The organism is Litoribrevibacter euphylliae (genome assembly GCF_042646085.1).
GTDB classification, from domain to species: Bacteria; Pseudomonadota; Gammaproteobacteria; order Pseudomonadales; family Litoribrevibacteraceae; genus Litoribrevibacter; species Litoribrevibacter euphylliae.
In genome coordinates, this window is sequence record NZ_JBHRSZ010000007.1 from 634,388 (window position 1) to 747,072 (window position 112,685).

115 protein-coding genes (2 of these 115 running past the window's edge) are annotated in these 112,685 nt (G+C 47.1%); 55 read left to right on the plus strand and 60 right to left on the minus strand.

The window, feature by feature from the left end; translation table 11 throughout:
* From ACFOEK_RS17950 to ACFOEK_RS17960, 3 genes are all read right to left on the minus strand, one after another.
* On the minus strand, positions 1-3,276 hold the 5' portion of the coding sequence (locus ACFOEK_RS17950) for a PAS domain S-box protein (protein WP_386722853.1). The gene continues 807 nt to the left of window position 1, outside the view; only the first 3,276 of its 4,083 coding nucleotides appear in the window; its start codon is at positions 3,274-3,276; the stop codon falls past the left edge of the window.
* 116 nt (positions 3,277-3,392) lie between these two features.
* Entirely contained in the window at positions 3,393-6,425 is a 3,033-nt protein-coding gene (locus ACFOEK_RS17955) for an efflux RND transporter permease subunit (protein WP_386722854.1), read from the minus strand.
* 182 nt (positions 6,426-6,607) lie between these two features.
* A complete protein-coding gene (locus ACFOEK_RS17960; RefSeq protein WP_386722855.1) occupies positions 6,608-7,654 on the minus strand; it encodes an efflux RND transporter periplasmic adaptor subunit in 1,047 nt (348 codons plus the stop codon).
* Between the two features lie 291 nt (positions 7,655-7,945).
* Here ACFOEK_RS17960 and ACFOEK_RS17965 point away from each other — a divergent pair, with 291 nt between their 5' ends.
* Together ACFOEK_RS17965 and ACFOEK_RS17970 are read left to right on the plus strand one after the other, a co-directional pair.
* Positions 7,946-8,590 carry a TetR/AcrR family transcriptional regulator gene (locus ACFOEK_RS17965; RefSeq protein ID WP_386722856.1) on the plus strand — a complete coding sequence of 215 codons (645 nt, stop codon included), beginning with the start codon at positions 7,946-7,948 and terminating at the stop codon, positions 8,588-8,590.
* A gap of 71 nt (positions 8,591-8,661) precedes the next feature.
* Positions 8,662-9,699 (plus strand): NAD(P)H-dependent flavin oxidoreductase, encoded by a 1,038-nt coding sequence (locus ACFOEK_RS17970; RefSeq protein WP_386722857.1) that lies wholly within the window; start codon positions 8,662-8,664, stop codon positions 9,697-9,699.
* Between the two features lie 139 nt (positions 9,700-9,838).
* On the opposite strand, the gene ACFOEK_RS17975 is transcribed toward ACFOEK_RS17970, so the two are convergent.
* The 3 genes from ACFOEK_RS17975 to ACFOEK_RS17985 all read right to left on the minus strand — a co-directional run bounded on the left by ACFOEK_RS17975 (position 9,839) and on the right by ACFOEK_RS17985 (position 14,427).
* The gene (locus ACFOEK_RS17975) at positions 9,839-10,576 is read right to left on the minus strand and encodes an MBL fold metallo-hydrolase (RefSeq protein WP_386722858.1); all 738 of its coding nucleotides are present in this window, start codon (positions 10,574-10,576) and stop codon (positions 9,839-9,841) included.
* The gene (locus ACFOEK_RS17980) at positions 10,573-11,175 is read right to left on the minus strand and encodes a hypothetical protein (protein ID WP_386722859.1); all 603 of its coding nucleotides are present in this window, start codon (positions 11,173-11,175) and stop codon (positions 10,573-10,575) included. Before ACFOEK_RS17980 ends, ACFOEK_RS17975 begins: the two co-directional genes overlap by 4 nt.
* A gap of 282 nt (positions 11,176-11,457) precedes the next feature.
* A complete protein-coding gene (locus ACFOEK_RS17985) occupies positions 11,458-14,427 on the minus strand; it encodes a DUF748 domain-containing protein (RefSeq protein ID WP_386722860.1) in 2,970 nt (989 codons plus the stop codon).
* Positions 14,428-14,719: 292 nt separating this feature from the next.
* Between ACFOEK_RS17985 and ACFOEK_RS17990 the strand changes: the two genes are divergently transcribed.
* A complete protein-coding gene (locus tag ACFOEK_RS17990) occupies positions 14,720-15,730 on the plus strand; it encodes an SGNH/GDSL hydrolase family protein (protein WP_386722861.1) in 1,011 nt (336 codons plus the stop codon).
* A gap of 80 nt (positions 15,731-15,810) precedes the next feature.
* Here the strand turns inward: ACFOEK_RS17990 and ACFOEK_RS17995 are convergent, their stop codons facing one another.
* The 4 genes from ACFOEK_RS17995 to ACFOEK_RS18010 form a co-directional block, all read right to left on the minus strand.
* Complete coding sequence (locus ACFOEK_RS17995) at positions 15,811-16,341, minus strand: HD domain-containing protein (protein WP_386722862.1); 531 nt, start codon at positions 16,339-16,341, stop codon at positions 15,811-15,813.
* A 233-nt stretch (positions 16,342-16,574) separates the two neighbouring features.
* Complete coding sequence (locus tag ACFOEK_RS18000) at positions 16,575-18,263, minus strand: thioredoxin domain-containing protein (protein WP_386722863.1); 1,689 nt, start codon at positions 18,261-18,263, stop codon at positions 16,575-16,577.
* A gap of 241 nt (positions 18,264-18,504) precedes the next feature.
* Positions 18,505-20,835, minus strand: coding sequence for a methyl-accepting chemotaxis protein (locus tag ACFOEK_RS18005; protein WP_386722864.1), 2,331 nt, complete (start codon positions 20,833-20,835; stop codon positions 18,505-18,507).
* A 442-nt stretch (positions 20,836-21,277) separates the two neighbouring features.
* Positions 21,278-21,475, minus strand: a complete 198-nt coding sequence (locus ACFOEK_RS18010) for a (2Fe-2S)-binding protein (protein ID WP_386722865.1) — start codon at positions 21,473-21,475, stop codon at positions 21,278-21,280.
* 294 nt (positions 21,476-21,769) lie between these two features.
* On the opposite strand from ACFOEK_RS18010, the gene ACFOEK_RS18015 reads away from it, so the two are divergent.
* Positions 21,770-23,011, plus strand: a complete 1,242-nt coding sequence (locus tag ACFOEK_RS18015; RefSeq protein WP_386722866.1) for a methyl-accepting chemotaxis protein — start codon at positions 21,770-21,772, stop codon at positions 23,009-23,011.
* 47 nt (positions 23,012-23,058) lie between these two features.
* Here ACFOEK_RS18015 and ACFOEK_RS18020 read toward each other — a convergent pair whose 3' ends face one another.
* Positions 23,059-23,655: an SCO family protein gene (locus ACFOEK_RS18020; RefSeq protein ID WP_386722867.1), complete on the minus strand. Its 597-nt coding sequence runs from the start codon at positions 23,653-23,655 to the stop codon at positions 23,059-23,061.
* A 151-nt stretch (positions 23,656-23,806) separates the two neighbouring features.
* Positions 23,807-24,688, minus strand: coding sequence for a LysR family transcriptional regulator (locus tag ACFOEK_RS18025; RefSeq protein ID WP_386722868.1), 882 nt, complete (start codon positions 24,686-24,688; stop codon positions 23,807-23,809).
* Between the two features lie 146 nt (positions 24,689-24,834).
* Between ACFOEK_RS18025 and ACFOEK_RS18030 the strand changes: the two genes are divergently transcribed.
* From ACFOEK_RS18030 to ACFOEK_RS18060, 7 genes are all read left to right on the plus strand, one after another.
* Positions 24,835-25,608 (plus strand): ferredoxin--NADP reductase, encoded by a 774-nt coding sequence (locus ACFOEK_RS18030; protein WP_386722869.1) that lies wholly within the window; start codon positions 24,835-24,837, stop codon positions 25,606-25,608.
* A 382-nt stretch (positions 25,609-25,990) separates the two neighbouring features.
* Entirely contained in the window at positions 25,991-26,467 is a 477-nt protein-coding gene (locus tag ACFOEK_RS18035) for a transcription elongation factor GreAB (RefSeq protein ID WP_386722870.1), read from the plus strand.
* Between the two features lie 34 nt (positions 26,468-26,501).
* On the plus strand, positions 26,502-27,374 hold the full coding sequence (locus ACFOEK_RS18040) for a substrate-binding periplasmic protein (protein ID WP_386722871.1): 873 nt from the start codon (positions 26,502-26,504) through the stop codon (positions 27,372-27,374).
* A gap of 153 nt (positions 27,375-27,527) precedes the next feature.
* Positions 27,528-28,166: a ZrgA family zinc uptake protein gene (locus ACFOEK_RS18045; protein ID WP_386722872.1), complete on the plus strand. Its 639-nt coding sequence runs from the start codon at positions 27,528-27,530 to the stop codon at positions 28,164-28,166.
* A 141-nt stretch (positions 28,167-28,307) separates the two neighbouring features.
* Complete coding sequence (locus tag ACFOEK_RS18050) at positions 28,308-28,997, plus strand: ABC transporter ATP-binding protein (protein WP_386722873.1); 690 nt, start codon at positions 28,308-28,310, stop codon at positions 28,995-28,997.
* On the plus strand, positions 28,994-30,256 hold the full coding sequence (locus tag ACFOEK_RS18055; RefSeq protein ID WP_386722874.1) for an ABC transporter permease: 1,263 nt from the start codon (positions 28,994-28,996) through the stop codon (positions 30,254-30,256). The genes ACFOEK_RS18050 and ACFOEK_RS18055 overlap by 4 nt, the downstream gene beginning before the upstream one ends.
* 16 nt (positions 30,257-30,272) lie before the next feature.
* Complete coding sequence (locus tag ACFOEK_RS18060) at positions 30,273-30,788, plus strand: DUF3299 domain-containing protein (protein ID WP_386722875.1); 516 nt, start codon at positions 30,273-30,275, stop codon at positions 30,786-30,788.
* 29 nt (positions 30,789-30,817) lie between these two features.
* Here ACFOEK_RS18060 and ACFOEK_RS18065 read toward each other — a convergent pair whose 3' ends face one another.
* Complete coding sequence (locus tag ACFOEK_RS18065) at positions 30,818-30,994, minus strand: hypothetical protein (protein WP_386722876.1); 177 nt, start codon at positions 30,992-30,994, stop codon at positions 30,818-30,820.
* Positions 30,987-31,439, minus strand: a complete 453-nt coding sequence (soxR, locus tag ACFOEK_RS18070; protein ID WP_386722877.1) for a redox-sensitive transcriptional activator SoxR — start codon at positions 31,437-31,439, stop codon at positions 30,987-30,989. Before soxR ends, ACFOEK_RS18065 begins: the two co-directional genes overlap by 8 nt.
* 79 nt (positions 31,440-31,518) lie before the next feature.
* On the opposite strand from soxR, the gene ACFOEK_RS18075 reads away from it, so the two are divergent.
* On the plus strand, positions 31,519-32,106 hold the full coding sequence (locus ACFOEK_RS18075; protein ID WP_386722878.1) for a flavodoxin family protein: 588 nt from the start codon (positions 31,519-31,521) through the stop codon (positions 32,104-32,106).
* A 107-nt stretch (positions 32,107-32,213) separates the two neighbouring features.
* Positions 32,214-32,873 carry an XRE family transcriptional regulator gene (locus tag ACFOEK_RS18080; protein WP_386722879.1) on the plus strand — a complete coding sequence of 220 codons (660 nt, stop codon included), beginning with the start codon at positions 32,214-32,216 and terminating at the stop codon, positions 32,871-32,873.
* Between the two features lie 7 nt (positions 32,874-32,880).
* Here the strand turns inward: ACFOEK_RS18080 and ACFOEK_RS18085 are convergent, their stop codons facing one another.
* Both ACFOEK_RS18085 and ACFOEK_RS18090 read right to left on the minus strand, forming a co-directional pair.
* On the minus strand, positions 32,881-33,255 hold the full coding sequence (locus tag ACFOEK_RS18085; protein ID WP_386722880.1) for a hypothetical protein: 375 nt from the start codon (positions 33,253-33,255) through the stop codon (positions 32,881-32,883).
* A gap of 128 nt (positions 33,256-33,383) precedes the next feature.
* Entirely contained in the window at positions 33,384-34,097 is a 714-nt protein-coding gene (locus ACFOEK_RS18090) for a hypothetical protein (RefSeq protein ID WP_386722881.1), read from the minus strand.
* Between the two features lie 372 nt (positions 34,098-34,469).
* On the opposite strand from ACFOEK_RS18090, the gene ACFOEK_RS18095 reads away from it, so the two are divergent.
* Positions 34,470-35,345 carry a hypothetical protein gene (locus ACFOEK_RS18095; protein ID WP_386722882.1) on the plus strand — a complete coding sequence of 292 codons (876 nt, stop codon included), beginning with the start codon at positions 34,470-34,472 and terminating at the stop codon, positions 35,343-35,345.
* A 3-nt stretch (positions 35,346-35,348) separates the two neighbouring features.
* Entirely contained in the window at positions 35,349-35,756 is a 408-nt protein-coding gene (locus tag ACFOEK_RS18100) for a hypothetical protein (RefSeq protein ID WP_386722883.1), read from the plus strand.
* Positions 35,757-35,814: 58 nt separating this feature from the next.
* Here the strand turns inward: ACFOEK_RS18100 and urtE are convergent, their stop codons facing one another.
* The 5 genes from urtE to urtA form a co-directional block, all read right to left on the minus strand.
* On the minus strand, positions 35,815-36,510 hold the full coding sequence (gene urtE, locus ACFOEK_RS18105) for an urea ABC transporter ATP-binding subunit UrtE (protein ID WP_386722884.1): 696 nt from the start codon (positions 36,508-36,510) through the stop codon (positions 35,815-35,817).
* 4 nt (positions 36,511-36,514) lie between these two features.
* The gene (gene urtD, locus ACFOEK_RS18110; RefSeq protein ID WP_386722885.1) at positions 36,515-37,273 is read right to left on the minus strand and encodes an urea ABC transporter ATP-binding protein UrtD; all 759 of its coding nucleotides are present in this window, start codon (positions 37,271-37,273) and stop codon (positions 36,515-36,517) included.
* A 1-nt stretch (position 37,274) separates the two neighbouring features.
* On the minus strand, positions 37,275-38,459 hold the full coding sequence (gene urtC, locus ACFOEK_RS18115) for an urea ABC transporter permease subunit UrtC (RefSeq protein ID WP_386722886.1): 1,185 nt from the start codon (positions 38,457-38,459) through the stop codon (positions 37,275-37,277).
* Positions 38,460-38,462: 3 nt separating this feature from the next.
* Positions 38,463-40,088: an urea ABC transporter permease subunit UrtB gene (gene urtB, locus ACFOEK_RS18120; RefSeq protein WP_386722887.1), complete on the minus strand. Its 1,626-nt coding sequence runs from the start codon at positions 40,086-40,088 to the stop codon at positions 38,463-38,465.
* A 154-nt stretch (positions 40,089-40,242) separates the two neighbouring features.
* The gene (gene urtA / locus ACFOEK_RS18125) at positions 40,243-41,541 is read right to left on the minus strand and encodes an urea ABC transporter substrate-binding protein (RefSeq protein ID WP_386722888.1); all 1,299 of its coding nucleotides are present in this window, start codon (positions 41,539-41,541) and stop codon (positions 40,243-40,245) included.
* A 537-nt stretch (positions 41,542-42,078) separates the two neighbouring features.
* On the opposite strand from urtA, the gene ACFOEK_RS18130 reads away from it, so the two are divergent.
* From ACFOEK_RS18130 to ureG, 7 genes are all read left to right on the plus strand, one after another.
* On the plus strand, positions 42,079-42,960 hold the full coding sequence (locus ACFOEK_RS18130) for an urease accessory protein UreD (protein ID WP_386722889.1): 882 nt from the start codon (positions 42,079-42,081) through the stop codon (positions 42,958-42,960).
* Between the two features lie 164 nt (positions 42,961-43,124).
* Entirely contained in the window at positions 43,125-43,427 is a 303-nt protein-coding gene (gene ureA, locus ACFOEK_RS18135; protein ID WP_386722890.1) for an urease subunit gamma, read from the plus strand.
* Positions 43,428-43,473: 46 nt separating this feature from the next.
* On the plus strand, positions 43,474-43,779 hold the full coding sequence (locus ACFOEK_RS18140; protein WP_386723080.1) for an urease subunit beta: 306 nt from the start codon (positions 43,474-43,476) through the stop codon (positions 43,777-43,779).
* 49 nt (positions 43,780-43,828) lie between these two features.
* Complete coding sequence (gene ureC / locus ACFOEK_RS18145; RefSeq protein ID WP_386722891.1) at positions 43,829-45,547, plus strand: urease subunit alpha; 1,719 nt, start codon at positions 43,829-43,831, stop codon at positions 45,545-45,547.
* A 269-nt stretch (positions 45,548-45,816) separates the two neighbouring features.
* Positions 45,817-46,344, plus strand: coding sequence for an urease accessory protein UreE (ureE, locus tag ACFOEK_RS18150; protein ID WP_386722892.1), 528 nt, complete (start codon positions 45,817-45,819; stop codon positions 46,342-46,344).
* Between the two features lie 12 nt (positions 46,345-46,356).
* Positions 46,357-47,043: an urease accessory protein UreF gene (locus ACFOEK_RS18155; RefSeq protein WP_386722893.1), complete on the plus strand. Its 687-nt coding sequence runs from the start codon at positions 46,357-46,359 to the stop codon at positions 47,041-47,043.
* Positions 47,044-47,128: 85 nt separating this feature from the next.
* Positions 47,129-47,761: an urease accessory protein UreG gene (gene ureG / locus ACFOEK_RS18160; RefSeq protein ID WP_386722894.1), complete on the plus strand. Its 633-nt coding sequence runs from the start codon at positions 47,129-47,131 to the stop codon at positions 47,759-47,761.
* A gap of 73 nt (positions 47,762-47,834) precedes the next feature.
* On the opposite strand, the gene ACFOEK_RS18165 is transcribed toward ureG, so the two are convergent.
* Positions 47,835-48,710: a hypothetical protein gene (locus ACFOEK_RS18165; RefSeq protein WP_386722895.1), complete on the minus strand. Its 876-nt coding sequence runs from the start codon at positions 48,708-48,710 to the stop codon at positions 47,835-47,837.
* A 210-nt stretch (positions 48,711-48,920) separates the two neighbouring features.
* Between ACFOEK_RS18165 and ACFOEK_RS18170 the strand changes: the two genes are divergently transcribed.
* The 3 genes from ACFOEK_RS18170 (at position 48,921) to ACFOEK_RS18180 (ending at position 52,293) form a co-directional block, all read left to right on the plus strand.
* Complete coding sequence (locus ACFOEK_RS18170) at positions 48,921-49,331, plus strand: hypothetical protein (protein WP_386722896.1); 411 nt, start codon at positions 48,921-48,923, stop codon at positions 49,329-49,331.
* A gap of 88 nt (positions 49,332-49,419) precedes the next feature.
* Positions 49,420-50,232: an SDR family NAD(P)-dependent oxidoreductase gene (locus ACFOEK_RS18175; RefSeq protein WP_386722897.1), complete on the plus strand. Its 813-nt coding sequence runs from the start codon at positions 49,420-49,422 to the stop codon at positions 50,230-50,232.
* Between the two features lie 108 nt (positions 50,233-50,340).
* Positions 50,341-52,293, plus strand: a complete 1,953-nt coding sequence (locus ACFOEK_RS18180) for a sensor histidine kinase (protein WP_386722898.1) — start codon at positions 50,341-50,343, stop codon at positions 52,291-52,293.
* A gap of 22 nt (positions 52,294-52,315) precedes the next feature.
* Here ACFOEK_RS18180 and ACFOEK_RS18185 read toward each other — a convergent pair whose 3' ends face one another.
* Positions 52,316-53,065 (minus strand): enoyl-CoA hydratase/isomerase family protein, encoded by a 750-nt coding sequence (locus ACFOEK_RS18185; protein ID WP_386722899.1) that lies wholly within the window; start codon positions 53,063-53,065, stop codon positions 52,316-52,318.
* 381 nt (positions 53,066-53,446) lie between these two features.
* Here ACFOEK_RS18185 and ACFOEK_RS18190 point away from each other — a divergent pair, with 381 nt between their 5' ends.
* From ACFOEK_RS18190 to ACFOEK_RS18205, 4 genes are all read left to right on the plus strand, one after another.
* On the plus strand, positions 53,447-54,142 hold the full coding sequence (locus ACFOEK_RS18190) for a hypothetical protein (protein ID WP_386722900.1): 696 nt from the start codon (positions 53,447-53,449) through the stop codon (positions 54,140-54,142).
* A 127-nt stretch (positions 54,143-54,269) separates the two neighbouring features.
* A complete protein-coding gene (locus ACFOEK_RS18195) occupies positions 54,270-54,944 on the plus strand; it encodes a DUF4145 domain-containing protein (protein WP_386722901.1) in 675 nt (224 codons plus the stop codon).
* A 38-nt stretch (positions 54,945-54,982) separates the two neighbouring features.
* Positions 54,983-55,396, plus strand: coding sequence for a hypothetical protein (locus ACFOEK_RS18200; RefSeq protein WP_386722902.1), 414 nt, complete (start codon positions 54,983-54,985; stop codon positions 55,394-55,396).
* Between the two features lie 55 nt (positions 55,397-55,451).
* Positions 55,452-55,820 (plus strand): hypothetical protein, encoded by a 369-nt coding sequence (locus tag ACFOEK_RS18205; RefSeq protein WP_386722903.1) that lies wholly within the window; start codon positions 55,452-55,454, stop codon positions 55,818-55,820.
* A 60-nt stretch (positions 55,821-55,880) separates the two neighbouring features.
* Here ACFOEK_RS18205 and ACFOEK_RS18210 read toward each other — a convergent pair whose 3' ends face one another.
* Positions 55,881-56,333, minus strand: coding sequence for a YaiI/YqxD family protein (locus ACFOEK_RS18210; RefSeq protein WP_386722904.1), 453 nt, complete (start codon positions 56,331-56,333; stop codon positions 55,881-55,883).
* Positions 56,334-56,527: 194 nt separating this feature from the next.
* Here ACFOEK_RS18210 and ACFOEK_RS18215 point away from each other — a divergent pair, with 194 nt between their 5' ends.
* A complete protein-coding gene (locus ACFOEK_RS18215; RefSeq protein WP_386722905.1) occupies positions 56,528-58,369 on the plus strand; it encodes a DEAD/DEAH box helicase in 1,842 nt (613 codons plus the stop codon).
* 122 nt (positions 58,370-58,491) lie between these two features.
* On the opposite strand, the gene ACFOEK_RS18220 is transcribed toward ACFOEK_RS18215, so the two are convergent.
* From ACFOEK_RS18220 to ACFOEK_RS18230, 3 genes are all read right to left on the minus strand, one after another.
* Complete coding sequence (locus ACFOEK_RS18220) at positions 58,492-59,073, minus strand: YfaZ family outer membrane protein (RefSeq protein ID WP_386722906.1); 582 nt, start codon at positions 59,071-59,073, stop codon at positions 58,492-58,494.
* Between the two features lie 139 nt (positions 59,074-59,212).
* Complete coding sequence (locus ACFOEK_RS18225) at positions 59,213-59,593, minus strand: DUF3461 family protein (protein WP_386722907.1); 381 nt, start codon at positions 59,591-59,593, stop codon at positions 59,213-59,215.
* Positions 59,594-59,721: 128 nt separating this feature from the next.
* Complete coding sequence (locus tag ACFOEK_RS18230) at positions 59,722-60,120, minus strand: acyl-CoA thioesterase (protein ID WP_386722908.1); 399 nt, start codon at positions 60,118-60,120, stop codon at positions 59,722-59,724.
* 117 nt (positions 60,121-60,237) lie between these two features.
* Between ACFOEK_RS18230 and ACFOEK_RS18235 the strand changes: the two genes are divergently transcribed.
* On the plus strand, positions 60,238-61,167 hold the full coding sequence (locus tag ACFOEK_RS18235) for an alpha/beta fold hydrolase (RefSeq protein ID WP_386722909.1): 930 nt from the start codon (positions 60,238-60,240) through the stop codon (positions 61,165-61,167).
* A gap of 10 nt (positions 61,168-61,177) precedes the next feature.
* Here ACFOEK_RS18235 and ACFOEK_RS18240 read toward each other — a convergent pair whose 3' ends face one another.
* Positions 61,178-62,206 carry a fatty acid desaturase family protein gene (locus ACFOEK_RS18240; protein ID WP_386722910.1) on the minus strand — a complete coding sequence of 343 codons (1,029 nt, stop codon included), beginning with the start codon at positions 62,204-62,206 and terminating at the stop codon, positions 61,178-61,180.
* 106 nt (positions 62,207-62,312) lie between these two features.
* The gene (locus tag ACFOEK_RS18245) at positions 62,313-62,762 is read right to left on the minus strand and encodes an META domain-containing protein (RefSeq protein WP_386722911.1); all 450 of its coding nucleotides are present in this window, start codon (positions 62,760-62,762) and stop codon (positions 62,313-62,315) included.
* 224 nt (positions 62,763-62,986) lie between these two features.
* On the opposite strand from ACFOEK_RS18245, the gene ACFOEK_RS18250 reads away from it, so the two are divergent.
* On the plus strand, positions 62,987-63,148 hold the full coding sequence (locus ACFOEK_RS18250) for a hypothetical protein (protein WP_386722912.1): 162 nt from the start codon (positions 62,987-62,989) through the stop codon (positions 63,146-63,148).
* Between the two features lie 19 nt (positions 63,149-63,167).
* Here ACFOEK_RS18250 and ACFOEK_RS18255 read toward each other — a convergent pair whose 3' ends face one another.
* From ACFOEK_RS18255 to ACFOEK_RS18300, 10 genes are all read right to left on the minus strand, one after another.
* The gene (locus tag ACFOEK_RS18255) at positions 63,168-63,983 is read right to left on the minus strand and encodes an acyl-CoA thioesterase (RefSeq protein ID WP_386722913.1); all 816 of its coding nucleotides are present in this window, start codon (positions 63,981-63,983) and stop codon (positions 63,168-63,170) included.
* Between the two features lie 159 nt (positions 63,984-64,142).
* Positions 64,143-64,763: a LysE family translocator gene (locus ACFOEK_RS18260; protein WP_386722914.1), complete on the minus strand. Its 621-nt coding sequence runs from the start codon at positions 64,761-64,763 to the stop codon at positions 64,143-64,145.
* Positions 64,764-64,796: 33 nt separating this feature from the next.
* Entirely contained in the window at positions 64,797-66,188 is a 1,392-nt protein-coding gene (locus ACFOEK_RS18265; protein ID WP_386722915.1) for an MFS transporter, read from the minus strand.
* Positions 66,189-66,298: 110 nt separating this feature from the next.
* On the minus strand, positions 66,299-66,787 hold the full coding sequence (locus ACFOEK_RS18270; RefSeq protein WP_386722916.1) for a DUF1499 domain-containing protein: 489 nt from the start codon (positions 66,785-66,787) through the stop codon (positions 66,299-66,301).
* 13 nt (positions 66,788-66,800) lie between these two features.
* Positions 66,801-67,163: a TfoX/Sxy family protein gene (locus ACFOEK_RS18275; RefSeq protein WP_386722917.1), complete on the minus strand. Its 363-nt coding sequence runs from the start codon at positions 67,161-67,163 to the stop codon at positions 66,801-66,803.
* A gap of 213 nt (positions 67,164-67,376) precedes the next feature.
* Positions 67,377-67,817: a DUF4399 domain-containing protein gene (locus ACFOEK_RS18280; protein ID WP_386722918.1), complete on the minus strand. Its 441-nt coding sequence runs from the start codon at positions 67,815-67,817 to the stop codon at positions 67,377-67,379.
* Between the two features lie 190 nt (positions 67,818-68,007).
* Positions 68,008-68,322 (minus strand): ClpX C4-type zinc finger protein, encoded by a 315-nt coding sequence (locus tag ACFOEK_RS18285; protein WP_386722919.1) that lies wholly within the window; start codon positions 68,320-68,322, stop codon positions 68,008-68,010.
* Positions 68,323-68,324: 2 nt separating this feature from the next.
* Positions 68,325-69,239: a DMT family transporter gene (locus ACFOEK_RS18290; protein WP_386722920.1), complete on the minus strand. Its 915-nt coding sequence runs from the start codon at positions 69,237-69,239 to the stop codon at positions 68,325-68,327.
* A gap of 164 nt (positions 69,240-69,403) precedes the next feature.
* Complete coding sequence (locus ACFOEK_RS18295) at positions 69,404-69,769, minus strand: AzlD domain-containing protein (protein WP_386722921.1); 366 nt, start codon at positions 69,767-69,769, stop codon at positions 69,404-69,406.
* Complete coding sequence (locus ACFOEK_RS18300; protein WP_386722922.1) at positions 69,766-70,530, minus strand: AzlC family ABC transporter permease; 765 nt, start codon at positions 70,528-70,530, stop codon at positions 69,766-69,768. Before ACFOEK_RS18300 ends, ACFOEK_RS18295 begins: the two co-directional genes overlap by 4 nt.
* A gap of 176 nt (positions 70,531-70,706) precedes the next feature.
* Here ACFOEK_RS18300 and ACFOEK_RS18305 point away from each other — a divergent pair, with 176 nt between their 5' ends.
* The 3 genes from ACFOEK_RS18305 to ACFOEK_RS18315 all read left to right on the plus strand — a co-directional run bounded on the left by ACFOEK_RS18305 (position 70,707) and on the right by ACFOEK_RS18315 (position 73,181).
* Positions 70,707-71,498: a sulfite exporter TauE/SafE family protein gene (locus ACFOEK_RS18305; RefSeq protein WP_386722923.1), complete on the plus strand. Its 792-nt coding sequence runs from the start codon at positions 70,707-70,709 to the stop codon at positions 71,496-71,498.
* An 87-nt stretch (positions 71,499-71,585) separates the two neighbouring features.
* Entirely contained in the window at positions 71,586-72,563 is a 978-nt protein-coding gene (locus ACFOEK_RS18310; protein ID WP_386722924.1) for a zinc transporter ZntB, read from the plus strand.
* A gap of 60 nt (positions 72,564-72,623) precedes the next feature.
* A complete protein-coding gene (locus tag ACFOEK_RS18315; RefSeq protein ID WP_386722925.1) occupies positions 72,624-73,181 on the plus strand; it encodes a DUF3592 domain-containing protein in 558 nt (185 codons plus the stop codon).
* Between the two features lie 36 nt (positions 73,182-73,217).
* Here ACFOEK_RS18315 and ACFOEK_RS18320 read toward each other — a convergent pair whose 3' ends face one another.
* Entirely contained in the window at positions 73,218-74,054 is an 837-nt protein-coding gene (locus tag ACFOEK_RS18320) for an AraC family transcriptional regulator (protein ID WP_386722926.1), read from the minus strand.
* Between the two features lie 281 nt (positions 74,055-74,335).
* Here ACFOEK_RS18320 and ACFOEK_RS18325 point away from each other — a divergent pair, with 281 nt between their 5' ends.
* On the plus strand, positions 74,336-74,884 hold the full coding sequence (locus ACFOEK_RS18325; protein WP_386722927.1) for a cytochrome b: 549 nt from the start codon (positions 74,336-74,338) through the stop codon (positions 74,882-74,884).
* A gap of 83 nt (positions 74,885-74,967) precedes the next feature.
* Positions 74,968-75,552, plus strand: coding sequence for a YceI family protein (locus ACFOEK_RS18330; RefSeq protein ID WP_386722928.1), 585 nt, complete (start codon positions 74,968-74,970; stop codon positions 75,550-75,552).
* Positions 75,553-75,800: 248 nt separating this feature from the next.
* Here the strand turns inward: ACFOEK_RS18330 and ACFOEK_RS18335 are convergent, their stop codons facing one another.
* Positions 75,801-76,625 carry a metal-dependent hydrolase gene (locus ACFOEK_RS18335; RefSeq protein WP_386722929.1) on the minus strand — a complete coding sequence of 275 codons (825 nt, stop codon included), beginning with the start codon at positions 76,623-76,625 and terminating at the stop codon, positions 75,801-75,803.
* Between the two features lie 69 nt (positions 76,626-76,694).
* On the opposite strand from ACFOEK_RS18335, the gene ACFOEK_RS18340 reads away from it, so the two are divergent.
* The 3 genes from ACFOEK_RS18340 (at position 76,695) to ACFOEK_RS18350 (ending at position 79,481) form a co-directional block, all read left to right on the plus strand.
* On the plus strand, positions 76,695-77,294 hold the full coding sequence (locus ACFOEK_RS18340) for a hypothetical protein (protein WP_386722930.1): 600 nt from the start codon (positions 76,695-76,697) through the stop codon (positions 77,292-77,294).
* Between the two features lie 55 nt (positions 77,295-77,349).
* Positions 77,350-77,964: a hypothetical protein gene (locus ACFOEK_RS18345; protein ID WP_386722931.1), complete on the plus strand. Its 615-nt coding sequence runs from the start codon at positions 77,350-77,352 to the stop codon at positions 77,962-77,964.
* Positions 77,965-78,098: 134 nt separating this feature from the next.
* Entirely contained in the window at positions 78,099-79,481 is a 1,383-nt protein-coding gene (locus ACFOEK_RS18350) for a serine hydrolase domain-containing protein (protein ID WP_386722932.1), read from the plus strand.
* A 70-nt stretch (positions 79,482-79,551) separates the two neighbouring features.
* On the opposite strand, the gene ACFOEK_RS18355 is transcribed toward ACFOEK_RS18350, so the two are convergent.
* Together ACFOEK_RS18355 and ACFOEK_RS18360 are read right to left on the minus strand one after the other, a co-directional pair.
* Positions 79,552-79,974, minus strand: coding sequence for a metal-dependent hydrolase (locus tag ACFOEK_RS18355; RefSeq protein WP_386722933.1), 423 nt, complete (start codon positions 79,972-79,974; stop codon positions 79,552-79,554).
* The gene (locus ACFOEK_RS18360; RefSeq protein WP_386722934.1) at positions 79,955-80,170 is read right to left on the minus strand and encodes a hypothetical protein; all 216 of its coding nucleotides are present in this window, start codon (positions 80,168-80,170) and stop codon (positions 79,955-79,957) included. Before ACFOEK_RS18360 ends, ACFOEK_RS18355 begins: the two co-directional genes overlap by 20 nt.
* Positions 80,171-80,239: 69 nt before the next feature.
* Here ACFOEK_RS18360 and ACFOEK_RS18365 point away from each other — a divergent pair, with 69 nt between their 5' ends.
* Positions 80,240-80,833, plus strand: coding sequence for a hypothetical protein (locus ACFOEK_RS18365; protein ID WP_386722935.1), 594 nt, complete (start codon positions 80,240-80,242; stop codon positions 80,831-80,833).
* A gap of 21 nt (positions 80,834-80,854) precedes the next feature.
* On the opposite strand, the gene ACFOEK_RS18370 is transcribed toward ACFOEK_RS18365, so the two are convergent.
* Positions 80,855-81,616, minus strand: coding sequence for a TrmH family RNA methyltransferase (locus tag ACFOEK_RS18370; RefSeq protein WP_386722936.1), 762 nt, complete (start codon positions 81,614-81,616; stop codon positions 80,855-80,857).
* Positions 81,617-81,631: 15 nt separating this feature from the next.
* Positions 81,632-83,254: an NAD(P)/FAD-dependent oxidoreductase gene (locus ACFOEK_RS18375; protein ID WP_386722937.1), complete on the minus strand. Its 1,623-nt coding sequence runs from the start codon at positions 83,252-83,254 to the stop codon at positions 81,632-81,634.
* A 231-nt stretch (positions 83,255-83,485) separates the two neighbouring features.
* On the opposite strand from ACFOEK_RS18375, the gene rlmE reads away from it, so the two are divergent.
* The 5 genes from rlmE (at position 83,486) to ACFOEK_RS18400 (ending at position 86,811) form a co-directional block, all read left to right on the plus strand.
* Positions 83,486-84,106 carry a 23S rRNA (uridine(2552)-2'-O)-methyltransferase RlmE gene (rlmE, locus tag ACFOEK_RS18380; RefSeq protein WP_386722938.1) on the plus strand — a complete coding sequence of 207 codons (621 nt, stop codon included), beginning with the start codon at positions 83,486-83,488 and terminating at the stop codon, positions 84,104-84,106.
* Between the two features lie 21 nt (positions 84,107-84,127).
* Positions 84,128-85,096: an RDD family protein gene (locus ACFOEK_RS18385; protein WP_386722939.1), complete on the plus strand. Its 969-nt coding sequence runs from the start codon at positions 84,128-84,130 to the stop codon at positions 85,094-85,096.
* Between the two features lie 39 nt (positions 85,097-85,135).
* A complete protein-coding gene (locus ACFOEK_RS18390; protein ID WP_386722940.1) occupies positions 85,136-85,525 on the plus strand; it encodes a MerR family transcriptional regulator in 390 nt (129 codons plus the stop codon).
* A gap of 67 nt (positions 85,526-85,592) precedes the next feature.
* Positions 85,593-86,177, plus strand: coding sequence for an NAD(P)H-dependent oxidoreductase (locus tag ACFOEK_RS18395; RefSeq protein WP_386722941.1), 585 nt, complete (start codon positions 85,593-85,595; stop codon positions 86,175-86,177).
* A 31-nt stretch (positions 86,178-86,208) separates the two neighbouring features.
* Entirely contained in the window at positions 86,209-86,811 is a 603-nt protein-coding gene (locus tag ACFOEK_RS18400; protein WP_386722942.1) for a class I SAM-dependent DNA methyltransferase, read from the plus strand.
* A 26-nt stretch (positions 86,812-86,837) separates the two neighbouring features.
* Here the strand turns inward: ACFOEK_RS18400 and ACFOEK_RS18405 are convergent, their stop codons facing one another.
* The 7 genes from ACFOEK_RS18405 to ACFOEK_RS18435 all read right to left on the minus strand — a co-directional run bounded on the left by ACFOEK_RS18405 (position 86,838) and on the right by ACFOEK_RS18435 (position 92,146).
* On the minus strand, positions 86,838-87,269 hold the full coding sequence (locus ACFOEK_RS18405; RefSeq protein WP_386722943.1) for a group I truncated hemoglobin: 432 nt from the start codon (positions 87,267-87,269) through the stop codon (positions 86,838-86,840).
* Between the two features lie 84 nt (positions 87,270-87,353).
* The gene (locus tag ACFOEK_RS18410; protein WP_386723081.1) at positions 87,354-88,112 is read right to left on the minus strand and encodes a DUF3034 family protein; all 759 of its coding nucleotides are present in this window, start codon (positions 88,110-88,112) and stop codon (positions 87,354-87,356) included.
* A 111-nt stretch (positions 88,113-88,223) separates the two neighbouring features.
* Positions 88,224-88,793 carry a methylamine utilization protein gene (locus tag ACFOEK_RS18415; protein WP_386722944.1) on the minus strand — a complete coding sequence of 190 codons (570 nt, stop codon included), beginning with the start codon at positions 88,791-88,793 and terminating at the stop codon, positions 88,224-88,226.
* 189 nt (positions 88,794-88,982) lie between these two features.
* Entirely contained in the window at positions 88,983-89,849 is an 867-nt protein-coding gene (gene sigJ, locus ACFOEK_RS18420; protein WP_386722945.1) for an RNA polymerase sigma factor SigJ, read from the minus strand.
* Between the two features lie 15 nt (positions 89,850-89,864).
* Positions 89,865-90,383: a hypothetical protein gene (locus tag ACFOEK_RS18425; protein WP_386722946.1), complete on the minus strand. Its 519-nt coding sequence runs from the start codon at positions 90,381-90,383 to the stop codon at positions 89,865-89,867.
* A 162-nt stretch (positions 90,384-90,545) separates the two neighbouring features.
* Positions 90,546-91,022, minus strand: coding sequence for a xanthine phosphoribosyltransferase (gpt, locus tag ACFOEK_RS18430; protein WP_386722947.1), 477 nt, complete (start codon positions 91,020-91,022; stop codon positions 90,546-90,548).
* Between the two features lie 284 nt (positions 91,023-91,306).
* Entirely contained in the window at positions 91,307-92,146 is an 840-nt protein-coding gene (locus tag ACFOEK_RS18435) for a DNA ligase (protein WP_386722948.1), read from the minus strand.
* A gap of 331 nt (positions 92,147-92,477) precedes the next feature.
* Between ACFOEK_RS18435 and ACFOEK_RS18440 the strand changes: the two genes are divergently transcribed.
* The gene (locus ACFOEK_RS18440; RefSeq protein ID WP_386722949.1) at positions 92,478-93,293 is read left to right on the plus strand and encodes a M48 family metallopeptidase; all 816 of its coding nucleotides are present in this window, start codon (positions 92,478-92,480) and stop codon (positions 93,291-93,293) included.
* Positions 93,294-93,414: 121 nt separating this feature from the next.
* Here the strand turns inward: ACFOEK_RS18440 and ACFOEK_RS18445 are convergent, their stop codons facing one another.
* From ACFOEK_RS18445 to ACFOEK_RS18480, 8 genes are all read right to left on the minus strand, one after another.
* Complete coding sequence (locus tag ACFOEK_RS18445; protein WP_386722950.1) at positions 93,415-94,746, minus strand: ankyrin repeat domain-containing protein; 1,332 nt, start codon at positions 94,744-94,746, stop codon at positions 93,415-93,417.
* 101 nt (positions 94,747-94,847) lie between these two features.
* Positions 94,848-96,230, minus strand: coding sequence for an 8-oxoguanine deaminase (locus ACFOEK_RS18450; RefSeq protein ID WP_386722951.1), 1,383 nt, complete (start codon positions 96,228-96,230; stop codon positions 94,848-94,850).
* Positions 96,231-96,839: 609 nt separating this feature from the next.
* Positions 96,840-97,478, minus strand: a complete 639-nt coding sequence (locus tag ACFOEK_RS18455; protein WP_386722952.1) for a TetR/AcrR family transcriptional regulator — start codon at positions 97,476-97,478, stop codon at positions 96,840-96,842.
* Between the two features lie 203 nt (positions 97,479-97,681).
* On the minus strand, positions 97,682-98,473 hold the full coding sequence (locus ACFOEK_RS18460) for an outer membrane protein OmpK (RefSeq protein WP_386722953.1): 792 nt from the start codon (positions 98,471-98,473) through the stop codon (positions 97,682-97,684).
* Positions 98,474-98,664: 191 nt separating this feature from the next.
* A complete protein-coding gene (locus ACFOEK_RS18465; RefSeq protein WP_386722954.1) occupies positions 98,665-99,741 on the minus strand; it encodes a BMP family ABC transporter substrate-binding protein in 1,077 nt (358 codons plus the stop codon).
* Positions 99,742-99,993: 252 nt separating this feature from the next.
* Positions 99,994-100,920 carry an ABC transporter permease gene (locus tag ACFOEK_RS18470; RefSeq protein ID WP_386722955.1) on the minus strand — a complete coding sequence of 309 codons (927 nt, stop codon included), beginning with the start codon at positions 100,918-100,920 and terminating at the stop codon, positions 99,994-99,996.
* Between the two features lie 61 nt (positions 100,921-100,981).
* A complete protein-coding gene (locus ACFOEK_RS18475) occupies positions 100,982-102,067 on the minus strand; it encodes an ABC transporter permease (protein ID WP_386722956.1) in 1,086 nt (361 codons plus the stop codon).
* A 2-nt stretch (positions 102,068-102,069) separates the two neighbouring features.
* The gene (locus tag ACFOEK_RS18480) at positions 102,070-103,650 is read right to left on the minus strand and encodes an ABC transporter ATP-binding protein (protein WP_386722957.1); all 1,581 of its coding nucleotides are present in this window, start codon (positions 103,648-103,650) and stop codon (positions 102,070-102,072) included.
* A 544-nt stretch (positions 103,651-104,194) separates the two neighbouring features.
* Here ACFOEK_RS18480 and xdhA point away from each other — a divergent pair.
* The 8 genes from xdhA to guaD form a co-directional block, all read left to right on the plus strand.
* Positions 104,195-105,748 (plus strand): xanthine dehydrogenase small subunit, encoded by a 1,554-nt coding sequence (xdhA, locus tag ACFOEK_RS18485; RefSeq protein ID WP_386722958.1) that lies wholly within the window; start codon positions 104,195-104,197, stop codon positions 105,746-105,748.
* Positions 105,741-108,179, plus strand: a complete 2,439-nt coding sequence (xdhB, locus tag ACFOEK_RS18490; protein WP_386722959.1) for a xanthine dehydrogenase molybdopterin binding subunit — start codon at positions 105,741-105,743, stop codon at positions 108,177-108,179. Before xdhA ends, xdhB begins: the two co-directional genes overlap by 8 nt.
* Positions 108,180-108,205: 26 nt before the next feature.
* Entirely contained in the window at positions 108,206-109,162 is a 957-nt protein-coding gene (gene xdhC, locus ACFOEK_RS18495) for a xanthine dehydrogenase accessory protein XdhC (RefSeq protein WP_386722960.1), read from the plus strand.
* A 215-nt stretch (positions 109,163-109,377) separates the two neighbouring features.
* Positions 109,378-110,484 carry an allantoicase gene (alc, locus tag ACFOEK_RS18500; RefSeq protein ID WP_386722961.1) on the plus strand — a complete coding sequence of 369 codons (1,107 nt, stop codon included), beginning with the start codon at positions 109,378-109,380 and terminating at the stop codon, positions 110,482-110,484.
* Positions 110,481-111,035, plus strand: coding sequence for a 2-oxo-4-hydroxy-4-carboxy-5-ureidoimidazoline decarboxylase (uraD, locus tag ACFOEK_RS18505; RefSeq protein ID WP_386722962.1), 555 nt, complete (start codon positions 110,481-110,483; stop codon positions 111,033-111,035). The genes alc and uraD overlap by 4 nt, the downstream gene beginning before the upstream one ends.
* A 69-nt stretch (positions 111,036-111,104) precedes the next feature.
* The gene (gene uraH / locus ACFOEK_RS18510; protein ID WP_284382583.1) at positions 111,105-111,446 is read left to right on the plus strand and encodes a hydroxyisourate hydrolase; all 342 of its coding nucleotides are present in this window, start codon (positions 111,105-111,107) and stop codon (positions 111,444-111,446) included.
* Positions 111,446-111,970 (plus strand): ureidoglycolate lyase, encoded by a 525-nt coding sequence (locus ACFOEK_RS18515; RefSeq protein ID WP_386722963.1) that lies wholly within the window; start codon positions 111,446-111,448, stop codon positions 111,968-111,970. The genes uraH and ACFOEK_RS18515 overlap by 1 nt, the downstream gene beginning before the upstream one ends.
* Positions 111,971-112,021: 51 nt before the next feature.
* Positions 112,022-112,685, plus strand: partial view of a guanine deaminase gene (guaD, locus tag ACFOEK_RS18520; RefSeq protein ID WP_386722964.1) — the start only. 692 nt of this gene lie beyond the right edge of the window; the window shows 664 of its 1,356 coding nt (coding positions 1-664); the start codon lies at positions 112,022-112,024; the stop codon falls past the right edge of the window.

A 112,685-nucleotide genomic window follows, 5' to 3' on the forward strand; every position in this document is an offset into this window, starting at 1 on the left:
CTGGGCCATTCCTGCGAGAGTCGTTTTATTGCGCTGGCTGTGATCAAGCAAGGCGGCTGGAGCATCCGGTAATTCCAGTTCAAACCAAAAACGGCTGCCGTGGCCTTCTTTAGAATCGGCGTGCAGTTGCCCACCCATAAGTTCGATGAGTTTTCTGGAGATGGATAGCCCTAAGCCAGTACCTCCATACTTACGAGTGGTAGAAGCATCCACTTGTGTGAATTCCTGAAATAAACCTTTTAATTTAGCCTTGGGAATCCCTATGCCTGTGTCATGAACTGAGACTTCAACCCTGTGATTATTCTGGGCACTTGCGGTAACGCTAACTTCCATCAGAATGTGTCCTTGAGTCGTAAACTTGATGGCATTGCTTACAAGATTGGTGATGACTTGTTTGATGCGGGTGATGTCGCCTCGGAAATATCGCGCTCCAGAAACAGGGAGTTTCAAAATGAGTTCCAGCCCTTTATTGTCAGCAAGACTGTTAAAGAGTTTGGCGATTTGAGTGATTTCTTTAAATAGATCGAACTCAATTGCTTCTATGGTGAGTTTGCCCGCTTCGATTTTAGAAAAATCTAGAATGTCATTAAGCACGGTAAGCAACATTTCTCCGGAGGACTGAATGGCACCGAGATACTCTTGTTGCTTATGGTCAAGCTTGGTGAGTTTGAGCAGTTGACTCATGCCCAGTACGCCATTCATAGGTGTACGAATTTCGTGGCTCATGTTGGCCAGGAACTGACTTTTCGCAATGTTGGCTGCTTTGGCTTGTTCGGCTAACTGGTTAGCACGCTGAGTTTCTTCTTCGAGTCGTTCCAGTGTGAGTCGGCTTTCGGTGATGTCTTTGGCAACGCCCAAGAAGCCGGTGATGTCATCGTCCGAATTTCGGATGGCGGTAATGCTAAGACTCACCGTTAAGCGTTCGCCGTTTTTACGGACATAGGTCCATTCGCGTTCTTCATATTTGCCTCGGCGGGCCAAAGCGACGAACGTTTCAAAGCCTTCAATGGGCACCCCTAATTCTTCTGACAGTTCCTTTCCTCGTTGGATGACTTCTTCTTCCTCGTGCAGAATGGCCGGCGTCTGAACGCCGATGAACTCGTCGGCCTGGTAGCCAAGCATTTTTTCTGCACCGGAATTAAACACGGTGACAATGCCCTCTGGGTTGGTGGCAATCATGGCAACTAACGTCGAGGCATCGAGGATACTCTTGGTTACAGCCACGGCATCTTGAAGTTGCTTCTCATATTTTCGTTGCTGGGTTACATCACGGAGAATGGCGGTGAAGATCACTTGGTCGTCGAGTTGCACCTTTGAAATCGAGACCTCAATAGGGAACTGCGAGCCGTCTTTCTTGAGTGCGTTGACTTGGCGATTGGTCATCTGCAACTGGGGTAAGGCATTTTCAGAAAAACGTTTCATGTACTGCCAGTGTTGTTTTCTATTTTCACGAGGCAATAGTTTATCGAGCTGAAAATGAATCAATTCGGTTTGTTCATAACCGAATAGCACCTCGGTGGCGGGGTTTGCGAAGAGAATCTTATTGTGACTGTCGACACCAATGACGCAGTCCGGGGCAGAGTTGAAGATGCCTTTAAAGAGTTTTTCACTTTTTTGCAGTGCCTGTTCAATGTGTTTCCGTTCAGTGATGTCGCTTTCAATGGCCATGAATTGATCGACCAGACCGTGTTCGTTAAACAACGGTTGGATGTTGAGATGCACCCAATACTTTTCGCCGTTCTTCTTGTAATTGATCAGATCTGCTTCCACTCCTTGTTGGGCTTGGATCATAGCGCGTATGCGATTAACCGTATCTTGGCAGGTGTCTTCGCCCTGCAGTACCTCACCAGGCTTTTTTCCTTGCATGTCGGCCAGGGAATAACCGGAGATGTATTCAAAGCCGTCGTTCAACCATTGAACACGGCCGTTTCTGTCGGTGATGATGATACCGTTAGTAGTTCGACTGGCGATCAAGGCCAAGGTGCGTGATTTTTCATGTTCTGCTTGTGCTTCCAGTTCTGCTTGGCGAGCACGATCTGTTTCTGCCCTGGCATTCAGCCATTCGGCTTTGAGCCGGATCATGATTTGGTTAAAGCCTCGAACCACCAGACTCAATTCGTCTTTGGTGTGAATCTCTATAGGGTGTTCGAGATTGCCTTTAAGTAGCAGGGATGTGGCTTGATCGAGATAAAGAACGGTTTTGATGACCGACTGATAAAAACCGTAAATCAGCGCGATGGCAATGGTTAAGGCGACTAGGGTGGTTATGGTGAAGAGTACGAACTTGAGATGTGTCGCTTCAATACGTTCACTTAACGTGTGTTGCAGTTGACGATTGGTGGTGTCCCATAGCAAGAACGACTTATCTATGGTTTGTGTCAGTTGTTCATCAATCTCGATGATTTGTGCGCTGCGAGCCTTGTGTGAGGTTCGTAACAGCGGGATTAACTCTTGGATTAATTGTTCAATTTCTTTGACTTTGGGTGCAATGGTTTGTTCGGTTTGCTCAGAATCTGAGTGCTCAAAGGCGGTATAAAGTTCCCTGACCAGTTTTAGCTGATTGTCCTTGAGTAAGATGATGGCTTCTTGTTGCTTTTGATAGGCGTAGGACGGGGCCGAACTGTTCTTTTTAAGATATTCCATCTCAAGGTGAAAGGCGCGCTCGATCTCAATCAGCGTGGTTTGGATGTCTCGTAAGGTAATCAAGACCGTTGTCATCAGGTAATAACTGCCGAGATGAGGATCGAGTATCAGGTTGGAGTTATCACCGATTTTACGGACGAGCTTTCCGAGCTCTCGATGAAATTCAAAAGTGTAGGTGCGTTGCCAGTCGGATGGTTTGAGCGCGTCGATTAGGTTTTGTTTGTAGAGCATCCACAACTTCTCAATGTCGATAAAGAGGTGGTTTACTGCCAGTGTTTCGCCATGGCGATCATTGATTTGTTGTAATTGATAGAAGCGATCAGACGCTGTTTTGAGCAGGATCTGAGGGTTGGTTTCATGATCTACATTGGTCGCTTTGTGGCTATGCATTGTTTGATATGGGTGAAACTCTAAGTGATAGAGAATATGCTGGAAGCTTGAGATGGCGTTCAGATATTCACTGCCGTGAAGTTCCCGTTCGGTGAAGGCGATGCGTTGTTTATATTCAGTATAAAGCAGCGTGCAGCACACAATCAGTGGGATGCAGAAGACGATGATCAGGGCCGCAAACTTTTGAATATAGGGCAGGTTGCCCATAAAACGTGTCAGTTGTTTGCCGAGGCTCGACATCATAGAAGCTAAGCTCTTGCTCTAGGGTTGGTGTTAAGGAATGAAGGTATTCCTTAACCATAGCCCCGATTAAGTAGAGATCCAGTGCAAGAGCGTGCGATAAAGCCTCTGAATGAGGCTTATTTTTTCGTAAGTAACTTGTAGAGAACCGGAACCAGAATCAAGGTCAGCAAGGTTGAAACTGCTAAGCCACCGATGATGGTCCAGCCTAATGGAGCCCAAAGTACGCCCCCTTGTATGGTCAGTGGAAGTAAGCCGCCGACGGTGGTGAGTGTGGTGAGTACAATCGGCATTAGTCGCGTAGATGCTGACTCGGAAATGGCTCGTTGAATGCTGGCGCCTTCGGCGCGTAGTTGGTTGGCATAATCGACCAGAATAATGGAGTTGTTGACCACGATCCCCATTAGGCTGTTCAAGCCGACAAAGGCCACGATCGAAAACGAATAGCCACTGATATACAAACCAAGAATGGCTCCGGTTAGCGCAAATGGAATGGCGATAAAGATGATGGCGGGTTGTAAGAAGGAACGGAACTGCAGTACCAATACCGCGAAGATTCCAAGTAGCGACAACACCAAGGCTTTCGCCAAACCCGCAAAGTTCTTATTACGGTTTTCTTCTTCCCCGCCGGCATTCCAGGTCACGTCTTGTGGCCAATTCAGTTGGTTCAGTTGCTCAATTACTTCTTGAGTCACTGCGGCGACGTTGTAGCCTTCAGACACGTCGGCGGTCACGTAAATCATGCGTTGTAAATTGTAGTGCTGCAGCTTGGCCTGATTGGATTCCAGCAAGATGTCCGCGACCTGGCGAAGTGGTATTTGTGCGCCGGTGGCACTGGTCAGCATGATGCGGTCAAACTCTTTGCTGTTGGGCTGATTGTAATGGTTGCTCTTTAGAACGATGTTGTAGTCTTCACCTAAGTTGTCTCGATAGATACCGATGTTGGCACCGTTCAGCGCGGTTCTGACCGCCTGATCCATCTGATAGGCATTGATGCCTAAGAGGGCGGCTTTGTCCGACTTGATCTGAATCTTAGTGGTCACCATCTCATCGGCGGCGGCGTTCTCAAGGTTGATGATGCCTTCGATTCCGCGCATGATTTGTTCAACCTGAGCGGCCATCTGACGAATACTTTGGTGTTTATCACTGATCACGCGAATGGCAATGGGCGCTTCGTACGGAGGGCCGGTCTGGAATTGCTCAACCTTGATGTCCGCTTCCGGCCAGTTGGCCAATAATGCCCTCAGTTCTTCGGTAGCTTTAGAGGCTTCCTGAATACTGTCGGTGTCTAGCTCCACCATTAACTGAGCATAGTTAGGCAGCCCTTGTTTCGGAATCTTGTTGTAATACACGCGTGGATTGCCGTTACCCACATTGGTGGCTACGTGCGTTACGTTGGGGTGCTTGTTAATGACGTGTTCGACTTTACGAGTGATGCTGTCAGAACGTTGAATGCTGGCATTCACCGGCATCTTAATATCCACCAATACTTGCGGTTTGTCCGCTTTCGGGAACATCGACACACCCACGGATTTCATCATGTTCAGTGAGCCGGCAAATAAGCCGATACAAATGAGCAGCACCAGCCATGGGAATCGTAAGCTAAACCGTAGGATTGGTTCATAGATGACACGATTGAGCCATTCAAAGCCTCGATTGCTGGTGGATGCAATCGGCCCGTTTTTATGGCTGAGCAGATATTTAGCCATGAGTGGAATAATGGTTAATGCCAACAACAGTGAACACATCAGCGTGATCACCACGGTTACCGGCATTGAGCGCATAAAGGTACCAGAACCGCTTTGAAGCAGCAGTAAAGGCAGGAACGCAAGAATGGTAGTGACGGTACCGCTGGTGATGGCCCAACCTACTTGCGACGCACCTTTGAGCGTTGCATCTATTCGGCTATAGCCTTCTTTCAGGAAGCGCTGGATGTTTTCTACCACTACAATGGCGTTGTCGACTAATAAGCCCAAGGCTACGATCAGACCAACAATGGTCATTTGCTGAATACCGAAACCGGCGGTATCCACCCAACCAATGGCGATTACTATGGACAGGGGGATCGATACCATAGCCACCACCGCGGGGCGAATACCCAGGAACAGGAAGAGGACGATGCCGACGACGCCGATCCCTTGGAGCAGACTAGTGAAGAAACTGTTGGTCTGGCGATCAACACTTTCGCTCTGATCAAACACCCAAGAGAGTTGAATATCGTCGGGAAGGGTGGTCTCAAACGCTGAAACCTGTTGCCGGATTTGGTCCATCACCTCGAAGATTTGAGAACCTTCGCGTTGTACGGCCGAGATAAAGACGCTGCGTTGCCCGTCGTAGCGAGCTATGTGACGTGGTGTTGCATCCGCCAGTCGCACCGTGGCGACGTCTTCCAAGTGGAGAACTTGATAGTCGCGAGAGTAAATGGGGGTGCGGCCGATGTCTTCAAGGTTGCGATAGAGTCCGCTGGTACGTACGGTTAAGCGGTCTGTTCCAGAGTAAATGAAACCCGCCGGAATATTCCGACTGTTGCCCGAGAGTACGTCCAGAACGTGATTGGCAGAAATGCCCAGAGTCGCTAACTTTCTAAGATCCAATGCAATCTCAACCTGTTGTTCCGGGTATGCCCAGGTCTCGCTTTCTTTGACATTGCGGATTTTCTCTAAGCTGTCTTCGAGCTTCTCGGCGTATTGCTTGAGCTGCAAATAAGGTGCGCTTTCCGAGGTCAGCGCCAGCTGCACAATGTTTACATCGGTGGGTGAAATGCGTTTGATTTCGAGCTTCTGAATATCATCCGGCAACTGGTCGCGAATTTGATTGACGGCGCGAATTACTTCTTCGTATTTATCGTCGGGGTCGGTGCCGTAGACAAATTGGATACGTGTAGTGGATACGCTGTCACGGATGGTTGACTTAACGTCGTCGATATCGTCGAGTTCATTCAGGGCTTCTTCAATCTTATCGACGATCTGGCTTTCCATGTCGAACGGATTGGTGCCCGAATAAATGACCGTGATCAGGCTCGATGGAAAGTTGAACTGCGGGTCTTCGGAACGGGGCATGGAATTGTACGAGACAATACCCAATAAGGTCAGAATCAGGGTCGCAACCCAAACAAACTGATGGTTGTTGATGGCTAAAGCAGGCAAACGCATAACGAGACCTCAAAAAATTCAGCACTGATGTAGAACATGATTCGTTGGGAACTTGATCCGTGATTCCCTTAGTAAGATAGAAAAAAAGGGCCTCACAAGGCGAGGCCCGAAAGTCGGCATCCGCATGAAATGCCGTTGGCTCTAAAGCGCTATATTCTTTCTCTTGTCTATCTCTCTATTGTCTATAACTCTGATGAAACCTGAGACACTTCTCTTCGTTCAATTAATTGAGATGATAGGTTGTAGGGGGAACCGATAACGATCGGCCAGTCGGTATTGAGGCCATTGGAAATCAGTACCGCATCGGTCGACAACGAGTGAACACGTACGGTAGTTACTTCGATGTTTCGGCTGACCGGATTCATCTGGGCAACCGTGCCTTGCTTGCCATTGGCGGTGAGTAACGAAGATGTCGGTACACGGTAAAGAATCGGTTGTTGTTCGGGCTGCACATTAATGTGGGCATACAAACCGGACAGCAGACGGAAAGGTTCTTCGCTGATGCTGACTTCCACTTCGAACAAACCGGTGTTTGGATTGGCCTGAGCAGCAATTTCGGTGACTTGCCCTTTGAGCAGTTGTCCTGGGTAAGCGTCTAGCTCAATGGTCGTGGTATCGCCGAGATTCACGTACACCGCTTCACGATCAATCAAACCGGCTTTCACAACCCAGCCTTTGCTGTTGGGAGAGAAGGTAATGATCGGTTGACCTGCAGAGACAAGCTCATCTTTTTCGATGTGCTTGGTGATGACTACTCCGTTGGCTGGCGCTTTAATTTGAGAGTGCTTGAGATTGAATTCTGCGATATTCAACGCTGCTTGCGCCTTGTCTTTTCGGATTAAGGCATTATCGAGCTTTTCTTTTGGGGCTAAACGCTGAGCGACCAAGGTTTCAAGGCGTTTTACATCCAGCGTTGCTTGTTTGAAATCGGCCTGAGCTTGGCGTTGCTGTGCCTGAATTTCTGATAAATCGAGTTGCGCTAAGAGCTGGCCTTTAGTGACTTTCTGGCCGTCTTCTACCGAGATGTGTTGAATAATCCCGGAAGTTTTAAAGGAAAGGCGGGACTGCGCTTTGTTGGCGACCAGTCCAGAGGAGTAAAAAGAAACTGCATCTTTTACCGTTTCAACTGCTACCGTATTTACAGGTGGGTTTGCATGGCTCATCACCGGGATGAGTGCGGTAGTAAGCACTGTCAATGCGAAGGACAAGAACTTAATTGGACGTGTCATTGTGCTTTCTCCTCGTTGGTCGTTCGTAAGGCTCAAAAAATCAGCGTACTCGTCTGTACATTTACAATGTAAAGATAGTAATATGTTGACGCTGACAACATGCTAAACCTCGAAAGTAGGCAGTGTCAACATAAAATGTGTGCATTGACAACATAAGTCTAATAATAATGTCTAGAGACCTCTTAATGATGAGAGGTTCCCATCACGGTCGGGCTGTGAAACATTCTGTTTGGCCGAACCATATAGTGACGACTATGTGGTATGATGTGCGCGGCAAAATTTGGAGTCATCATGGAAAAAACCAACAACTATCACCACGGCAACCTTCGTCAAACGCTGATCGAAATAGCCTGTGCTGATATACGAGAAAAAGGCGTCGATGGATTAAGTCTGCGTGCGATTGCTAAAAAAGCAGGTGTCTCTGCTAATGCGCCCTATCGTCATTTTGCAGATAAGCGGGCTTTGCTGATTGCCATCGCAATTGTTGGTTTTGAAGAGCTGAAAGTCCGACTGCAGGAAGTAGAGCAAGCGTCGCTCAATATTCTTGAAGAGTTCAGTTTAAAAGGCATGGCGTATGTAAAGTTTGCTGGTGATTGCCCGGAAAAGTATAAGTTGATGTTCGGGCCTGCCATTACGGATCGTATGGAAGATGAATCTCTGGCCGAAGCGGCGGGAGAGTCGTACGAGATGTTGTTAACCAGTATTCAACGCGGTATCGACGCAGGCGTGTTCAAAAATCAGCCAGTTCAAACCTTGGCCGACCCGATTTGGTCGATGATGCATGGTATATCCAGTTTGTTGATTGATGGCTTTTTTGAAGAAGATTTCCAGTCCTTCCGGGGGGATAAAGCCTCTTGCCCGATCAAACACATGAGTTCGTTTGATGACATCATGAAAAATAACCTGAATTTGGCACTTCACGGCATTATGGCTTAGCGTCTGATCATTTATTCAGAGATTCCCTAGTGAGTGTTGATTGAATGGATAAAGAATTTTAAAGGTAAGTTATGAAAACTCGAATTACTGAGTTGTTGGGCATTAAACACCCGATAGTATTGCCAGGCATGAGCTGGATTTCAGTACCAGAACTGGTTGCAGCTGTATCTAATGCTGGTGGCTTGGGCATATTAGCGTCAGGCCCGTTAAGTCGTCAGGAAACACGCGATGCCATTCGTAAGATTCGAGAGCTTACTGATAAACCCTTTGGTATCGGTGTCACTCTGATGATGCCTGGAGCTGAAGAAAACGCCAAAGTGGCTTTGGAAGAAGAAGTGCCTGTGATCAACTTTTCACTGGGCAAAGGCGATTGGTTGGTGGAAGGTGCCCGAAAATACGGTGGCAAGGTGATCGCGACCGTAGTGACTGAGAAGCACGCCTTGGCGGCTCAGAAGTCGGGCGCGGATGCCTTAATGGTGACGGGGCATGAAGCGGCCGCGCACGGAGGTTCGACAACCTCATTATGTTTGGTCCCGGCCATTGCCGATTTGGTGGATATTCCGGTGATTGCGGTGGGTGGTTTTGCCGATGGTCGAGGCTTGTTGGCGGCCTTAGCATTAGGTGCAGAAGGTGTGGCTATGGGCTCGCGGTTTGCGACCAGTTTAGAAAGTCCGTTGCATTCCCACGTGAAAGATACGGTAGTGCAGAAGCGGGTTGAAGAGACTATTTATTCGAAGAACTTTGATGGCCTGTACGCGCGAGTGATGAAAACGCCGATGGCGGAAAAGGCCACCAAGCGCCCAATGAATTTCATTATGGCGGCGTTAAAGTCGTTCAAAGCTGCCAAAATGGTGGACATGCCGTTGTGGAAGCTGATGTTAGGGATGTTAGCTCAGTTCGATAAGATTCGTATGTTGTCGTTGTTTGGTGCTGCGACTGAGAAGCTGGAAGCTGCGACGATTCATGGTGATTTGGATAAGGGCGTACAGTTTATTGGTCAGTCGCAAGGTGTGATCAACGATATTGAATCGGTGCAGGTGTTGATGGATCGCATCATGAATGATGCGAAAGCGTTGTCAATTGAACTGACCAAAACCATGGTTGATTAATCGTGCTTAGTTAGAAATAAATGAGTTAGAAATTAAGTCAGTCGAAGATCAAGTTCGTCAAATTAAAAAAGCCCCGTTTTATGTTGAGATAAAACGGGGCTTTTTATATGTGCTATTTTAGTACGATTACTATAAGCCTTTAGGATTGGTTTACCGCAATCCCCACCTCTAAACCTTCAAACCAATCAAGAAACTCTTTAACTTGTTCTTCTTTAAAGATGCGGCCGTGTTGCGGACACATGTACTGAATGTCGAGGCGACGCACGCGACTGATCCAGTTTTGTTTGGCGGCGTTTGACGGCATCCAGCGTTGATGGAAGTAGCGCATTTTTTCAGTGTGTTGCTCAAAGTCTTCCACAAACAGAGGGAAATCCCCATCTTCTAATGCCGCTCCAATATCACCGCTGAATAGGATCTTAGCCACCGGATCGTACACATGGAAATTACCTGAAGAATGCAGATAATGCGCCGGAATCAGTTGCAGTTCCAGCGAGCCGAGTTTTAGTGTGCCGCCTTCGTCTTTAATCGGTACATATTCAATGCTCTCCATCCCGAAGTGACGAATGAAGCCTTCCCACAACCATGGGCTGTAAAGCTTGGCGTGAGGTAAGACCTGATCCCAAAGGCCTAAGGAAGAAATGATGTCCGGGTCTTGGTGAGAGGCAAATAAGGCGGTGACTTGTTCCGGCTTAACGTGCTTCAGAATGTTGGCAAACATCGAGGAGAATAACTCAATCCCGCCAGGGTCGAGCACCAAAGCCTGACCGTCGGAGATGATCATGTATTGGTTGGTGTCGATGATCTTTTCTGGCTTGTTGGGATCCCTTCCGAACAGAATCCATTCATGATTTCCTTGATAGATTTTCCGGCTTTTCATAAGTTATCTCTGGTTAGAATGCGTCTTGATTCGGTGGCTCGTTCTTTAATTTTATTGGTCAGGCGCTGAATATTGTCGGCCATTTCCCGTAGGTTCTGTTCAAATTCACCGGTACGGTTGGACTCTAAGCGTGAGGTCACAACGATCACACTGGCCGCGCGCATCAGTGTTTGAATTTCTTCGAGTTGTGCATCCAGTTTATTTAATTCCCGCTTTAAGCTGTCAGAAATACGCTGCATCTGTTGAGTGGCTTTATGAACAACGTGTTTGAGGGTTTGTTTGTGTTCGTCTTCAAATAAGTCGTCACGGGCGTTATTCAGCCGATCAATCAGGAGTTTGGCTTTCCACTCTTTGACTGAGTCGTTGGCTACTTGCATGGAAATGTCATTGATGGTGTGCACCAGTTGAATGGTATTTTCTGCCAACTCGGCAAAATAGCTGGTGATTACAGTGAGTCCAGCGGCTTGGCTACCGGCGCGGAATACCACAAAACGGGCATTTTTGGCGGCCAGTGAGAGCTCGCGCGCAGTAGACTCGGCTTTGTCTAACTCGGCGGCGACCGAGGCTGTTTTTATTGAAAGACTGGCACTGTTCGTCATCTTGCGTCTCTGTCCTTAGGATGCGAAACCTGACGATTCATACTACTCGTCAAATCATCAGGTGACGGGAATTAGATGATTCGCCACCGTGGGGGGAGTGACCCCGAGTTGTTCAGTGTAGAACATATATCGGCCACAACGGTGCAGAACTTTACGATCTCTTGGGTAGGAATAATTGCACAGCCTAATGGCTGTGCAAGGGTGAGAGCCTGCGTGCTTGCTATGACCGTACCTTGAATAAGGGGCTATTAAACGGCATAACGGGCAACAGGCTAAGGCGTGTTATTTGACTTCCAGTTTGATGCCGACCGCGTTGGAGGACGACTGAGTTGTTTGCTCCAATGCAGAGGCTTTAATGAAAATACGTTTTTCGCTAAGCCCGGCATCCACCAACAAACGGCGTGCTTTAACGGCCCGTTCCTGGGCTAGTGCTGCCAGTTGATTTGATGCTAAGGCTTGTTGCTCAATGACGCTCTGTTCCAATGCCTGGGTTTTGATTGGATCTTGAGGTAGGGCTTGACCACTGTGTTTGGCCAGTAAAGCCTGATACCTAGGGTTTTGGTAATCCACGGTAATGCCTTGTTGATCCACAAAACGACGCCAAGCCAGAGCCTTAAAGGTGGTGCTGTCTGCGCCATCGGTTTGGCCCATCACGCTTAACTTCAGTGACTCACGTTTTTTCAATGCAGTGACTAACTCGGTGATTTTGTTCTGAGAGTCCGGGGCTAGTTCTGAGGTGCCTGCAAGGAACTCCAGGTTACTCAAGTCGGCATCACTGCCTGCCAAATTGGCAATCAACTGGAACGGTGAGGTAATGGCTTTGGTGATGATATTGAGTAGGGCATTGATCACCACTTGTCCGTATTTGAAATCAGGATCTTTGAGATTCCCCTTGATCGGCAGATTGATGTCAATTTCACCGCTGTTGGTTTGAAGTAAGCTGATTGCCAGTGGTAGCGGCAACCCTAACCCAGCATCGCTTTCCACATAATTGCCCAGTTCCAGTTGATCGATGAAGAGCTTATTGTCCGCTACGAGTTCACTCTGATTGAGCTTATAAACCAGATCGGTGGACAGCTTCCCTTGTGTCAGCGGGTAATTCATAAAGTGGCTGCTGTAGGGGGAGAAGGTCGATAGCGCAATGTCACTCATACTGACTTCCACATTAGTGTACGCCTGCTCAGAGAGAGGGTTGATCTTTCCGGTCACACGAAACGGTGCATAGCCGTTGACCTCGCCGGCAAGACGAATATCGGCTTTGCTTAATTGCTTGCTGGAGAGCTGATCAATGACGCCATTAAGCTTTTCAATATTGAAGTAGACCGGTTCTTTGATGCCTCGATCACTGAATTGCAGCTGATTGTCTCGAATCGAGACTTTACCTATCTCAACCAGCCACTCTTCCTCGGCAGTACTTTCTGATGTGGATGTACTTTCTGATGTGGATGTACTTTCTGGTGCCGATGTAGCGCCTGTCTCCGAATCTTGGTGCTTCTCTGGTGTGTCTGAGGCATTCGATTTTACTAAATCACTGAAGTTAGTCAGCGCCCCCGACTCATCCCGACTCATGATGGTGACGGGTAAAAGCAAGCGGTCTAACAAAATCTCGTCAATCTTAAGAGACTTTTGGGCTTGATTGAGATGAATGCCTTCAAAGTACAAACCCTCACCTGCAAGAATCGCTTGTGAATGAGCCTGATTGGTGAGCTTGATTTCCCTGAGTTGTGTCGAGCCATCAAAGGACACATGATCGTTTTTGAGACGTGCCTGACCGTTGAGATCGAACAGTATATTGTCGATGGATAACTCGGTCAGCGGTGTCAGGTAGGGTTGGATCATGGCGACCGGGAAATCTTTGAGATCCAGCTGAAGGTTGACTTCTTTGCTTGGAATCACAAAGTCACCTTCCAGCTTCAAGTGGCTTTGTTGCTCGGGTTGTGACGGGCGGTGACTGACAAAGGATACACTGAAGTTCGCAGGTGTGTCTGTCAGTGTCAGGTCCTCGATCTTGGCGGTCATTTGATCCAGATTCAGCTGCACGGGCGGGGTGGTGGTGCTGTCCTGAAGCGCAAGATCACTGTCTTCCAACAGGATTTCCGAGACAGTGACTTGCCAGTCTTTTTCTTGTTGGGTTTCTTGTTTTACTTGTTTCTTGACCTTTTCCTGAACCGGACGCTCTGCAAACAGCTTAGCGAGTTTAATGGAGCCATCGCTTAGGCGTTCTGCAGCGACAGAGAGCCCTGAGGTTTTGGTTTGATCGATACTGACTTGTTTGCTTTGAAGATCGAAGAACAGTCCGTTGATTTCTTGAGAGGTGAGTTCGACAACGGCCTCTGTTTCTCCCTTGCCAGCAAGAGCGAGATTGGAGAGCTTGATCCTGCCATTGTTGAGTACCAAGTCCAAGGTGTCTTTGGTCAGTAATTGATAATCAAAACTGACCGCCAGCGCGCCATTCAAGGGTTCATAGTACACCTCGTCCTGAATGTAGTCCCACAGCGTTCGAACCGCTAACTGGTTGAGCTCTAAACGACCTTCACTGAAGAAGGGGTGAATACCAATATTGCCTTGCCAGTGGAATTCAGCGGTTTGATCGCCTTGTGGTAAATCGGTTTGGGGTAACACTATGGTGAGCTGATAGTTACCTTCGTCATTTGGCAAGGTGGATAGGTTCGTTAACGCCAAGTCCATTGGGCCGATGTGCTTTTTGAACGGCGTCTTTCGAGAGAAATCTTCGAAATCGACAGTGGCTTTATTGAAGTTAAAGGCGTCGATCATTACCGGAAAGGGTTGGCTAGCTTCGGCTGGCTCAACGTCCGTTTGCTGTTCTGTTGTTGGTTTAGCAGGCAACCAAGCATCCCAAATGAAACCTTCATCTTGGGCTTTGGTCACTCGTGCGTAGGGCGTATCAATGGTCAACTCCGATAACACCAGAGCTTGATGAAAAATCGAGCTCAGTTGCAGGTTGGCGGTGATTTGCTTCAGACCAATCAGTTTGCTTGTGTCGGTGCCTTTGAGTTCATCGACGTGCAGACCGTCAATGCTCAACCTTAATAGAAAGGGGTTGAATCGTACGTCTTCGACAGAGGCTTGCAGTTCAGGATATGGGGCGAGCCATTCAGGTAACTTTTGCTTGAGGACGTAAGGCAGGATCAGGCCTGCGGACAACAAATAAATGAGGTAAAACGTGATTAGGGTTGTGATGGCAGGGTGTTTTTTGATCTGTGAAAAGAGTCGATCTTTAAGCTGTGTCATGCCAGTAATTGTCCTTAATTCTACTCAAGCGGAAGTCTATCGCTAAAGAATGAGCATTGCACGAGACTGTGTAAAAACTATTGCGATGATGAGTTTATGACAAACTTTCCTTGTCTCTGTTCAGTGGCATTATTCATTTCCTGTCTTGTGTGTCCTGTATGACTTTTGATCAGTCATAAGCGGCACCATTCGAACAATTACTGTCGCCTTACGACATGGGTTGAAAAATAGCATCTAGACTGCCAATTGGGCTGATAACAAAAATAAATATAAAGCACGAAAGAGGTTTACGATGAGAACTACACCTTTTCATAAGGCACAATCGATTCAAAAAAGATCAGCGCTTCAAAACGCTGTAACACGCACGACGATGGCGTTGATGGTGACGTCATTGGCGATTTTCTCTCAATTTTCTCAGGCGGAAACGCCAACCAAAGCTGCCGTTGTTGGAGACAGTATTACCATGGGCTTTGCGGCAGATTGTACGGGGAATATCTGGTTCTGGGATTTGTTCTGTTTGCTGGGCGGTGACCAACCTGAACACAGTTGGTTTGATGGTTCGTCGGGCAATGTTGACAGCTTTGACGACAAGTGGGATGCCATCAGTTCGGGGGTAAATTCCACCAAGGCAGCGGCTAAATCGGGGTCTGAAATGCGCGGAGGTGACAATAACTTCGCTTATCAGGCGCAGCAGATTGTGGCAATGACCACCAAGCCGGATCATGTGACCGTGGAACTGGGCGGTAACGACATTTGTAATCGCGGTTGTGTTGACCCTAATAACTGTGATGATCCCTTGTACACAGATGCAGAATGGCGCACTGCTGTTCGTGATGGTTTAGATGTACTGGTAGCGGATCTGCCTTCAGGGTCATCTGTGCACTTGGGCAGTGTGCCTCGTGTTCAGGATCTTCGCGCGGCAGGCCTTGAGAAGCAAAGTAATAACTCATGGACTGTTAATTGCGAAAGCTTGTGGTCTACCTTTAATGTCTGTGAAATTGCCACGGCGGGCGGTACCTTCAACGGTGAAAATCACGCAACGCGTTTCGCGGGAGTTTCAGCGGCGCAGCAGCGTTACAACGAAATTCTTCGTGAAGAAGCCGAAGCCTACAACGCCAATACCGCAGGTCAGAACCCTCGCGGTATTGAAGTGGTGGCCGACTATGTAGATGAAGATACGTTGTCTGCGGGAACTCGCTCTTTCGGTTCCTCTGAAATCGACGGTGGTGACTGTTTCCATCCAAGCGTTAAAGGGCAAAATCTGGTGTCTGACATCCTTTGGATGAGCAACCCAAGTAAGTAAAACGCTCACTCACGATGAGTGATTAAGGTGATCAGCCCAGTCGGAGCCGCTCGTGGATGTTACAAAAGGGTGGCTTCTGACTACCACTTAAACATAGGCAATGGGTTAAATGGGTGTCTGAATATTTGGCTTCGAATGATACGAACGAGCAGTGGATGAAACCCCATGTCCGGGAAGGCTCGGTAGATTTTTTGGATGATGGGTTTTTCCAGGCCGAAGCTTCTGATGCCGTAAGTGACATCGACCCAGTCGGCTTTGCGAAAGATTTCGGTGAGCGAATCGGGTGAGTCGGCCGCGGTGATTTTATGATGCTCTCGCACGATTCTGCATACGTCCTCGGTCCATTCCGGGCAATCAATGCTGGTCAAATAACGTCGGGCCAGTTCTTCCGAGGGAAGCACGTAGTCGGCGGTGTGATTTGTCCAAATGGCGAGATCATGAAAGACGGCCGCAATCTCCAGCTTACCCGAGTCTTCCGGACTTAATGGCGACTGTAAATGGCAAAAGTTGATCACTCGATACAGGTGATTTTTATAACCATCAAAGTCTTTGCCCAATAACTCGGTATATGGCTTTAGCAGGGTCTCTATCGTTTCAGAAAATACAATCATAAAGAGGCTCTCGGCAGTCTATGACAGGTTGTTGTATGGATCGCATAGATCTATACAACAACCTTGTACACCAACATGTACGTCTGCGTATGCAGCAGTCATATGCCTAACTATCGAAGAGCCTCTGTAAATGCGCAAACAGAGGTTTTCCAAAGCTTGATTAGGACATTAGCTATTTCTGATCAGTGTCGGAGTCTCGCGACAGTGCGCTAAGGCCTACGTTTACCGATGGCCTATTGAATACTGAAGTCATAACGTACCGGTAACCCTTTACGCATCAGTTGAATCGATACCTCTGCTTGTTGGCTGAGTGTATCCCATAGGCTGTTTTGGCCGTCATGCACCCATTGATCATTGACTCGAAGCACGACATCGCCTTCTTTCAGTCCCAGCGTTTGATAGAACTCCTGTTGAGAAATTTCATGCAGTTTTAAAAGTGCATGTCCTTCCACTTGATGCCCTGCGGGTTCGAAATGTTTTTCCAGCTCGCTTTGGTTCATCAGTTGTTGGTCCAGCCAGTCGCGAGATAACGGCGTGATGGTACTGACTGGTAACTCGCGGTTGCCTTCATTGAAGCGACGGTTGGGGTGCAATGTCCAAGGGTCTTCCGTGTTGTTTTTGGCACTGCCTTCAAGGTCATTCGCAGAGATTGACGTAGATGCCGAGCCGAAAGATGCCGTCAGTTGGGCGTCGTTTGATGACTTGGCGTGGATATTGGTCAGTGCCAGGTATTCTTGCCGACCTCGATAATTGAGCAGGATACGTTGTGCCTCGATAGCTGAGATCAAAGGCGCCTCAAAAGTTTGCTGAGCAAACTCGATGGCTTGATTGGTTTGAAACAGCAACTGTTCTTTGGTTGCTATGTGCTCAATCACCACAGACGATTGAGCGCTATTACTGGCCAGGTTTACCGCCATTAATCGTAAGGGTAGCGTAGTTTTGGCGATGGTCTGAGTTGGTGGCGCTTTGTCTTCCGTCAGATGAGTAAGCGCGTAGTCGGTGTAGAAGTTTAAGGTGGCTAATGAGACTGGGCCTTTGACGTAGAAGCCGTTAACAAAGGTAATGGGCACGTTGCTTAAGCTCAGGCTTTCACCCAACGCGATGTCTTGCTCGATGGCCTCACGATGTTGCAGTGTGCTTATGCAGTGTTGAAATTCCGGGGTATCAATATTGAGCTGTTGAGCGATCGAGCGATAGCGTGCGTCATTGAGATCGTCTTGGTAGCTGTACAATGCGGCAGAGAATTCCCAGAACTTACCTTGTTGATTTGCGCAGCGTGCGGCATTGGCCGCCGGGCGGGCATAGCGGTGGAAAGATAAAGGATAGTCAAAGTGCTCGAACTTCAATTGCCCCGGATGTTGTTTTTCTAGTTGTTGGTAGACTGGCTGCATTCGCTTGCAATGCGGTGATTGAAAACTACAGAACACAGAGATGGTGATCGGCGCACTGTTTTCTCCGTTGGTCGCCACGGCGCTTTTAGGCAGTTGTGTGAGTGGTGGAATTGGTGGGGTCAGTTGGTGAGTGACTTGGGGCGGTGTTTGCTGATCGCCAGCGTATTCTTGTTTCACCAGATGCTGTAAGGCATTGAGTCGTAATTGGTAGGCTTGCCACTCAAGGTCGTGCAGCTGAAAACGAATCTTCTGATCCAGCTCGTCCTGATCAATGGGGAAACCATTAATCTCAGCAATAACTGTTTTTTGTTGTGCAAGAGTGCGGTCGGAGTCTGTCGAAGAGGAAGTGTTTTCAGGGTGAGGTGGTTGCGCCTCCACTTCCGTTGCTTGCGGGCTCTGTTCTTGGCAGGCTGTGAGCAGTGTGGTGGCTGTTAATGCTAAGGAGGTTGACGTCATTACTGTAAGCAGTAAACGCGGCGCAGAGCCTAGCCGTTGGCGCAAAGCCAAGGCGTGTCGTTGAATCGGGGTCATAGAGGTCTCGCGTAGTTATCGTTTTTATTGTTGTTATCTTGCTACTTCTATAAGCGCTTTTTGACGCGTCTCCATTTTTGGCCGCGTCTGTACTTTTTGGGTGCTTCTCTATTTAGGGTAGTCAGGGTCGAGAAACACTGCCATGGCAAAGCCGTGTGTAGGGCAATACGAACCGATCCAGGGCGTATTCGCCCTGGCTGGTTTTGGTGTTGATGAGGTTCAAAGGCTGGTGGAGATGAGATCAGATTTTGAAGCAGGAAATCAGTTCAGCCAATTGCTCGGATAACCTTGCCACCGATTGAGCAGATTGAGAGGTTTGTTTGGCGTCTTCGTCGGTTTTCTCGGCCATTTCCGCAATGTGGGTAATGTTCTGATTGATTTCTTCGGACACGGATATTTGCTCTTCGGCGGTGGTCGCAATCTGAAGGTTCATCTCGTTGACGGTGTTGACCGATTCGGTAATGGAGTTGAGCGATTGTCCAGCATCGTCGGTTTTGGCAACGGCATTTTGGACTTCCGCTAAACTCGCTTCAATGGCCTCGACCGTGTCCTTGGAGCCTTTTTGTAAGGCTTCTACCATCTGATTGATTTCTTGAGTGGAGTCGTGTGTCTTGCCAGCCAACGCCCGAACTTCATCGGCGACTACGGCAAAACCTCGACCTTGTTCACCGGCACGTGCTGCTTCAATGGCGGCATTGAGTGCTAACAGGTTGGTTTGTTCGGCAATGTTGCGGATGACGTCGACCACGGTGTTGATCTGATCACTTTCTTTTGACAAACGATCGGTGACTTCGCCGGCGGAGCTTAAGCGGGACGCTAGGCTCTCGATGGTGTTGATGAGTTCCTCAACATTTTCCCGACCAGTTTGTGTCGCCTGGTTGGCTTCATTGGTGGCATTGGCGGCTTCATTGGTGTGGTTGGCGACTTCTTGCACCGTGGCCGTCATTTCATTCATTGCAGTCGCAGCTTGACTGCTTTGTGAAAGCTGTTCCTGAGCTCGCACCAAGGTTTGTTGTGTTGCTGACATGGTTTGTTCTGACGCTGCGCTGAGTTGTGACGAAGCATCCGATACCTTGTGCAGGCTGTCTCGGAATTTCGCCATCATGGTATTGAAGCTGCGAGTAATGTCGGAGATTTCATCCTTGCCTGATGGTTCCAGAACCATGGTGAGATCAGCGGTACTGCCGACCGTTTCTAAATGCTCTTTGAGTCGAATGATCGGGGTGCTGAGGCTCTTCGAGAAGACATAACTGCTGGCAATGGCAATCACCGCGACAATGACAAATACAATAATGGCGTTAGTGGCAATGGTGTTGGAGACTTCATTGGCGCTGACGAATGCTTCGGCCTCGTCAATTTCGGCAACCAGAGCCCAGGTAACACCCCGGAATTCTAAAGGCGTAAAGGCCGATAACACTTCCACATTCCGATAATCAAAGATGTGTAAAAAGCCTTCTTCGCCATTAAGAGCGGCTTTGATGCTATCGCTGTTGACGCTTTGTAAGCCTATGCCGGTTTCTCTGGCCTGGATCAGCGATAGGATGTTTTGATCCATTCCTGAATCCGCTAAGGCTTTGGTGTAGCCTTCTGGGTCTTCCAATAAGAAACGGCTGTCGCTACGCAGTTTGTTGTCTTTTCCGACCAGATAGGTTTCTCCGGAATCCCCAAGTCCAACATTCGACCAGTTCTTATCGTGGGTCATGATGCCGTTAATGATGTCGAGCGGCATTTGAAAAATCAGTACCCCATGAAACCCAGTGTCATCGCTGATGGGGGACGCCATAAAAGAGGCTGGTGATTCATAAGACGGTGGGTAAGGTGCAAAGTCGGTGAAGGCAATAAAATCACTGTTCTTGGCGTTCTTCGCTTGTCGGTAGACTTCGGCGATACCGGTGTTTTTGAACGGGCCGCTGTCCAGTGAGGTGGCGTAATCGACCTCTTTAAAGACCGAATAAATGATGTGGCCGTTTTTAGGATCGACGATGAAAATGTCATAAAAACCAAAGGTTTCAAGGTATTGCACGAAGGTTGGGTGGTAGCTTTCGTGGAATTGTTCATAGGTGGTGTAATCCTGAATGTCTACCAGATTATGTTTTTCGCCCAAGGGGTTCGGGTTGTTGGCAATAAAGATGCTTTGAAACTCCAAGGCTTTTTCGGACATTTGATTGGCCCAATCCTGCACCGGGGCGGACTTGCCTGGATTCATCGTGCGGTATTGCCCCTGAAAATCACTGGAAAGAAAACCGGTTACTTCCTGCTTGAATTCATTGGCTTTTCCGAAATTTCCAGCCTGAGCGGTATGCTCTTTAAACGCGCTGGAGAAGCTGATTGCGGCGTTTATGGTGGATGGATTACTGGAAAGCGTGAGAATTAAGTTTTCCAGGTTTTGTAAGTAGTCACTTAATCGTGCCTTGGTGGTGTCTCGAACACTTTTGAGGCGATCTTGGGACGCGGCTTCTAATGCATTGTGACTGGTGGTGGTGGCTTTCGAACCAACCAAGAGATTTGAAACAACAACTGGAACCAAGGCTAACAACATGGCACCTAGGACCAGTTTTGTAGAAATACGCATATCTTAATACCTAACTCGTCTCACTTCCCTGAGAATTTTGGGGAAGTTCTGGGATACAGCTATCGGAATAATTCCCAAAACATTGAGCTTATGTGTAGGAGATTAGCTTAGTTTTCGATAAGTGGTAGGCGGTTTTTTGGGAGAAAATATCTCAAAAACTGACCCTTTGTGGGGTTGTAGGTGACGGGCTTCGGTAAGGTATTGGTTTTTCGGGCAGCTGGCTGGAATAAAATCCTGACCATATTGTTTGATCAATAAAAGAAAAATATTGAATAAATTTGAAAAAATCAATTCGATCAAGGGATTAGGCTTGGGCTAGACGTATTCTGAGTTGTTCTGAAGCGGATGTGTTAAGACGTCGCTTTATGTCTTAGATGATGGTAAATACGTTACGATGAAAGTGGTGAAGAGAGTTGATAGGGGAATGAAAAAAGCAGCCGATTTAGGCTGCTTCGTAGAAAAGATCGGAGTTTTGTTCGGAGGCTTTCTCAGAAATTAGCTCACGCGCATAGTCTTCACATTGACCACAACAATTGGCGACGCCCAATTCTTCCTGGACCTGCTCAAAAGATAAATTACCTTCTGCCATAACTTGCTCAATGTCGTGAGTGGTGACTTGATTGCAAAGACATACAAACATAATACAAGCCTCGTAAAAGCCTTTAAAAGAATATAGGAATGGATAGTATTGCAAATGATAAGGATTATCAAACGCATTACTTCTTTTATCGACGAATGGTCGTTTTTTGTTGATGCCACTCAAGAGTGGTTGAATGAATAAATCTTTGTGCTTTCTCAAGCTCTATATGTAAGCGCCGATATAAGAAATGCTGACCTGACTTTTTATTACCTTTCAGGTTTCTGCTTTACTTGAAGGTTGGGCACATTCTGCCTTCACAATCCACAAATAAAAATTTGTAATGAGCCGATTGCTATGTATCGCACTGTTTTAGATATGCCGTTGAGATTTAAGTTTTGGCTGGTTAATGCTCTGTCATTTTTAGGTATGAGCATCCTGTCGTTCTATGCCATCACCAGCAGTTTTAATCAGCTGCATCCCAAGGGCGAGTTTGCCTCGGCGGAATATTGGCAGTATTTCATGGAACAAGCGCCGGGGTATGCCATTTGGGTGTTTGTGCTTATGTGCTTGGTGTTGGGGGCGTCTCAAGTATTGATTTCCTTCGTTCATCAGCATGTGAAGATGTTAAAGCGAGCGATGAAGCAGGCCGCGGAGAATGGCAACCTGAATGTGCGGGTAGCGCAAGATTGTAAAGACGAAATTGGTCAGATGGCGGGCAGCTTCAACGACATGCAAACCACCTTTCTTTCGATTGTTTCAGAAGTCCAGAAAGCCACGCATCAGGTCAATGACGTAGCAGATACCTTCATCCGTCAGACCGAAATGGCCTGTGAGTCCATGAGTGGACAACAACGAGTGAGTTCACAAGTAATGTCGGAAGTGGAGAAATTGAAAGCGTCCTCAGATCAGGTATTATCCAGTGCTCGTACCGCTAAAGAAGTCTCAGATCACGCAGAAGAAGTGCTGAATGCTGGACGCACCTCCATCGAAGAAATCATTTCTGCCACCAAAGTGATTGCGGGTGATGTCGAGCAGACCTCTACCCAGGTGAATCAGCTGGCCGAAGACAGCACCAGTATCAGTGGTTTTGTTGAAGTCATTCGCAGTATTTCCGAACAGACGAACTTGTTGGCATTAAATGCGGCGATCGAAGCTGCGCGTGCCGGTGAGCAAGGCCGAGGGTTTGCTGTGGTGGCGGATGAAGTACGTAGTCTGGCCAGCAAAACCCACGAAGCGACCGATAAGATCGGTGATATTCTGACGAAATTTGCTGAGTTGACCAACTCGGTCGTAACTGCGATGGAGCAAAGTCGCTCACATGTGGAGGAATCGGTTGAGCATGCCGACTTGGCTCAGTCATCGTTTGCTAAGATTGCTCAGTCGGTGATGGAGTTGGCTGAAAGCAATCAGGCCATCGAACAAGAAGCTCATGGTCAGGCCGATAACACTGAAAGCGTCTTTAGCTGTGTTCACAGCATTGAGTCGGTAACGAATGATACGGTGGAAGGCGCGAAGAATATTCACAGTCAGGCGGCTACTTTACAAACTGTGGCGCATCAATTGAGTGGGCAAATGAGCCGCTTCCAGTTGAAGTAATTTTGATGTTCTTCAGGAATCACTGACCGTTCTTATAGGGCAGGGCGTTAGCGTTCAAGTTTCAGCAAATCTTCTCTGATCTTCATCGGATCAGGGGAGTTGTCCGTGTAGACCAGCAAGCCATCCACTTTCGGGTGCATCAAATAGATGTAGCCTTGGTGCTCAATAAATTCACTCTTCTTGGTCAAGGTGAAGCTCTGTTTTAACGCTTGTAAAGTGGAATTCAGTTGATGTTGATCCTGAATGCGAATGCCAATGAACTCTGGGCCGTAGTTCGCTAGGTACTTGCTGAGCTGCGCAGGTGTATCGGTAATGGGATCGACCGTTAAGAATGCGAGGTTGGCGTCGGTTCCGACCGACTTTGAAATTCGCTGATAGAGTGCCATGGTCATCGGACACATGTGCGTGCAGCTGGTGAAACCCGTGGTGATGAATAAGGGTTTATCCGCTAAATGCATCCAATCGGTGTTTATATCTTGGTGGGTCTGAAGGGGATAATTGGGCAGCTCAAACGGCGTCAGGGTGCCATACAAATCTGAAGGCAGTGATTTGTTCGCAATGGCCTTGGACTGAAAGAAAACCATCCATGTCACTATGGCCACAAATATGGTGATGAGCAGGCTTATTGTTATTGGTTTTTGCATTGTTAATCCCTCATGCGTTGCCTTCTATTAAGTAAAGCACAAGGAAAAAAAGAACCTTAGCGAGAACGTTGGTTTTTTTGTAGGAAATTGCTGTTAGCGTGCGCTTGATTAAGTGCAATTTCCTACTGGATGTGGCTTGCAAATCGGTAAGTTAAGAACTGGATCGGCACAGCTCCATCCATCGCTCGATTCCGGCACTGCGGTACTTTTGTTTGTGAATGACAAAATAGAATTTACGACTGAAGTCTCGGTGAGGCACTGGCAACGGGATCAAACTGCCGCGTTTAAAGGCATCTTCTAACGCCACCCGAGACAAACAACCAATGCCAAGATTGGCCGATACCGCACGCTTGATGGCTTCGGTATGTTGCAGTTCCAGTTTAACTTGAATTTCAGGCAAGACACCGTGCATGGCACGATCAAACGCCTGTCTTGTGCCTGAACCGCCTTCTCGGAGAATCCACTCGGCATCCTTTAATTGACGATCGTTGAGTTGCAGTTGATCGGCAAAGGGGTGGTCAGGTGAGCAGAACACCACCAGTTCATCTTCACGCCAGGGAATGACGTCCAGATCCTGATGTTGCAATTCCCCTTCGATTAAACCGATGTCGATTTCAAAGTTCAGCACTTTTTGACCGATCTCTGAGGTGTTGGCGACGGAAAGGCTGACTTCGGCATCCGGTTGTTCTTGCATCATCTCGGCCATTGTCGAGACCGCCAGATAGTTACCGATGGTCAGGGTGGCTCCAACCTTGAGATGGCCCGCGTCTTTATGCTGGGCCATGATGCGCTCAAGCTCCTTGGCTTGTTCGATTAATTGTTCGGCTTTTGGACGGATTAATCGACCCTGCTCATTAAGCTGTAACCTTTTACCGATTCTATCGAATAACGGCAGATCAAACTGAGATTCAATATCCTTCAAGGCACTGCTTGCCGCGGACTGTGACATGGACAAGCTGTCGGCTGCTTTCGTAATGTTTTGAAAGTGAGCGGCGGCGAGAAAGACTTCAAGTTGGCGAAAGGTATAACGCATTATTTGTAAATCCGATATGTAAAATAAAAATAATCTGTTTTACAGATTTAAGGTGGCAGAATACAGTGTAAAGCATAGCAAACGCAAGTAATCTGAGTGCCACAACCAACGCCATTCAGAGCCGATGAGCAGAAGGAGACCTTATAGTGAGTAAACTGATTCGAGAAACGGTAACCAGTGTGCATCATTGGAATGAAACCTTATTCAGTTTTAAAACCACCCGTGACCAAGGGATGAGATTCAAAAACGGGTTTTTCACCATGATTGGTCTGGAAGTGGAAAACAAACCCTTGTTGCGTGCGTACAGTATTGCCAGTGCGAATTACGAAGAAGAGATGGAATTCTTCAGCATCAAAGTTCAGGACGGCCCGCTGACGTCACGCTTACAAAATCTGCAAGTAGGTGATGAAATTTTGGTGGGCACGAAGCCGGTGGGGACGTTGATTTCAGATAATCTGCTGCCAGGTCGTAATTTGTGGTTACTGAGTACAGGCACGGGGTTAGCGCCTTTCTTGAGCATCATCAAAGACCATGAAATCTATGAGCAGTACGACAATGTGATTCTGACCCATGGCGTCCGTTATGTGTCTGAGTTGGCCTATCAGGATCTGATCGAAAATGAGCTGCCGAATAATGAATATTTTGGTGAAGAGATTCGGCAGAAGCTCAAATATTATCCAACCGTGACGCGAGAGGGTTATAAAAACCAGGGTCGTCTGACAGACTTGATTGATAGCGGTAAGATCTTTGAGGATCTTGGCTTACCTGAGATTGATCCGGAACACGATCGCTTTATGTTATGCGGTAGCCCTGCGATGTTGGATGAATTAACAGCCATGCTCGATGCTCGTGGTTTCAAAGAAACCCGAGGCGGTGAATTAGGGCATTACGTGATTGAACGTGCCTTTGTGGAAAAATAGTGAAAAAGTAGCGTAGGTCATTCTCTGCATTATTTTTTGTGGTACCCGCTTTATCGGTGCCGAAGAGGAAAGAGTATCTGGGGAACCTCTGAATAAGTCCCTCTCTGCTCAGGCCTCTAAGAGAAATGTCTATTTGAGGCGCGCTTTTGAAGGCATAACGGGTTACGTCAAAAAGCCGCAACAAAAAAGAGGCATTTCTCTTAAGGCCCCGAAGGGCGGGGCTTTAAACACGTTATAACAGTGTTGAAGTTCTTGAAAAGGTCTAGACATTCTCTACGAAGCTCGCCTTGTTCTAACGTGTTTCTAGCGCCCGCTGAGCTAGAGCGGACTTGTTCAGAGGTTCCCCTGGTTCTCTTTCCTTGCTTCCTGTTAAACTCGCGGCATGAATAAAGAACTTATCCGCCACGCCATTCTCTCACAACTCGAAAATCAACATGCGTTAGCCGTAAAGTCCGCCAATGAGGCAAGAGACCTGGCAACGCATGAGCAGAGTCAGCCTGAAACACAATACGATACCGTGGGCTTGGAAGCCTCGTATCTTGCCCATGGGCAATCTCAGCGCGTCTTTGATCTTGACGCCATGATTCAACGTTATCGTAATATGACGCTTCGTAATTTTACCTCGGATGATGAAATCGCCTTGTCTGCGTATGTGGAGTTAGCTTACCCTGACGACACGACTAAGGCTTTCTTTATCGGGCCTTGTGCTGGTGGCTTGGAGTTGCTCATTGAGGAACAAAAAGTACACCTCATCACCCCTGACGCACCATTGGCAAGGTGTATGATGGGCGCTTATGATGGCGATGAATTTGAGTTGCCTGGTTCGAATCAGACTGTCGAAGTTGTAAGGATCAGCTAAGCTTAGAAAAATAAAACTCCATAAAGGTCTAGGTATGTTGTGGCACCCGTTACAGTCTGTCGTCGCTCGTCAATGGATGGTTGTTACGATTTTCTTTGTTGTTTTATGTTTATTGCAGCCCCGTAACCTAGAGGCCTCTCAGGTTATACATGTGCCAGTCTATCAGTACCACAACTGGGAGCCTTTCTACTTCAAAGATAACAAGGGCCACCAAGGCTTTTCAGTGGTGTTTGTGGAGCAGTTGAATGACTTCTTTCGTAAGCAACGTCCTGACCTGAAAATTCACTTCACATTGAAACCTATGGATCGTCCGGATCTGAATGCCTTGCTGAAAGAAGGAAGACAAGGGTTGGTCTTGTGGGCTAATGAGCTGTGGTTTAAACGCTTATTCGATCGGCCTTATTTCTCGGCTACTTCCCCCATCTATTGGGACAACGACGCCATCATTTCTTTGGCTAAAACACCGGTGGAATACGTTGAGCCTAAGTCGCTTGTCGGATTGCATTTAGGAGGATTGAAAGGCCACTACTATCATGGGGTTGATCAATTGGTGTCCTTAGGAAAAATCAAACGAACGGACGTTGATAATGATCGCATCAACTTACAGCGCTTACTGGATGGAAAAATCAACGCCATGGTGATCACGCAGACGGTGTTTAACTATGCGAAACCGGATTACCCCGATTCGATCTTTTATCAATCGTTTGTGCCTCAAGATACTTACAGCCGCCATATTCTGATGACGCCAGGCTACAGTCATCTTAGTGAATTGCTTAATTTTTATATCTCTTCCTTACCGCACAACGAAGAATGGACGGATGTGCTTACGGCCTATGGTCTGGATGACTTGATCGTGCCGTTCACTTTGGATCTGAATGAGTTGAATAACTTTTCAATCGAAGAGTAGCCGTCTATCTAATACCGTTCTTTATTGTCCTGATTTTTTTACGAGTCACGTCACTGTCACATTGATCACTCATGCTTGTTCAATCTTTAAATGTTATGTTATAACGTATTTCTTTTTCGCTGGATTACCTATTCGATTGGAGTTGTGGGTGTTATGAAATTTATGAAGTCTCGTTTATCGCTGAGCATTGCTTGTGTCGCTGGGGCACTGCTAACGAATGCGGCCTTTGCTGAATTGCGTCAGCATGAGGCGCACGTCCATGGACATGCAATATTGAATGCCGCACAAGAAGGCAAGGAAGTTGAGCTGTCGTTTGAAATTCCGGCAATGGATATGGTGGGCTTCGAACATCAACCTGAAACTCAAGCACAAAAAGACAAGATCGAAGCCATTCATGAACTCCTAGAGCAAGGACAAAAGGTCGTGTCTTTCAACGACGCTGCTCGTTGTCAGTTTGAGCATGCAAAGATTGAAAGTGCGTTACTTGCTGAGGAAGAACACGCTGATCATCACGATAAGCATGACGAGCATCATGATGAAGAGCACGCTCATGAAGATCATGACCACAAAGACCACGATCATGACGAACACGATCATGAAAAACATGAAGGTCACAGTGAGTTTGAAATCACCTATCACTTCGAATGTGAGCAGCCATCACAATTAACAGAACTGACGGTGCTGCTGTTTAAGCAAGCGCCAAGCTTACAGGAGATCGATGCTAGCTGGTTCGGTGAAGCTGTGAAGAAGTCTGAACTGACGCCAAACAGTGCATCCATGACGTTGCGTTAAGTATCAAGTCTCTCATTAATTAGGTTGTAACCTGATTGTCATACGGTAGGATTATTGTCCTGCCGTTTTTTGTTTTTGGCGTACATTATTTAACGCTTAAGAGAACGAACGCCTAAGAAACTAACGTTCAAGAAAGAGCTTATGTCGGAACTGGTTTTAGATATCTCAGGGTTAGAGTTTCAATGGTCTGACCAATCACCCAGCATGCGTGTGGATCAGCTGTCTGTGCAGTCTGGAGAACGCGTATTTTTAAAAGGTGCCAGTGGTTCGGGGAAATCCACATTACTCAGTTTGATTGGTGGCGTGACCACTGCATCCACTGGCCGTTTGGCGGTGCTGGGGCAAGATTTACAGTCAATGTCTGCAAAACAGCGGGATCGCTTTCGGGCGGATCACCTGGGCTTGATCTTTCAACAGTTCAATTTAATTCCTTATTTAACGGCCGTGGAGAATGTCTTGCTCACCGGTCGTTTTTCGAAGCAACGTAAAATCACCAGAGCGGAAGCATTAACGTTACTGAAAGAGCTGGGTATCGCGAATGATTTGGCAGAGAAACAGGTAACGCAGCTAAGTATCGGTCAGCAACAACGTGTCGCTGCCGCACGAGCGCTGGCTGGCAAACCTAAACTTATCATTGCTGACGAACCTACCTCCGCGCTGGATGAAGAGACCCGAGACGGTTATCTCGATCTGCTGTTTAATCAATGCCATACCAACGGTGCGACGCTGATCTTCGTCAGCCATGATCGTACCTTGGCGCCCTTGTTTGATCGGGAAGTTAACATTGCTGATGTGGTCCACTGGTCGGATCAAAAGGAGGGTGAGCAATGAATTTATGGGCATTGAGCTGGAAGAGTCTGGCCAACCGAAAAGTCACCAGTGTATTAACCGTGCTGTCCTTTGCGTTGGGTGTGTTGCTCTTGCTGGGCGTGGAAAAAATTCGTACGGAAACGCGTCAAAGCTTTATCTCTACGGTGTCTGGCACTGATCTAATCGTTGGAGCTCGTTCTGGCCCGGTAAATTTGTTGCTCTACAGTGTTTTTCGAATTGGTAATGCCACCAATAACATCAGTTGGGAAAGTTATCAGGACATCGCATCCAGTCGCTCTGTGGCGTGGTCGGTGCCAATTGCTCTGGGCGATTCCCACAAGGGCTTTCGCGTGTTGGGGACGACCCCGGAGTATTTTCAACACATTCAATACGGTGCCAAGCAATCGTTAGCCTTTGCTCAAGGCGTTGCCTTTGAAAATGTTTTTGATGTGGTGTTAGGGGCGGAAGTGGCCAAGAAACTTGGTTATCAGTTGGGCGACGATATTGTGATTGCCCATGGCGCCGGCACCGTCAGTTTTGTAAAGCATGATAATTTACCCTTCAAAGTCGTTGGTGTGTTAGCGCCCACGGGGACGCCGTCTGATCGGACGTTATTTGTGCCGTTAGCGGGTATCGAAGCCATTCATGAAGGTTGGCAAAGTGGTTCGCCCACGGCACAGAGCTTGAAACTCAATCATCAGGATTTTGAAGGCAAGGATCTGGAGCCGGAAACCATCACTGCTGCGTTTGTGGGGTTGAAATCGAGAATGGCGGCGTTTCAGCTACAACGGGCGATTAATGAATACCGGGAAGAGCCATTATTGGCCATCATGCCGGCCTTAACGCTTCAAGAGCTCTGGCAGTTGATCGGCATTGCCGAGAAATCTTTGTTGGTGGTGTCGGCCTTGGTGGTGTTCAGTACGCTTTTAGGTATGATGATCACCATGCTTTCGTCATTGCAGGAGCGTCGTCGAGAGATTGCGATTCTGCGTGCGGTGGGGGCTCGACCGCACCACATCTTTGTGTTGTTGATTAATGAGGCGCTGTCGATTGCCTTGTTGGGCGCGGCATTGGGCTGGGCTTGCCTCTATCTCAGCTTATATGGCTTAAGCCCGTATTTTGTCGAATGGTTTGGAATTAATCTCAGCATCAGTGCTCCAACTATTAAAGAAGCGGGTATTATTTCAGTGATTATTCTCGCTGCGTTAATGATGAGCTTGATTCCTGGCTGGCGAGCCTATAAAAATAGTTTATTTGATGGACTGACCGTCCGAACCTAACAAGAAGATTAAATGTATGAAGTATTTAGTTTCCCTACTGTTGTCTACCGTACTGATGGCTCAAGCCTTATTTGTATCTGTCGCCACGGCGGCGGATAGCCCGGTAGAAGTGAAGTGGTTGGATTTGATGCCGCAAGAAGACATCGATGCGTTGGAAAATATGCCGGAAATCACGCATGACAACCCTTTCGATAAAAGCTCGATGCCGGAAGTGATGTTTTCCAGTAAAGTCGTGGATACCTTTGAGAACAAAAACGTTCGTATCGCCGGATACATGGTGCCACTGGAAACCAACAACGAAGGTGAGTTGACCGAATTTTTCTTAGCGCCTTACATGGGTGCGTGTATTCACGTCCCGCCTCCGCCACCAAATCAAATGATTCATGTGAAGTTTCCTGAAGGGGCAGAAGTGGAAGGCATCTGGTATCCATTCATTATCGAAGGCAAGCTTAAGCTCGAAACCTTTGATAACGGCATGGGCGCGTCCAGCTACTCAATGACGGCAACCTTGGTTAAGGCGTATGAGGAATAGCGGCGGATTCGCCGAACAGTGATCTTTGTTCACTCGCTTAGATCATGATTTACAAAGCGGTTAATGATTTCATTTAATTCACCGCTTTCTTTCATCTTATAAATCTCAATATCAAACTTAATGGAAAAGTCTTTCTTATACGGGAAGTTCTTGTCGCTATCTATGTCGGTGTAGCCCTCGACGTTTGATCCTGATGCTCTATTCAAACAATAAATGAGCGCCTTCGCCCAGCTCGGCCAACTTATCGTCTTCATTGTAAAGTGGGCAGGCTTTCAAAGATAAGCACCCACAGCCAATACAGTCGGTCACATTGTCTCGCAGTTGTGTCAATTGGCTGATGCGCTGATCCAGCAGTTGATGCCAATAGCTTGAAAGCTGCGTCCAGTCATCCTTAGTGGGCGTGCGTTCATTCGGCAGAGAAGCAAACGCCTGCTTGATTTGCTCCAAAGAAATCCCAAGCTTTTGTGCCGCCTTGATGATGGAGATTCTTCGAAGCACTTCGCGCTTAAATCGTCTTTGATTACCTGAATTCCGCCAGCTACGAATCAACCCTTTTTGCTCATAAAAGTGTAATGCAGAGACTGCCACGCCGGTGCGTTTGGCGACTTGCCCTACCGATAATGAAAGCGCTTCCTGAGATTTTTTCGTCACGAGTGAAAATTCCATTTGACCTGAAGTTAACTTGAGGTTTTATGCTGTTTCGTCTCAATAGTCAAGGAGACGAAAGACCATGATGCATACCAATGTGGAGAACACGAATGTACAGAAAGCCAATCACCCAACAACTACGTTAATCATCTTTTCCAGTGCCAGAGATGATGGCAATACGGCTCAACTGGCTAAGGATGTTCAACAGCTTTGCGATGGGGCCAAACTGGTGTATCTCGATCAGCTGAACATCACCCCATACAACTATCAGAATGAATACCCTATGGATGATTTTTATCTGCTGGTGGAAGAGATTTTAGCCGCAGAGAATATCGTCTTCGCCAGCCCGGTGTATTGGGCAGGGGTCACTGCCAATATCAAAGCACTGATTGACAGGATTACCGAGCTTTGCGACGTGCCGGAACTCAAGCACAAAGGCCGGGCGCTTAAAGGCAAACGTGGTTTCTATCTGGCGACTTCCGTTAAGAATGAGGTTTCGCCGGCATTTCATGAATTCTTTCGTCATGTGTATACCTACTTTGATATGGAACTGGTCGGGCAACTGCATCTCAATTGTAGTGAAGGCTATGAGGGGGCTAAGCATCGTAACGAGGTTAACTCGTTTGTTGAATTGTTGGCATTGGAGAGCCCTTCGGAGGCGATGGTTTAGTAATAAGGGGATTGATCTTCGGAATGGTATGTAGCTGTGCTATGTACCATTTCCCAGATATCCGTATACTACGCGCCCTTTCAATTACCTCATGAGTTGTCCGCAGTATGAGCACGCCTTTTTCCCGTCGTTTCCAGTTAGTTGTCGATCAAATTTGTCAGGGTAATAAAAAGCAGTTTGCCGAATTAACCGGTAAATCAGCGTCTCATATCTATCGTATTTGCCGAGGTGCCAGTCGCCCTTCGATGGCGTATCTGCAAGAGCTGTATGACGAATTCAAAGTAGATTTGAATTGGCTGCTGACAGGGGAAGAGAGCAGCGGGCAGAAAGCAGGCACTGCGTCCAGCAAAGACTTGGTGTTTGCCCCTATGTTTGATGTGGAAGCCAGTGCCGGAGCCGGGGCACTTGTACAAAGTGAAGATATAGTCGAACACTTTGGCTTTAACAAAAACTGGCTGTCTTCGCATCTGAGAGTGTCGTCTGAGAACTTGGCATTTGTCACCGTTAACGGCGATAGCATGGTGCCGACGCTCGAAGACGGTGACATGATTCTGGTCGACATGTCTCAACAACAGGTAAACCGAGAAGGCATTTACCTTATTACGACCGAAGATGGCTTGGTCACCAAACGATTGAAGTCCGACAAAAACGCCATTCAGGTGATCAGTGATAATCCGAATTACCCATCTTGGATGATTGACCCGCAGAACGCAGAGCTGTACCGAGTGGCGGGTAAGGTGATCTGGAGTGGGCGGAAGATTACTTAAAGAAAATTCATCGATTGATACGTTCTTTATGTAGAAGATATAAATGACCCTTATTCGGGGCGCGCCATTCTACAGACGGTTCTTTTTGGCTGATGAATGAAATCTCACCAACGGAAAAGTTGATGCAATAATTTTTGCCTTTAGGTGAGTCTGTGCAACAAATACCGATCAGCATATCTAGGCATAGGGGATCATCCTCACTTAAGTTAAACTCGCCATCGTATTCTGAAATTTGAGTGAACTTGATTACTCCATCAACTTCCTTTGTATCTGGGTTTGCAATTAATGATAGGGTGATTTCAGATCTTAGAAGGTTTAGTTCAAGTTCTGCAATCCAATAACCAGGTTGACGAAAATACTTTTGCTCAAAATCGTTAGCCAATTGGTATTTTCCTTAAAGTAGTGTGTTTTCAAAATATCCCATGAAAATTACTTGGTATTCAATAATACATAAGCATCTTAGATTTAAATCGTGAGAAAGAAGTTTTGAACAATGCAAAGAGGGACGATCTAACCCAAACCATCCAAAATCTCTATCAACTCCAAGCTGGCTTCGTAATACCACCGGTTAACCTCTTCGCTGGGATCATCCTCGTAGTCTGCTTTATTTGAAGCGATCACTTCATCCATGTAAGCAGCATATTGAGGGTGATTAGTTAGATGTAAGACAACTGCTTTCAGGAGGAAGGCATCATAATCGTCTTCAAATTGAATCAACATATCATCGAACGAAACACCGGCTAAGAACTGGGCAAAATTCTGTAACGTCCCAAACTCTTCAAAGAAAACCAACGCTTCTTGTTTATAGAAGTTAATGAAGTGATCCAGAAATACTTGGGCTTCGGTTTCGTTGCTGACAATGATTTCTTGGTTGTTGCGGAGATTAGGATTATGCGGGTAGATGGCCTTACCAACGTGCTTGTAAAAACGAGAGTCGATGGTCGTTGGTAAGAGCTTTAAATGATTGCTGCTTAAAAGCTGGTGCTTAACCAACAGTGGAGTCAATATCTCAGCCACTTTCGGGAATGTAATACTTGCTCCAAAGCCTAGGCATCCAAATGACGTGTTGTAATCACTGAAGGTTGTGCCTACACCAAAACTCACATCATCAACGACATACTTGAAACCGATGCACTTGGAAATGTCATCAAATGAGACCCCTTTCTCTGTGACGAGGGGGAGTAAATGTTTTTCGCTTAATGCTTTCAGTTCCGGAAATTTCATGTCTTGGCTTTATCTATGAAGAGAATTACGAAAGTGCGTTTTCTGAAGCATCGTTTGATGGATGTTTCAGTATCAGCACGACACTATCGATAGTGTGCTCCCAATGGCTGTTAATATGCCATTGATAATCTCGGTCGTTACTTTGGCTGAGTTAAACACAATGTCGCAGAGAAAGGCAAAAATAGCAAAATGCCTAAGATTCCGAATCCACGTAAAGTAAGGGTAGTCATGCACTTTCCTTGTTAGATGTTCCCTAACAATCTTATATATTAGAACTAGCTAACACATTGAATATAATAGGAATATTTTCGTAGTTGATTTCTAAGTGAAGAGCACAATACTATCCGCAATATTTTAATAAGGATATTAATAATGAGATTAAAGATCATTGGATCTGTTGGACTTAAAGGAAAAAATAACCAAGACGATGTGAGGGTTATATCTGCTCTGTTGAATGTTTGGTTACGCTCAAAAAAGAAGAAGGTTCTTCCTATTTCTATCAAAGTAAGTGAAAGCCTAAGTAGTGCAATTCTCAGCTTTCAACAGGATGAATTAAAGCTTAAAAAGCCAGATGGTCGTGTTGATCCAAACGGACGATCCTGGAAAGGTCTAATTTCTACCCTTAAAGAGACAAGAACTAAAGTAGCAATATCTAAGCCTAAGGTAGGCTGGCTGACCTTTGATGCTGAAGGGCAGGAAGGGGGTATCTATCATAGTCGGATTTTACATGTTCCTTCTGCATTTTCGGGGCTTACAATTGGTAGAGGGTTTGATATGAAGGAGCGAAAACAAGCTGCTGTAGCCTCTTCTCTATCTTCATGTGGCATTGAAAGTTCATATGCAGTCAAAGTTAGTAAAGGGGCCAGAAAATCGGGGCAGGATGCTTTCAACTTTATCATTAAAGAGGATCTTTTAGATTGGGAAATCTCAGCTCCGGCTCAGTTAAAGCTGTTTGAGATTGTGTATAAAGAACAAGAAACAGAAGTGAAGCGAATCTGTAACTTAAAAGCTGTGATTAAAGAATATGGAACAGTAGACTGGGATAAGTTAGATCAGAAAATCAAAGATGTGTTAGTTGATCTGAAATATCGCGGAGACTATAAGCCAAGTACTCGTAAGTTTTTACAAGTTCATGTTGCAAAAAATGATTTAGAATCCTTCAGTAAGGCCATTTGTGATCAATCTAAGTGGAAGAGTGTTCCGAATGACAGGTTTCAAAGACGCGTCGCTTTTTTAAAAGGTAAATAATCAATGAAAAGCTGGTTTTCAATGGTACTGGGTTTAAGCCTGTCTTTTATTGTTCAAGCAAGTGAAGTTAACATTCCTTCTTATATCAACTCTCTCGAAACATCCAGGATTGGTGATTACATCTTTCGATTTGCCGTGTTCAGTACGGAGTCTGACTTTCCGTGCATTCGAACAGAGTTACTTGATCCGAGTAATAACAGGGCATTGGTTGATAAACTGGATATTTGTGATTTTAACGGCAAGTCGTTTAGTGATGGTTTTGCAGCAGTCAGCTTCAACAATCCGAGGATATCTAACAGTGCCTTTGAGTTTGAACTCCAATTGTTCGCTCTGAGAGGGCCTGAAGAAGATAACTTGAATTGCTCCATTGATATTAGCGGATCTAAACTGGGTTCATTGGAATGTCACTAATAGCCGCGCATTAATATGACAACCGGGCTCTTCCTCAAGAGCCCGTTTGAACAAAACCTTAAACCATCATAAACGAGCGGACTTCTTCTTCGTTCATGTCTTCGCCTTTACCGGATAGCACCACTTCACCACGGTCCATCACCAGATAGTCATCGGCCAGTTCTTTGGCGAAATCCAAATACTGTTCTACCAATACAATGGCCATTTCGCCTTGGTCGCGAAGCATGGCAATCACGCGTTGGATGTCTTTGATGATTGAAGGTTGGATGCCTTCGGTCGGTTCATCCAAGACTAAAAGTTTAGGGCGAGTGATTAATGCGCGGGCGATGGCAAGTTGTTGTTGCTGGCCGCCGGAGAGGTCACCGCCACGGCGTTTGAGCATGTCTTTGAGCACAGGAAAGAGTTCAAAGATATGATCAGGAATGTGTCGTTCGGAACGTGGCAAGCAGGCAAAGCCGGTTTGCAGGTTTTCCAGAATGGTCAGTTGCGGGAAGATTTCACGGCCTTGTGGCACAGAGGCAATGCCCATATGGGCACGATCGGCGGCGCCCAGTTTGTTGAGTGCTTTGCCTTCCCATGTGATGTCGCCGGACTGAGGGGATAAGTGGCCGGTGATGGATTTCATCAAGGTGGTTTTGCCCACGCCGTTGCGGCCAAGTACCGTGGTGACTTTACCTGTTTCTGCGGTCAGGGAGACTTTCTTAAGCGCCTGACTAGCACCATAAAAAATATCAATGTTATCTACTGTGAGCATGCTGTTATCTCCCTAAATATACTTCGATGACTTGCTCATCCTGCTGAACCACATCTAATGGCCCCTCCGATAACACGGAGCCTTCGTGCAGCACGGTGACTTTACAGTCCAGTGCCTTCACGAATTCCATGTCATGCTCAACCACGATGACCGAACGACTCTTTGCCACATCCCGTAACAGGTCTGCGGTTTTGAAGGTTTCTTCGTCGGTCATACCCGCAGCGGGTTCATCCACCAGAAGTACTTCGGGCTCTTGCAGTAATAGCATTCCGATTTCTAACCACTGCTTTTGTCCGTGGGAGATGTCCCCCGCCAGGGTATTCTTTTGATCGCCGAGATTGATGTAATTGGCCATCTCATCCAAGCGATCTTTGTCCTTGTTGGTTAATTTGAAGACCAGACTTTGCCATGGGGTGCGATTGCCCGCCAAGGCTAGTTCGAGGTTTTCCCATACTGTCAGTGTTTCAATCACCGATGGCTTTTGGAATTTACGGCCAATGCCCAAGTTCGCAATGTCGGCTTCGTCGTGTTTGGTCAGGTCGATATCTTGTTTGAAATACACGTCACCGACGTCCGGGCGGGTTTTTCCGGTGATGATGTCCATCATGGTACTTTTGCCCGCCCCGTTGGGGCCGATGATGGCACGCAGTTCACCTTCTTTTAAGACGATGGATAAACCATTGATGGCTTTAAATCCATCGAAGCTAACGCTCACCCCGTTAAGATAGAGGATAGTGTCGTTAGGAATATGCTTATCAACCATGTTACACCTCCTCTACTAATTCGGTGGTTTTTGGTGCTGACTTGCTGGTGGAGTCCGGTTTGAATGTTGAATCATTACCGGACGTCGCTTTTTTCTCAGCCTGACGTTGTTTGATTTGCGTATACAAACCAGCGATGCCTTTTGGAAGGTACAGCGTCGTTACTACAAACAGCGCGCCAAGCATGAATAACCAGGCATCGGGTAGTACGCCGGTAAACCAGGTCTTGGCGTAGTTCACTAAGATGGCTCCGATGATGGCGCCGTACAGTGTGCCGCGTCCGCCCATGGCCACCCAGATCACTAACTCAATGGAGTTGATCGGGGAGAACTCGCCCGGATTGATGATGCCTACTTGCGGCACGTACAAGGCACCTGCGATACCGGCTAACATCGCGGATAATACGAAGACCACCAACTTGTAATGTTCCACACGATATCCCAGGAAACGCGTTCGGCTTTCGGTATCACGCACCGCCACTAACACACGACCTAAGCGAGACGACACGATCCAACGACACAGAATATAACCCAGGGCCAAGGCGATGCCGGAGCAGAGAAAGAGGCCAATACGGGTCTGGTCGGATTGCAGATCAAAACCAAGGATGTCTTTAAAGTCGGTCAAGCCGTTGTTGCCGCCAAAGCCCATGTCGTTCTGGAAGAAGGCCAACATTAAGGCATAAGTTAAGGCTTGAGTGATGATCGACAAATAAACGCCGGTTACGCGAGAGCGGAACGCCAGCCAACCGAATACAAAGGCGAGAATTCCTGGTGCCAGCAATACCCACAGCATGGCGAACCAGAACATGTCGAAGCCTTGCCAGTACCAAGGCAGTTCCTGCCAATTCAGAAACACCATGAAGTCCGGCAGTTCAGCATTGCCATACACACCGCGATCACCGATCTGACGCATTAAATACATGCCCATGGCATAACCGCCCAGTGCGAAGAAGGCTCCATGGCCGAGTGACAGAATTCCGCAGTAACCCCAGATCAAATCTACCGCCAAGGCGAGCAGGGCATAACACAAGTACTTACCAAACAGTGTCACCGTGTAGGTGCTCATGTGCAGTGGGTTACCCTCTGGCACCGCTTGGTTTAAAAAGGTGATGATGACTAAGGCGGCGCCCAGAATGGAGAGCATTCTTAGTCCGGCTTTGTCTTTCATTAAGAAGGAATCTTTATTCATAGCTTAACCCTCCACTGCTCGGCCTTTCAGCGCGAACAGACCACGCGGGCGACGCTGAATGAATAGAATGATGAATACCAATACGATGATCTTAGCGATCACAGCACCGGCCCAAGGCTCGATCAGTTTGTTGACCACGCCTAAGCCCATGGCCGCAACCAAGGTGCCCCACAGGTTACCGACACCGCCGAACACCACGACCATGAAGGAGTCGATGATGTAGTTCTGGCCGAGGTTTGGCCCCACGTTGGTGATTTGAGATAGCGCCACACCAGCGATTCCGGCAACCCCCGAACCTAAACCGAAGGTCAGTGCATCGACCCAGCTGGAACGGATGCCCATGGAGTTCGCCATCGCGCGGTTCTGAGTCACGGCACGCATTTGCAGACCGAACAAGCTCTTTTTCAATAGCATCATCAAGGCGAAGAAAATAATCACACTGAAGATGATGATGTAGAGGCGGTTGTAGGTCAGCGCGAAGGATTCGGTGATTTCCAGGGAACCACTCATCCAGCTTGGGTTTTCAACGCTTTGGTTCAGTGGTGATACCAAAGTACGAATGGCTTGCTGCAGAATTAAGCTGATACCGAAAGTGGCCAGCAGGGTTTCCAGCGGGCGGCCGTAGAGGTGACGAATCACCGTGCGTTCAATCAGAATGCCCACCAAACCGGATACCAGGAAGGCAGCAGGAATGGCAATGAATAAGGAATAATCAATGAAGTTCGGAAACAGCCATTGAATGGCGAAGGTGGTATAGGCGCCCAGCATCATCATCTCGCCGTGGGCCATGTTGATTACGCCCATTACACCGAAGGTAATGGCTAAGCCAATTGCAGCAAGTAACAGCACGGAACCTAAGCTCAAACCAAAGAACAGGTTTTCCGCAACGCCGTACAGTTCCTGACGGGATTCGATGGCTTCAATGGATTTATCAATGGCGGTGATGAAGGCTTTTTGTTCCGCACTGGCGTCAGTTTGGCCGAGTTGTGCTTTGGTTTGGTTAAGCAGCGCGAGTACTTTAGGGTCGTCACTGCTTTCCAATTGTGCGGCGGCCGACGTTTGCGTGGCTAAATCACCGTGCTTAAGCTGGATGGCCGCAATGGTGGTTTCGATGGCTTCCAAAACGCTGGATGAAGTTTCGGTGTCTAGCTTGGCAGCGAGTGTTGGTAATAGTTCGGCGTCCAACGCATCTCTGAGGTTGCGAACCGCAGTCAGGCGAGTGTCTTCGTCTTTAGCGTTGAGCTGTAAACCGGCAAGTGCGGTTCGAATTTCACCGCGAATCTTGTTGTTTACTTTAATTTTTTTCAGTTTGCTTTTCTTAAAGTCACCAATGACTTCATTCGTTAGAGCACTGTAGGCGGTGTATTGCTTACCTTCACCTTTTTCAATGTAAACAAATTGGCCAGTGGCTTTAACGTAATAAAGTTTGCCTTCCAGCATTTGGCTCAGCACTGTGGTGGCCTGTGCGTCGCCGGTGGTGGCAATGGCTTGAACGGCGTCAATGCGTTCGTTGGTTTTTTTGGATTTCAGCCCTTCAAACTGGGCTTCTATGGATGCGGGCGAGCCGTAGCTGAGGCTTGCCAGAAGAAGCGATGAGAACAACGCGAAAATGAGTTTGAACCTGGTCATGATGTATTCCAAAGATACGTTCAATTCATGATCTCAGAACCAAAAATACCCCTACCCATTGAGCAGGCATATATAGAGTTCGGAGGAAATGCTTTAAAGGATGTTCAGGCCAAGTCCCTTTTGACCTGAAGCATCAGAGTGATCTAATGATCGATTATTCGTAGTTCTGGCCAGAACATACGCTGGTTTCGATGTTGTAGTTACCGCAGTTGATTGGTGCGGTCCAATCGGCAACCACTTTAGAACTGCTTGGCAAGTGATCCGTCCAAGCATCCCCAATCACGCCTTTCTTGGTTTGCCACACAATCTCGAACTGGCCGTCGTCCTGGATTTCACCAATCAACACCGGCTTGGTCAGGTGGTGGTTGGTGTTCATTACTGCTGTACCGCCAGTCAGGTTAGAGACTGTGATGCCATACATGGCGTCACGTACTGCATCCACCTCTTCAGTACCTGCGATTTCAACCGCTTTTGCCCACATTTTGAAACCGATGTAAGTGGCTTCCATTGGGTCGTTGGTTACGCGGTCTTCATTGCCAACGTGCTTCTGCCATTTCTCGATGAACTCTTCGTTGACGTCGCTTTCAGCACTCTGGAAGTAGTTCCAGGCTGCTAAGTGACCCACCAGAGGGCCGGTGTCGATGCCTGACAATTCTTCTTCACCTACCGAGAAAGCGATTACTGGAATGTCTTCGGCAGAAACGCCTTGGTTACCCAGCTCTTTGTAGAAAGGTACGTTCGCGTCACCGTTGATGGTGGAGATAACCGCTGTTTTCTTGCCTGCTGCGCCGAACTTCTTAATGTCGCTTACGATGGTTTGCCAATCCGAATGACCGAACGGCGTGTAGTTGATCATGATGTCTTTCTCAGCCACGCCTTTGGCTTTCAGGTAGGCTTCAAGAATCTTGTTGGTGGTGCGAGGGTAAACGTAGTCGGTGCCTGCAAGTACGAAGCGGGTAACACTGCCACCTTCTTCGCTCATTAAGTAATCCACCGCTGGAATGGCCTGTTGGTTTGGCGCAGCACCTGTGTAGAACACGTTCTTCGAGGATTCTTCCCCTTCGTACTGAACTGGGTAGAACATCAAACCGTTCAGCTCTTCAACTACCGGAAGCACAGATTTACGAGAAACAGACGTCCAGCAGCCGAAGATCACATCTACTTTTTCTTTGGAAAGCAGCTCACGACCTTTTTCTGCAAACAGCGGCCAGTTAGACGCCGGGTCTACGACCACAGGTTCAAGCTTCTTACCAAGCAAGCCACCAGCTTTGTTCTGTTCTTCGATCATCATCAGCACGGTATCTTTTAGCGTCGTTTCAGAAATCGCCATGGTGCCGGAAAGGGAGTGCAATACACCGACCTTGATGGTGTCGTCAGCTGCCATTACTGCAGAGCCAAATGATACAGAAAGCGCTAATGCAGAAAATTGCGAAAGTTTCTTAATGCTTTTCATCGTGATTCCTTGTTCTTTAATGAGTCATTTTCTTTGTATGTTGGTACTTATGGGGTTGGCTAAACCAAACGGAATCGAGCGAAGAAAAGAACGGGCGGTTATGTAATTGGGTTGCCTCTGAATGTCCTTTTCTGTGTCGGTGGTGTATTCCTTATGCTTGGTTAGCCAACCTTAACCTCTTGATTGTGAGTCTCGAGCTGAGTCGATTGATCTTGGTTACAGCAACGGCTGTGCCATACTTGGCTAAAGCTTGTGGTTGTGGGGCTTAACTCAAATAAAAGTTGTCTACTTGGTTTGTTTGTGCGGTATTTTGGTGCACTACTTTTAGGTGTGGCACTGAGATGGTTCAGAAATCATTTAGTACGACAATTATCTTATTTATTTCAAAGGAGTTCTGCACTAGCAGAGTGCAGGTTGGGTGCGGTGTTGCAGGTAATAAAGTAATTTAAAAAATTGTCTATATGGTTATTTATTTACCTGGCAAACACTTTGCTATGTATTTGTCAGCTCGATTTTTTTCAGGATTAAGGAAGACCGTTGAACGATCAAACTATGGTGGATGCACCGGTAGGAGCGCCAAAGCTCGATCCCAATCTACATTGGCTAGCGAACTATCAAGCGGAATTGGTGTATCTGGATGGAAAGACACGACTGGGTCGAACAGACAGCTTTGGGCCGTTACGTGTGCAACGACCGTTTTATCCGGAAGGTGATGTGTGCAGTCATTTGTACTTGTTGCACCCTCCGGGCGGGTTAGTTGCCGGGGATTACCTCACCATCGGGTTTCACCTTGGGCCGAAAGCGCAAGCCTTAGTAACCACGCCATCAGCAGGCAAGGTCTATAACAACATCACTGAACGTAAGCAGTATCAAAAGGTGCATCTTACTGTGGCCGATGCCGCGGTGATGGAATGGCTTCCTCAGGAAACCATTGTCTTTGATGGTGCTAAAGGTGAATTGATAACCGAAGTAGAACTGGAATCGGCAGGTACTTTTGTTGGCTGGGACATCGTCTGTATGGGCAGGCCAAGCAGCGAAGATTGGTTTGAACGCGGCTCGGTACGACAGCTCTTATCCATTAAGCGAGCGGGGCGGTTAGTTCATATTGAGAACAATGTGATTGATGCCGACTCGGGCATTATGAAGGTGCGTTCTGGTTTGGCCGGTCAGCCGGTGTTTGGCAGCTTTATGATTACCTCGGATAACTTATCTGAACTAACCGAAGAACAACGAGACACCTTGGAGGGTATGGCCAAAGGTGCGTTGGTGTCTGTAACGGCAAAGCCAGGCATTACGGTTGTGCGCTATCTTGGCGCTTGCTCAGAAACCGCGAAAAAAGTGTTTGCCCAATATTGGGCGTGGGTGCGTGAAGAGGTAAACCAACGTGGTGCGTGTCCGCCAAGAGTTTGGAATACCTAATCCGTAGATACAGGATTATTGATTGCTTGATCAGCTTAGTAGCTGATTTAAGCAGACAGAACAAAAAGTTAAGTTTTTTATTAATGATAAATCATGAGCTGCACTAAAAATGGTTAGTTGTTGTCTAGTCGCTGCATGATTATGGATCACTCAACGAGGACGTTATGGAACTCTCACCCAGAGAAAAAGATAAGTTGCTTATTTTTGTGGCAGCCGAGTTAGCAGAAAAGCGCCGACAACGTGGCGTTAAATTGAACTATCCGGAGTGTATTGCCCTGATTTCGGCGTACATCATGGAAGGTGCGCGAGATGGTAAGACCGTGGCCGAACTGATGAACGAAGGTCGTCAGGTGATCAGTCGTGATGAAGTAATGGACGGTATCGATGCCATGCTGCATGAAGTGCAAGTGGAAGCGACCTTTCCGGACGGTACCAAACTGGTGACGGTTCATAATCCGATTGCATAAGGAGAATGTTATGGCAGGGGGTAGTAATACAAGTTCAACCAGCAAGATGATTCCTGGTGAATACATAGTCGCGGATGAACCGATTGTTTTGAATGAAGGGCGTAAGACGGTGACGGTTCAGGTGTCGAACTCGGGGGACCGCCCCATCCAGGTGGGTTCTCATTATCATTTTTACGAAACCAATCTTTCCCTTCAATTTGATCGTGATGTAACTAAGGGCTATCGCTTGAACATTCCGGCGGGCACAGCGGTGCGTTTCGAGCCGGGTCAGACCCGTGAGGTTGAGCTGGTGGAGTATGCGGGCACGAAAACGGTATACGGCTTCCGTGGTGACGTGATGGGTAAAGTATGAGGTTGGTAAGGTATGAAGCTGGCAAAGTAAAAGGGATAGGACGAACACAATGACAACCATAGATCGTAAAGCCTATGTAGATATGTACGGCCCAACCGTCGGCGACAAAGTACGTTTGGGCGACACCGAATTATTCATTTCACCAGAGAAAGACTTCACCGTGTATGGCGATGAAGTGAAGTTCGGTGGCGGTAAGGTAATTCGTGATGGCATGGGCCAGAGTCAGGATACTTCAGACAAAGTACCGGATACGGTAATTACTAATGCTTTGATTTTGGACGTAACCGGCATTATCAAAGCCGATGTTGCGATTAACGATGGCCGCATTTGTGCCATTGGTAAGGCGGGTAACCCGGACACCCAACCGGGCGTGACCATTAATGTCGGGCCAGGCACTGAAGTGATTGCAGGCGAAGGTCAGATTCTGACGGCGGGTGCCATCGACGCGCACATTCATTTCATCTGTCCGCAACAGGTCGAAGAAGCCTTAATGTCGGGCATCACCACCATGATTGGTGGCGGCACCGGCCCAGCCACGGGCACTAACGCGACCACTTGTACGCCGGGGCCATGGCACATTGGCAAGATGCTGCAAGCGGTGGATGAGTTACCGATGAACATCGGCTTCTTAGGGAAAGGGAATGCGTCCTTGCCAGAAGCGTTACGTGAGCAGGTAGACGCCGGTGCCATTGGCTTAAAACTGCATGAAGACTGGGGCACTACGCCTGCGTCTATCGACTGTTGTTTGTCGGTGGCGGAAGAGCTGGATGTTCAGGTGGCCATTCACACTGATACACTGAATGAATCTGGATTTGTGGAAGACACATTAGCCGCATTGAAAGGCCGGGTGATTCATACCTATCACACCGAAGGTGCGGGCGGTGGTCATGCGCCGGACATCATCAAAGCCTGTGGTGAATCCAATGTTTTGCCTTCCTCAACTAACCCAACCCGCCCATACACCATCAATACGGTGGACGAGCATTTGGACATGTTGATGGTATGTCATCACCTTGATCCGAACATTCCGGAAGACGTGGCCTTTGCTGATTCCCGTATTCGTCGTGAAACCATTGCGGCGGAAGACATTCTTCATGACCTTGGTGCGTTTAGTATGATCTCTTCCGACTCCCAAGCAATGGGCCGTGTCGGTGAAGTGATTACTCGCACCTGGCAAACCGCACATAAGATGAAGGTGCAACGTGGCGCACTGCCCGAGGATGTGGATACCACAACGGTATCGGGCGCGGATAACTTCCGCGCGCGTCGTTACATTGCCAAGTACACCATCAACCCGGCGATCACTCACGGTATTGCTGATCATGTGGGCTCGGTTGAAGTCGGTAAGCTGGCGGACTTGGTGTTGTGGAAACCGGCGTTTTTCGGCACCAAACCATCTCTGATTATGAAAGGCGGAATGATTGCGGCTGCGCCTATGGGGGATCCGAATGCGTCGATTCCAACGCCTCAGCCTGTCCATTACCGTTTCATGTTCGGTGCCTTAGGCAAAGCGGTCTCGGCCACCAGTTTGGCGTTTGTTTCGAAATCGGCCATTGAGAAAGACACCCTGTCGCATCTTGGTTTGGAGAAAACCTTAACGCCAGTACAGAACTGTCGTTCGGTGCGTAAGTCGGACATGGTGTTAAACGATTATCAACCGACGGTGGAGGTGGATCCGCAAACCTATGTGGTGAAAGCCGATGGCGTTGAGTTGAAATGCGAGCCTGCGGAAGAGTTGCCATTAGCGCAGCGGTACTATCTTTTTTAATGGACAAGTTGTTTTAGTGGGCAAGTTTTCTAGCCAGTAATTCAAATAGGTTAGAAAAGATAAGAAATATTATGGAAAGTTAACAGGATTCAGCTTTTCTTTGCTCGATCAGAAGGCACATCCGTGTGCCTCTGATCGCTCACGACATCCATGTCGTTCGGCAGAAAATCTTAAATCCTGTCATCTTTCTGGTGAACTTTCCCGAACGGATAGCTGTGTGAAAACAAAGTATTTGTTTAGGAAAAGGTTATTTAAATATCTGGATATTTATGATTACAATTTCAGAAAAACTGACCCAAGCCGAGAGCGAAGGGGCAGAGATCAAAGACACTATTTGTTTACCCTTTGATGAGCGCAAACGGGGTCGTTTAAAAGCGGTAACGGCTGGCGGCTTGAATGTGGGTATTTTTGTCGAGCGTGGTGAAGTGATGCGTGACGGCACTGTGTTGAAAGCCGAGTCGGGTGAACTCTTTAAAGTGGTTGCGGCGAATGAAGAAGTCACTACGGCTTCAACAGCAGATGCACATTTGTTTGCTCGCGCCTGTTATCACTTAGGGAATCGTCATGTGCCTTTGCAGGTAGGCGACGGCTGGTTGCGTTATCAGAACGATTACGTGCTGGATGACATGTTGCGTCAGCTGGGTCTGGACGTGAAACACGAGCAAGCTCCGTTTGAACCAGAGAATGGCGCATACGGTGAGCATGGTGGTCATTCTCACGGAGGCCACTCGCATGGGCATTCTCATTCTGATGGTCATGATCATTCCCATAGCCATTCACACGATCATCAACACTAGAGTGCCGTTCGAATGAAAACCACCAGTTTATTGAGCCTGTTGCACATCTCCAGTCCAGCCTTGCCGGTTGGGGCCTTTGCCTATTCGCAAGGGTTGGAATATACCCTGGATGCAGGCTGGTGTAAGACGGCGACGGATGTCGAGCAGTGGATTGAGTCAGTTCTCAGGTTCGGTATTGCAGGCGTTGATCTGCCGATTCTGAAGCGTCTTCATCTGGCTTGGCAGGCGGAAGATCGGGACGCGATTATTCACTGGAATGACATGCTGTTGGCCTTTCGGGAAACCAAAGAGTTGTATCTGGAAGACGTGCAAGTGGGTGCAGCTTTTAAGCAGTGGCACTTGGCTCAACTCAAAGACGCTGATGCTTCCAGCCAGGAAGAAAAGCTGGAATGGTTGGATAAGCCGTCGGTGGTGGCGATGTACGCCTTGCATGGCGTGTTGACCGAGATTCCAGTAGAAGAGTGTCTGATCGGTTTCAGTTGGGCGTGGTTGGAAAACCAGATTGCTGCAGCCAGTAAAGCCATGCCAATGGGGCAGACCGATGGGCAGAAAATCATGCGACGCTTAATCCCGGTGATTGATAATGTGGTGACGCAAGCAATGATGTTATCGGATGAAGAAATAGGGTCGGGCTTGGTTGGCCTAGCTATGTCGTCGTCGCTGCATGAGCATCAGTATTCCCGATTATTTAGATCTTGATTTAGATTCAGGGGCACAGAGCTTTTGAACATTAGTAAACGAATTTGATTTTTAGAATATAGAAAAAGTTAAGCGAGAAAAAATTATGAGCAGTAAGCAAACATTACGCGTGGGTGTTGGTGGTCCGGTTGGGTCAGGTAAAACGGCGTTATTAACCACCTTGTGTCGTGAGATGCGTGAGTATTACAACATTGCGGTCGTTACCAACGACATCTACACCAAAGAGGACGCGCAGTTCTTAACGCGCAATGAAGCCTTGAGTGAAGACCGTATTTTGGGTGTCGAAACCGGTGGTTGTCCGCATACAGCGATTCGTGAAGATGCCTCCATGAATTTGGCTGCTGTCAAAGAGCTTCAGGATCGTCATGAAGGCTTGGAGATGGTGTTGGTGGAGTCGGGCGGTGATAACTTGTCGGCCACCTTCAGCCCGGAGTTGTCGGATCTAACTTTGTATGTGATTGACGTATCGGCTGGCGATAAGATCCCGCGTAAAGGCGGCCCAGGCATTACCAAGTCGGATTTGCTGATCATCAACAAAACGGATTTGGCTCCGATTGTGGGCGCGTCTTTAGAGGTGATGGATCGAGATGCCAAGAAGATGCGTGGTGATCGTCCTTTCGTGTTCTCTAATCTGAAAAGTGGTCAGGGCGTGAAAGAGATTGTTCGCTTTATCATTGAACAAGGCATGTTGCGTGAAACGGGCTTGATGAAAGATTGAACGAATAACAGATCCGTTCTTTTCTTGTGAAAACATTGTCAGTGGGAACATAAAAACGCGTTCTGATGTTGAATCAGAGCGCGTTTTTTATGTGCAATTTATTGGAATACCACAGCTCTTTGCGATGCAGTGGTGTTTCTTTTGGCAGATTTGGGTTTTTCAGGAAAAAAGTACGGCGCTTGTTCATTTTCAATTGATGAATGATAGGGCCGAAATGTTTGAGGAAGAAACGGTCGAACTCGCCATCAGCAATCATTTTTTCCAGGTTCGTTTCCAGGTGCTTTGCCAGCTCTGGTTTGTGCGGGGTCACAAAGAAGTACATGGGTAAAGGCAGGTAAATGGCCAAATCCCGTTCGATGCTGAGGTTCGTATAGGCAGGGTGGAATTTATTGTATTCCTGCAAAATTTCATTGGCGCCTCTAGGAAAGTAATCGGCACGGTTAAAGTGGATGATCTTGAATAAACTCTCATAATCGACATTGGTGATGGTATGAAAACCGTAGCTTTTCCACACCGGTGTAATTGACCATTGTGAGCCGAGAATGGCTTCCATCGCTTTTAGTTCTTCAAGCTTGGTAATGGCTGAAAATTTGGGTTGTTTTTCCTTATTGATTAAGAAAACCCGATACCCTAATAGACCTTTATAGATGGGGATTCGAATCGTTAGTAAATCCTCTTCCCAGTCCGGACGGGTCGCTGTACCTTGTACGTCAACCATTCGACCTTCGCGCATTACTTCTTTAAGTCGAGCCCGGCTGTGCACTTTCTCGCTATACACCACTGGATACGCTTTTTCAGTGAGCCCATAGTTTAAGGCAGAGTCTAGAAGGGCAAGAATATAAACCTGTCTTGGGTCTTTCTCGGATTTGGGTTTGGCTAAAACAACGGTTTCTGCTGTTGCATTGATGGCAACGCTGATGAAGAGAAGAAAATAGAGAGTGCGCTTCATAAAACTCATTCAAAAAGTCTTTCTTTTGAGGATAGATGAAATCTTAGGGCTTTCTACTTTGAGGCGCTGGTATTTTTCTACTTGAGAATTATTCTTATTATGCTATAAATGAGAATAATTATCATTATTGGAAGTGATATCATGTTCAGACGACTAAAAAGTAACTCAAAGACAAACACGGAAGCGTGCCGAAAATGGGAATATTATCTCATGAAAGGTAATGAGTATTACTTTCGTAGCCAGTATCACACCGCCGCCTATTGTTATTCCATCGCCGCTGAATACCTTGAAGTGATTGTGGATCAAGAATCTAAAGTAAAATGCTGTGAGCGCTGTACCGATGAACGTTGTTTCCAGCATTACTTTATTGCCTGTCAGAACACTTCTCATGCATTCGCCATGTCGGGCGATTTAATTAAGGCAGAGCAATACCTCTCTCGTGCGCATTACAAGTTTCTTGCGTTGGTGACGGATAGTGTTAAAGGCACCGAATCCTGGCAGGAAAAAATGCGTTTCATTTGTGAACGATCATTGTCTACCTTGGTTCAATTCCTTGAACGCCATAACCGTCAGGGCACGGCCGACAGCGTTATGATGGAATCACGACGACTACTGAGTTAATTTTTGGGATGTCCCTTCTGATACTTTATTTGATTTTATGAGTAAAAGCTCATAAATTTAATGATCAAATTCTTTCAGGAGGACGACCATGTCTTCAGTGGTATGGATTACCGGGTGTGCCAGTGGTTTAGGCAGGTATCTGGTCGAGGCATTCTATTTACGTGGCTACCGTGTGGTGGCTACGGACATCAACTACGATGCGTTAATTACTCACGCGCAACAAGAACTCTGGCCGGAAGAATCGGTATTTTGTGCGGCGTTGGATGTGACTTCTGCGGAGGCATGGACAGCTTTGTTAGCGCAAGTAGAAGAACGTTGGGCTCAGGTAGATTACCTGCTTAATGTAGCGGGTTACCTCAAGCCGGGGTATGCCCACGAACAGACAACGGTAGAAGTCGATCGACATCTCGACATCAACGTCAAAGGGCTAATCTTTGGCAGCCAGCGAATCGGTCAGTACATGGTTAAGCGTGGTTCTGGTCACATCATTAACATCGCTTCTACCGCTGCGTTGGCTCCGGTTCCGGGGTTAAGTCTCTACAGTGCCTCTAAATACGCCGTTCGGGCATTCAGCCTTGCGATTCGACATGAACTTAAACCGCACGGTGTGAAGGTGTCTGTTGTGTGCCCGGATGCTATTCAAACTCCCATGCTCAGTTTGCAAGAAAGCTACGACGAGGCCGCTATGACCTTTTCTGGCAATAAGGTCTTACGAGTTGAAGACATTGAACTGTTACTGTTTGATAAAGTGATTCCAAAGGCACCGGCAGAAGTGATGATTCCGTTCAGCCGAGGGGTGTTTGCGAAACTTGGAAACCTGTTTCCAGGCTTAACTGACCGCTTGGTTGTCGTCTTACAAAACAAAGGGCGAAAGGCTCAACAGAAATATCACAAAAGCTAACAATATCAGGCATCTAAGAAACCCACATTCAACTATCTTTATAGACTAAGGATAGGAGTAGTTATGCGGAAAGTGCTGAGAGTAATCTGTTGTCTTATATTGTGTTTCATGTCGCTTGAATCCATTGCTGAAAAACGCAAACAAGTACTGGTGATCAGTGCCTATCACCCCGCATTTCCAACCTTCTACCATCAAAATCGAGGCGTCCGAGAAGGCCTTCAAGAGCTGGGCTTTAGCTCAGAGAACATGGATCTCGATTACGAGTACATGGACTCCAAGCGCTTTTTTACGGATGAGAATATAGCTAACTTTACGTCCTCCATTCGCTATAAGCTCTCCCAGCTTAAGCGGCCTTATGATGTGCTGTTAGTGGCAGACGATAATGCACTCGACTTTGCGATCAGACATCAATCAACTTTGTTTCAAAACATTCCCATCGTTTTCTTTGGCGTCAATAACGTCAATAAAGCTTTATTGCTGGATGCTGATCCGCAAGTAACGGGGGTTGTTGAAGCCATTTCCATTAAAGAAACGTTTGACCTGATCAAGCGAATTCACGGTGATAAAACCTCCTTGCAGGTGATCGTGGATAACACACCATCGGGTCAGTCCAATCTGAAATCAATTATCGCCTATCAGGTTCGAGCCGAAGGTGTGGATTTGGAGGTGCTGGATCTTTCCAGAATGACTTTTTCTCAGTTAGCTAAAGAACTGGCATCGTCCTCCGGCGATGCCGTGTTGTTACTTAGTGGCTTCCGTGACGCTGTAGGCACGAAGAAAGATTTTTATGAATTAACCGAGTTTTTGGAAACCTCATCGCCGAATCCCATTTATCATTTCTGGCGACACGGAGTGGGTGAAGGCTTGTTTGGTGGCAAGGTGGTCAGTCACTTTGAGCAAGGGCGAATCGCTGCACGCATTGCCGGAGAAGTGTTGAAAGGCGGCTCTGTTGCTGAGTTTCCTGTTATTGCTGACAGCCCAAACGTTTACATGTTTGATTACACAAAACTGAACGATTACGGCTTATCCGAGAGCCTAATTCCAGAAAGCGCACATTGGTTGAATAAGCCGATCACGCTTCGTGAATCCAACCCTCAAGCCTATTGGATTGCCATGGCGATCTTTCTTAGCTGTGTCTTCATTATTGCCTGTTTGTTCGGTTTCATCTGGATGCGTCGTCGTGTGGTGAACCGGCTTGAACGCGCTTACGATGCAAAAACCACTCAGTTGAAGAAAACCTACGACGATCTTGTGCAAGCCGAGAAAATGGCTTCGCTGGGTCGCTTGGTGGCAGGCGTTGCACATGAAATCAATACCCCGGTCGGTGTTAGTGTGACCACAACCACCTATTTGCAAAGCCTCTTTGACGAGATAGAACAGGCTTATCACGGTGGTGAACTATCGAAGCGACAGTTGGAATCTTTCATCGACAATTGTAAAGAGGGTTCAGAAATTCTAATGGGCAGTTTGTCGGGCGCGGCGCAACTCATATCAAGTTTCAAACAAGTCGCAGTGGATCAAACCGGCGAGCAGTGTCGCAAAATTGCCATTGCGGAATACATTCAGTCCATCGCTTTCAGTTTAACGCCGAAGTTAAAACTGAAAGGCGTCGAAGTCGATGTGGTGGGTGATGCTGCTTTGGAGATTACCACCTACCCTGGCGCGGTATCACAAGTCTTCACGAATTTATTCATGAACAGCTTAATTCATGGCTTTGAGGATAAGAAAACCCTCTGTCAGATTCGGATTGAAGTGAAACCGCAAGCGAAAGGCGTTGAAATCATTTATCAGGATAATGGCAAGGGCATGGACGCAGTGACTTTGGAAAAAGCTTTCGACCCGTTCTTTACCACCAAAATGGGCAAAGGTGGCAGTGGTTTAGGGTTGAATATTGTGTATAACCTCACGAAGAATAAACTCAACGGTCAGATTCATTGCGAAAGTAAGGAAGGGCAGGGCGTGCTCTTTAGAATCGAACTGGCGAATATGGCTTCCCCCGCAAAGCAGACTACCTCAGAGCTGACGGATGACGTGGCGGAGACAGGGCAAGTGCTGCATTGAGCATTGCCCTGGAACGAAATACTTACTTAGCGCCTTTTAGCATCATGCTGATACGCGCCTGCGTAGCATCTGATTCTAACAGCGGTACGAACGCATTCAGCTCGTCTCTTGAAACCTGAGGTACTTTTCCTGCCGTTTCAGCGCGCAACAAACGTTTGGTTTCCAGCAAAGAAGGCAAAGGTAACTTCAACAGTTCACCCGCAAGTTCCATTGCTTTGTTCAATGCGTCTTTTGCTTCACAAGTCTGGTTGATGAAACCCCATTTCTCCGCTTCTTGAGCACTGAAGAAACGACCCGTCATAAGCAGCTCAGCCGCGATTTTAGGGCCAACGTGTTTATCTAATAGATAACTTGAAGCGCCTTCAGGGCACACACCTAACAGAGAGAAAGGCATACGGAACTTGGTGTTCTCAGCCGCAACCACCATATCGCAATGCAACAGAATGGTAGAACCAATGCCTACCGCGACTTTCTCAACAGCCGCGATGACCGGTTTAGTAACCGCGTGGCTGGTTTCGATGATGCCTTGTACACAGGCCATCAAAGTTTCTGAATCGCCATCCACCAAATCAGCGAGATCATTACCGGCAGTGAACACGTTGTTCGCACCTGACAGAACAATCACGGATACATCGTCTGATTGATCTGCTTCTTTCAGACCCGCAATGATGTCTTGATAGGTTTGAATACGAATGGCGTTCAAACACTCGGGGCGATTAATCTGAAGGTGAGCAATACGGTTTTCAATGGTCAAGGTAATGTCTTGATACATGATCGGATTTCCTATGCGATGGATTGAGTGCTCCGCTATTGAGTGAGCACTTAAGGAACCTCTGAATAAGTCCCTCTCTGCTCAGGCCTCTAAGAGAAATGTCTATTTGAGGCGCGCTTTTGAAGGCATAACGGGTTATGTCAAAAAGCCGCAACAAAAAAGAGGCATTTCTCTTAAGGCCCCGAAGGGCGCCCGCTGAGCTAGAGCGGATTTGTTCAGAGGTTCCTTAATTAAGCAGACGACACTTTAGTGGGTGAGCGTGTTGTGTACAAGTTTTTCGGGGATGAGTGGCTAAATGGGTTCGAATTGGCCGTGATAACCGTACTGCGTATGCATATTACGGAGGAGTGTTGTAACTGTTTGAAATAATTAGTTATTTTTATGGAGCTTCATGATGAGTGGTATGCAAAATATGAACGTGGATGTGTGTACGTGGAATGTAGAGTTAACTGTTATTATTACAATAAGTTTATATATAAGTTTATATATAAGTTTATTTTTATTTTGTTTAAGGTTATCTTTGTTTCGGTTGAGTTTTTGATTTATGAGGTTAAGTTTATGGGTAATGTAGTGATGGTTTTCACAAGTAAGCCCCTTGAGACTATGATTCAAGAAGGTGGTTCAGGCTATTGGTCTGCGAACAGAAAGCGTCTAGAAAAGTGTGAATATTTGATAGCAACGAAAAGTAATACTCTAAGAGAGCACTTCCCAAGTAATAAGGACATTAAACAAGGCTCTGCATTTTTAGTTGGTAAAGTGACAAATATTACCGATTCGCCAGCAGGTGACCGACTCGTTATTCAACTATCTGAATATGCTGAAATTAACCAGCCTAATGTTTGGACTGGCAATCGAAATCCAGTAGCTTATACGACGACTAAAGCTTTAACAGAAACACATGGTTTAGATTTTAGTTCTTTAGAATGGCAAGAGTTTCCTGTTAGTGCTGACGTTTTAACTACCAATCATGAAGCCGTGAGCGAAGTGAAAGGTCTTACTATCGAAGAGGCTAAGACAGGTCTAGCGAAAACACTTGGGATCTCTGCTGATTGCATTGAGATTACAATTAAAGCCTAACAAGCAACTCAACGAAGGTCTTAAAAAGCCTGGCTTAAGCTCCTTCCTCTCTCAGCTAAGCCAAGCTTTTTAAGTTCGTTATTTGGGCGTTAAACGCCATAGCTTTCAAGTTATATAAAGGAATATCATGAAATTTACTGCACCAGAATTTAGGTTAGAAGCATTCCACTGCCCTCTGTGTGGTACTTATGCTCATATGAAATGGTCTATGTTGAGAGCCAATGATGGCTTTACAATGTATTACGAAGCGCAATGCTCTTGTTGTGAAAATCCTAGTCTATGGCGTGTAACCGATTATGCTCATGGCCAGTTTGGTAGGAGCGATAAATCTGCTGAGTTGATTTACCCAGACAGTGGTGTGGCAGCATTGCCTGTGCAAGATATGCCAGAAGACGTAAAGAAAGACTACGTTGAGGCGGCTAGAATCTTCTCTAGATCACCCCGTGGGGCAGCTGCACTCCTTCGTTTGGGGTTGCAAAAACTATGCAAGCACTTGGGGCAAGAAGGAGAAAATATAAACTCTGACATCAGAGCCTTAGCTACAAAAAACATTCTCCCACCTTTGGTTGTTAAGGTTGCAGATACTGTTCGTATTACGGGCAATAATGCGGTACACCCTGGAGAAATGTCTGATGAGGATTTTGATTACGTGGCTTCAAAAATGTTTGAACTTCTAAATTTTATTGTCAAAAAAGGAATATCAGAGCCAAAAGAGTTAGAGGCACTGTACGAAATGACTCCAGAAAACCCAAGGAAATCCGCTGAAGCTAAAGATGCCAAAGCCAAATCAGCCAGCACTTAACAATGCCAGCCAGAGGGAGAGCGTTACTGAATTAATTTATGAAAATTAATCGCATACATAACGATGAAGGTGAATTTCGTTGCTTTGAGGTTGATAACAGAATTATCTCTCGTAGTGGTATGTCTAAAGTTATTTCCCAAATTCCCGGTGTGCAAATTACTTATTTTCCAAAGTTTTATAGTAGTGAAGTATTTTGTGAATTTGAGCTAAATGGGAAGAAGTTTGAAGTAGCTGAGCCATATGGGGATAGCTCAATCTACGATGTAGTGGCACAGGAGCCGAACCTAATTGAAATGAATGTAATCGCAAACCATTTTGAAAAATCCAAGCCTATAAAAGGTGGTGATTTTGGCCAAAGAGTATTTTTTCTATTTAATTGGTGTTTAGCATCTGCTTTTTGGATTGGAATAGGTTGTGCTGTAATTTGGGGTTATAACAAGATATTCAGTTAACAAAGTCAGCTAATTAGGCGCATTCACTACCCCTTCAAGCAAACGTTAAATATCTATGAACATAGAAATTACATCAATAGAAGCAGTTGATCTTCCAGATTATATGGAAACGATTATTGGTTCAGAAACTTATGAAAGGCAGGCCCCTTTACTTGCAAAATTTAAAGTTTCCGTAAAATCAGCGCCTCGTATTGATGACTTAATCTTCGAAATCAGGGAGCAAGGAGATGGTACTCCTTCAATAGATGAATACTACGAAGATCAAGTATTTAATGAAATCCAAAAGTTATTACCAGAGAGTTTAAAGCCGAAACAAAAAGTTAGTCTATCAAATGGCTTAATTGCGTTCCTTCAAATCGAGACGTTTAAGTTTTGGTCAGGGGAAAGGACTTCCTTTCCTATTAAATACAATGGAAACTTTTAACAAGTAAAGGTTGGATCGTTCTTCGGATTGGACGTACTAAAGCACGTCCTTTTTTGGCTCTCACTTTTTAGGCAACTTAGCAATCCACTGATCCAGCTTATTCGCAAAATCCCTGCGCTCGGTCTGATTCATCGCCGGTGGCCCGCCGCTGACCTGGCCGGCACTGCGCATGTCTTCCATAAAGTTTCTCATGGTCAATCGAGGGCCGATGTTGCCTTTGTGCAGGTTTTCGCCACGCGGTGTCAGTACGGTGGCTTTAAGTTCGATGACTTCTCCGGCCAGTGGAATATCGCCGGTAATGACCAGATCGCCTTCGATGATGTTTTGAGCAATGTAGTGGTCGGCGACGTCGAAACCGGGCATCACTTGTACAGAACGAATAAATTTTGATGGCGGAGTAGCAAGCGGCTGATTAGCAACTAGAATCAATTCTATGGCAGCGCGGTCCGCAGCTCGGAAGAGAATGTCTTTGATGACTCTAGGGCAGGCATCGGCATCGACCCAAATAGGCATGATTTTTTCCCGGAAGTTAATTTGATACGAAAAGGAACATGCATTATATACGTTTAGTCGCTATACTGCGCGCCTGTGAAACGTATCCACTTAAGGATTATGAGATTGCCAGGGCGGCGATCGTGTCTGATGTTTGATCTGTCTAGATCCTAGGGTGGTCCGTTATTTTTTTCCTTTCTCTATAAGGCCTCCAAATGTCAGATGAGTTAAATGTGACTTTCGGCGATCTGGGTTTACCTGATCATGTGCTGAAGGCGCTAAAAGACGTGGGTTATGAAACCCCTTCTCCAATCCAAGCAGAAACTATCCCTTACGTACTGGAAGGACACGATGTCCTTGGTCAGGCGCAAACCGGTACCGGTAAAACGGCCGCGTTCGCAGTGCCTTTGGTTGCGAACATTAATATCCGTAAGAGCAAACCACAAGCCTTGGTTCTTGCTCCAACGCGTGAGCTAGCGATTCAGGTTGCAGAAGCATTTCAAAAGTATGCGGCGCGTCGCAAAGGCTTCCATGTATTGCCAATTTATGGTGGTCAGGATTACAGCTCGCAGATTCGTGCGCTTAAGCGCGGTGTTCATGTGGTTGTGGGTACGCCAGGTCGTGTAATGGATCACATGCGTCGTGGTACGCTGGATCTGTCGGACCTTCAGACATTGGTTCTGGATGAAGCCGATGAAATGTTGCGTATGGGCTTCATTGATGACGTTGAGTGGATTCTGGAGCAAACTCCGGAAGAACGTCAGATCGCGTTGTTCTCGGCAACCATGCCGAAAGAAATTAAGCGCATTGCTACCAATTACCTGAATGAGCCAAAAGAAGTCACCATTAAGGTAAAAACTCAAACTGCTTCGACGATTCGTCAGCGTGTTTGGATGGTGAGCGGTATGCACAAACTGGATGCGTTGACGCGTATCCTTGAAACCGAGCCGTTCGACGGCATGATCATGTTCGTACGCACCAAGAATGCTACCGAAGAACTGGCTGAGAAGCTGGAAGCGCGTGGTTATTCAGCTGCGGCGTTGAACGGTGATATGGCACAGCAATCTCGTGCACGTACCGTTGAGCGTTTGAAAAACGGTCAGTTGGACATCTTGATTGCAACCGACGTTGCAGCTCGTGGTTTGGACGTTGAGCGTATTACTCACGTAATCAACTACGACATTCCTTACGACACTGAAGCTTACGTTCACCGTATTGGCCGTACTGGTCGTGCGGGCCGTAGTGGTGAAGCGATTCTGTTTGCTGCGCCGCGTGAGCGTCGTATGTTGCGTGCCATTGAGCGTGCAACCAATAAGACCATCGAAGAGATGACGTTGCCGTCCACGCAAGACGTGAACGATCGTCGTGTGTCTCGCTTTAAAGATCGTATTACCGAAGCCTTGGGTTCTGAGACGAATACTGACCTTCAGTTCTTCCAAGAGTTGATCGAACAGTATCAGGAAGAGAAGAACATTCCTGCGCTTGAAATCGCGGCGGCATTGGCCAAGTTGGTTCAAGGTGATGAGCCGTTGTTGTTGAAAGATCGTCCTAAGCGTGAGCGTCGTAAAGACTTCGAAGAGCGTGATGGCCGTGGTCGTGACCGTGGTGATCGTCCTAAGCGTGAACGTGGTGAGCGAGGCGAGCGTAAACCTCGTGATACCGGTGTTCCTATGGAAGAGTTCCGTATGGAAATCGGCCGTGCTGACGGTGTTGAGCCTAAGCACATTGTGGGTGCGATTGCGAACGAAGCGGACATCGAAAGCCGTTACATCGGTAGCATCGATATCCATGATGATCACGCGTACGTATCCTTGCCGGAAGGTATGCCAGCGGAAGTGTTTGAGCATCTGAAGAGCATCCGAGTCATGGGCAAAGCGATGAACCTGAGCAAGTCTAAGGGTGGTCCTAAGCCTAAGAAAGGTCGTGCTGATCGTGGTCGCGCTGATAAAGGTCGCGGTGGTGACAAGCCTCGTGCCTCTACCAGAGGTCGTCGTCCTGAAGGTGAAGCACCTAGAGGTCCTCGTAAGTCGAGAAAGCCTCGTAAGTCAGACGATTAAGCTCTGATTGAATGCTTTTTCAGGGTCAGCGTTTAGGCTCTGATCCTGAAACGAAAAAAGCGCCCGGTTGATGACCGGGCGCTTTTTTTGTGTTCGTGTTTTGAGAGCTTCAGTTATTGTGACTAGAACTGGAAGCGTAAGCCTACAAAGCCTGTCGACTCAACGGAGCCATTTTTACCGCCGTCCACATCCGCTTTAATATAGCGATAACCGAATTGCACGTCGGCGTTTGGAATGACGGAATAGCCGGTATAGGCCTCAAACCACAAGAAGTCATCGACGTCGCTGAAGGTTAGAATGTCCGGCGAATAATGCAGCGAACCACCGACTGACAGACCCGGTACGCGATTCAGCTCAATTTCACCAAATCCGCCTAAGGCTAAGCCTAAGCCGTCGGTATTGTGTTCATGATATCCAATGCCGCGTAAACCAACGCCAACGTGGGTGTCGTTGCCTTGTACGCTCGATTGATTCTGCGCGTGCATGTCCAAGTTAATGACGTTGCGACTTTCTTCGTGATAAAGATAACCCGCTGAAAATTGCATCGGGGTAGAGTCTGGTGAAGAGGCTTCAGCATACACGGAACTGTTGCTTAGCTGGATCTCGAACTCTCCGGCCAATGCGGAGGAAGAAACGAAAGCCGTTGCACAGGTCAGTGCCAGAGTAAGCGATGAAGAATAGGTTTTTGAGAAAAGTGCGTTCATTGGATTCCCTTTCGTTCTTATTAAACGGCGCAATATATGTCTGCCTGTTCACCGAGTAAAGCGTCTTTACGAACGCTTTGCTGTTGGGATCGTTATTGGCCATAAATTGTTCTTGGCCATAATTAGCTAATGGCACTAGCTACAGGCGATCCAATTTAGACTCAATTTCCGCAATTTTGTTCTGTACGACTTTTTCCAGATGTCTAAGGTCCATAAGGATCTGTTCTTTAACGGTATGTTCATCGTGAACGTGATTGGTAATGTCGTCCAGTTCGGCCAATACATGAGTCAGTACAGATGAAACTTCGCTAATTTCTTTGTATTCAGACGGCTTCTCATCAGAGCGAACCATACGAGTGCCGCGCGGAAATTTGAACTTTTCACTGCGTTGAAAGAGTTCGCCTTTTTTCCGAACGTGATAGATTTTTAGAACGTCTTGATCAGATTCACTGCGAAGAGAGTATTTCTCAATGTCTTCAGTGTGTTTGACGCCAAGAGATTTTAGAGCATTGTATTCCATAGAGTATCTCCATCCTGTCAGTGCTTAGTGCTTACTTTCATTCTTACTTAAAGCTAGCAGATATTTGTATGGCGACCTTTACTTAGGTCAATAAAAATACGTGTATAAAGCGTGTGCTTAGAAAAGACTTACGAGCGGCACTCAAACATGTCTTTAAAGGCTTGCGGTATTTTTTTCGGCTTGCCCTGATCTTTATCGACGTAGACCCAGTTGGTGTAGGCGCTGGCTAATAAGGCGTTGTCAGAGGTGCGCTTGATCTCGTATTTGCGTAACGACTGGAAGCCTTTGATGTTTTCAATCCAGGTGTCAATTTCGATGTGATCGCCGGGCATGGCGGGCAGTTTGTAGACGATGTTGTGTTCCCGAACAAACCAGGTGCCGTTGTCTTGATCTGAGAGTGTCATGATGCCTGCGCTTTCTCCGTGACTGGCTGCAGCGTCTTGCATCCATTGAACATAAACAACGTTGTTTACATGATGGTTGTGATCAAGATCCTGTTCGGTCACTTGGGTGCGGTAGGTGTGCATCTTTCTCTCCCTGATAAATAAGCTATTGATAATAGTATCAGTTCTTGTGTCTCTCGTAGTATCACATTAAAGTGAAGAAATAATAATGAATAAAAGCTCATAAAATTTCGAGGTGGTATGTTCTCCGATTCGTTACGCACTTGGCAAGATGCCGGGGACTATTGGTTGTTTCGTGGTCATAGGGTGTTTTATAAGGTTTGCGGTGAAGGCGAACCTTTAATACTGGTGCATGGATTTCCGTCGGCCAGCGTCGATTGGCAAGCCATTTGGCCGCAGCTGGAAGGCAAGTTTCAGCTCATTGCCATGGACATGCTAGGCTATGGTTTTTCAGACAAACCCAAAGATTTCGATTACTCGATTTCAGCGCAAGCGGACTTGGTTGCAGAATTGGCGGAACACTTAAATATCCGCAAAGCGCATATCCTTTCGCATGATTACGGCGATACCGTGGCGCAGGAGCTATTGGCTCGTCATCTGGAAGGCAGTCTTACCTTTGAGATTCGTTCATTGAGTTTACTTAATGGTGGTTTGTTCCCGGAAACACATAAGCCATTGTTGATTCAGAAATTGCTGATGAGCCCGATTGGGCCGCTGTTAGCCAAGTTTATGAATCAGAAAAAATTCACTGCCAGCCTACAAAAAATTTGCTCCGACGGCATGAGTTTCGATGTGTTGGATGATCTTTGGCAGTTGTTGGAATACAAAAACGGCCGGGCGGTATTGCCGCTGTTGATTTATTACATGCAGGAACGCCGGGAGCATCGGGAGCGTTGGGTCGGGGCTTTGGAACAAGCCAATGCCATGGCCTTGCCACTGCATCTCATTGACGGAGTGATAGACCCCATTTCCGGTCAGCATTTAGTGGAACGCTATCGCGAACTCTTGCCTGAGGCGAAGGTTACCGAGCTTCAGAATATTGGCCATTATCCACAGCTGGAAGCGCCAGACGCGGTGGTGTCGGCGTTTCTGGCGGGCTTAAACGAAGCTCAGACGAGCCGCCGTGAAGATCGTTCCAGCGATAATGCTCAAGAGCCGCTGGTTGGGTAATGAATCTGCTCTATGTGGCGCTTTTGGAGGATGCCACCTGAAACACCTCACGATAACCGCCTTGCACTAAGGCGGCTGAGTGCTCTTGATAAAACCCGCGTTCTTTCAGTAGACGATGCATTTCAGGCAGGTTGTAGCCTGGTACGGTCGGTTGGTAGTGATGCTCACAGTGATAATTCACATAGTTGGGCGCAAAGGTCAGTCGTTCCCACCAGCTTGCCAGTGTTGTTCGTGTCGTTTCTCGAACGTCTTTGCTCGATAATTGTGGCATGGCACCATGCTCGGCCACTTGTCTCAAACGAATGATAAATGGGTAGGTGAAAATGTACGACGCCCACCACAGGAGATAGAGCACAGGTTGATCCAGTAACCAGAAAAGCCCAAAAAAGGCACTGTGGAAAATGGCAATGTCTCTAAAGTTTGCCAGCGCAAACGCCATCGTCTCTTGCTGTGTTCGTTGGTTTTGCTTATTGCCTAGTGACACGGTATTACCCACACGGCCGGTATTGGCAAAGAACAACACGCCATAAAGTGCTTTCAACCCAGATAATCCCACAAAGTCACGAAACACTTTACGGCGCATACTGGCTTTGGTGACCGGGTAATTGCGAATGTTGTCCACATCCGGGTCTTGCTCTGTGCCAGTCTTGGTGTGATGAACAAAATGGTAGGGACGATAGAATCGCATTGGCACGAGAATCGGTATGCCGGCCAGCCAGTGACCAAAGTGATCGTTCATCCATCCTTTGGAGAACCAGGAGCGGTGGGAGCAATCGTGCAGCAAAATGCCAAAGCCCAGTTGACGACCTGAGATCAGAACCATAGCCAACAGCACAGTGACAATATTTGCTTCATAAGCGACTAAGGCGAAGCAACCGAACACCACCAGCCAGTTAAAGATCAGCCCCCAAAAGGCTTTGATGTCGTTGGCTTGTCGAAGCTGTTGTACTTCCTCACGAGATAAGTACTCACGTTTTGCTTCGCTTGCGGCTGCAGTTGTTGAAACGTCATCTGTTGGGGATTGTGGGGACTGGGACATGCGACTGACCTCCTAACCCATAATGCTCTTGTTATAGTATGGGTGATTTTTGAGCTCTTAGGTTATCAGTCGGATGTCTTGGTTATCTATTGCTCAGATGCGCCCATCAATAGACCGATTTGAACCGGGCAACTACGACCTGTTGGTTGTCGAAAAACACCAAGCGTTCGCCTTTAACAACCCACATCAAAGGTGATTTGAGCATATCCAGCATGTAGCGTTCGGTTTCATCGGCGCGCCCCATGCAGGCTTTACGCGTACTCGCCATACGGCTAAAGGAGATCAAAGAATCTTGCAGATGGTATTGGCCGAAGATTTGATTACACCCGGAATGACCACTGACTTTTCCCGCTGGCGACAGCTTAATGTAGGCGGCTTGCTCGCCTTCTTTGGTGGTGATTTTGTAGCCCTGTACTTCAGTCAATTGCCACTGAGTTCTCTGCAAGGGCGCGTCTTTATTTCCTGAAAGAGAGGCACAACCAGCAAGTAGGGTAATCATCAACAAGGTTATGAGCTTCAGAAAAGCGGGTAATGAAGGTGAAGTGTTTCTGATCACGGTGTGCTCCCTAGAGTGATTAAGCATGTATCGCTAAGAGTTGACTAGAATAAATGAGTCGTATGAAGAAACAAACACTTTCAAAGCGGTTTAGTCAGGGTTTTGTTGGTCGATATTAGACAAGGGTTGATCAAAAATAATTCGCTCGACTAGGGAACCCGAATTTCTGCAGATCGATCAGCTTAAATTCTGGGTGTGGCAGTTAGGTCGTCGTTAATCTTTATATGACGTGCAATCCGAGCATTATCAAACGGTGGCGGAAGCATTACCGTACGTTAGCGCGGGATTTTCCCCCGGATGTGAAAGCCGCTTGGGTGGATGCCTATACCATCATCGCTGGCGTGATGCAGGGCGGTGCTAATAGCCCGCACGCCAACGAAGAGTAGCTAAACTGGCTGTTCTCGCCTACGCAAATACTGTCACGGTTTGACGACTGATCGCGAGTAATTCGCCATTTTCTGACCAGATCTGAGCATGGTTTTGACCATAACCGTTGTGCGAATGGTCGATTTCAGCTTTGTAGCGTAACCAGCTGTCTGCAGTTAAACCTTCAATGGGTTGAATGAATTCCATCGCCCAGGTCAATGAACTGGCGGGTGCGGGTTTCTTCATTTTCGACAGTTGAATTGGTGGCCAAGCGTCGATCAGGGTCACCAGCGCTGTTTCATCAAACGGCAAGTCACCAAGATGGGCTGCCTGATCTTTGAATTGCATGTAGCCGTCGATAAAGTCGTCTTTACTGCCAGAGAACGGGAAACCACCTGCTGCCCAACGCATTTTGAATTGCTGAACAAAATCCGGGGTGATGCCTTTGATGTAAGGCAGTTCTTGAGATTTATCCACAGGCTTAGGTGCTTCTGGTGCCGATTCGGCTTTGATTTCAATGCTCGACTCGCGATCCGTGCCGAAGCTTGCCATCGCCATACATTGCACTTGATCGTTCTGAATGGCTCGTGCTTCGATTTGCGTTACTGAACTGCCACTGCGCAATTCATTCACCACCACGGTCATAGGTCCAACGGTAACTGGGCCGACGAAGGAAACGCTGAGTGATCTTGCCAAACGTGATGGATCCACATTCAGGCGCATGGCTTTGTACAGAATGCCACCAATGATACCGCCGAAGGTCGCTCGGCCTTGGCCCCAATTCTCTGGAATCTCGATTCGATATTCTGTTTGTGCAGCGCTGAGCTGTTGAATGATTTCGTGGAAGTAGTGCATGACTCTTAGCCTCATCGAGTGGGTGTGAACTCATCATACTGAGCTCTGATGGCAAAGAACCAATGATACTGTTGAATAAAGATCATGACTTTGAGTCATGATCTTTCAAATGCTATGAGTGATAGGAATCTCTATTAATCAGGTGCGACCAGGGTGAATCTAGCGAGTGGTCGCTAACTTCAGTGCTAAGCCAACAAAAATCACCCCTGCCATCCGGTTCAAGAAGGTTTGGGCTTTATCGGATTTAGCTAATGAGTCTCGAAGATGACCCGACATTAAGGCGATGGCGTTAAAGACCAAAAGCGCGGCGACGATGAAAATCACACTCAGTTGTAGCATCTGAAGGCTGACGGCACCGGCTGCGGGTTCCACAAATTGCGGCAAGAAAGCTAAGAAGAAAATCGACAGCTTAGGGTTGGTAATGCTCATCAAGATCCCTCGGAAGTAGAGCTTTTTGAGAGAAACGGGTTGATTGGCGCCTTCCAATGCGGTGCTCTTGGCTCGGAAAGCCCCCCAGGCAAGATAAATCAGATACGCAGCCCCTAACAGTTTCAGCACGGTGAACGCGATTTCAGAGGTCTGAAAAATGACCGCAACACCTAATACCGCAGCGGTGGAATGTACAAGTAAGCCGGTGCATAAGCCAAGGGTTGTGATCATCCCGGCCTTTGGTCCTTGTGTGATCGATTGCATCAAAACAAAAATGTTATCCGGACCAGGAGAGAGCGACAGCAAGATACTGGCGGTAAAAAATAAGCTAATGGTTTCAATGGATAACATGCTGCTCTTCCTCAGAGGTTCCTTAGAACCGGGTTAATTACTTTGCACCTGTTGGGGCGCGACTTTGTGACCTTTGATGGTTGAAACCGATAACCAGCATGCGACCACCAACAACCCAATAAATATCAGGAAGGTGGTATCCATTACCTGCATATAGTTTTGTGGTGCGTCCTCTATGCTTTGCTCACCCAAATAGATGGAGGTAATGGTGGTGATCAGAATCATCGCTAATACCATGCCCAGCGAACGCATTTTGGCCCCCAAGGCTGATGCTAAGCTGTATTGGCTGGGTGGCACGCTGCTCATCACAATCGCCATATTAGGTGAGGAGAATAGTGCAAAACCAAGCCCTTGCGTCAGAATAATCGCAATCAGAATCGGCAGGCCTGAGTGATCGTTCAATTGTAGTGATAACACCAGACAAATGATGGCCATGATGACGCCTAGGCTGGTCATCGCACGTTTATTCACTCGATCCGCAAGACGCCCGCAAATCGGTGCCATGATCGCCATTAAGATGGGCCCTAATACTAGGATTTGCCCTGCATGTTGGGCACTGTAATGACGAACAGATTGAAGGTAGAGACCAAGCAAGAAGGTGACGCCAAATGCACCGGCGTACATAAACAGCTGAGTAATGAGGGCGTGACTGAAATCTTTATTGGTCTTCATGGCTTGTAAATCTAACAATGGGTTTGCCAGTTTGGCTTGCAGTACAAAGAACAGCACCATCAACAATACGCCCCCTGCAATCAGCAAACCGCCATGGCCGTGATGCAGTGACGCGCTGCCAAAGATGAGTAAGCCCACCGAGGCACAAATGAGCAGACTGCCAAACCAATCGAACTTCTCGGTCATAGCTTTCCATTGATGAGGTAGCAACCACACTGCCAACGCAGTTGATATCGCTAAAGGTACGAAGGTCAGGATATAAACGGCGCGCCAGCCCAGGTGCTCTGTTACCCAACCGGCAATCAATGGGCCTGCGGAAAGACCGGCATAAATGGCACCGATGCAATAGCCCATGGTTCGGCCCAGTTGTTCTTTGGGCACCTTGTGAGAAATGATGGCCATGCCGGTTGCCATCATAAAGGCAGCAAAGATTCCTTGAATGGCGCGAACAAAGATTACCGAATAAATGTCAGGTAACAGGCTGATCGTAAAGGTACAGATGCAGTAGCCAACGAGGCCGATCTTAAAGAGAATTTCCCGGCTGGTGGCGTCGGCAATGCGACCCATTGGCAGTAGCAATGCGGCGGATAATCCTAAGTAAACGGACTCAACCAGACCAAGCGCAACGGCACTGGCATCCAGCTCTCGACCCATTTGAGGTAATGTAATCGCCACGCCAGAGAACATGAAAGGGCTGGCGAACTGGGTCAGGATGATGATCCAGATAATCAGTTTGTCGGATGTCTGTTTCATACAGAAAGGATACCTAACGGTCTGGATGGAGAAAAGTTGACCGCTAGGATAAAGATGTTAAAGGCTGGCTTCCAGTCAATTTTCTTTATTTATGACATTGAAAAAATCAATCAATTGATCACCAACAGTTGTTCGATCACCCCTTTTAGGCGATTTGTACGTTCGCTGTTTACGTCCAAATCACTGTAGCCGACTCGGGAACCTGAGCGAATGTGAAGCAAACTTTGGTTTGGATCAAAGCGCAACTCCAAGTCATCCACAAAGCCAAACCAGCTGCTTTGGTATTCTGCCGCCATGTAGAATTCTTGGACGTTAGTAACGGTGCCGCCGTCCTGACGAATGGCTTGTCGTAACGTGATCTTCAATGAATTCCATTCACTGTCGGTAATCAATAAGGGGGCAATGTAATGGGACTGGTCGTCCGGGAACTCACTGTTGACGCAATTCGGTTTGTCCGGGCACGGAGAGAGTAAGCCTTGTTCAAGCCCAAGTGCGGTGTACCCTTGGGATTCATGGCCCAATGTGTAAAAACGTGTGTATAACGCAGCGCTTAAAATAAAAAGCACCACAAATACCCATAACAGGATTTTTTGGAACATAGTTTGCCTTTTGTTACTTATTTTTTTTCTTATAATTTTTAGAACGAGCGCTTGCTGATCGAAGTGCGGCTCCGTAGGCTTGATTAGCCCACTCGCACAAGAGGCGAGAATCTTCCATGGCGTCTTCGGGTGCCTGACTGTAACTTAACGAGACCACTTTGTCTTTCTTAGCGTAAGTGAAAGGCTCGAGCCCCAGTTCTTCAAAGTCAGGACGAGTTTGATCATCCGTTTTTAAATAAAGCACATCGTCTGCAATCAGACCAAACATGAGATCATCCAGGAACAGTCCATAGCCGCCAAACATGCGTTTTGCTCTGACCGGGCCTATCGGCATCAGTTGTTCACAGAGGTAATTTGAAAATTCCGAACTACTCATTGTTAGGTCTGCAGGTGATTGTGATCTTTGATTCTAGAATATAAAAACTAAGTTTGTGTGACGTTGATCAATTTGTCAGTATCTGAATGGATTTTGGCAAGAAAGAATCAGCCACAGTGTAAAATTTGTTCAGAAACAGTCTCTGAGATTGCTGTGTCTGATCGTTGTTTTTGATAGCTGTGGCTGAAGCTAATGAGACTGAGCCCGGAAGATTTACTTCACTGTAATGGTGATTTTCTCAGAAACAACCGGTGGGTTGTGTGGCTGGTGTTTCATATCGCCAAGAATCAGTTGCAGGGTATGCTTGCCAGGTTCCAGCGTCAGCGTGGTTTCGGTTTGTCCGCCACCAAAGTGCTTCACCTCGTTGCTCATCGGTTTGTCCATTGGCGGAAGTTCTTCTGCATCCACCAGTAAATGGTGATGGCCAGTGTGCTTTCGATCCGTTCCGGCAGGAGCAACTCCCATGCCCTTTAACCCAAACTTTACGGTAAAGGTTTGATCGACGGTCTCACCGTGTTGTGGTGAGATGATGTAGGCGTGAGCTTGTGCCGGTGCTTCCGAGCAATGTCCGCAATCCGCCTGAACCTGAGTGGCCCATGCGCCAGACAGACTTAAACTCAATGCGCTTAGAAACAGTGCGGTTTTCGTTTTCATTTTGATGCCTCCTTATCGTTTTTATGGCCCCTTAGTTATAGCCGTTTTTTGCAAAAAGTCTTGCTAAATCTTGCTGCCGCTAAGGTGTGATAAGGGGGAGATGGCCTGGACTGACAACTCTGTGTTGAGTTCTGGTACTTAATGCTGGGTGAGCGGGTCAGTAAGGCCGAGGAATTTGCTGTTTACAGCGTTAGGAACTTTGATACTGAAGAATGCACTGACGACAGATTTTCGCGCCGGTCGGAGAGGTAATCAAGGTACCAACGTCGGCGGTGCTTTTCCCACAGAACGAGCAGCAGGCATCGCCGCCCGTCACTTTAGAAAGCTGTGGTCTGTCGTCCAATACTCCACTGTCGATTAATATTTCGGCCAATTCAGGATCAATATTGTCCGGGTCTAAATCGGTATCCAGGTCGATACCGGTTTGTTGTTTTAAATCCAGCTTTTCCTGTTCGGTAAAGTGAGTTAAGAGTTCTTTTAACTGCTGTTTCTGTTCGTCATTCATCGTTAGATTTTAGCTTTTAGTAGTCCAAGTGCGTATAGCATACCGATACTGACCACCATTACCCCAATAATTTCTATCATGCTGGGATATTCCGACAAAACAGGCATGGATAACAGCAGTGCCACCGCCGGTACTAAGGCGCCGAACACCGCGCCTTTGCTGGCGCCAATCAGGTTTACGGATTTACTAAAGAACAGTAATGCCAGCACTGCGGTGAAGACGCCCTGCATCACACCTTGGAAGAGCACTTCCGTAACCGGTGCGTCAAAAATGGCGGGTTCCGTGATGAAGAAATAAATCGGTGCATAGATCAGCATCGAAAGCACAGACACCAGGGTTGTGGCATGAAAAGCTTCCACCTTCCAGATGCGACTGCTCACCGTGTACAACGCCCATAGCGAACCGCAGAACACAAAGATGATGTCGCCTTTCCAACTTTCAGGGTAATTCGGGTTGCTGACGTCGGAGCTGAAACTTGACCAGCCGATGGTAATAACGCCTGCAATAATCACGGCAAAGCCCAATACCCGGCTCTTGGTTAACTTTTCGCCAAGCAGCAACCAGCTGCCCAACGTCGTGAAGGTCAGCATACAGCTGGGCGTAATGATGCCGAAATGGCTGGCCGGTGCGAAGGACAGTCCGTATAAACACAGTGAGATATAACCCAGGCCTGCGCCACACGCTAACACCAGTCCTTTACCGAGATTCACGCCTTGAAAACGCAGCTTATAGAACAAGGGCAGCAAGATTAACCCGGAGACGGTGAATCGCAGAAACGTAAGATCGTTGGCTCCCAGCGATTGACGAACGCCCAGCGCTGAAATGACCGGCCAAGCGCCCCAAATCATGGCAGCGATTAATCCAAAAATAATCCCCTGAGTCAGCTCTTGGGGAGTAGGTGTTACATCATGAGTCACATAAGCCTCGGTGATCAGTAAAGAGTAATGACGTATTCAGCGGTTCTTAGAACCTCAAATACCCCGAAAGATCGGGGTATCACTATTAATTAGATATAACTATTAATCAGGTATAACTGCTAATTGGGCTATCGCTATTAATAGATTACTAGTTAGTAGAATAGTCAGAAGAAAAGTTTTAACAGTCCGAAAGTGGCAAGACCGGACACCACAGTGAGGAGTGTGTGTCGAGTTTTATACGCAACGGCAAATGCCACAAGGGAAGACAATAAATGAAAGTTGTCCAAAGAGACAGATACAGTTTCGCCATCTCTGATCAGTACAGTTGGAACAATGATCGCGGTAAGCACCGCAACAGGCACAAATCCTAAGGCTGTTTCGACCACATCTTGATACTTTCCCCAAAGGTTATCTTTCGACGCTAAGGCAAATGGAAAGTAGCGTACACCGAAGGTGACCGCCATCATTCCCAAAATCAGCAACACCATTTCAGTGTCGGACATAACGGTGGTCAGTGATTCTGTACTCATAGGTTAGACTCTTGGACGTTGGTTTGGGCGGGACGTTGGATGTTAGCGGCTGCAGAGGTAGAGGATGATGTTGCTTTCTGGCGTATGCTCAACACCGTTGGTATCACAATGGCCACTAGGGCAGAGGCAACAATTCCCAGCTGGAACGGAAGGTCATGACACAAGACTGCTGTTGTACCTGCCAGAATGGCACTCAACCACATCAGATGATTGACCAGCAAAGGGGTAACAATTCCGATAAAGGCAACAACCATCGCGACATCCAGCCCCCAAGCCAGCGGATCTTCTAACTGACCGCCCAATACGAAACCAAGCCAACTGCAGAAAATCCAATTGCTGTACATGAAGCCGTACGAGCCGAAGTAATAGCTGCCGGAAAAAGGCTCGTCCTGGTGTTTATTCAAACGGTTTAATACCGTTGCAAAGGTTTCATCCGTCAAACCAAAGGCCATCATCGCACGTCGTAACTGTGAGTAAGGGCGCACGTGTTTCATCAAGTTTGCGCTGTACATCATGTGTCGTAAGTTCACGATAAAGGTGGCACCTACGACGATCATCCATGGCGTGCCAATCCCCAGTAAGTTAGCGGCCACAAACTGTGAAGAGCCAGCAAAAACAAAAACTGACATCGCCATGCATAGCACTAAAGGCAATTCGAAAGCCTGGCACAAAGCCCCGAATAAAATACCAAAGGGCACAGCGGCGAGCACTAAGGGCAGGGTATCGCGCACCCCATGAATAACCAGCGTAAATTTGTTCATACCAGCAATAAAATCGAAAGTGAATGTATAGGGGATTTTAGTCAATCGGGCGGAGCAGGGATTGTACAAAATTGACTTGTTCGATGTAGATATAAATATTGGGCGGTTGATCAGAAAATTGAGGGGCTACTTCCCTTAGTGCATAATTCAAGCTCTTATCACAGGGAATTAATTCAATGGAAAACCTTGAGCTCTGGCAGTACATCGCCATTGGTTTGTTGTTTGTTTGGAGTGGCTTTGTTCGCTCTGGTTTAGGCTTTGGCGGCGCCGTACTGAGCTTGCCGTTCTTGCTTTTGATTGTGAATGATCCGCTGGTGTTTCTGCCGATCATTGCGGTGCACTTGTTGGTGTTTTCTTCTTGGATAGCATTCTCTAATCACCGTAAGGTAAAGAAAGACATGTCTGCAAGTGGCAATGCCGACAAGTCTGTATCAACCATTGATTGGAAATATCTCAAGTACTCCCTCGGGGTGATGATTGTCCCTAAACTGATTGGCGTGTTTGGCTTGTTGAGTCTGCCGTCCCACATTATGAGCAGCATCATCTTCGCCATTGTCGCCGTCTATGCTATTGGTTATGTGCTGAATAAGCCTTTCAAAAGTAACAGTAAAACGCTTGATACCGGTTTTCTAATGTTGGGTGGCTACATCAGTGGTACGTCCTTGATCGGTGCGCCGTTGATTGTGGCCGTTTATGCCTCGCATGTGGCAAAGCATCAACTGAGAGATACGCTCTTTGTACTTTGGTTTATCTTGGTCATTATCAAGTGTGCGGCGTTTGTTTGGGCGGGTGTCGATTTCCAATGGGTTCATCACTTATGGTTACTGCCGTGTGCGACAGTGGGCCACTTTATAGGCATGCATTTCCACGAGAAGATGATCAGTGCCGAGACGCCGACCTTTTTCAGAGTACTTGGCTCGGTGTTGATTGTTATTAGTTTGATGGGATTATGGCAGGCGTGGGTGTGATTTAAATTTAGTCGCATATTTTGTTTTTATCGTGCTTATAGCTCGACTACTATTGCTGTTAGATCAGGTGCATCAGGAAAATAAAGCATGGAACGAGACAACGATGGATTGGTATACGCCTATTCCTTAAACGGTGAACGTAAAGGACAGGCTCTGGATTGGAGCGATTTAGAAACCGCAGGTTGCGAAGGTGCACCCGCCTGGATTCATTTGGATTACACCTCTGAAAAAGCACAGCAATGGCTGAACGAGAAAAGTGGCTTGGATCAAGTCATTATTGATGGCTTGTTGTGTGATGAAACCAGCCCGCGTTGTACCCGATTTGGCCAAGGCGCGTTATTGATATTAAGAGGCGTGAATCTGGCGCCTAATTCTGATCCTGAAGACATGGTGTCGATTCGAATGTGGATTGAACCCTACCGTATCATCAGTACCCGCAAGCGCCGTTTGTTGTCGGCGCAAGACATCGTAGAGCATATCGAGCAAGGCGTAGGGCCGACCTCAGTGGGGGAGTTCCTGGTGATGTTGACCGATCGTCTGATCAGTCGGATGCAGGGCACTTTGCATGCGCAGGAAGAAACCATTGCGGCTTTGGAAGAGCAGGTCATCGACAGTGCATCACATTCGTTGCGTTCGGAATTGGCGGACTTACGTCGTCAAGCCATTGTGCTACGCCGCTATCTCTCACCTCAGCGGGACGCAATGCAAAAGCTCATTTCGGATCGTTTCTCCTTCATCAGTGATCACGATTATATTCACTTGAGGCAAACCTCGGATCACTTGCTTCGATACATTGAGGACTTGGACTCTATTCGTGAGCGGGCGTCAATCACTCAGGACGAAATTGCCAGTGCCATGTCGGAACAAATGAATAATCGCATGTACATGCTGTCGATTGTTGCGGCGATTTTCCTGCCGCTAGGTTTCTTAACCGGATTACTGGGAATCAATGTCGGTGGCATGCCGGGTGCGGAAGAACCCAGTGCGTTTTGGTTGGTCGCCGGGTTAATGACCGCCATTGCCGTTTTGCAGATTATCTTTTTACGTTTTAATCGATGGTTTTAGAGGTTCGTTTTAATGATTAGTTTTAGTTATATGACCCGTCTACAATAAGAAACTCCGTACATGAAAGATGCGTTTCTGAAGGTCGCTACGGGCAGAAGTGGTTATTCAACCTTGTTTCTGGTCGTCTTTATGTTTGTGGCACCTGCTGCCGTATTTACCGAGTACCTGTGGTTGGATTATCTCGGTTGGTTCATGCTGATTGTACTTGGCTTGTTTATTCTGGTGACGGGGATTGTGACTTACCAGGAAGGGAAAGACAGTCGACAGTGGCCGACAGCGATTGCTTCATCCCCTAAGTACTCATTAACCTGGCACACCGCTAAAAACTCTCGTCGTTACCGACCCAAAGTTGAATGTACCTTTGAGGTAGCAGGGCAAGAATTCGCTGGCGTAGAGTATGATTTCAGCGGTAACTATACTTCCAAAGAAAAAGCCCAAGCCTTGCTGGATGAAGTGAAGCTCATGCAGCCGCTTACGCTTTACTACAAACCCTCCGATCCGACCGTTAATGTGATTCTTCCAGGCCCTCACTTTGTTCAATATGCCAGAGTGTTGTTTGGTGTGGCGATGATGATTATTGGCGCGTTAAGTTGGATGGGCGTGATTCAGTATCGGTAGATGTGATCAAATGTCTATCCAATAGGTAATCTGAGGCTAATGAGCTTGAATCTGTCGCTGGAATACGCCAGGGGTCACACCTACAGCCTTTTTGAAATGGCGAGTGAGGTGGCTTTGATCGGTAAAGCCGGTATCCAGTGCCACGTCGCTAAGTTTCATGCCATGCGATAACAAGGCTTTGGCTTGTTGTAGGCGAATTTGAACGTGATACGCGTGCGGTGGCATGCCTGTGGCCTTTTGAAAAGCGCGAACCAGATAGTGAGGGTTGAGATTCACTAACTGGCTTAGCTGATCGAGCGAGACATTTTGATCAACGTTAGCTGCCAGAAACTCTTTCACGGTTTCAATGGCCCAATGTTCTGTCCCCGTGGTTAACGGAAGGGCGCGGCTGCGATTATGACGTTGAATCAAGTTGCTGATGACCTGTAAATAGCAGGTCTGAATTTCCAGTGTGGAACTATCCTCGGACGCCATTACATTGAACAGATGGCGTAGTTGATTGGCCATCATTGGGTCTTGCACAACTGACGCATCGAAGTAGGGCGTGCCTGTGTTCAAGCCATATTCGTTGGTGATGGACTCAAAATGTTCAGGTGTCGGATAGATTGCCCGATACGACCAACCTTGATCAGATGCAGAGTGGCCGGTGTGTACTTGATCGGCATTGACCAAAATGATGCGATTGGTGCCTGCTATATGTACTTCTCCTGAGCGGTAAAAAGCCTGTGCACCGTTCTCAATCACGCCTATACAAAAACCCTCATGCACATGTTTCCCGAACGTCTGACGACGAAAACGTGCGTCCAACAATTCGAGATTGTTCAACGACTTAACGTGATGGTAACGGGCGGATTCAGTGGCTATTTGAGTCATCTTAGGGAATATATCAGGTATCTACTCGGTATGATTGAACAATTTTCTGATCCATTGGTCAGAGTGTAGAACTTTCTGTGGTTGCTGTTTAGTATGAAATTGACTTTCTTTGGGAAGCAGCAAAACGGGGTGTGACTTTAATATCGACCTTTTCGATCTTTCTGGCCTATATTTTCTAAAAGATTATCGGATACATTGTTGATAATCTTCTCATCACTCGTTGAGTAACATGAAATTGTGTTGATGTTTAAAGATCATCATAAGTTAACAGGATTTTAAAGATGCAGATAAAAAATACTGAAAGTCGTTTTGGTGCTGTGGCTATTTCAGTTCATTGGGTTGCCGCATTAACCATCATTGGTTTGTTTGCCTCTGGTATCTATATGCGCTCTCTGAGCTATTACGACAGCCTGTATCAAACACTGCCACCAATTCATAAAGGCATTGGCATCTTACTCTTTATCTTGATTGTTTTTCGTCTGGTTTGGCGTGTGATGAATGTTCAGCCCAAGCCTTTGGAAAATCATTCAAAAGCTGAAAAAGTCGGTGCTAAGCTGGCGCACTTTGGTCTTTATTTATTGATGCTGGTGGTGATGGTCAGTGGCTATTTAATTTCCACTGCGAAAGGTCATGGCGTCGATGTGTTCGGATTATTTGAAATCCCTGCATTAGTAGCGGGTGGCGAAAGCCAAGGTGACCTTGCCGGAATGATTCACGAATACGTAGCCTACACCTTAATTGGTTTGGCCGTGCTGCATGCGTTAGGCGCGCTGAAGCATCATTTCTTAGATAAAGATCGGACGCTGATGCGTATGATCAAAGGCTCTTAGATTAAAACGACACTATTTAACAACTCTGCGTTGAACGCGGATCAAGTAAGAACTTAACAAGAAGAAACTCATAGGAGACTCAAATGAAATTAGGCAAGATCACTAAAACTCTATTGGCTACATCACTGGCTTCACTAATGTCTATGTCGGCAATGGCTGATAAGTATGTGATTGACACCAAAGGCGCGCATGCGTCGATTCAGTTCAAAATCCAACATTTGGGTTACAGCTGGCTAACAGGTCGTTTCAATGATTTCAAAGGTGAATTTACCTTTGACGAGAAGAATCTGGCTGCAAGCCAAGTAAATGTGGTGATTGACACTAAGAGTGTCGATTCAAACCACGCGGAACGTGACAAGCACCTTCGTGGCAATGATTTCCTAGACGTAAGCACTTATCCGAAAGCTATTTTCCAAAGCACGTCTGTTGTTCCTGGTGCAGATGGTTCATTCCAATTGGTTGGTGACCTAACACTTCACGGTGTAACGAAATCAGTAACGATTGATGCAAACCACATCGGTGGTGGTAACGATCCTTGGGGTGGTTTCCGTAACGGTTTCGAAGGTTCAACGACGATCAAGTTGAAAGACTTCGGTATCGACTACAACCTTGGCCCAGCGTCTGAAACGGTTGAACTGGAACTTCATGTAGAAGGTATTCGTCAGTAATAGATTCCTTTTGAATCAATTCCTTGTTGTTCTATACCTATGGCCTCTTTGGAGACTGAGTGAAAACTATTGCGCTTGACTAGGCGTTGTTAAAATTAACCTCAAAATGCTCATTTAATACACATAAACTGCGCGTTTTCGTTTAATTTTGCCTAGCCTAATCGGCGCTCATGACGTTTTCACTCGGTCTCCTTCGGAGGCCTTTTTTGTGGTTTTTTTTGAGGATTGTTAAGCGATTCTCTTGAAAGTTATACCCCCTCTCTCTGATGCAATTGCTTGTCATTGGGTGTCCAAGGCGAGTAATCCTTTTTGCTGTACTTCCACGCACCACTTAAAAAGATTGGACAGGTTTTTCGAATAAAACGAAGATGCTTTTTCCAGGCTGAGATGCTTTTCAGCTTTTTACTCTTAACCAGAAAATAAGTGTGGATTGAATAGGTGCTCAGCGCAGACAAGGGCATCCAGAAGAGCATCAAGGACAGACTAAATAAAATGGAACTGTGCTTTAGATCTTTATAGAGATCAAAACACACGGCTTGATGTTCCAGCTCTTCAAAGGCATGCCATTTTAAAAATCTGGCGGCATCCGTTGTTTGTTTATCTCCGAACCAAAATGCTTGATCTGTTAACACTGCTTTGCTGATGTTGGCGGTAAAGTGCTCCATGGCTGCGGGAATAGACTCAACAAAGGAGGTCGGCATGACTGACTCTAAGCGCTTAAACAGTGCCGTCTGGATTCGTTCGAATAACGGAATTTCTATAAACCCATGCCCAACTAAATGGGTATTGATGGCTCTGTGATACCTGGCGTGTATGCCTTCTTGCTTGATCACTTGGGTAATTTCAACTTTGAGGTGAGGGTTAGAAATCTTGTCGGTCGTCGCTCTAAGCCTTTCAATAACCAACTTTTCAGTGACGGGCACCATCACGGCGATAGCATGCATGAAATGAGATGCTTCAATGCTGGCTAACCATTGCTCCGGCGTATCAGAGAAATCAAACTCGGGTTTCCGCACTGTGATCTCAATGTTTGCCAGACTGGAACTGGTGTCCTGTTTTGCTGGTATAGTCATACTGTTTTGGTTATTTTAGTTCAGTATTTGAATGTCTATACAGTGTAAGGTTTGGTGGGGTTGGAGTATATGAAATCTTTATTTTTAATCATGCTTATTGTTTTAACAACAAAGACATGGGCCTACACCTGCGAACAAGAGGTGGCCAGAACTTACTTTAAGCTGGTGGATGAAGCCAAAAATAATCGACATGGGTTGATTAAGTTTTTCTCACCAAAAAGCCAAGCAGCAATGAGGTTGTTTTATGAAGAAAACTATTACGATGGGCCGTTTAGGGGACTGGATACAGTAAATGGTTACAAGGAGTATAAAGTTAATATGGAGTCACGCTACGTTGCTACTACTTTTAATATCCTTTCCTATTATGTTGGCTTCTGTGACGAGACAGCGAGCTTAGAAATCTATTATTTAGATACAGTGAATCGCCTGATAAAAAAGGTTATGAATTTCACCTTGTATGATGGCACTTGGTTGATTGACTCTCAATTGATTGTGGCTGTGGATAAAGATGATGTAAGAGGCGTAGAGCTGAACTATCCGATTCATTCTGAAGAGATGGAAGGGTGTTTAATTGATGCCTATTTGATTAAAGACCCTGATATGCGATTACTAGAGTACTACGCTTGCTTTGACTCGATCGAAGATCCCGAGATTGTTACAGATGGTTGATATTGAAGGCCTCAGACCGTTAATTCTAGTCTTATAAGTCTTTAAGGTGGTTGTTTTGACAAGTATTAAAATATTTTATTCACTGGTTTTAGGTATTTTGTTCTCTACTAAAATACTAGCCGAATGCACTTCTAGTATGGAAGATGAATATAATGAAATGAAAGGTGCTATTTATGTTTCCTATCCTTTCAAGGATACGCAGGCCATCATCAATAGATTAGAAAAAATGGCTCAATGCGGTGTTATGGCTGCAGCAGCCGAACTCGGAGCTATATACACAAATGGTAGACTGGTAGAAGCAAACTATAATGTGGCATTGAGCTATGTTGAATTAGCTTATTCTTACCTTGATGAAGGAGATAGATCTTATCGGTTGGATTTTTTGTACTCTTTATTGCTGATGCTTAGATATAAAAGCACAGGCAATGAGGAGTTATTAAATGAGTCAATATCCTTGTTAAAAGAGCTGTATGACGCTGAATATAGTGAGAGGTCTACTTATATGTATGGTGTAGCTCTAACTTCTAATGAACGCAGTCGAAATAAAGGGTTAGATATTATTGATAAGCTTGCTAAAAAAGGATATCAAAAAGCGGTAGATTACTTAAATAAGAATAGGAACCTAATAATGACATGGAGGGAGAAATCATCACAAGATCAAAACTTGTGAAGTTAATTGAGTGTCCACTCCACCTAACGATGGATGCCGGCCCACGCGATTATCGACCTTTAGAATGACCCCTTCCCGGTTGCTTGTGCTTATTATCTGTTCAGGAAAATGAATGAGATAAGGAAAGCAACTTCATGAAAATCTTAAAAATCTCCGGTATCTGTGTTTTAAGCTTGGCCGCGTCGGGCTGTAAGCTGGCGGATACTATGGCTAGTTATGCAGCGACCACCATGTGTACCAAGGTGTTTTTGTCAGGGTTATCTGAGCAACATGTGATGGAAACTGATCTGATACCTGCCTCCAAGGGCGCAGCGAAAGCGGCGTTATTTGATGTGGATTACACCGATAAAACAGTGCTGGTGCGTTTTCTGGATAGCACACAAAAAGCTATCTACCGTGATCAGCTGGGGTGTACCTTGGTTGGGAATGTATCTGAAGCTGAATTACGTCAACAAACCCTGCCTGCACTTGAGCCGCTGGAGTTGGATTCAACGATTCCTTGGCCACAAGGCAGTGCCGGTGTGAGCTGGGTGAATAATGTGGATTTGGAGGCCATTGATGCCGCTGCTGATGGCCTCTTTGAAGATAAGCCAACTTACGACATCAACACCAGCAGTGTATTGGTTTCGTATCGAGGTAAATTGGTGTACGAACGTTATGCACAAGAGTATGGCCCGCAAACGCCTGTCGCTCTGTTTTCTGCCTCTAAAACCCTGACGGCCGTACTGACAGGAATGATTCAGGATGATGGTTTGTTGGATGTTTATCAACCTGCCGATGTAAAAGAGTGGGACAACCCCAATGATCCGCGTGCAGCCATCACACCTTATATGCTGTTGACCATGACCAGTGGCCTGGGCTCTGACAAGACGGATCAGAAAATCGACCCGGATGTGTTTGAGCTGGTGGCATCGGATGATATGGCCTCTGTGTTTGCGCAAAAAAATCTCTACGCTCAGCCGGGAACCGCATGGCATTACAATACCGGTAATACACTGATTCAAACCAGATTATTGCAAGACAAACTGGGCGGTGACTTGGGGAATTTTTACCAGTACATGCACAGTCGTTTATTCCATAAAATTCAGGTGGCTTCAGCGGTTGTTCAGCCGGATAACGCTGGCAACATGGCAATGGGCGCCTTTGCCTTTATGACGCCACGAGACATGGCCCGATTTGGACTGCTGCTTAAAAACGGCGGTCAGTGGAACGGTGAGCAGATCATTCCTTCGGACTGGTTTTCGACCATGTTGGATGCGGTGGAGCTCCCTAACCCCTGGAATCGCGATTATGGGGTAGGCATCTTCCCGAACACCCAGAAAGTGGGCGAACCCTTTTGGCCAATGCTGCCGGAAGATACCATGTCGGCTCTGGGATTAAGAGGGCAGTTGATCATCGTTGTTCCGTCGCTGGATTTGGTGATCGTTCGAACAGGCGATGCTCATGATGAGCAGGAAGTTCTGGTGGATATTGGCCGATTTATTTACGGCTTATTGCCTGCACTTCCGCTTGGCTAGAGAATGCTGTAACGAAAAGGTGTTAGAGGGGGGCTGAGAAAGTCACCCTTCTAGCGTTGTTAATTGCTTGTCATTGGGTGTCCAAGGCGAGTAATCCTTTTTGCTGTACTTCCATGTACCACTGAAAAAGATGGGGCAGGTTATTTCGAATAAAACGAAGATGCTTTTTCCAGGCTGAGATGCTTTTCAGCTTTTTACTCTTAACCAGAAAATAAGTGTGGATCGAATAGGTGCTCAGCGCAGACAAGGGCATCCAGAAGAACATCAAGGACAGGCTAAATAAAATAGAACTGTGTTTAAGGTCTTTATAGAGATCAAAACACACGGCTTGATGTTCCAGCTCTTCAAAGGCATGCCATTTTAAAAACCTGGCGGCATCCGTTGTTTGTTTATCTCCGAACCAAAATGCTTGATCTGTTAACACCGCTTTGCTGATGTTGGCGGTAAAGTGCTCCATGGCTGCAGGAATAGACTCAACAAAGGAGGTCGGCATGACTGACTCTAAGCCTTTCAATAACCAACTTTTCAGTGACGGGCACCATCACGGCGATAGCATGCATGAAATGAGATGCTTCAATGCTGGCTAACCATTGCTCCGGCGTATCAGAGAAATCAAACTCGGGTTTCCGCACGGTGATCTCAATGTTCGCCAGACTGGAACTGGTGTCCTGCTTTGCTGGTATAGTCATACTGTTTTGGTTATTTTAGTTCAGTATTCGAATGTCTATACAGTGTAAGGTTTGATGGGGTTGGAGTATATGAAATCTTTATTTTTAATCATGCTTATTGCTTTAACAACAAAGACATGGGCCTACACCTGTGAACAAGAAGTAGTCAGAACATATTTTAAACTAATTGATGGAGCAAAAAATAATAGGAGTGAACTTACTCGCTTCTTTTCGGAAAAAAATATCGAGACTAGTAGGTTGTTTTATAAGAAAAACTACTATGATGGTCCTTTTCGTGGCTTAGATACAGTGAATAATTATATCGAATATAAGATTAGCTTTGAGGTTCCATTTATAGTCGATATTTTTAAGGTGCTAACATATAGCGTTGATGGTTGTGATGATCATGCGAAGCTAGAGTTATATTACTTTAACGTTCTTGGAAACTACAAAAAAAAAGTAATCAATTATTCTTTGAATAATGATCGATGGTTAATTGATTCTCAGTTTATTACCGTTGTAGAGCCAGAGGATGTTAAAGGTATTGAATTAAACTATCCAATTCATTCAGAAGCAATGGAAGGGTGCTTAATCGATGCTTATTTGATTAAAGACCCGGATATGAGATTACTGGAATATTATGCGTGCTTTGATTCTATTGACGACCGTAGGATTGTACCCTAGGACTGAAAAGTAATGCTTTCCTCACACCGATAACTGAAACACGCTCATATTCACCGCACTCGCTAAATTCAACGATTCAATCGCACCGCTGCCTGGAATCGTAAAGGCGGTGGCATTGAGTGCGGTAAGTGCGTCTCTCGGCACACCACGGGCTTCGTTGCCAAACAGGTAACAGGGGAAGTCGGCAAAGGCTTCGGATTTGATGATTTCCCCGTTCATATCAAGGTAGGCGAAGCGATTAAAGCGCTCAGCCAAATCATCCAGAGACACGTCTAATTCCATTGGCACATGAAAGATGGCACCCATGCTGGAACGCACGACTTTGGAGTTGTACGGATCAACGCTGTTAGGGCTGAGTAATAAACGAAAGCCACCAAACCAGGCCAGTGTTCGAAGGATGGTTCCAAGGTTGCCAGGGTCTTGCACTTCATGTAGGTAGATACAGCGTTCGCTTTTACTTTGATCGGGTGCATTCTGATCCAACACACTTTGATCGGCCGCAGGGGCTGACTCAGGCAAAGGCACACAGGCGATAATGCCTTGAGGGGATTTGGTATCTGAAAGCAGCGTCATTTGTTTGGATGAAATGACCCGCTTTTCAAAAGGGGAAGACCAATCCTGATACTTCTCCGTCACAAACAACTGAATGGTGTGTGGATCAATGCCGGATTGGGTAACCGCTTTTTGTAACTCAAGAATCAGATGTTCACCTTCCACCAGATAGTGGCCAAACTGTTGGCGATATTTTTTCTGGTGGAGCTTTTTGATGTCGTCTAATTTCATGCGTTACGCTTCCCTTTATTCGCCTTTCAAGTCTGCCATCATTTGTTTTGCCAAGGCTTCAGCCACTTTAATGCCATCGACGCCTGCAGATAAGATCCCACCGGCATAACCTGCGCCTTCACCGGCAGGGTAGAGGCCTTTGGTGTTAATGCTTTCGAACTTGTTGTCATCGCGTTTGATGCATACCGGTGAGGAAGTACGCGTTTCAATACCGGTCAAGATGGCATCATCTTGGTCAAAGCCTTTGATCTTTTTACCGAAGGCCGGTAACGCTTCACGAATGGCTTCAATGGCGTAGTTGGGTAACGATGGTGCAAGATCCGTCAGTTTGATGCCCGGTTTGTAAGACGGAATGACTTCGCCAAGTTCTGTCGAAGGTACGCCTTTGATGAAGTCGCCGACCAACTGACCAGGAGCGGTGTAGTCTTCGCCGCCCATCAAGAAGGCATTACTTTCCAGGCGCTCTTGCAGCTCGATGCCCGCCAATGGGCCCTCTGGATAATCTTTATTCGGGTAGATACCGACTACAATGCCAGAGTTCGCATTGCGCTCATTTCGGGAATATTGGCTCATGCCGTTGGTGACGACACGACCTTCTTCGGACGTAGCCGCAACGACAGTTCCACCAGGGCACATGCAGAAGCTATAAACCGCACGACCGTTTTTAGCATGATGGATTACTTTATAATCCGCTGCGCCCAGTTCCGGGTGACCGGCGTATTTGCCCAAACGGACATGATCAATCAGCGATTGGGGATGTTCGATTCGGAAGCCAATGGCAAAGGGCTTGGCTTCAAGGTAAACGCCTTTGCGGTGCAGCATCCGGAAGGTATCGCGAGAGCTATGACCCAGTGCCAATACCACGTAACGGCTTTTTAGTGTGTCGCCATTGGCCAGGGTGACGCCTGTGATCTGACCATCTTCAATGTCCAGCTCAGAGACTTTGCTTTCGAAGCGTACTTCACCGCCCAGAGCTTTAATCTCTTCACGCATACGAGAAACTACACCGGTCAAACGGAAAGTTCCGATGTGCGGCTTGCTGACGTACATGATTTCTTCGGGCGCACCGGCACGAACAAATTCGCTCATGACCTTACGGCCATAGAATTTCTTATCTTTGATTTGGCTGTAAAGTTTGCCATCAGAAAACAGCCCGGCACCGCCTTCGCCGTACTGCACGTTCGATTCGGTCGTTAGCTGGTGTTTACGCCATAACGCCCAAGTGTCTTTGGTGCGTGCACGAACCTCTTTTCCGCGTTCCAAAACAATCGGTTTAAAGCCCATTTGTGCGAGAATCAGGGCGGCAAACAAACCGCATGGGCCAAAGCCAATGATGATTGGGCGTTCCGTTAAATCCTCAGGAGCTTGTGCAACCGGGTGATAATCGGTGTCGGGGGCAACCTTCACATTATGATCGTCTTCAAACCGGGCAAGTACCTCTGCCTCGTTCTTGAGGTCGGCATGAATGATGTAGACGAACTTGATCTCAGTGTTTTTCTTACGTGCGTCGTAGCTGCGCTTGAATACGGTGAAGTCGTTAAGGTCGCTCTCTTTGATGTTGAGGCGTTTAAGAATCGCCGATTTAATGGCGTCTTCTGGGTGATCAAGCGGGAGCGCAAGTTCAGTAATGCGAATCATAATATGTGTCCTGGCTGGTGACTCCAGCAGAGGCTGTTTTGGAAATCGTTGATACGGTTTAAGAATAGCGCGAATTGTAGCCGCAGCGTGCGTAAAAGTCAGTCTAAAATATGGGGTATCAGAGGAATGTTGGCGTGCTTTGCGACATTACGGTTGGGCGAGTACAATGCCGTCCTGCGAGCATTCCTGAAAATGAATTACCGAAACTGAGCATCGAGAGCGAACAATAGTATGGCGAGATCTAAAACCAGTCAGAAATGGTTAGACGAACACGTAAATGACCCTTATGTGAAACGCGCTCAGATTGATGGTTATCGCTCACGAGCCAGTTATAAACTTATTGAAATCAATGAGAAAGATAAGTTGATTCGCCCAGGTATGGTGGTGATGGATTTAGGCTCGGCTCCGGGTGGTTGGTCTCAGATTGTTGGCCCTTGGGTAGGCGATCACGGGCGTGTGATTGCTTCGGATATCTTGCCGATGGATTCATTGCCGGATGTGGATTTCATTCAGGGTGACTTCACCGAACAAGAGGTGTTCGATGAAATCATGTCGGTATTGGATGATCGCCCGGTGGACGTGGTGATTTCAGATATGGCACCCAACATGAGTGGTGTGAACGCCACCGACCAGTACTCTTCGATGTATTTGGTGGAGCTGGCGTTGGACATGGCGCGTCAGGTGTTGAAGCCAAACGGTGGCTTCTGCGCAAAAGTCTTCCAAGGTGTGGGTTATGAGGAATATCTAAAAGACGTTCGCAGTTCATTCAGCAAGGTTGTTATTCGTAAACCTTCCGCCTCTCGCCCGCGTTCGCGTGAGGTTTACATCGTTGCCAAAGGGTTTAAGGGATAAGTTGTTAAAAGGAATTTGAGAGTGGAATACGGAATGGAAGCTTCTACGCCAGTACAGGAATCTAACACTGCAAGCTTTTGGAGACGAATAGGTGCCTTAGTGATTGACGGGGTCTTCCTTGCAGGCATCGGTTTCGGACTTGGACTGTTGTTTGAAAGCTGGTTTGTTAGCTTGGGCGATGCCGCACGGTTAGTCGGCTTTTCTATTGCATTGATTTATTTTGGCGTGATGAACAGTGAGCTTGGCAAGGGCCAGACACTTGGTAAGCAAGCGTTAAATCTTAAGGTCGTGGATAGCCGTGGAGAGTTTATTTCACCGCTCAGATCCTTCGCTCGATATACAATCTTTGCGATCCCGTTTTATTTAAATAATTTATCCCTTTCTCCTGAGACTTTGAGCAACTCTGTCGTACTGCCTTACTTGCTGAGCTTCATTATTTTTGGTGGTATTTTCTCAACCACGTATCTCTATATTTTTAATAAGCGAACCAGACAAACGTTGCATGACTTAATTGTTGATACCTACGTAATACAGTCGGAAGGTGTATTTAATTCTTCAGCATCGATATGGAAACCTCATTTGGCCATCGTTGCTTTAATCTCTTTGGTTTCGGTGGTTGCTGTGAGTGTTATGTCTGAAAAGGTTAATGAAGAACCGTTTTCAGCGATGCTCGCTACTCAGAGTGAAATACTAAAAGTGTCTCCGATAAGAACGGCATCCGTCACGCATAATCAACGATTCGTAACTTCCAGTTCCGAAGGCAGTAAGTCGTTTGAGTTTGTGAATGTGAGAGCTGTTTTGACAGAGAATGAAATTGCCGATAAAGAACTCTCTAAAACACTTTCGGATATTGTTTTTTCTTACTATCCGAATTCAAGAGAGGTGAATGCAGTGAATGTAACCTTGAGTTATGGCTATGACATTGGTATTTGGTCATCATGGTCTCATGAAACCCATTCATACAACTTTACGGATTCAATGTCTCAATAAGGCTATGTGTCTAAGGGCCGACCTTAATAGGTAAAGTGTATGTACATCGGCGAAGTAGCGAAACAAACCGGGTTGAGTATTAAAGCCATTCGGTTGTACGAAGAGATGGGGTTGATTCGCACGCCTAAGCGACAAGGGCGGTATCGGGTGTATAACGAGCAAGACGTTGAGGTATTACGCCTGATCTTTGAAGCCAAGCAACTGGGCGTAACGCTGTCTCGTTTGAAGAATGTCATTGTCTATGACCAGGGCGAGGTGGACTGGGCCCGCATTCGTACGTTTCTGCACGAAGTGAGAGCCGAATTTCAGCAGCAACTGCTTACCATGCAACGTAATATCGAGCGCGTCAGTGAGTGCATTGGTTCTTTGGATGAGTGCTCCTTGAGTGAAGGTTTTTTGAGTGAGCCTTCTTTAAACGAGAGGTCTTAGAGGTCTTGACTCTGCCCTATAGGGCAGACGGTAGACTCATCGTTTTTGACTCCTTGAGGAACCTAAAATGATGAAGACACTCTTAATCAATGCCAACCCGAAAGTTCACAGTTTTTCCTTCGAATTAGCAAACGCCTATGAGACAGGTGCGATTCAAAACTCCCAGGTGCGACGGTTTAATCTATCTGACATGGCGTTTAATCCGAGTCTGGATACTGGCTATGATGCCATTCAACCGCTCGAACCATGTTTGAAAGAGTTTCAGGAGGCGGTGTTGTGGGCGGATCATCTGGTTATCGTTTCTCCAATTTGGTGGGGCGGCTTACCTGCGAAGTTTAAGGGATTACTGGATCGCACTTTTTTGCCGGGCGTGACCTTTAAATTTGAAGAAGATAATCCTGAACCGGTTCCGCTATTGGCAGGTAAAACAGCGCACTTGGTGTTGACCATGGATGCGCCGGAGAATTTGTTGAAATTTCAAGCGGCTCCGGTACTCGAACAACTGGATCGTTTTACTCTAAAATTCTGTGGTGTAAACACGATTCAAAGCACTTTGTTAGGGTCGGTGATCATGTCGGATGAAACACAACGACAAACTTGGTTAGATCAGCTAATGCTTGAAGCAAGCAGTTGGCAGTCTAAGATTACATGAACTTGAAAATACGATGAATAAGGAGAGCGCGATGAGCGACAGTTGGGACGATTACGCAGAGGAATGGGATGCGAATCCTGAGGTGGTTCGATATGCCGAATTAGCCTTCGACAGCTTGCGCGATACGCTCTCTTCTAATGATCTATTATCCTCCAAAAGTAGTCGTATACTCGACTTTGGCTGTGGGACGGGCTTGTTAACCGAAAAGCTTGTTGGTAGCGCTAAAGACGTGGTTTCACTCGACCTGTCGTCCAAAATGGTTGAGGTGCTTAATAAGAAGGGCTTAGCGTCAGTGACGACGGTTGTGGATGAACTTTCCCGTAATTTACTTGAAAGACACCCCGCATTTCATCAGCCGTTTGATTTGATCGTTGCTTCGTCGGCCTTGGCATTTGTGCCGGATTTTGAAGCGACCTTGTTTTTGTTGCACTCGTGCTTGTCGTCGCAGGGCGTATTAGTGCAGTGGGATTGGTTGAAGCCTTCGGATGAATCCGACATGGGCTTTTCTAAAAGTGAATTAACGCAGGCGTATCAAACGTGTGGCTTTACAGATGTGGTGATGTCTGAGCCTTTTTCGATGACCTCTCCAAATGGTGAACTGCCGGTAGTAATGGTGGTGGCTCGTAAGGGCTGAAGAATCCTTCTATTGTGAGTTACTGGCTATCTATGAATGATCTCTGGGCGTAACGGCGCGAGTCGAGCCAAGAGTTTATTTTGTGTGCGGTAGGGGATGCCTTCCGCTTCCATGGCGTTAATCAGTAATTCTACCACTCGATTAAAGTCGGCTTCATTGATCTTCATTCCGGTGTGAATGTCGATCATGTTGTCGCCTTGGTATTCACATGGGCCATCGGAAACGTCGCATAGATGGGTGATGAAGCCTTCTCTGAACCGATCTACATTCGATTTCGCAAAGTAGTGGAATATTTGTTCGTCGCCAGCAATTTCTTGAATAAAGGCATCGACCAAGCGCTCTAGTCCAGACTGTCCGTTCAATTCTTGATAAAGGGACGAGCTGTTCGACAAGGAAGGTGAGCTTGAACACCCGACTAACATCAGACCGATCAATAACGGCAGTAAGATCGTTTTCATAACGTACTTTCCTATGAGTGACTTCCTGCTAGTGGTTTCTTGCCAGTGGTTTTTTACTAGCGGTTTTCTGCTAATGGCTATTTGTTAAAGGTATCCGGTGAGAGACACATACCAGCCCGTTTGGTCTTCCACCGCGGCAATAGCGCCTAAGTCTAAATAAGCGGCGGTGAGGCTGACGTGTTTATTGGGAAACCAAGCTACGAACAGGTCTTGCCAGTCATCCTCTTCTAATCCCAAATTATCCGGCTTTTGTCGGTACTCCATACCGATCGCAAAATGTTTGTTCAGTAGGATGGCGGCAGAGGCTTCGGCGTGCAGTGGTCTGCCTTTGTCCGGCCCGCCAAAACCAAGCAACCCCATCTCATTGGCCTTGGAGTGTCGTACCGTAACGTTCCATAGCAGGTTGTATCCGAACGCGGCGCCAAGATGTAACTTGCTGGCCGCAAGATAAACATCGGTGCCTTGATCTTCCTCTGCGCCTAAGGCAAACGCCACGTCTTCGGTGTCTAGAAATTTGTGCTGAATTCCTAAAGAGACTTGTGGCCAAGGGGTGTAGATCAGGTCGCCAAAGAGTCGAAACTTAGTGCCGAAAATCCGTTGTTTGAGCTCTAACGACAGCGGGTCAACATCGAACTCTTGTTCCGCGTAGGAGAATTCGACGCGATCAAAAAGATTAATCTGAACACCGCAGACATCCAGTTGAAAGTCATCGACCTTGGCGCGTGAACAAAAGGCAGATGCTGAAACTTCATCCTCTGTAGCATAGCCAGCCAATTGCGCCCAGGGTACTAGGCCGCCGCCACCGGATCCTTCTATCTGGGAAACGCCCGGCGTTGCCAGAATCTTTCCACCAGCTGTATATCCTCTAGCCTTATCTCCACTCGCTACACTGTGGGAGGTGATAACGATAAATAACAAACCAACGAAAAAGCGCATAAGTATCTGCCTGATGGGTTACGGAGAGATTCGTTTAAATTTAGCTTCGAAAGTGTTTCTGGGTGCAGGTGGCGTGATGTTTAATTTTACCGGTTGATCGCTTCTCAATTGGGAGAGAGACAGTTCCAATCGTCGATGACTGCCTTGGTTAAGATGTGGGTGCCACACAAAGACGGCGGTAATGTCCTTGGGTAAGGTATCAAGTTCGATTACGCCCTGGCTGTTAGACTGAAAGGTGTACGAGCTGTTGGCAACGTAGATATAGCCCACCATGGAATCGTGAATGTTGCAGCCCAGGATTACTATCCCTTCATTATTGAATTCAAGCGGTGCCTCGGGCTTTCCTGAATACAGACGCAACTCAAACGGTTTGGCGTTTGAAAAGGAATAAACATGATGCCGAATGTTATCGCTGTTCGGGAATTCTATCGAACTGTGTTTGGGAATGATGAGTACCACAGGAACAAAGGTTTTATTCACCTGATCCATAATATAAGGCGTGTCATTTATAGATCGGAAGGCTTGTTTGGTTTGAATTTCAATGACGGCATTGGCAAGTGGATTACCATGTTGATCAATGATGCTCAAAGGTTGGGCGTGTAGGACTGGTGTGCTAACACTCAATGAGATCAAGATGAATCGTAAGATCGAGAAGAATAAGTATAACTGTGGTGTTTGCATGACAGCCTAAGGATTTAACATTCTAGCAAACAGTATGGCAGAGCTGGGACGAGTCGCAATGTAAGAGCATAGGAGGCCGATGCTTCGGCCACTCATTTAATGGTAAGTGAGGAAGTGCAGTTTATCCGGATTCCTCAACGCATAAATATGGCGAATGCCTGTGTCATCAATGGTGAAGTTGAACGCTGTCACCAGCAGCCCTTTGTGGAACACCAGCATACCGGGCGCGCCATTAAACCAATGTGGTTTGAACGTGATGTCGGCATCTTGCTGATGGAAAAACTTAAAGAGTACGCGTTCGATCCAGTCGGCCACGTCAGCCTGTCCGGAGAAAATGCGCCTGCCAGCAACCGCTTTTCCACCGCCATCTGAATGAAAGATCACGTCTTTACTTAGCAGTTTTAAAAGCCCTTCTGAGTCGGCCTGTCGAGTAGCATTAAAGAAGGCGTCTATCATGGCGGTATGTTGTTCGGTGGGCACTGTGGATACGGTCGGCTGTTCCTGAACCTTGGCACGACCCCGGCTGGCCAGTTTTCGACAGGCCGCCGAGGACTTATCGAGAATACTTGCTACTTCGTCAAAGCTGTAATCAAACAAATCATGAAGTATGTAGGCTGCTCGTTCACTGGCCGACAGTTGATCCATAATCACAAGTAATGCCATGGTGATGGATTGATCCAGTTCATGGAGGCTGTCGGGCTCATCGTGCGGTTCAGATAAAGGTTCGGGCAACCATGGACCAATATAGCTTTTGCGTTTTTCTTCGGCACTTTTGATGTGGTCTAACGCCAGTCGCGTGACAACTGTGGTTAACCACGCTTGATCCGATTCAATGGTGCCTGTTTTAGCTTGCCAGCGCAGAAAACATTCCTGAAGAATGTCTTCTGAATCGCTGATGGATCCGGTGATACGATAAGCCAGCCCGAAAAGGCGCTGGCGTGATTGTTCAAAGACGTCGTCCATAGCTTTCATCGCTTGTTATGCCGCATCCACCGAGATTAATGCACACGCCTCTTTCATTCCAACCGCGCGCTTAATGGTCGGGAAAACTTTTGCAGCGGCAATGGCTAAGCCAAACTCCAATCGCTGTCCTTGGCTGTATATGTTTTCCATGTCACTCAAAATCGCTTCGTCGACGCTGCCTTGTGCGGCGACTTGGCGGGCATAACGATAAACCAGGTTTAGGTCTGCAGGTAAGTCCTGGCCGCCTTTCAAGGCTGCTTTAAGTAGATCACTGGCCACACCTTGCTCTTTGGCCATTTTTACATTCAACTCTAAGCAACCGCCACAATCTTCCGTTTGCATGCCTGCGATTTTAGCAATCCAAAACGCATCCAACGGCAGAAGATCTCGATGATGAGCCATCGGTTGGAAGCCTGCAAACTTTTCGTAGCTGCTTGGAGCCAGTGTGAGCATGTCTTTTAAATACTGTGCATCATACTGATAATGGTTTTCGAAGTTGGTCAGTTGCTGCAGTTGTTCTTGGTGAGTGGTCATAAGATTCTCCAATAAGTGAGTGTGTATCCTTATGACGAATCAGGGTGGGCTAGTGTGACATCCTAATGAAAAAAAGAAGAAAAAATGACGCTTTGAATCCTCTACGGTACGAGGTGGCCATGGTACCGCAGAGTGATGAAGGTAACTAAGGTCAGTGCTTACCTAGCCGCCTTTAACGATCGGGTCGGAGTAGCTCAACTTCATATCCCACGGGAAACGAATCCAGGTATTTTGAGTGACTTCTTCGACATAGCTGTCGACGTACTCAATGCCCGCTGGTTTGGCATAGATAGTGGCGAAGTGGGCGTTAGGATAACGAGCACGAACTTCCGCTGCGGTTTTTCCGGTATCCACCAAATCATCGATGATAAGCCAACCCTTGCCTTGATTGTCCTGCTTAGGTGCTTTGGTCAGTTGGAAGTTACCACGATCCTGACCGTCATAGCTGGAAATACAAATGGTGTCGATCAATCGGATATTGAGTTCACGAGCAATGATGGCTGAAGGTACCATACCGCCTCGGGTCACTGTCAGGATGCCTTTCCATTCGCCTAACTCATGTAGGGTTTTAGCTAAAAGGCGACCCGCTTTGTGGAGTTCTTCCCAAGAAACGAAAAAATCCAGTTCATATTTGCTCATAATGTGTCCTCAGTGCCTGCTTTGACGGTTCAAAGGCGTTCTCCAACCGACTTAAGCGAAAACCGTTTTATGCTAACCGCTGTTAAGCGTAAAACGCGTTGCTAAAAATAATGGCGGCAAATATTAACAGATTGGTCAGAAATTATCACTGAGAAGCTGACTTCTCTTACGGATGGGAGCTTATGGGCGGTAATTAACAGGTGATAATTAGCGGGTGGGAACTTACTCGCGAGAACTAATAATCGAGAACTACGGGCGGGGAAGAGTGCTTCCCCACCGTACGATCATTCTCTGTGTTTCACTCGAAGAAAACTGGCAAACCGGGGGAGCCCGGTAGAGGTTCGGCCATGGTATTGATATGTGATGGTATCGCCGATGGCGGGTGGATTGATTCGTTCATCGTCGCTGAAACCGGTGCCGATTTTGAATTCACGGCCGTTTTGATCCATTACGATCAAAGCGCCGAGATGGTCCGTGTATTTTCCTTGGCCTTGCTGATGATCAATGACCAGAGCTTCGTCATCCATGTAGGGTTTCACTTTCAACAGATCGTTTGAACGACCGGAAACATAGCGGGTATCAATGCGGCGAAGCATTAAGCCCTCACCGCCTTGGCTGGCAATCTGCTCAAGTTGTTTTTGTAGGCTGTAATGAGAATCGACGGCGTGTTGCTCGACTAATTTCAGGTGATCCAGTTGAGCTGCATACACAGTGGCTTCCAGTCGACGGTAACGCTCCAGAAAGGTTCCCGAGTCTTTGGGTAAATCAAAGGCCATGAACTTCACGTCCTGCCATTCGGCTTTGTTCGGCAGTTTCTTACGAACGATGCTGGATAACTGACTGAATTGATTCCGACCAAGCCAAAGTTCACCGTCTAATGGGGTACTCGGAAAGCCTTCGAGCCAATATTTAGGAGCTGAGATCGGATTGCCAGAACGGGTATATAGGGTTTTGCCATCCCAATAGGCGCGAATGCCATCGTATTTTTCACTGACCCAGTATTGAGTAAGTGGTTCATTGGCTTGATAGAGTTTGGATAGTACAAGAGGCGGTGGTGTTTTCGCGTAATTAACGACGGGCCAGAGGCAGAGGATAAGCACCAGGCAGAGAGCGAGATAATACATACAAACGTCCATATTTGTTTTGTAGTGTGATTTTTTAGATTTAATGGGTTGATGGGACTGCTAGGGATTTATTCAGAGATTCCCTGAGCTATCTATAAGAAGGTTGTGGATAAGAGGCAATCAGACGAAGGAGTGAAAGTGCAAAGTGACGCGTTATAGTGTCTATTAGTCATCATCAAAACTGAAAATCGTCAATTTCTTACAGGAAAAAAGGACTAGCTTAGTGGCAAGTGTCATGTTTCAAGGTAGTATTCCACCCTACTTCTAAGTTCTGGTCTGCAGAAGCTGGATCAGAGCACATATTTCTTGAAATCTAGATAAGGATATCAATATGAATATTTCTGAATTGCGTCACCCGAAAGAAAACCTCTACCGTACGTTGTGTATGGTGATTGGTGGTATTTGTTGGGTGGCTTTGTTGCTGGGGACATTGTTCTCCATCCTGATTTTTCTGATTCCAATCGCGATCAGTCTTTGGATCAGTGAGAAGTTTTTCCAAGCCAGTATCTATGGCAATGCGGTTCATGTGAACAATCAGCAATACTCGAAGCTGGACGGCATAGCATCAGACTTGGCAAGTCAACTTGGTCTGGCAAGTCGTCCAGAGATGTTTGTGTTGAACTCAGAAGGTTTGACCAATGCGTTGGCGATTAAATTCCTATCCGGTAAGTACGTGCTGTTGTTTAGCAACCTTGTTGATCTGTTGTGGGACAACAGCGATAAGGAGAACCGTCTGCGCTTTGTGATTGCACACGAATTGGCGCACCATGCGGCTGGTCATGTAAATTTTTGGCTGAACCTGTTGATGAAGCCTGCGATGTTTATTCCATTCTTGGGTGCCGCGTACAGCCGTTCTTGCGAACTTACATGTGACAGAATTGCCGCTGAGTTGGTAAAAGATCACCAAGCAAGCTCACAAGCGCTTATCTCATTGGCATCGGGCAGTCGTGAGTTGGTCGCTCATACTGAAAAATCAGCGTTCATTGCTCAAGAGCAGCGCGTGCCAGGGATCTTCGGCTTTATGCAGGAAATTCTGTCCAGCCACCCGCGTATGACTAAGCGTCTGATCGCCGTGGAAGAGCACGCAGTTAGTAGTGGTACTGCAACCTCTTCAGTGATACCGGAAAGTAGAGTAGAGCCCGCTTAATTCTCTATATATTTTGTAAGTTAAAAAGCCAAGCCAGCGTTCTGCTGGCTTGGCTTTTTTAATGGGTAAAGAGGTATTGGTCAAGAATTCATGAGCAAAGGGCTATGGGCTAAAGAACCACTCAGAACAATTCATCCAGTAGGCGGCGTGTTCCGCGCTCAATCATTTCATCCTGAAGTTTATCGGTCAGTGTGTCGGTTGTGTCTTCCGGCTCGGTATAACTGTTAGGGGCTTGATAGTCGCTCTGATAGGCACTGGCAGGGCTGGTCTGGGTGGATGGTGTCAGTTGTTGACCTTGGCCAGAGGCATAGTCTGGCTGATAGCCTCGTTCAAGACGTTGTTTGTGTAAGGCATCCACACGTTCGCCTTTGTAATATCTGCATTCTTCGGGCGAGCCGCGATAGAAGCAAATACCGGAACCGTGAGCCACGCCTTTTTCAAACTTACCCTCATAGATGTGTTGGCCGTGTTTGTAGAGGGTTCCTTCAAGCGGCTCGCCGTACTGGATCTGACCTTTAAATTCGGTATCCGTGTACGGATTAACCGCCGTTCCTGAGCCATGAGCGTAGCCGTCTTCGCAGCTTTGTCCGGTATAAAACCAATCAAAATCGTACATAGGACATACTTGAGCTTCTTGCAGTTGTTTGGCGCGTTCTTCGGCTCCGCTGGCCATGCTAGAACTGGCCATACCTGAGCTGGCCATACCCGAGCTGGATGAAGTGGCTGTATATGCGTTCTGACTTTGCCAGCTGTCTTGTGTCATGGCAGGCGCAGTTCCCGAAGACATAGTTGTAGTGGGTGAGGTGCTGTATGAAGTGTTGTATGAGCCATTGGGGTGATAGTGCTCAAGCACAGCGATGGTTTCTCGGTACTGCTGCTTAACAGTGTTATAGATAGGCTCGCTGCCAAAGTGAGGTAAGGTCGCTTTCAACTTTTCCGCCGGCGTTTGGCCGGATATGTTCTTGAGGTTGCGATCCGCGCCGTTGTCTAACAACACTTTGGCAATCTCTGGCTTGGTGGCATTGTGTAAGGGCGTACCTTGCGCAATGTCTCGGGTATCCAAACGAGCACCGGCGTCAATCAACGCTTGAGCGCCTTCAACGGTGGTCACAAATTGCAGAGGCACCATTTGGGTTTGCTTCATAGCGTTGTTGGGGTTGGCACCGTAACGAACTAATAACTCTATCATTTCACGGTTTCGTCCCATTTGACTGGCAGCGGCCCAGTGAATGGCGGTGAAGTCACCGCTATCGGCTTCATTAGGATTTGCTCCGCCAGCCAGCAGTTGCTGCATTTTATCCACATCACTGATCAGTGCGGCTTGGTGAAGGGCTGGCCGTTCTTGCGAGTATGAGCTGACTGATGACGAGGAAGAACTGCTGGCACAACCACTCAATAACATGAGTGAGCCAACAGTAGCCATGAGCATTGTGAGTAGTTGTTTCGGCATCATATCTACATGTCCTGTATTGAAGATTGATAGGCCGCACCACAATGAAAGCGCGCATCGTCATAGGTCAGTTTAGGGCCTTCATTGTGATGAACCGGTGACCACTAACTCACTAAGTCTAGCGCCATTTCCTTATGATGCGCCTGAATTTCAGCAATATCTGACGAGATCATTTGAGCATGGCTAACCAACCAGTCGCCGCCTACCATCACATGGTCGGCTTGATGGGCTCCACACAGAACTAAGGCGGCCAATGGATCATGTGCGCCCGAGAATCTTGGCTCGTCGAGGTTGAATAACGCCAGGTCGGCCTGTTTGCCAACCGCCAACTCACCGATGTCGGTACGACCAATCACCTGTGCTGAACCTTTGGTGGCCCAGTACAGCGCATCGAGGTGGCTGATTTCATCTGCTTGGTAGCGCAGGCGATTGATCATCATCGCCTGTCGAACTTCCTGAATCATGTTTGAACAATCGTTGGAAGCTGAACCATCCACCCCCAAGCCCACGTGTGCACCTGCGGCTTGCAGCTCCTTGGTTCGACAGATGCCCGAGGCCAACACCATGTTGGATGACGGGCAGTGGCAGATACCGGTTTTTGCCTGGCCCAAGCGTTGAACTTCTTCGTCGTTGAAATGAATGCCATGAGCTAACCACACGTCGTCGGCCAACCAATCGACCGACTCCAGATAATCCAGCGGTCGCAAGCCAAAAGTTTTCAGACAGAAGTTATTCTCGTCCTCGGTTTCGGCTAAGTGGGTATGAAGCCGAACGCCATGTTGACGGGCAAGGGCGGCGGTTTGCTTCATTAACTCCGTGGTGACCGAGAAAGGCGAGCAAGGCGCCAGAGCAATTTGTACTTTTGCGCCTTCATGTGGCTGGTGGAAGGTGTTAATCACACGTTCGCAATCTCTGAGAATCACTTCGTCGGTCTGAACCGTCGATTGAGGTGGCAACCCGCCTTGATCCTGCCCTAAACTCATCGAGCCGCGTGTAAACAGCACTCGGCTACCAATCTGTTGCGCGGCATTCACCTGAATGTCGATGGCTTCGGTTAACGCTTCAGGGAATAAATAATGATGATCGGCCACCGTAGTACAGCCTGATAGCATCAGTTCGGCTAAGCCCAACTGAGTAGCAGCAGACAGCATTTTTGGCTGCAATTTAGCCCACACCGGGTACAAGGTTTGAAGCCAAGGGAAAAGACGTTTGTTCAATGCTGGGGGAAATGCCCGAGTCAGAGTTTGGTAGAGGTGATGATGGGTATTAATTAAACCCGGTAGCAGTACGTGTCGTGAGGCGTCGAAGGTGTTATCCACAGGTACAGAAGGTGTCTGATCTTTGGCGACCAGTTCTAAAATCTTGCCATCGCGAATCACCAGTCCATTGCTGGCGTCCTCATCGTTGGCAGTAAAGACGGCCAATGGCTGCTTTATCCACAGGGTGGACGAGGTCTGATGGGGAGTCTGTTCAGGGGTTAATATCATGTCAGTTGCCTTTAAAGTTAACGAAGCTTGGAAGGCTTTCGTATTAATGGGCTAACTGGTACAGCAGAGGTTAGAGTTGTGGATAACTCTCGTCGTGGACGGATTTCTGCCATGTACCGGGTTAGGGTAATGGCAGTGACTTGCGTGTTAATCTGCCTTTTAAGCTATTGCGCTCAGTTATGCTGCGTTAAAAGCTTCATTCGCTCAGTCATTTACTACCGTACACTCGCGGAGTACAAGAACTCCCTTGCTCATGAATCTTTTGCCTTGCCTAACTTTCGCTCATAACGCTTAAGTGTATCGTTGCTGCGCTCGCGACGCGCTAAATATGTTTAGTTCTGCTGCGCTTGACTGTTCAGCGTTCAGCAAAAATCCTTTTAAATAAAAGGATTATTAAACATTTATAAAAAACTTTAAAAAATTTTCAATTTTTCTGAACTTCTCAGAAATAGGCCGGTCTATGTATACAAGTTAGTTAGTTTCTTCGGCTAATTTCTCGAATCCAACCTTTACCGGGCTTCTTTAAGTCCGGTTTTTTTTGTCTGTAATTTACGCGAGAAGCTGAGATGGAGACGAATATTTTTGAGTTTTCCGTCTCCCGTCAAGCAGTTAGCGTCTCAACCCACAGCCACTCAAGATCATGTGGCATAGGAAGTCGCTGATTTTGTTGATGTCATCAGCTTCGTATTCCAGCTTGTTGGTAATGGTCAGTACTTGTGTTTCAAAGTCCGCGTAGTGCTGCGTTGTAGACCAGATCATAAAGATCAGGTGTTCAGCATCAACTTCCGGAGCCAACTTGCCTTGGCTAATCCAGCTTTCGATGATTTTTACTTTTTCACGTACCCACTGGCGCATTTCGGTGCGAAGATGATCTTTAAGGTTTGGTGCGCCCTGGATGATTTCAGTCGCGAAGATCTTTGATGCGTGTGGGAAGCGGATGGAGAGGTCGACTTTGGCGCGGATGTAGTTTTCTAACGTTTCTGCCGGATCACCGTCTTCGCTCATATCGGCGATGACTTCGTTCCAACGTTGAAGGATTTCTTCTAGAACAGCGCTGTAGAGTTTCTGTTTGCTTTTGAAGTAGTAGTGAACGTTTGCTTTAGGAAGTTCGGCAGCATCTGCGATGGATTGCATGCTGGTGCCTTTGTAGCCGTGTTTTACGAATTCTCGTTCTGCGGCGTCCAGAATCTTCTGGCTGTTGTGTTCACGAATCTTACCGGGTTTATATTTACGTGGTTCAGTACTCAAAACAAACCTCTTCTATACGATGCGTCCAAAGCGCGTATTAGCTAATCATTTCTGTTATTTTGATTAATGTGGCGCATTCTAGCAGATTGTTTATAGGCTTTGTGGGACAAGGTCAAAAAATTATAGTCAGATAATCGGGCCCGCTTCCAGCAGAAGCGGGCCGATAAGGATAAAAATACTGATTTAACTCAGTAATACTGTCCTTACAGGTGGAACTTAGCCAATGCGCTGAAGACACTCTCGTCGTTGTCATTACCAAGTACAGCAACTGGGAAGGAGTTGTCACCATTGCCGAACTTGTTGTGCCAGTAAGAATATTCAAAACCAACTTCAAGTTTGGACTTGGTAATACCCATGTACTTACCAACGTCCGCACGTACTTGCGGGTTGAAGTGGAAGTCAGAGGCGTGATCTTCTTCACCTGTCGACCAATCGATGTAACCATCTACCATGATGTCTAATGAACCAATCGAGAAAGGTACACCATAAGCGATGGTTACTTGCTGATCGTCTTCTACTTGTTCGTTGTTCGCGTAGTAGAAATTAGTTTGGAAGAACTTGAAGCCAGGGATGTTCCAGTCCAAACCAACACCGTATAGGTAGTTATCTTGGCTGAAAGAGAAGCCTGTATTGTCTTCGGCTGTACCGAACTCATAAGTACCAGCCAGGAATACGTCTGTCACAGGACCGAATTCTAGTTTTGATCCCACTAAGTTACCGATGCTGATACGTGGAGAGATTTCACCGTAGGTTTCTTTGTATTCGTTGTTGCTGCCGTTATGGCGATCAACGAATAGGAATACGTCACCCCAGTTATGACCAGACACGTGCTCAAGCGTGATAGTAGTCATGTCTTCGTCTGTGATTTCGTAATCAGATCCGTATAGCAAAGTGATGCTGTTATCGCTCCAGAACATTTCTGCTTGTGCGTTTGCTGCCATCATAGAACCAGCTGCGATGGCGGCTGCCAACGGTAGAGTTTTAAGTGTTTTCATGGTGTTTCCTTGTTGTTACTTCTTTTTCAAGTTATTCAAGCCGAGCGTGTGAGTGTCGAGTCTCTGGAATCTCTAAAAGAGTCTCTGGCTCAACGTTATAATTGTCACGTCGGTTTGGGTCTCTGCTCCGGCTGACTGGGCTATGGCTCCCGGAAATCCGGAACAGAGGATTGAACGATTTGAACGGGCAATTAAGACTGTGGCAACTTGCCTTCAACGCCTTTCACGTACCAGTCAAAGCCAAGCAGTTTGCCGTCTTCAAGCGTTGAACCTGCAGGCACCACTTCTTCACCCGCCTGGTTGTAAACCGGGCCGTCGAATACGTGTAGCTTGCCTTCTTTAATGGCTTGCTTCTTCTCAGCAACCAATTGTTGTACATCTTCAGGAATCGCTGGGTTCAGAGGTGCAAGATCGGTTGTGCCTTCTGCAATACCCGGCCAAAGGTCTTCAGATTTCCAAGTACCTTCAAGAACAGATTTTGCTTTCGCTAGGTAAAGTGGGCCCCAGTTGTGTACAGTTGAGGTCAGGTGCGCTTTCTTGCCGTAAACTGACATGTCTGAGTGGTAACCGATGGCATAGATGCCTTTTGATTCTGCTGCCTGAATAACAGCAGCTGAATCCGTGTGCTGTGTTAGCACGTCGGCACCTTGAAGGATCAAGGTTTCTGCGGCTTCACGCTCTTTCGCTGGGTCATACCAAGTGCTTGCCCAAACCACTTTTACTTTTACATTTGGGTTAACTTCTTGAGCGCCCTTGGTGAACGCATTGATGCCACGAATTACTTCTGGAATCGGGAACGAGGCAACATAACCAATGGTGTCAGATTTAGTCATTTTACCGGCGATCAGACCAGACAGATAACGACCTTGGTATGCACGAGTGAAGTACGTACCCATGTTCTTGCCGCGCTTGTAACCCGTCGCGTGTTCAAATTTTACCTTCTTGAAACGCTTAGACACTTTTAACGTTGGGTTCATGTAACCGAATGACGTAGTGAAGATCAGGTCGTGACCTTTCTTAGCCAATTGCTGGATGACACGCTCTGAGTCCGCACCTTCGGCAACGCTTTCAACGTAGCTGGTTTGAACCTTGTCACCCAATTGCGCTTCAACGTACTTACGCGCTTCATCGTGTGAGTAAGTCCAGCCTGCGTCTCCGGTTGGGCCAACGTATACGAAACCGATTTTAAGTGGATCTTCAGCGTTAGCCATTGAGCAGCCTAGTGCTAAAGCAGCTGCCGAGAACAGCTTAGTGATGTTGCGAGTCATAGTGCTTCCTCATTAATGTGTAAAAAACTATTACGCTTGACTATGCTTTGTTAAAATTCAGCTCAAAGTGCTCATTTATTGGATATAAACTCCGCTTTTTCGCTGAATTTTGCCTCGCCTAGTCTGCGCTCATTACGTTTTAAGTTTGCTATTAAATTAATTTGTTAAATTGTGAGTTTTCGTTTTCTGTTTTCGTTATTCAGAGCGTCTATACAGGCATGAACGCTCTGTTTGTAATTCTCGTCTTTCGTCTTATACCTGCGGACGGTATGGCTGACCCAGTGCTAATGGTGTACTGAGCTTCGCTTTGATCGAGTCGTTGGCCAAAATAACCAGAACCAGGATGGTCGCTGCATACGGCAGCATTGCCAGTAGATTCGGTGAGGCTTCAAAGCCCAAGCCTTGGAGAACCAAGTGCATGATGCTGGCAGCTCCAAATAGGTAGGCACCTAATAAAATGCGTTCCGGTTTCCAGCTGGCGAATACCACAAGAGCCAGTGCAATCCAGCCGCGTCCAGCAGACATGCCTTCGTTCCACATCGGTGTATAAGCCAGAGATAAGTAACCCCCGGCCAAGCCAGCCATAGCGCCGCCAAACAACACCGCGCCATAACGTACTTTCATCACTGAAATACCCGTGGCGTTTGCGGCTTCTGGGTTTTCACCGACGGCACGAACGGTTAAACCGATTCGGGAGCGTTTAAACACCCAGAATAAAACGGCGAAGATCACCCAAGATAGATAAACCAATGGGTCGTGCGAGAAGAAGATTTTGCCAATTACCGGAATATCACTAAGCAGTGGAATTTCCCATGCGGCTATGCCTTCCAAGCCCATGCCAACGTAGTTAGAGCCTAGGAAAGCACTTAAACCGATACCAAAGATGGTTAACGCCAGACCAGTGGCTACCTGGTTGGACACAAGAGAGATCGCTAGGAAGCCAAACAAGGCAGACATCAACATGCCTGCAACGATAGCCGCGAGAACGCCCAGACCTGCGTGACCTGTGACCACAGCAGCGATGAAGCCAAGTACGGCACCCATCAATACCATGCCTTCCTGACCGAGATTCAGTACGCCGGACTTTTCGCAGACCATCTCGCCGAGTGCGATCAGAATCAGCGGGGTGCCGGTACGCACGGTCGCAAATAAGATGTTAGTAATTAAATCGATATCCATAGTGATAATCTTTTCTTCGTTGGTGTTGCGTTACGTATGGTTTTTGCCCGGTAGGTTTTCGCTATTGCATCGCTGTTTTCACAGCTCGTGTACGTACAATTCGATAACTGATTAATAAATCACAGGCCAGTAGATAGAACAGCAACATGCCCTGGAATAGGCCGGTTAGAGATTTTGGCAGTGCCAAATCCATCTGAGCCATCTCACCGCCCATGTAAGTAAGCGCTAACAACATCGACGCAAGCAGGATACCCACCGGGTGCATTCTTCCCAGGAAGGCCACAATGATGGCGGCGTAACCATAGCCCGGTGAGATGTATGGCGTTAATTGACCCACTGGCCCCGTCACTTCCGACACACCTGCTAAACCAGCCAAGGCACCACAGGCTAACAATGCAAACCAAGTCAGTTGTTTTTCTTTGAAACCGGCAAAGCGTGCGGCAGACTTATCTTCACCCATGACCGAGATTTGGAAACCGATCAGGGATTTGGACAGCAAGGCCCAGATGATGGCTACCGCAAATAACGCAAAGTAAATACTGATGTTGAGTCGGTAATCTTCAAACACTAAAGGTAAAAGGGAGAAGTCGGAGAACATCGCAGATTCAGGGAAGTTAAAGCCTTCTGGATCTTTCAATGGCCCGTGTACGCCATACAACAACCAATTCAAGGCGATGTAGTTGAGCATGATGGTGGTCAGAATTTCATTGGCGCCGAACTTGGTTTTCAGCAGCGCAGCCAAACCTGCCCATAACATACCGCACAGTGCACCAAAGACGAGTACTGCCGGAAGCACCCAGTGAGATTCAACGCTCAGTAATTCCAGAGCCAGATAACCACCACCCAGGCCGCCGAGAATAAATTGACCTTCGGCACCGATGTTCCAGATCTTGGCTTTAAAACACAGGGTTAAGCCCATGGCGCACAAGAGTAACGGGGCTACTTTGGTGAAGAGCTCTGTCCATCCGTAAAGATCGGTTAAAGGCGATACAAAGAATACGTATAAGGCGTCGAGCGGATTCTTACCTAATGATGCAAACAGCAGCCCGCCACTGATCAGGGTTAATACGATGGCCAGAACCGGAGACAGATAGGCCATGGTTTTCGAATCGGAAGGGCGTTTTTCTAGGGTTAATTGATGAAGCATGATTATTGACCCCCTGTTGCATTGGAAGGGGTTAAGTCCGTAGGTTGAGTTGACGTTTCATTCAAAGAACCGGAGTTACCGGAAGCACCGAAGTCTCCGGCCATCCACATACCCAGTTGATTGATGGATACTTCGTTGGTTGGCTTGATAGGAGACAAACGGCCATCACAAATCGCGCAGATGCGATCACTGATGGAATATAATTCGTCGATGTCTTCCGACACAACCAAAACAGCGGCACCTTTGTCTCGAAGGTCGATCAAGGCGTGGCGGATCAAAATAGCCGCGCCGATGTCGACGCCCCACGTCGGGTGAGAGCACACCAATAATTTCGGGTTTTGCAGAATTTCACGACCAATGATGTATTTCTGCAGGTTCCCGCCTGACAAGCTCTTGGCTTGGGCCTGGGAACCGGCGGTCTTGACGTTAAACTTGTCGATGATGTCTTTGGCGAAGGCTTTGACTTTCGCGGTGTTGATCCAACCTTTGTTGGTCAATTCGCCCTGGTAACCGGTAAGTAATGCGTTATCTTCCAGCGACATGTCAGGCACAGCGCCACGACCTAAGCGTTCTTCCGGGACAAAGCCCAAACCTTTAAGGCGTCGCTTTTCAGGTGTCAGGTTGCCGACTTTGTCTCCCGCGAAACGTATGCTGTCTGCTTTAGTGGTTTCTTCACCGCTGATCAGGTTCAGTAATTCTTCCTGACCATTACCTGCCACGCCAGCAATGCCGAGAATTTCCCCGGCTTTAACTTCCAGATCAATGCCTTTCAAGGCTGTCGCAAAGGGATCGTCGGATTTGTAATCCAGCGCATGAATGGTTAAGAACGCCTCTTTACCAACGGCTTTCTCGTAATCTTCAGTCAATGGCGTGTCATCGCCCACCATCAAACGTGCAATGTCTTCGGTGGTGGTGTCTTTAGGAATGCAATCGCCACTGACTTTACCGCCGCGAAGAATGGTCGCGGCATCACACAAGGCGCGTACTTCATCGAGTTTGTGCGAAATAAACAGAATGCTGCAGCCTTCGTCCGATAGCTGATGCAGTGTTTTAAACAGGGTGTCCACTTCTTGCGGCGTAAGTACTGACGTTGGTTCGTCCAAGATCAGCAGCTTTACGTCTTGCAGCAGACAGCGAACAATTTCTACGCGTTGTTGTTCGCCAATTGACAGGGTATGAACGTAGCGGTTCGGGTCGAGTTGCATACCGTAGTGACCCGACACTTCAACGATGCGAGCTTTCAGCGCCTCTAAAGAGGGAACCTCCTCTTTCGGTAGGCTTAAGGCAATGTTTTCGGCCACGGTCAGGGTTTCAAACAGAGAGAAGTGCTGGAACACCATGCCAATGCCCAACTCACGAGCGTGTGCAGGGCCCTTAACGGTTACTGGCTGGCCTTCCCACAACATGGTGCCTTCATCCGGCTTAACCACGCCATAGATAATCTTCATCAAGGTACTTTTACCAGCACCGTTCTCACCTAGCAGTGCATGGATCTCGCCTGCATCCACAGATAACGCCACAGACTGATTGGCAATACAGCCTGGATATCGCTTGGTGATGTTTGTTAATTCAATACGTTTCATAACCTAACCTGACCAAATGGACAGTTTTTGAAGGCAAGTTCTTTGCCAATCTCTCAAAAAATTGTGCGAAAAATAATACTTTCTGTAAAAATTGTCCAGAAAGTCAACTTGGATCAATGGCTTAGCGGTCGAGATAAAAACTTCGGAAGGGATATTTACTGTCTATTGGGTGGTTAATAAATAGTCAGTTTTGGTGGGTGTGTAAAAGTGTGCGTGTGAATGGTGCATATATGTAACCATTTGGTCATATTTGGTGCTTAATGAAATTTAAGGTGAGCGAAGTTTTAAGACGTTAGCTTGAATAAATCTAAATTAGATGAGCGGTTAAAAAGAAAACGTGTTGCCTGTTTTCTTTTTGGAATAAAAATTGTATCTTATTTTAAATCTTGTCTATTTGGTCAGGAATTATTTTGAAAATGTTACTTTTTCGGATGTCTGATCATACCGGATGCTACAAATAGGTCATAATTAATACAGGCCAACAATAAAAAACAGGCTTTCTGTACGTTTGTCGGAAAGTTGAAGACTCGATGCAGGTTTTGACGTGATTAAATTTTGTCTAAATGGTCGGTGGGTAGAAGAAGCCGATATTTCACCGAATATGACGGTGTTGCGCTATTTACGTACTCAGCAATCTTTGACGGGCACCAAAGAAGGGTGTGGGTCTGGAGATTGTGGGGCATGCAGCATTTTGTTGGGAGAGAAAGTTGACGTTTTAAAAGAGGGTGGCGGTGTTGATGCAGGTAAGTGGCATTATAAAGCCATCAATGGCTGTATCACCTTCTTATCTCAATTGCATGGCAAAAGCGTCATTACTGTTGATGCCTTAGCGGATGGTCAACAACTGCATCCAGCGCAGCAAGCGATGGTGGATTATCACGGCTCTCAGTGCGGTTTCTGTACGCCGGGCATCATCATGTCGTTGGCGGCCTTGCATCAAAACGTCGATGGTGAGCCGTCTCAGCATCAAATCCTCGATGCCTTATCCGGTAACTTGTGCCGTTGTACGGGGTATCGCCCGATTATTGATGCTGCGAAAAACATGCATTCTTATCCGGCAACGGGCAATGTTGAAATCTGGCAGCCAGAAGAGTTGGTGTCCAAACCGGTTGAACATGCGGGTGTGGAAGCGGAGACTCGTACGCGCTTCCGTGCTATGAAAAAAGGTCAGGCCTGGGTTGTGGACGATGAAACACAGTTGCAGGAGTTACTGTCTGAACACCCGGACGCACGTATGGTAGCGGGGGCCACCGATCTGGCCTTGGAAGTAACGCAATTCCATAAGTCGATTAACAAGTTGGTATCGATTGGTTCTATTCCATCGTTGAAGACCATCGATGTTCAGGGCGACTTCATTACCATCGGTTCGGCCGCAACCTATGCCGAGATTGAGCCAACTCTAAAAACACATTACCCAGAATTCGCCGCGTTGTTGGATCGTCTGGGCTCTCGCCAAGTGCGTAACAACGGCACCTTGGGTGGCAACATTGGTAATGCATCACCGATTGGTGACACACCGCCTGTATTGATTGCGTTAGGTGCCGAAATTGAACTGGTCAGTAAGAACACCCACCGTTGGTTGTCTTTGGATAAGTTCTTCCTCGATTACAAGCAAACGGCATTGCAATCCTGCGAATACATTCGTGCCATTCGCATCCCTCGTTTGAAAGAGAACCAGGCGCTTAAAGTTTATAAGATTTCCAAGCGCATTGAAGATGACATTTCAGCGGTGCTGGCTGCCTTTGTCTTTACCATTGATGACAACAAAGTCACGGATGTGCGTTCTGGCTTTGGTGGTATGGCGGCGATTCCTAAAGCGGCCTGCAAGTTGGAAAAAGCCTTGCTGGGTCAAACCATTTCTGAAAGTGCCTTTATTAACGCAGCGAACGAGTTAAGCAAAGACTTTACGCCATTAACGGATGTTCGAGCGACTGCCGACTACCGTATTAATGTGGCGAAAGGCTTGATTCATAAGTGCGCGGTTGAGTTGTTGAATCCTGAACTGGTCTCTCGCATCGAACAAGTGCATACCTCCGAACTTGCTACTTCTGACATCATCAACCAAACCAGCCTGACGGGAGAGTTTTATCATGCGTAAGTTAATTGACCTTCCTGATAATGCTGCTGGCTCTCAAGACTTACCAGTGCGTGAGCGCCCTTCCAAAGGTAAGACCGGAAGTAGTATGAAGCACGAAAGTGCTGAAAAACATGTGACCGGTAAAGCCGTGTATGTTGATGATATGCCGGAATATCCGAATCAGTTGCATGTAGCTGTCGGTGGCAGCCAACATGCGCATGCGCGTATCAAACTGATGAACCTCTCTGCCGTTCGCGCGGCTCCGGGTGTCGAAGCCGTCATTACGGTAAAAGATGTACCAGGTCATACTGATATTGGGCCTGTGTTCCCGGGCGACCCTGTGTTGGTTGAAGAGATTTGTGAATACGTTGGTCAGCCAATCTTCGCCGTCGCTGCAAAAAGTTTTGAACAGGCGAAGAAGGCCATCGCTCTCGCGGAAATTGAATACGAAGTGCTGGATAAGGTTCTAACCGTAGAGCAAGCGTTAGAAAAAAACCATTTTGTTCGTCCGACCCATCAGCATGTGCGTGGTGATTCCAGCAAAGCTTTGGCTGAAGCGACACATCGTATTCAAGGCCAACAATATGTAAAAGGTCAGGAGCACTTCTATTTAGAGGGGCAGGTAAGTTCTGTGATGCCGACCGAAGACGGTGGCATGATGGTGTATACCTCCAGTCAGCACCCGACCGAAGTTCAAAAACTGGTTGCCGAAGTATTGAACGTCAGCATCAATAAAGTGCAGGTGGACGTACGCCGTATGGGCGGTGGTTTCGGCGGTAAAGAAACCCAGGCAGCGCCTTTGGCCTGTATTGCTGCATTGTTAGCGAACAAAACCGGTAAGCCGGTGAAGTATCGCATGTCTCGCCATGATGACATGGTGATGACGGGTAAACGCCACGACTTCCTGAACACCTACGATGTGGGTGTCGATGAGCAGGGTATCATTCAAGGTGCTGAAATCATGGTGGCTGGTAAGTGTGGTAACTCGCCAGACTTATCTGACGCGATTGTCGATCGTGCAATGTTCCACTCCGATAATGCGTACTATCTGAATAACGCCACAGTAACCGGACATCGTTGTAAGACTCATACCGTGTCTGCCACTGCCTACCGTGGTTTCGGTGGCCCGCAGGGCATGATGGTTGCGGAACTGATGATGGACGACATCGCTCGTCATGTGGGGGAAGACCCGTTAACCATCCGTAAGCGCAACCTGTATGGCGTGAAGCACGATCATATTAAAACCGCTGATGGTCAGGTCGATGAGCGTAACCAAACTCATTACGGTCAAACCGTTGAGCATAATGTATTGCCGGAGTTGATCGAGCAGCTGGAAGCCAGCTCTGACTATTGGCAACGTCGTGAAGAGATCAAAGCCTTCAATGCCAACAGCCCGTTTATGAAAAAAGGCTTGGCGTTAACCCCGGTGAAGTTTGGTATTTCCTTCACCGTACAGTTCTTGAATCAGGCCGGTGCGCTGGTTCATATCTACACCGATGGCAGTATTCACCTTAACCACGGCGGTACCGAAATGGGCCAAGGCTTGTTCCTGAAAGTAGCGCAAGTGGTGGCGGAAGAGTTTCAGGTGGATCTGGATACCATTCAGGTGTCTTCAACCCGTACCGATAAAGTCCCGAATACGTCGCCAACGGCGGCATCGTCTGGATCAGACTTAAACGGCATGGCCGCGCGCGATGCCTGTCTGCGTATCAAAGAAGGTCTGTTTAAGTTTGCGTCTGAGCATTATGGCGTGGCTGAAGATAAGGTTCGTCTGCAATCCAACCATTTAGTTGTGACCAATGATGCTGGCGAGGAGCAATGGGTACCGTTTGCTGATTTCGTTCAGCAGGCGTACATGGGCCGAGTGCCTCTGTCATCGACTGGCTTCTACAAAACACCGAAGATTCATTACGACCGTGAAACCGGTAAAGGTCGCCCGTTCTACTACTACGCGAATGGTGCGGCTGTCTCCGAAGTCTTGGTGGATACCTTAACGGGTGAATACAAAGTGCTTCGTACCGACATTCTTCATGATGTGGGTCGTTCGCTAAACCCGGCCATTGATATCGGCCAGATCGAAGGTGCCTTTGTTCAGGGTATGGGTTGGTTAACCACTGAAGAATTGGTGTGGGATAACCTTGGTAAGCTGCAATCCAACGGCCCTGCGACCTACAAAATCCCTGCTGTTGGCGATACGCCAATGGACTTCCGAGTGAAGTTGTTGGAAGACCGCCCGAACGGTGAAGAAACGGTTTATCGCTCAAAAGCCGTAGGTGAACCGCCGTTCATGTTGGGTATTGCGGTGTGGTCGGCATTGCGCGATGCGGTGTCCAGTATTTCGGACTACACCATCAGCCCGCCAATGAACACGCCGGCGACACCTGAGTGCGTATTGAACTCGGTGATGGCTGTCCGTGAGCAGATGGCAAATACAGACGCAGCGGACGCTTAATAGGTTAAGTAAGAAAGGTCATAACTATGAAAGCGTTTGATGATGGCAGTGTTAGAAATGAAAAGTTCTCGCCTGCTATGAAGTGGTTTGATGCGGTTCAATCCTGTCAGCAAGCGGGTGTGGCTTATGCCTTGATTACTGTTTTGGGGTGCACAGGTTCTACGCCAAGGGATCAGGGCTCCAAAATGGTAATTACCGGTGATGCTACCTTCGACACCATTGGGGGTGGTCATCTTGAATTTGTGGTGACCAACAAAGCCCGTGAAGTGATTGCCGAAGGTCGTTCTGTTCAAGAGATCCAGCATTTTCCTTTAGGTGCTTCTTTAGGTCAGTGCTGCGGTGGCAGTGCCACGGTGTTGGTGGAAACCTTTGCCGGTTGTCAGTTCAATATCGGTCTGTTTGGGGCTGGCCATGTGGCGAAATCCTTAGTGTCGATTCTGTCCGGTCTGCCATGCAAGGTGACCTGGGTGGATTCTCGTGAAGAGGAGTTTCCTGCGTCTGTGCCTGCCAATGTCACGAAAGTCGTCACGGACGATCCTTGTGGTGAGATTGCTACCTTGCCGGAAGGAGCGGATGTGTTGATTCTGACTCATAATCATCAGTTGGATTATGAGTTATGTGTGGCTGCGTTGAAGCGTTTGCAATCCGGTAATGCATTGCGTCATGTGGGGCTGATCGGTTCGGACACCAAAGCTCAGCGTTTCGTTAAGCGCCTTGAACATCGCGGCTTCTCATTGGATGAAATCAACCAGATCAAATGTCCTGTCGGCTTGAGTGAAGTGCCAGGTAAATTGCCGATGGAAGTGGCCGTGTCCATCGCCGGTGAACTCATTGCCATTGAAAACGAAGGCAAGGTGACGCAGCAAAAACGTGGGCTGGCATGGAAAGATATTAAGCAAGAGCTGGGCAGCGAGTTAGGTGCTGAGGTCAACACGGAAGGGCAAGGTGCGGTGCTTACCGTTAAGAATGAGACCATAAAGTAAATATCCATATAGATTGCGTATTTTCTTACGAACATATCAAAAGGTAATTAAAGCTCTTCTTTTAGACTCGCTATGCGGTTTCATCTAAGTGAAGCATCCCTGTACGCTCGACTGCCGCATCCATGCGGCAGACGGTCTAAAAGAAGAGCTTTAATTACCTTTCTAAAAATCGAGCAAGTTTTCGGGTATTCCCGAATATTGAGGAATTGAAGTAAATGTCATTAAAAGTAGAAACAAATCGCTTTTCTGAAAGATACACTGATTTAGCAAGTCGTCGTTTGGGTGGTCAAACCCTGTCATGCAGTGATGATTTCTTCGCTGAGATGGAAAACCTGCTGAAGCCGGGTCGTGGCGTTTTTATTGATGATAAATACACGGATCGAGGTAAGTGGATGGACGGCTGGGAATCTCGCCGTCGTCGTTTCCGCCCGGACGGTTCGTCGTCTGACGGCTTGGACCACGACTGGTGCATCATCAAACTGGGTGCTCAGGGCAAAATCGTAGGCATTAATGCCGATACCAATCATTTCCTGGGTAATGCACCTCAGAAAGTATCCATGGAAGCCTGTCGTATCAAAGGTGAGCCAGACGAGAGTACTGAATGGACTGAAATCGTACCGATTACCGAAGTTCAGCCAGGCAGTGAGAACTTAATTGATGCAACCGTTGAAGGGGTGTGGACTCACGTTCGTTTTCATATTTACCCAGACGGTGGTGTGGCGCGTTTGCGTGTGTATGGTGACATTGCGCCGGATTGGGATTGGTTCCTGAAAGGCGAGCCGGTAGATCTGGCTTACATCAAGAACGGTGCGCGTCCGTTGGTGTGTTCTGACATGTTCTTCAGTCACATGGAAAACCTGATCATGCCTGAGCGTGGCGCCAATATGGGTGATGGTTGGGAAACCAAACGTCGTCGTGCCATCGGTGATGCAGCGGTAGATCGTGATAACGATTGGTACATTCTGCAATTGGCGGCGAAAGGTTCAATCCAAAAGATTCTTGTGGATACCTGCCACTTTAAAGGTAACTACCCGGATGCCTTCTCTATTGAAGGTGCGGTATTAACCGAAGCGCAAGCCAAAGACATCGACATGTTGAAAGCCGATGCTCATGCGGATGCACTGACAGAATCGTCAGCGGCAGCGGGTAAAGCCGACATCAGTTGGCAGCCAATCATAGGTCGAACCAAGTTGTATGAAGACCGTGAGCATACCTTTAAAGATGAGTTGGTCAGTGGTGAAACGGCCTTTACTCATGTGCGTATCAAGATGTATCCGGATGGTGGGATTAGCAGGCTACGCTTATGGGGCTTTCCTGTATGAGTGAATTAACCTACACCTTGAGTCAGCTAAATAATCTGTCGGAGGAGGATGCGTGCTTTGCGTTTGAGAACTGCTGTACTTCTTCCCGTTGGATTGAGGGCATGGTGGCGCGTCGTCCGTTTGTGTCCATCGCTCAATGTCAGGAAGTAGCATTAGAGGTTTGGAATGCGCTTGGTGAGGTGGACTTTTTAGAAGCGTTTGAAGGTCACCCGAAAATCGGTGATGTCAGCAGCCTTCGTAAAAAGTATGCGCACACGAAGAAGTTGGCGTCTGGTGAGCAGTCATCAGTTAATGAAGCAAATGAAGCAACCATTCAGGCGTTGGCGGATGGCAATACTCAGTACGAGCAGCAAAACGGCTTTATTTTTATCGTGTGTGCCACAGGTAAAAGCGCTGAAGAGATGCTGGATATTCTGCAGAGTCGTTTGCCAAATTCTCGCGAGCAAGAGCTGAAAACCGCAGCCGGTGAGCAAGCAAAAATTACCGCAATCCGCATTGATAAGTTGTTACCGACGGATGTGAATCCAGAAACCAAGATTTCTGAACGATAAGCTGATTATGAATCTATAAGAGCGAATTTACTGAAGTAAAACGCTCTTTACTAGAAGGATGATTTAACGATGGCAAGCCCTATCACAACACACGTTCTAGATACCAATTTAGGTGGCCCGGCTCAAGGTATGGCCGTAAAACTGTACAAGCAAATTGATGGTGAGTTAGTTGAGATTGCGTCTGGCGAAACCAATGCCGATGGTCGTATTACCGACTGGTTGGATGGTCAGCAACGTGAAAAAGGGATCTACCGCATTGAGTTTGCGACGGACCCGTATTTTGAGAAGCAAGGTAAAACCTGTTTCTACCCGGTGGTGACCTTTGATTTCCGTATTGAGAAGCCAGAAGAGCATTATCATGTGCCGCTTCTGGTATCCGCTTACGGTATCTCGACGTATCGAGGCAGCTAATGACCAGCTACAAGTTAACACCAAAGCCATTAACCAAAGAGGCGTTTGCGCCCTTTGGAGATGTGGTTGAAATAGAAGATCAGGCTGGGAATGTTTCCCAAGATAATCTGATCATGATTAATGGCGGCAATACCGAGCGTTACGATTCCTTGGCTAAGGTGCAGTTGTCATCACCGGAAGATATGGCTGTGATCAATATCTTTCGCGCACAACCTCGTGTGATGCCGATGAACATCGAGATGATGGAGCGTCATCCGCGAGGCAGTCAGTCATTTCATCCCCTGTCTGGTGAAGATTACTTGGTGCTGGTGGCTGATCCGGTGGAAGAGCTAACGCCTGAGCATTTGCATTTGTTTTTGGCGAAGGGCACACAGGGCATCAATTACCACTTGAATACCTGGCATCACCCCGTCCTTGGACTGAATAAAGTGTGTGACTTCCTGGTTGTGGATCGCAAGGGCGAAGGCAATAACTGCGAAGAGTTTTTCTTCGATAAAGCACTGAACATAACGATAGATCTTTAGCCTTCTATGCGCTAAGGATCAACAAAAAGCTGATTAGAGAGATTGAATCAAATGAATGCACAGAGCCCGACTGTTTATCGAGCCGCTATTCTGCACTTCCTGTCCGACCCGGATGTGGATGGTGAAAATGCCTACCAATTCTTTGAAGATGGCGCCCTGCTGATTGAAAACGGTAGGGTATTACAAGTGGGTGAGGCCGAGGCCGTTTTGGCGTCACTGTCTTCGGACATTCCTGTGGTTGAGTACAAAAATCACCTGATCATTCCTGGCATGATTGATACTCACATTCACTTTCCTCAGGTAGAAGTGATTGCGTCTTACGGTGAGCAATTGTTGGACTGGTTGAATAACTATACCTTCCCGGCTGAGCGTCAGTTTGAAGATAAAGAGTACGCATCCAACATTGCCAACTTCTTCCTGGATGAGTTGCTTAAAAACGGCACCACCACGGCGTTGGTGTTCGGTACGGTGCATAAGCAATCCGTAGAGGCCTTCTTTGAAGCGTCCGAGCAACGTAACACACGAATGATCTGCGGTAAGGTGATGATGAATCGCAATGCGCCGGAATTCTTGTGCGATACGCCGGAAAGCAGCTATCAAGACAGCAAAGAGTTGATTGAAGCCTGGCATAACAAGGGTCGTCAGTTGTATGCGGTGACACCTCGCTTTGCCATTACTTCAACCGAAGAGCAGCTTCAGAAAGCCGGTCAGTTGA

What these genes read in the sequence shown, in the direction of transcription:
- ACFOEK_RS17955 (WP_386722854.1), bottom strand. Translation starts at nt 6,425, where the DNA reads ATGCGTTTGCCTGCTTTAGCCATCAACAACCATCAGTTTGTTTGGGTT.
- ACFOEK_RS17960 (WP_386722855.1), bottom strand. Translation starts at nt 7,654, where the DNA reads ATGACACGTCCAATTAAGTTCTTGTCCTTCGCATTGACAGTGCTTACT.
- ACFOEK_RS17965 (WP_386722856.1), top strand. Translation starts at nt 7,946, where the DNA reads ATGGAAAAAACCAACAACTATCACCACGGCAACCTTCGTCAAACGCTG.
- ACFOEK_RS17970 (WP_386722857.1), top strand. Translation starts at nt 8,662, where the DNA reads ATGAAAACTCGAATTACTGAGTTGTTGGGCATTAAACACCCGATAGTA.
- ACFOEK_RS17975 (WP_386722858.1), bottom strand. Translation starts at nt 10,576, where the DNA reads ATGAAAAGCCGGAAAATCTATCAAGGAAATCATGAATGGATTCTGTTC.
- ACFOEK_RS17980 (WP_386722859.1), bottom strand. Translation starts at nt 11,175, where the DNA reads ATGACGAACAGTGCCAGTCTTTCAATAAAAACAGCCTCGGTCGCCGCC.
- ACFOEK_RS17985 (WP_386722860.1), bottom strand. Translation starts at nt 14,427, where the DNA reads ATGACACAGCTTAAAGATCGACTCTTTTCACAGATCAAAAAACACCCT.
- ACFOEK_RS17990 (WP_386722861.1), top strand. Translation starts at nt 14,720, where the DNA reads ATGAGAACTACACCTTTTCATAAGGCACAATCGATTCAAAAAAGATCA.
- ACFOEK_RS17995 (WP_386722862.1), bottom strand. Translation starts at nt 16,341, where the DNA reads ATGATTGTATTTTCTGAAACGATAGAGACCCTGCTAAAGCCATATACC.
- ACFOEK_RS18000 (WP_386722863.1), bottom strand. Translation starts at nt 18,263, where the DNA reads ATGACCCCGATTCAACGACACGCCTTGGCTTTGCGCCAACGGCTAGGC.
- ACFOEK_RS18005 (WP_386722864.1), bottom strand. Translation starts at nt 20,835, where the DNA reads ATGCGTATTTCTACAAAACTGGTCCTAGGTGCCATGTTGTTAGCCTTG.
- ACFOEK_RS18010 (WP_386722865.1), bottom strand. Translation starts at nt 21,475, where the DNA reads ATGTTTGTATGTCTTTGCAATCAAGTCACCACTCACGACATTGAGCAA.
- ACFOEK_RS18015 (WP_386722866.1), top strand. Translation starts at nt 21,770, where the DNA reads ATGTATCGCACTGTTTTAGATATGCCGTTGAGATTTAAGTTTTGGCTG.
- ACFOEK_RS18020 (WP_386722867.1), bottom strand. Translation starts at nt 23,655, where the DNA reads ATGCAAAAACCAATAACAATAAGCCTGCTCATCACCATATTTGTGGCC.
- ACFOEK_RS18025 (WP_386722868.1), bottom strand. Translation starts at nt 24,688, where the DNA reads ATGCGTTATACCTTTCGCCAACTTGAAGTCTTTCTCGCCGCCGCTCAC.
- ACFOEK_RS18035 (WP_386722870.1), top strand. Translation starts at nt 25,991, where the DNA reads ATGAATAAAGAACTTATCCGCCACGCCATTCTCTCACAACTCGAAAAT.
- ACFOEK_RS18040 (WP_386722871.1), top strand. Translation starts at nt 26,502, where the DNA reads ATGTTGTGGCACCCGTTACAGTCTGTCGTCGCTCGTCAATGGATGGTT.
- ACFOEK_RS18045 (WP_386722872.1), top strand. Translation starts at nt 27,528, where the DNA reads ATGAAATTTATGAAGTCTCGTTTATCGCTGAGCATTGCTTGTGTCGCT.
- ACFOEK_RS18050 (WP_386722873.1), top strand. Translation starts at nt 28,308, where the DNA reads ATGTCGGAACTGGTTTTAGATATCTCAGGGTTAGAGTTTCAATGGTCT.
- ACFOEK_RS18055 (WP_386722874.1), top strand. Translation starts at nt 28,994, where the DNA reads ATGAATTTATGGGCATTGAGCTGGAAGAGTCTGGCCAACCGAAAAGTC.
- ACFOEK_RS18060 (WP_386722875.1), top strand. Translation starts at nt 30,273, where the DNA reads ATGAAGTATTTAGTTTCCCTACTGTTGTCTACCGTACTGATGGCTCAA.
- ACFOEK_RS18075 (WP_386722878.1), top strand. Translation starts at nt 31,519, where the DNA reads ATGATGCATACCAATGTGGAGAACACGAATGTACAGAAAGCCAATCAC.
- ACFOEK_RS18080 (WP_386722879.1), top strand. Translation starts at nt 32,214, where the DNA reads ATGAGCACGCCTTTTTCCCGTCGTTTCCAGTTAGTTGTCGATCAAATT.
- ACFOEK_RS18090 (WP_386722881.1), bottom strand. Translation starts at nt 34,097, where the DNA reads ATGAAATTTCCGGAACTGAAAGCATTAAGCGAAAAACATTTACTCCCC.
- ACFOEK_RS18095 (WP_386722882.1), top strand. Translation starts at nt 34,470, where the DNA reads ATGAGATTAAAGATCATTGGATCTGTTGGACTTAAAGGAAAAAATAAC.
- ACFOEK_RS18100 (WP_386722883.1), top strand. Translation starts at nt 35,349, where the DNA reads ATGAAAAGCTGGTTTTCAATGGTACTGGGTTTAAGCCTGTCTTTTATT.
- urtE (WP_386722884.1), bottom strand. Translation starts at nt 36,510, where the DNA reads ATGCTCACAGTAGATAACATTGATATTTTTTATGGTGCTAGTCAGGCG.
- urtD (WP_386722885.1), bottom strand. Translation starts at nt 37,273, where the DNA reads ATGGTTGATAAGCATATTCCTAACGACACTATCCTCTATCTTAACGGG.
- urtC (WP_386722886.1), bottom strand. Translation starts at nt 38,459, where the DNA reads ATGAATAAAGATTCCTTCTTAATGAAAGACAAAGCCGGACTAAGAATG.
- urtB (WP_386722887.1), bottom strand. Translation starts at nt 40,088, where the DNA reads ATGACCAGGTTCAAACTCATTTTCGCGTTGTTCTCATCGCTTCTTCTG.
- urtA (WP_386722888.1), bottom strand. Translation starts at nt 41,541, where the DNA reads ATGAAAAGCATTAAGAAACTTTCGCAATTTTCTGCATTAGCGCTTTCT.
- ureA (WP_386722890.1), top strand. Translation starts at nt 43,125, where the DNA reads ATGGAACTCTCACCCAGAGAAAAAGATAAGTTGCTTATTTTTGTGGCA.
- ACFOEK_RS18140 (WP_386723080.1), top strand. Translation starts at nt 43,474, where the DNA reads ATGATTCCTGGTGAATACATAGTCGCGGATGAACCGATTGTTTTGAAT.
- ureC (WP_386722891.1), top strand. Translation starts at nt 43,829, where the DNA reads ATGACAACCATAGATCGTAAAGCCTATGTAGATATGTACGGCCCAACC.
- ureE (WP_386722892.1), top strand. Translation starts at nt 45,817, where the DNA reads ATGATTACAATTTCAGAAAAACTGACCCAAGCCGAGAGCGAAGGGGCA.
- ACFOEK_RS18155 (WP_386722893.1), top strand. Translation starts at nt 46,357, where the DNA reads ATGAAAACCACCAGTTTATTGAGCCTGTTGCACATCTCCAGTCCAGCC.
- ureG (WP_386722894.1), top strand. Translation starts at nt 47,129, where the DNA reads ATGAGCAGTAAGCAAACATTACGCGTGGGTGTTGGTGGTCCGGTTGGG.
- ACFOEK_RS18165 (WP_386722895.1), bottom strand. Translation starts at nt 48,710, where the DNA reads ATGAAGCGCACTCTCTATTTTCTTCTCTTCATCAGCGTTGCCATCAAT.
- ACFOEK_RS18170 (WP_386722896.1), top strand. Translation starts at nt 48,921, where the DNA reads ATGAAAGGTAATGAGTATTACTTTCGTAGCCAGTATCACACCGCCGCC.
- ACFOEK_RS18175 (WP_386722897.1), top strand. Translation starts at nt 49,420, where the DNA reads ATGTCTTCAGTGGTATGGATTACCGGGTGTGCCAGTGGTTTAGGCAGG.
- ACFOEK_RS18180 (WP_386722898.1), top strand. Translation starts at nt 50,341, where the DNA reads ATGTCGCTTGAATCCATTGCTGAAAAACGCAAACAAGTACTGGTGATC.
- ACFOEK_RS18185 (WP_386722899.1), bottom strand. Translation starts at nt 53,065, where the DNA reads ATGTATCAAGACATTACCTTGACCATTGAAAACCGTATTGCTCACCTT.
- ACFOEK_RS18190 (WP_386722900.1), top strand. Translation starts at nt 53,447, where the DNA reads ATGGAGCTTCATGATGAGTGGTATGCAAAATATGAACGTGGATGTGTG.
- ACFOEK_RS18195 (WP_386722901.1), top strand. Translation starts at nt 54,270, where the DNA reads ATGAAATTTACTGCACCAGAATTTAGGTTAGAAGCATTCCACTGCCCT.
- ACFOEK_RS18200 (WP_386722902.1), top strand. Translation starts at nt 54,983, where the DNA reads ATGAAAATTAATCGCATACATAACGATGAAGGTGAATTTCGTTGCTTT.
- ACFOEK_RS18205 (WP_386722903.1), top strand. Translation starts at nt 55,452, where the DNA reads ATGAACATAGAAATTACATCAATAGAAGCAGTTGATCTTCCAGATTAT.
- ACFOEK_RS18210 (WP_386722904.1), bottom strand. Translation starts at nt 56,333, where the DNA reads ATGCCTATTTGGGTCGATGCCGATGCCTGCCCTAGAGTCATCAAAGAC.
- ACFOEK_RS18215 (WP_386722905.1), top strand. Translation starts at nt 56,528, where the DNA reads ATGTCAGATGAGTTAAATGTGACTTTCGGCGATCTGGGTTTACCTGAT.
- ACFOEK_RS18220 (WP_386722906.1), bottom strand. Translation starts at nt 59,073, where the DNA reads ATGAACGCACTTTTCTCAAAAACCTATTCTTCATCGCTTACTCTGGCA.
- ACFOEK_RS18225 (WP_386722907.1), bottom strand. Translation starts at nt 59,593, where the DNA reads ATGGAATACAATGCTCTAAAATCTCTTGGCGTCAAACACACTGAAGAC.
- ACFOEK_RS18230 (WP_386722908.1), bottom strand. Translation starts at nt 60,120, where the DNA reads ATGCACACCTACCGCACCCAAGTGACCGAACAGGATCTTGATCACAAC.
- ACFOEK_RS18235 (WP_386722909.1), top strand. Translation starts at nt 60,238, where the DNA reads ATGTTCTCCGATTCGTTACGCACTTGGCAAGATGCCGGGGACTATTGG.
- ACFOEK_RS18240 (WP_386722910.1), bottom strand. Translation starts at nt 62,206, where the DNA reads ATGTCCCAGTCCCCACAATCCCCAACAGATGACGTTTCAACAACTGCA.
- ACFOEK_RS18250 (WP_386722912.1), top strand. Translation starts at nt 62,987, where the DNA reads ATGACGTGCAATCCGAGCATTATCAAACGGTGGCGGAAGCATTACCGT.
- ACFOEK_RS18255 (WP_386722913.1), bottom strand. Translation starts at nt 63,983, where the DNA reads ATGCACTACTTCCACGAAATCATTCAACAGCTCAGCGCTGCACAAACA.
- ACFOEK_RS18260 (WP_386722914.1), bottom strand. Translation starts at nt 64,763, where the DNA reads ATGTTATCCATTGAAACCATTAGCTTATTTTTTACCGCCAGTATCTTG.
- ACFOEK_RS18265 (WP_386722915.1), bottom strand. Translation starts at nt 66,188, where the DNA reads ATGAAACAGACATCCGACAAACTGATTATCTGGATCATCATCCTGACC.
- ACFOEK_RS18270 (WP_386722916.1), bottom strand. Translation starts at nt 66,787, where the DNA reads ATGTTCCAAAAAATCCTGTTATGGGTATTTGTGGTGCTTTTTATTTTA.
- ACFOEK_RS18275 (WP_386722917.1), bottom strand. Translation starts at nt 67,163, where the DNA reads ATGAGTAGTTCGGAATTTTCAAATTACCTCTGTGAACAACTGATGCCG.
- ACFOEK_RS18280 (WP_386722918.1), bottom strand. Translation starts at nt 67,817, where the DNA reads ATGAAAACGAAAACCGCACTGTTTCTAAGCGCATTGAGTTTAAGTCTG.
- ACFOEK_RS18285 (WP_386722919.1), bottom strand. Translation starts at nt 68,322, where the DNA reads ATGAATGACGAACAGAAACAGCAGTTAAAAGAACTCTTAACTCACTTT.
- ACFOEK_RS18295 (WP_386722921.1), bottom strand. Translation starts at nt 69,769, where the DNA reads ATGAGTACAGAATCACTGACCACCGTTATGTCCGACACTGAAATGGTG.
- ACFOEK_RS18300 (WP_386722922.1), bottom strand. Translation starts at nt 70,530, where the DNA reads ATGAACAAATTTACGCTGGTTATTCATGGGGTGCGCGATACCCTGCCC.
- ACFOEK_RS18305 (WP_386722923.1), top strand. Translation starts at nt 70,707, where the DNA reads ATGGAAAACCTTGAGCTCTGGCAGTACATCGCCATTGGTTTGTTGTTT.
- ACFOEK_RS18310 (WP_386722924.1), top strand. Translation starts at nt 71,586, where the DNA reads ATGGAACGAGACAACGATGGATTGGTATACGCCTATTCCTTAAACGGT.
- ACFOEK_RS18315 (WP_386722925.1), top strand. Translation starts at nt 72,624, where the DNA reads ATGAAAGATGCGTTTCTGAAGGTCGCTACGGGCAGAAGTGGTTATTCA.
- ACFOEK_RS18320 (WP_386722926.1), bottom strand. Translation starts at nt 74,054, where the DNA reads ATGACTCAAATAGCCACTGAATCCGCCCGTTACCATCACGTTAAGTCG.
- ACFOEK_RS18325 (WP_386722927.1), top strand. Translation starts at nt 74,336, where the DNA reads ATGCAGATAAAAAATACTGAAAGTCGTTTTGGTGCTGTGGCTATTTCA.
- ACFOEK_RS18330 (WP_386722928.1), top strand. Translation starts at nt 74,968, where the DNA reads ATGAAATTAGGCAAGATCACTAAAACTCTATTGGCTACATCACTGGCT.
- ACFOEK_RS18335 (WP_386722929.1), bottom strand. Translation starts at nt 76,625, where the DNA reads ATGACTATACCAGCAAAACAGGACACCAGTTCCAGTCTGGCAAACATT.
- ACFOEK_RS18340 (WP_386722930.1), top strand. Translation starts at nt 76,695, where the DNA reads ATGAAATCTTTATTTTTAATCATGCTTATTGTTTTAACAACAAAGACA.
- ACFOEK_RS18350 (WP_386722932.1), top strand. Translation starts at nt 78,099, where the DNA reads ATGAAAATCTTAAAAATCTCCGGTATCTGTGTTTTAAGCTTGGCCGCG.
- ACFOEK_RS18355 (WP_386722933.1), bottom strand. Translation starts at nt 79,974, where the DNA reads ATGCCGACCTCCTTTGTTGAGTCTATTCCTGCAGCCATGGAGCACTTT.
- ACFOEK_RS18360 (WP_386722934.1), bottom strand. Translation starts at nt 80,170, where the DNA reads ATGACTATACCAGCAAAGCAGGACACCAGTTCCAGTCTGGCGAACATT.
- ACFOEK_RS18365 (WP_386722935.1), top strand. Translation starts at nt 80,240, where the DNA reads ATGAAATCTTTATTTTTAATCATGCTTATTGCTTTAACAACAAAGACA.
- ACFOEK_RS18370 (WP_386722936.1), bottom strand. Translation starts at nt 81,616, where the DNA reads ATGAAATTAGACGACATCAAAAAGCTCCACCAGAAAAAATATCGCCAA.
- ACFOEK_RS18375 (WP_386722937.1), bottom strand. Translation starts at nt 83,254, where the DNA reads ATGATTCGCATTACTGAACTTGCGCTCCCGCTTGATCACCCAGAAGAC.
- rlmE (WP_386722938.1), top strand. Translation starts at nt 83,486, where the DNA reads ATGGCGAGATCTAAAACCAGTCAGAAATGGTTAGACGAACACGTAAAT.
- ACFOEK_RS18390 (WP_386722940.1), top strand. Translation starts at nt 85,136, where the DNA reads ATGTACATCGGCGAAGTAGCGAAACAAACCGGGTTGAGTATTAAAGCC.
- ACFOEK_RS18395 (WP_386722941.1), top strand. Translation starts at nt 85,593, where the DNA reads ATGATGAAGACACTCTTAATCAATGCCAACCCGAAAGTTCACAGTTTT.
- ACFOEK_RS18400 (WP_386722942.1), top strand. Translation starts at nt 86,209, where the DNA reads ATGAGCGACAGTTGGGACGATTACGCAGAGGAATGGGATGCGAATCCT.
- ACFOEK_RS18405 (WP_386722943.1), bottom strand. Translation starts at nt 87,269, where the DNA reads ATGAAAACGATCTTACTGCCGTTATTGATCGGTCTGATGTTAGTCGGG.
- sigJ (WP_386722945.1), bottom strand. Translation starts at nt 89,849, where the DNA reads ATGGACGACGTCTTTGAACAATCACGCCAGCGCCTTTTCGGGCTGGCT.
- ACFOEK_RS18425 (WP_386722946.1), bottom strand. Translation starts at nt 90,383, where the DNA reads ATGACCACTCACCAAGAACAACTGCAGCAACTGACCAACTTCGAAAAC.
- gpt (WP_386722947.1), bottom strand. Translation starts at nt 91,022, where the DNA reads ATGAGCAAATATGAACTGGATTTTTTCGTTTCTTGGGAAGAACTCCAC.
- ACFOEK_RS18435 (WP_386722948.1), bottom strand. Translation starts at nt 92,146, where the DNA reads ATGTATTATCTCGCTCTCTGCCTGGTGCTTATCCTCTGCCTCTGGCCC.
- ACFOEK_RS18440 (WP_386722949.1), top strand. Translation starts at nt 92,478, where the DNA reads ATGAATATTTCTGAATTGCGTCACCCGAAAGAAAACCTCTACCGTACG.
- ACFOEK_RS18445 (WP_386722950.1), bottom strand. Translation starts at nt 94,746, where the DNA reads ATGATGCCGAAACAACTACTCACAATGCTCATGGCTACTGTTGGCTCA.
- ACFOEK_RS18450 (WP_386722951.1), bottom strand. Translation starts at nt 96,230, where the DNA reads ATGATATTAACCCCTGAACAGACTCCCCATCAGACCTCGTCCACCCTG.
- ACFOEK_RS18460 (WP_386722953.1), bottom strand. Translation starts at nt 98,473, where the DNA reads ATGAAAACACTTAAAACTCTACCGTTGGCAGCCGCCATCGCAGCTGGT.
- ACFOEK_RS18465 (WP_386722954.1), bottom strand. Translation starts at nt 99,741, where the DNA reads ATGACTCGCAACATCACTAAGCTGTTCTCGGCAGCTGCTTTAGCACTA.
- ACFOEK_RS18470 (WP_386722955.1), bottom strand. Translation starts at nt 100,920, where the DNA reads ATGGATATCGATTTAATTACTAACATCTTATTTGCGACCGTGCGTACC.
- ACFOEK_RS18475 (WP_386722956.1), bottom strand. Translation starts at nt 102,067, where the DNA reads ATGCTTCATCAATTAACCCTAGAAAAACGCCCTTCCGATTCGAAAACC.
- ACFOEK_RS18480 (WP_386722957.1), bottom strand. Translation starts at nt 103,650, where the DNA reads ATGAAACGTATTGAATTAACAAACATCACCAAGCGATATCCAGGCTGT.
- xdhB (WP_386722959.1), top strand. Translation starts at nt 105,741, where the DNA reads ATGCGTAAGTTAATTGACCTTCCTGATAATGCTGCTGGCTCTCAAGAC.
- xdhC (WP_386722960.1), top strand. Translation starts at nt 108,206, where the DNA reads ATGAAAGCGTTTGATGATGGCAGTGTTAGAAATGAAAAGTTCTCGCCT.
- alc (WP_386722961.1), top strand. Translation starts at nt 109,378, where the DNA reads ATGTCATTAAAAGTAGAAACAAATCGCTTTTCTGAAAGATACACTGAT.
- uraD (WP_386722962.1), top strand. Translation starts at nt 110,481, where the DNA reads ATGAGTGAATTAACCTACACCTTGAGTCAGCTAAATAATCTGTCGGAG.
- uraH (WP_284382583.1), top strand. Translation starts at nt 111,105, where the DNA reads ATGGCAAGCCCTATCACAACACACGTTCTAGATACCAATTTAGGTGGC.
- ACFOEK_RS18515 (WP_386722963.1), top strand. Translation starts at nt 111,446, where the DNA reads ATGACCAGCTACAAGTTAACACCAAAGCCATTAACCAAAGAGGCGTTT.